This window comes from Thioclava sp. F1Mire-8 (assembly GCF_002213165.1).
Classification (GTDB): domain Bacteria; phylum Pseudomonadota; class Alphaproteobacteria; order Rhodobacterales; family Rhodobacteraceae; genus Thioclava; species Thioclava nitratireducens.
Genome location: NZ_NBNY01000001.1, coordinates 564964 through 679533, shown reverse-complemented (window position 1 = coordinate 679533; position 114570 = coordinate 564964). Strand labels below are relative to the sequence as shown.

Annotated in this window: 104 protein-coding genes, 1 tRNA gene and 1 other RNA gene (2 of these 106 cut by a window edge); 62 read left to right on the top strand and 44 right to left on the bottom strand. The window is 63.8% G+C overall.

Translation table 11 applies throughout. The features are described from left to right. Positions 1 to 6, top strand: partial view of a hypothetical protein gene (locus B6V75_RS03110; RefSeq protein ID WP_146735101.1) — the 3' portion only. 1410 nt of this gene lie to the left of the window's left edge; the window shows 6 of its 1416 coding nt (coding positions 1411–1416); the start codon falls outside the window, past its left edge; it ends in the stop codon at positions 4 to 6. Positions 7 to 876: 870 nt separating this feature from the next. Here B6V75_RS03110 and B6V75_RS03105 read toward each other — a convergent pair. The 8 genes from B6V75_RS03105 to B6V75_RS03070 form a co-directional block, all read right to left on the bottom strand. Next, the gene (locus B6V75_RS03105) at positions 877 to 1770 is read right to left on the bottom strand and encodes a 2-oxo acid dehydrogenase subunit E2 (protein WP_240496894.1); all 894 of its coding nucleotides are present in this window, start codon (positions 1768 to 1770) and stop codon (positions 877 to 879) included. Between the two features lie 10 nt (positions 1771 to 1780). Further along, the gene (locus tag B6V75_RS03100; protein ID WP_088718688.1) at positions 1781 to 3211 is read right to left on the bottom strand and encodes an NAD-dependent succinate-semialdehyde dehydrogenase; all 1431 of its coding nucleotides are present in this window, start codon (positions 3209 to 3211) and stop codon (positions 1781 to 1783) included. Positions 3212 to 3230: 19 nt separating this feature from the next. Continuing rightward, positions 3231 to 4589, bottom strand: coding sequence for a biotin/lipoyl-containing protein (locus B6V75_RS03095; RefSeq protein WP_088718687.1), 1359 nt, complete (start codon positions 4587 to 4589; stop codon positions 3231 to 3233). After that, on the bottom strand, positions 4579 to 5574 hold the full coding sequence (locus B6V75_RS03090; protein ID WP_075776530.1) for an alpha-ketoacid dehydrogenase subunit beta: 996 nt from the start codon (positions 5572 to 5574) through the stop codon (positions 4579 to 4581). Before B6V75_RS03090 ends, B6V75_RS03095 begins: the two co-directional genes overlap by 11 nt. 10 nt (positions 5575 to 5584) lie before the next feature. Further along, positions 5585 to 6583 (bottom strand): thiamine pyrophosphate-dependent dehydrogenase E1 component subunit alpha, encoded by a 999-nt coding sequence (locus B6V75_RS03085; RefSeq protein ID WP_088718686.1) that lies wholly within the window; start codon positions 6581 to 6583, stop codon positions 5585 to 5587. A gap of 77 nt (positions 6584 to 6660) precedes the next feature. Beyond that, complete coding sequence (locus tag B6V75_RS03080) at positions 6661 to 7962, bottom strand: Xaa-Pro peptidase family protein (protein ID WP_075776528.1); 1302 nt, start codon at positions 7960 to 7962, stop codon at positions 6661 to 6663. Between the two features lie 89 nt (positions 7963 to 8051). Further along, positions 8052 to 8855: an SDR family oxidoreductase gene (locus tag B6V75_RS03075; protein WP_075776527.1), complete on the bottom strand. Its 804-nt coding sequence runs from the start codon at positions 8853 to 8855 to the stop codon at positions 8052 to 8054. Between the two features lie 11 nt (positions 8856 to 8866). Beyond that, positions 8867 to 10672, bottom strand: a complete 1806-nt coding sequence (locus B6V75_RS03070; protein WP_088718685.1) for an extracellular solute-binding protein — start codon at positions 10670 to 10672, stop codon at positions 8867 to 8869. 228 nt (positions 10673 to 10900) lie between these two features. Between B6V75_RS03070 and B6V75_RS03065 the strand changes: the two genes are divergently transcribed. The 12 genes from B6V75_RS03065 (at position 10901) to B6V75_RS03010 (ending at position 24184) form a co-directional block, all read left to right on the top strand. Continuing rightward, positions 10901 to 11851 (top strand): sugar ABC transporter substrate-binding protein, encoded by a 951-nt coding sequence (locus tag B6V75_RS03065; RefSeq protein ID WP_075776621.1) that lies wholly within the window; start codon positions 10901 to 10903, stop codon positions 11849 to 11851. Between the two features lie 77 nt (positions 11852 to 11928). Beyond that, positions 11929 to 12726 carry an SDR family oxidoreductase gene (locus B6V75_RS03060; protein WP_075776525.1) on the top strand — a complete coding sequence of 266 codons (798 nt, stop codon included), beginning with the start codon at positions 11929 to 11931 and terminating at the stop codon, positions 12724 to 12726. A 129-nt stretch (positions 12727 to 12855) separates the two neighbouring features. Beyond that, positions 12856 to 13830, top strand: coding sequence for an ABC transporter permease (locus B6V75_RS03055; protein ID WP_075776524.1), 975 nt, complete (start codon positions 12856 to 12858; stop codon positions 13828 to 13830). A gap of 10 nt (positions 13831 to 13840) precedes the next feature. Next, complete coding sequence (locus B6V75_RS03050) at positions 13841 to 14830, top strand: ABC transporter permease (protein ID WP_088718684.1); 990 nt, start codon at positions 13841 to 13843, stop codon at positions 14828 to 14830. Further along, positions 14827 to 16353 (top strand): sugar ABC transporter ATP-binding protein, encoded by a 1527-nt coding sequence (locus B6V75_RS03045; protein ID WP_088718683.1) that lies wholly within the window; start codon positions 14827 to 14829, stop codon positions 16351 to 16353. Before B6V75_RS03050 ends, B6V75_RS03045 begins: the two co-directional genes overlap by 4 nt. Continuing rightward, the gene (locus tag B6V75_RS03040; RefSeq protein ID WP_088718682.1) at positions 16353 to 17219 is read left to right on the top strand and encodes an NAD(P)-dependent oxidoreductase; all 867 of its coding nucleotides are present in this window, start codon (positions 16353 to 16355) and stop codon (positions 17217 to 17219) included. The genes B6V75_RS03045 and B6V75_RS03040 overlap by 1 nt, the downstream gene beginning before the upstream one ends. Beyond that, the gene (locus B6V75_RS03035; RefSeq protein ID WP_088718681.1) at positions 17219 to 17929 is read left to right on the top strand and encodes a ThuA domain-containing protein; all 711 of its coding nucleotides are present in this window, start codon (positions 17219 to 17221) and stop codon (positions 17927 to 17929) included. Before B6V75_RS03040 ends, B6V75_RS03035 begins: the two co-directional genes overlap by 1 nt. 154 nt (positions 17930 to 18083) lie before the next feature. Next, positions 18084 to 18569 (top strand): TrgA family protein, encoded by a 486-nt coding sequence (locus B6V75_RS03030; protein WP_088718680.1) that lies wholly within the window; start codon positions 18084 to 18086, stop codon positions 18567 to 18569. 87 nt (positions 18570 to 18656) lie between these two features. Further along, a complete protein-coding gene (locus tag B6V75_RS03025; protein WP_168174428.1) occupies positions 18657 to 19790 on the top strand; it encodes an NUDIX domain-containing protein in 1134 nt (377 codons plus the stop codon). An 86-nt stretch (positions 19791 to 19876) separates the two neighbouring features. Further along, positions 19877 to 20908, top strand: coding sequence for a cysteine synthase A (locus B6V75_RS03020; RefSeq protein WP_088718678.1), 1032 nt, complete (start codon positions 19877 to 19879; stop codon positions 20906 to 20908). After that, positions 20905 to 23454, top strand: a complete 2550-nt coding sequence (locus B6V75_RS03015; protein ID WP_088718677.1) for a DUF3772 domain-containing protein — start codon at positions 20905 to 20907, stop codon at positions 23452 to 23454. Before B6V75_RS03020 ends, B6V75_RS03015 begins: the two co-directional genes overlap by 4 nt. Continuing rightward, on the top strand, positions 23438 to 24184 hold the full coding sequence (locus tag B6V75_RS03010) for an alanyl-tRNA editing protein (protein ID WP_088718676.1): 747 nt from the start codon (positions 23438 to 23440) through the stop codon (positions 24182 to 24184). Before B6V75_RS03015 ends, B6V75_RS03010 begins: the two co-directional genes overlap by 17 nt. 197 nt (positions 24185 to 24381) lie before the next feature. On the opposite strand, the gene fumC is transcribed toward B6V75_RS03010, so the two are convergent. The 5 genes from fumC to ssrA form a co-directional block, all read right to left on the bottom strand. Continuing rightward, positions 24382 to 25776, bottom strand: coding sequence for a class II fumarate hydratase (gene fumC / locus B6V75_RS03005; RefSeq protein WP_075776620.1), 1395 nt, complete (start codon positions 25774 to 25776; stop codon positions 24382 to 24384). Positions 25777 to 25872: 96 nt separating this feature from the next. Beyond that, a complete protein-coding gene (locus tag B6V75_RS03000) occupies positions 25873 to 26274 on the bottom strand; it encodes an ester cyclase (protein ID WP_088718675.1) in 402 nt (133 codons plus the stop codon). A gap of 4 nt (positions 26275 to 26278) precedes the next feature. Next, on the bottom strand, positions 26279 to 26743 hold the full coding sequence (locus tag B6V75_RS02995; RefSeq protein ID WP_075776513.1) for a ClpXP protease specificity-enhancing factor SspB: 465 nt from the start codon (positions 26741 to 26743) through the stop codon (positions 26279 to 26281). 354 nt (positions 26744 to 27097) lie between these two features. Next, positions 27098 to 27298: a hypothetical protein gene (locus tag B6V75_RS02990; RefSeq protein WP_146735100.1), complete on the bottom strand. Its 201-nt coding sequence runs from the start codon at positions 27296 to 27298 to the stop codon at positions 27098 to 27100. 47 nt (positions 27299 to 27345) lie between these two features. Further along, positions 27346 to 27701: a transfer-messenger RNA gene (ssrA, locus tag B6V75_RS02985) on the bottom strand. An 89-nt stretch (positions 27702 to 27790) separates the two neighbouring features. Here ssrA and B6V75_RS02980 point away from each other — a divergent pair. Genes B6V75_RS02980 through B6V75_RS02970 form a run of 3 tightly spaced genes read left to right on the top strand, consistent with a single transcriptional unit; the run spans position 27791 to position 31523 of the window. Further along, positions 27791 to 29374, top strand: a complete 1584-nt coding sequence (locus tag B6V75_RS02980) for a glycosyltransferase (protein WP_088718673.1) — start codon at positions 27791 to 27793, stop codon at positions 29372 to 29374. Next, positions 29371 to 30516: a glycosyltransferase gene (locus B6V75_RS02975; protein WP_168174427.1), complete on the top strand. Its 1146-nt coding sequence runs from the start codon at positions 29371 to 29373 to the stop codon at positions 30514 to 30516. Before B6V75_RS02980 ends, B6V75_RS02975 begins: the two co-directional genes overlap by 4 nt. Further along, positions 30513 to 31523 (top strand): sulfotransferase family 2 domain-containing protein, encoded by a 1011-nt coding sequence (locus tag B6V75_RS02970; RefSeq protein ID WP_088718671.1) that lies wholly within the window; start codon positions 30513 to 30515, stop codon positions 31521 to 31523. Before B6V75_RS02975 ends, B6V75_RS02970 begins: the two co-directional genes overlap by 4 nt. 18 nt (positions 31524 to 31541) lie before the next feature. Here B6V75_RS02970 and B6V75_RS02965 read toward each other — a convergent pair whose 3' ends face one another. Both B6V75_RS02965 and B6V75_RS02960 read right to left on the bottom strand, forming a co-directional pair. Next, positions 31542 to 32723 (bottom strand): hypothetical protein, encoded by a 1182-nt coding sequence (locus B6V75_RS02965; RefSeq protein WP_240496893.1) that lies wholly within the window; start codon positions 32721 to 32723, stop codon positions 31542 to 31544. A gap of 104 nt (positions 32724 to 32827) precedes the next feature. Beyond that, positions 32828 to 33880 carry an ABC transporter substrate-binding protein gene (locus tag B6V75_RS02960; RefSeq protein ID WP_088718670.1) on the bottom strand — a complete coding sequence of 351 codons (1053 nt, stop codon included), beginning with the start codon at positions 33878 to 33880 and terminating at the stop codon, positions 32828 to 32830. Positions 33881 to 34086: 206 nt separating this feature from the next. On the opposite strand from B6V75_RS02960, the gene B6V75_RS02955 reads away from it, so the two are divergent. Next, positions 34087 to 35499, top strand: a complete 1413-nt coding sequence (locus B6V75_RS02955; protein ID WP_088718669.1) for a deoxyribodipyrimidine photo-lyase — start codon at positions 34087 to 34089, stop codon at positions 35497 to 35499. Between the two features lie 22 nt (positions 35500 to 35521). Here B6V75_RS02955 and B6V75_RS02950 read toward each other — a convergent pair whose 3' ends face one another. Further along, entirely contained in the window at positions 35522 to 36028 is a 507-nt protein-coding gene (locus B6V75_RS02950) for a transcription termination/antitermination NusG family protein (protein ID WP_088718668.1), read from the bottom strand. 195 nt (positions 36029 to 36223) lie between these two features. Between B6V75_RS02950 and B6V75_RS02945 the strand changes: the two genes are divergently transcribed. The 4 genes from B6V75_RS02945 (at position 36224) to B6V75_RS02930 (ending at position 40976) form a co-directional block, all read left to right on the top strand. Beyond that, positions 36224 to 37654: a mannose-1-phosphate guanylyltransferase/mannose-6-phosphate isomerase gene (locus B6V75_RS02945; RefSeq protein WP_088718667.1), complete on the top strand. Its 1431-nt coding sequence runs from the start codon at positions 36224 to 36226 to the stop codon at positions 37652 to 37654. A gap of 180 nt (positions 37655 to 37834) precedes the next feature. After that, entirely contained in the window at positions 37835 to 39907 is a 2073-nt protein-coding gene (locus B6V75_RS02940; RefSeq protein WP_168174426.1) for a YjbH domain-containing protein, read from the top strand. After that, entirely contained in the window at positions 39904 to 40548 is a 645-nt protein-coding gene (locus tag B6V75_RS02935; protein ID WP_088718665.1) for a YjbF family lipoprotein, read from the top strand. Before B6V75_RS02940 ends, B6V75_RS02935 begins: the two co-directional genes overlap by 4 nt. Before the next feature lie 98 nt (positions 40549 to 40646). Continuing rightward, positions 40647 to 40976, top strand: a complete 330-nt coding sequence (locus tag B6V75_RS02930; RefSeq protein ID WP_075776504.1) for a hypothetical protein — start codon at positions 40647 to 40649, stop codon at positions 40974 to 40976. Positions 40977 to 41438: 462 nt separating this feature from the next. Here the strand turns inward: B6V75_RS02930 and B6V75_RS02925 are convergent, their stop codons facing one another. Beyond that, positions 41439 to 42542 (bottom strand): glycosyltransferase, encoded by a 1104-nt coding sequence (locus B6V75_RS02925; RefSeq protein WP_088718664.1) that lies wholly within the window; start codon positions 42540 to 42542, stop codon positions 41439 to 41441. A 450-nt stretch (positions 42543 to 42992) separates the two neighbouring features. On the opposite strand from B6V75_RS02925, the gene B6V75_RS02920 reads away from it, so the two are divergent. From B6V75_RS02920 to B6V75_RS02910, 3 genes are read left to right on the top strand one after another with little or no spacing between them, the layout of a single operon-like run. Continuing rightward, entirely contained in the window at positions 42993 to 44078 is a 1086-nt protein-coding gene (locus B6V75_RS02920) for a polysaccharide biosynthesis/export family protein (protein ID WP_088718663.1), read from the top strand. 3 nt (positions 44079 to 44081) lie between these two features. Further along, positions 44082 to 44528, top strand: coding sequence for a low molecular weight protein-tyrosine-phosphatase (locus B6V75_RS02915; RefSeq protein WP_075776501.1), 447 nt, complete (start codon positions 44082 to 44084; stop codon positions 44526 to 44528). A 60-nt stretch (positions 44529 to 44588) separates the two neighbouring features. Next, positions 44589 to 46805 (top strand): polysaccharide biosynthesis tyrosine autokinase, encoded by a 2217-nt coding sequence (locus tag B6V75_RS02910; protein WP_088718662.1) that lies wholly within the window; start codon positions 44589 to 44591, stop codon positions 46803 to 46805. A gap of 307 nt (positions 46806 to 47112) precedes the next feature. Here B6V75_RS02910 and B6V75_RS02905 read toward each other — a convergent pair whose 3' ends face one another. Together B6V75_RS02905 and B6V75_RS02900 are read right to left on the bottom strand one after the other, a co-directional pair. After that, positions 47113 to 48459: a pilus assembly protein TadG-related protein gene (locus B6V75_RS02905; RefSeq protein ID WP_088718661.1), complete on the bottom strand. Its 1347-nt coding sequence runs from the start codon at positions 48457 to 48459 to the stop codon at positions 47113 to 47115. Position 48460: 1 nt separating this feature from the next. Next, on the bottom strand, positions 48461 to 48838 hold the full coding sequence (locus tag B6V75_RS02900) for a TadE family protein (protein ID WP_075776499.1): 378 nt from the start codon (positions 48836 to 48838) through the stop codon (positions 48461 to 48463). A 241-nt stretch (positions 48839 to 49079) separates the two neighbouring features. On the opposite strand from B6V75_RS02900, the gene B6V75_RS02895 reads away from it, so the two are divergent. Further along, a complete protein-coding gene (locus tag B6V75_RS02895; protein WP_088718660.1) occupies positions 49080 to 50240 on the top strand; it encodes an RsmB/NOP family class I SAM-dependent RNA methyltransferase in 1161 nt (386 codons plus the stop codon). Between the two features lie 152 nt (positions 50241 to 50392). Continuing rightward, entirely contained in the window at positions 50393 to 52774 is a 2382-nt protein-coding gene (locus B6V75_RS02890; protein WP_088718659.1) for an ATP-binding protein, read from the top strand. On the opposite strand, the gene B6V75_RS02885 is transcribed toward B6V75_RS02890, so the two are convergent. Continuing rightward, positions 52766 to 53368, bottom strand: coding sequence for a hypothetical protein (locus B6V75_RS02885; protein ID WP_088718658.1), 603 nt, complete (start codon positions 53366 to 53368; stop codon positions 52766 to 52768). The two genes, B6V75_RS02890 and B6V75_RS02885, sit on opposite strands and share 9 nt — an antisense overlap. Before the next feature lie 216 nt (positions 53369 to 53584). Here B6V75_RS02885 and recA point away from each other — a divergent pair, with 216 nt between their 5' ends. The 9 genes from recA (at position 53585) to B6V75_RS02840 (ending at position 66817) form a co-directional block, all read left to right on the top strand. Beyond that, complete coding sequence (gene recA / locus B6V75_RS02880) at positions 53585 to 54652, top strand: recombinase RecA (protein ID WP_075776496.1); 1068 nt, start codon at positions 53585 to 53587, stop codon at positions 54650 to 54652. A gap of 124 nt (positions 54653 to 54776) precedes the next feature. Next, positions 54777 to 57431, top strand: a complete 2655-nt coding sequence (gene alaS / locus B6V75_RS02875) for an alanine--tRNA ligase (protein WP_088718657.1) — start codon at positions 54777 to 54779, stop codon at positions 57429 to 57431. Next, positions 57431 to 57736 (top strand): DUF1330 domain-containing protein, encoded by a 306-nt coding sequence (locus B6V75_RS02870; RefSeq protein WP_075776494.1) that lies wholly within the window; start codon positions 57431 to 57433, stop codon positions 57734 to 57736. The genes alaS and B6V75_RS02870 overlap by 1 nt, the downstream gene beginning before the upstream one ends. Before the next feature lie 255 nt (positions 57737 to 57991). Next, positions 57992 to 59482, top strand: coding sequence for a cysteine--tRNA ligase (gene cysS, locus B6V75_RS02865; protein ID WP_088718656.1), 1491 nt, complete (start codon positions 57992 to 57994; stop codon positions 59480 to 59482). Positions 59483 to 59654: 172 nt separating this feature from the next. Then, on the top strand, positions 59655 to 61277 hold the full coding sequence (gene cimA / locus B6V75_RS02860) for a citramalate synthase (RefSeq protein WP_088718655.1): 1623 nt from the start codon (positions 59655 to 59657) through the stop codon (positions 61275 to 61277). Continuing rightward, on the top strand, positions 61274 to 62038 hold the full coding sequence (locus B6V75_RS02855) for a squalene/phytoene synthase family protein (RefSeq protein ID WP_088718654.1): 765 nt from the start codon (positions 61274 to 61276) through the stop codon (positions 62036 to 62038). Before cimA ends, B6V75_RS02855 begins: the two co-directional genes overlap by 4 nt. 125 nt (positions 62039 to 62163) lie before the next feature. Beyond that, positions 62164 to 65214 carry a methyl-accepting chemotaxis protein gene (locus tag B6V75_RS02850; RefSeq protein ID WP_168174425.1) on the top strand — a complete coding sequence of 1017 codons (3051 nt, stop codon included), beginning with the start codon at positions 62164 to 62166 and terminating at the stop codon, positions 65212 to 65214. 20 nt (positions 65215 to 65234) lie between these two features. Then, positions 65235 to 66299 carry a chemotaxis response regulator protein-glutamate methylesterase gene (locus tag B6V75_RS02845; protein WP_088718652.1) on the top strand — a complete coding sequence of 355 codons (1065 nt, stop codon included), beginning with the start codon at positions 65235 to 65237 and terminating at the stop codon, positions 66297 to 66299. Next, the gene (locus tag B6V75_RS02840) at positions 66296 to 66817 is read left to right on the top strand and encodes a chemotaxis protein CheD (protein ID WP_075776489.1); all 522 of its coding nucleotides are present in this window, start codon (positions 66296 to 66298) and stop codon (positions 66815 to 66817) included. The genes B6V75_RS02845 and B6V75_RS02840 overlap by 4 nt, the downstream gene beginning before the upstream one ends. Positions 66818 to 66904: 87 nt before the next feature. On the opposite strand, the gene B6V75_RS02835 is transcribed toward B6V75_RS02840, so the two are convergent. The 10 genes from B6V75_RS02835 to B6V75_RS02790 all read right to left on the bottom strand — a co-directional run bounded on the left by B6V75_RS02835 (position 66905) and on the right by B6V75_RS02790 (position 75354). Beyond that, complete coding sequence (locus B6V75_RS02835; protein WP_088718651.1) at positions 66905 to 67267, bottom strand: hypothetical protein; 363 nt, start codon at positions 67265 to 67267, stop codon at positions 66905 to 66907. Then, the gene (locus B6V75_RS02830; protein ID WP_075776487.1) at positions 67267 to 67653 is read right to left on the bottom strand and encodes a response regulator; all 387 of its coding nucleotides are present in this window, start codon (positions 67651 to 67653) and stop codon (positions 67267 to 67269) included. Before B6V75_RS02830 ends, B6V75_RS02835 begins: the two co-directional genes overlap by 1 nt. 4 nt (positions 67654 to 67657) lie before the next feature. Continuing rightward, positions 67658 to 68290 (bottom strand): protein-glutamate O-methyltransferase CheR, encoded by a 633-nt coding sequence (locus B6V75_RS02825; RefSeq protein ID WP_206198464.1) that lies wholly within the window; start codon positions 68288 to 68290, stop codon positions 67658 to 67660. Between the two features lie 222 nt (positions 68291 to 68512). Continuing rightward, complete coding sequence (locus B6V75_RS02820) at positions 68513 to 68983, bottom strand: chemotaxis protein CheW (protein ID WP_088718650.1); 471 nt, start codon at positions 68981 to 68983, stop codon at positions 68513 to 68515. A gap of 3 nt (positions 68984 to 68986) precedes the next feature. Continuing rightward, complete coding sequence (locus B6V75_RS02815; RefSeq protein WP_088718649.1) at positions 68987 to 71224, bottom strand: chemotaxis protein CheA; 2238 nt, start codon at positions 71222 to 71224, stop codon at positions 68987 to 68989. A gap of 10 nt (positions 71225 to 71234) precedes the next feature. Continuing rightward, positions 71235 to 71600 carry a response regulator gene (locus B6V75_RS02810; RefSeq protein WP_075776484.1) on the bottom strand — a complete coding sequence of 122 codons (366 nt, stop codon included), beginning with the start codon at positions 71598 to 71600 and terminating at the stop codon, positions 71235 to 71237. Beyond that, positions 71597 to 71881 (bottom strand): STAS domain-containing protein, encoded by a 285-nt coding sequence (locus B6V75_RS02805; RefSeq protein WP_075776483.1) that lies wholly within the window; start codon positions 71879 to 71881, stop codon positions 71597 to 71599. Before B6V75_RS02805 ends, B6V75_RS02810 begins: the two co-directional genes overlap by 4 nt. A 113-nt stretch (positions 71882 to 71994) precedes the next feature. Next, a complete protein-coding gene (locus tag B6V75_RS02800) occupies positions 71995 to 72951 on the bottom strand; it encodes an ROK family protein (RefSeq protein WP_088718648.1) in 957 nt (318 codons plus the stop codon). Continuing rightward, positions 72948 to 74276: a GH1 family beta-glucosidase gene (locus B6V75_RS02795; protein ID WP_088719376.1), complete on the bottom strand. Its 1329-nt coding sequence runs from the start codon at positions 74274 to 74276 to the stop codon at positions 72948 to 72950. Before B6V75_RS02795 ends, B6V75_RS02800 begins: the two co-directional genes overlap by 4 nt. A 46-nt stretch (positions 74277 to 74322) precedes the next feature. Next, positions 74323 to 75354 carry a substrate-binding domain-containing protein gene (locus tag B6V75_RS02790; protein WP_088718647.1) on the bottom strand — a complete coding sequence of 344 codons (1032 nt, stop codon included), beginning with the start codon at positions 75352 to 75354 and terminating at the stop codon, positions 74323 to 74325. A 268-nt stretch (positions 75355 to 75622) separates the two neighbouring features. Between B6V75_RS02790 and B6V75_RS02785 the strand changes: the two genes are divergently transcribed. From B6V75_RS02785 to B6V75_RS02760, 6 genes are all read left to right on the top strand, one after another. Beyond that, positions 75623 to 76987: an ABC transporter substrate-binding protein gene (locus tag B6V75_RS02785; protein WP_088718646.1), complete on the top strand. Its 1365-nt coding sequence runs from the start codon at positions 75623 to 75625 to the stop codon at positions 76985 to 76987. Positions 76988 to 77060: 73 nt separating this feature from the next. Continuing rightward, a complete protein-coding gene (locus B6V75_RS02780) occupies positions 77061 to 78038 on the top strand; it encodes a sugar ABC transporter permease (protein ID WP_075776478.1) in 978 nt (325 codons plus the stop codon). Beyond that, positions 78038 to 79195 carry a carbohydrate ABC transporter permease gene (locus B6V75_RS02775; protein WP_075776477.1) on the top strand — a complete coding sequence of 386 codons (1158 nt, stop codon included), beginning with the start codon at positions 78038 to 78040 and terminating at the stop codon, positions 79193 to 79195. The genes B6V75_RS02780 and B6V75_RS02775 overlap by 1 nt, the downstream gene beginning before the upstream one ends. Further along, entirely contained in the window at positions 79195 to 80835 is a 1641-nt protein-coding gene (locus B6V75_RS02770) for an alpha-glucosidase (protein ID WP_075776476.1), read from the top strand. Before B6V75_RS02775 ends, B6V75_RS02770 begins: the two co-directional genes overlap by 1 nt. Positions 80836 to 80845: 10 nt before the next feature. Next, positions 80846 to 81931: an ABC transporter ATP-binding protein gene (locus B6V75_RS02765; protein WP_088718645.1), complete on the top strand. Its 1086-nt coding sequence runs from the start codon at positions 80846 to 80848 to the stop codon at positions 81929 to 81931. A gap of 71 nt (positions 81932 to 82002) precedes the next feature. Beyond that, complete coding sequence (locus tag B6V75_RS02760) at positions 82003 to 83559, top strand: trimethylamine methyltransferase family protein (protein ID WP_075776474.1); 1557 nt, start codon at positions 82003 to 82005, stop codon at positions 83557 to 83559. A 4-nt stretch (positions 83560 to 83563) separates the two neighbouring features. Here B6V75_RS02760 and B6V75_RS02755 read toward each other — a convergent pair whose 3' ends face one another. From B6V75_RS02755 to B6V75_RS18410, 6 genes are all read right to left on the bottom strand, one after another. Next, positions 83564 to 83839, bottom strand: a complete 276-nt coding sequence (locus B6V75_RS02755; RefSeq protein ID WP_088718644.1) for an antibiotic biosynthesis monooxygenase — start codon at positions 83837 to 83839, stop codon at positions 83564 to 83566. A gap of 133 nt (positions 83840 to 83972) precedes the next feature. Further along, positions 83973 to 85535, bottom strand: a complete 1563-nt coding sequence (gene guaA / locus B6V75_RS02750; protein WP_075776472.1) for a glutamine-hydrolyzing GMP synthase — start codon at positions 85533 to 85535, stop codon at positions 83973 to 83975. Between the two features lie 93 nt (positions 85536 to 85628). Then, positions 85629 to 86951, bottom strand: coding sequence for an HlyC/CorC family transporter (locus tag B6V75_RS02745; RefSeq protein ID WP_088718643.1), 1323 nt, complete (start codon positions 86949 to 86951; stop codon positions 85629 to 85631). 33 nt (positions 86952 to 86984) lie between these two features. Beyond that, on the bottom strand, positions 86985 to 87962 hold the full coding sequence (locus B6V75_RS02740) for a site-specific tyrosine recombinase XerD (RefSeq protein WP_088718642.1): 978 nt from the start codon (positions 87960 to 87962) through the stop codon (positions 86985 to 86987). Continuing rightward, positions 87959 to 89563: a hypothetical protein gene (locus B6V75_RS02735; protein ID WP_088718641.1), complete on the bottom strand. Its 1605-nt coding sequence runs from the start codon at positions 89561 to 89563 to the stop codon at positions 87959 to 87961. Before B6V75_RS02735 ends, B6V75_RS02740 begins: the two co-directional genes overlap by 4 nt. Then, on the bottom strand, positions 89553 to 89777 hold the full coding sequence (locus B6V75_RS18410) for a hypothetical protein (protein WP_075776469.1): 225 nt from the start codon (positions 89775 to 89777) through the stop codon (positions 89553 to 89555). Before B6V75_RS18410 ends, B6V75_RS02735 begins: the two co-directional genes overlap by 11 nt. 232 nt (positions 89778 to 90009) lie before the next feature. On the opposite strand from B6V75_RS18410, the gene B6V75_RS18820 reads away from it, so the two are divergent. The 5 genes from B6V75_RS18820 (at position 90010) to B6V75_RS02705 (ending at position 93735) form a co-directional block, all read left to right on the top strand. After that, a complete protein-coding gene (locus B6V75_RS18820) occupies positions 90010 to 90582 on the top strand; it encodes a shikimate kinase (protein ID WP_276206153.1) in 573 nt (190 codons plus the stop codon). Next, a complete protein-coding gene (gene aroB / locus B6V75_RS02720) occupies positions 90575 to 91681 on the top strand; it encodes a 3-dehydroquinate synthase (protein WP_088718640.1) in 1107 nt (368 codons plus the stop codon). Before B6V75_RS18820 ends, aroB begins: the two co-directional genes overlap by 8 nt. A 51-nt stretch (positions 91682 to 91732) precedes the next feature. Further along, positions 91733 to 91809 (top strand) — tRNA-Arg (locus tag B6V75_RS02715). Positions 91810 to 91896: 87 nt separating this feature from the next. Beyond that, entirely contained in the window at positions 91897 to 92895 is a 999-nt protein-coding gene (gene dusA, locus B6V75_RS02710; protein WP_088718639.1) for a tRNA dihydrouridine(20/20a) synthase DusA, read from the top strand. 24 nt (positions 92896 to 92919) lie between these two features. Further along, positions 92920 to 93735 carry a sulfite exporter TauE/SafE family protein gene (locus B6V75_RS02705; RefSeq protein ID WP_088718638.1) on the top strand — a complete coding sequence of 272 codons (816 nt, stop codon included), beginning with the start codon at positions 92920 to 92922 and terminating at the stop codon, positions 93733 to 93735. Between the two features lie 65 nt (positions 93736 to 93800). On the opposite strand, the gene mazG is transcribed toward B6V75_RS02705, so the two are convergent. After that, positions 93801 to 94643, bottom strand: coding sequence for a nucleoside triphosphate pyrophosphohydrolase (gene mazG / locus B6V75_RS02700; protein ID WP_088718637.1), 843 nt, complete (start codon positions 94641 to 94643; stop codon positions 93801 to 93803). A 63-nt stretch (positions 94644 to 94706) separates the two neighbouring features. Between mazG and B6V75_RS02695 the strand changes: the two genes are divergently transcribed. The 10 genes from B6V75_RS02695 (at position 94707) to B6V75_RS02650 (ending at position 102568) form a co-directional block, all read left to right on the top strand. Beyond that, entirely contained in the window at positions 94707 to 95870 is a 1164-nt protein-coding gene (locus B6V75_RS02695; RefSeq protein ID WP_088718636.1) for a M20 aminoacylase family protein, read from the top strand. A gap of 307 nt (positions 95871 to 96177) precedes the next feature. Continuing rightward, on the top strand, positions 96178 to 96516 hold the full coding sequence (yajC, locus tag B6V75_RS02690) for a preprotein translocase subunit YajC (protein ID WP_088718635.1): 339 nt from the start codon (positions 96178 to 96180) through the stop codon (positions 96514 to 96516). Positions 96517 to 96537: 21 nt separating this feature from the next. After that, entirely contained in the window at positions 96538 to 98208 is a 1671-nt protein-coding gene (gene secD / locus B6V75_RS02685) for a protein translocase subunit SecD (RefSeq protein ID WP_075774768.1), read from the top strand. 13 nt (positions 98209 to 98221) lie between these two features. Next, positions 98222 to 99208: a protein translocase subunit SecF gene (gene secF / locus B6V75_RS02680; RefSeq protein ID WP_075774769.1), complete on the top strand. Its 987-nt coding sequence runs from the start codon at positions 98222 to 98224 to the stop codon at positions 99206 to 99208. Continuing rightward, on the top strand, positions 99192 to 99581 hold the full coding sequence (locus B6V75_RS02675; protein ID WP_088718634.1) for an Mth938-like domain-containing protein: 390 nt from the start codon (positions 99192 to 99194) through the stop codon (positions 99579 to 99581). Before secF ends, B6V75_RS02675 begins: the two co-directional genes overlap by 17 nt. After that, complete coding sequence (gene ccmA / locus B6V75_RS02670; protein WP_088718633.1) at positions 99578 to 100210, top strand: heme ABC exporter ATP-binding protein CcmA; 633 nt, start codon at positions 99578 to 99580, stop codon at positions 100208 to 100210. Before B6V75_RS02675 ends, ccmA begins: the two co-directional genes overlap by 4 nt. Before the next feature lie 163 nt (positions 100211 to 100373). Continuing rightward, complete coding sequence (ccmB, locus tag B6V75_RS02665) at positions 100374 to 101030, top strand: heme exporter protein CcmB (protein ID WP_088718632.1); 657 nt, start codon at positions 100374 to 100376, stop codon at positions 101028 to 101030. 65 nt (positions 101031 to 101095) lie between these two features. Continuing rightward, positions 101096 to 101824 (top strand): heme ABC transporter permease, encoded by a 729-nt coding sequence (locus B6V75_RS02660; RefSeq protein ID WP_075774772.1) that lies wholly within the window; start codon positions 101096 to 101098, stop codon positions 101822 to 101824. Beyond that, positions 101821 to 102039, top strand: coding sequence for a heme exporter protein CcmD (gene ccmD, locus B6V75_RS02655; RefSeq protein ID WP_088718631.1), 219 nt, complete (start codon positions 101821 to 101823; stop codon positions 102037 to 102039). Before B6V75_RS02660 ends, ccmD begins: the two co-directional genes overlap by 4 nt. Next, a complete protein-coding gene (locus B6V75_RS02650) occupies positions 102032 to 102568 on the top strand; it encodes a DsbE family thiol:disulfide interchange protein (RefSeq protein ID WP_088718630.1) in 537 nt (178 codons plus the stop codon). The genes ccmD and B6V75_RS02650 overlap by 8 nt, the downstream gene beginning before the upstream one ends. Before the next feature lie 85 nt (positions 102569 to 102653). Here the strand turns inward: B6V75_RS02650 and ssb are convergent, their stop codons facing one another. Next, a complete protein-coding gene (gene ssb / locus B6V75_RS02645; RefSeq protein WP_075774774.1) occupies positions 102654 to 103163 on the bottom strand; it encodes a single-stranded DNA-binding protein in 510 nt (169 codons plus the stop codon). A 273-nt stretch (positions 103164 to 103436) separates the two neighbouring features. Here ssb and B6V75_RS02640 point away from each other — a divergent pair, with 273 nt between their 5' ends. From B6V75_RS02640 to B6V75_RS02625, 4 genes are all read left to right on the top strand, one after another. Further along, positions 103437 to 103700, top strand: a complete 264-nt coding sequence (locus B6V75_RS02640; protein ID WP_166504522.1) for a PepSY domain-containing protein — start codon at positions 103437 to 103439, stop codon at positions 103698 to 103700. An 82-nt stretch (positions 103701 to 103782) separates the two neighbouring features. Beyond that, a complete protein-coding gene (locus B6V75_RS02635; protein ID WP_077701218.1) occupies positions 103783 to 104382 on the top strand; it encodes a cytochrome b/b6 domain-containing protein in 600 nt (199 codons plus the stop codon). Between the two features lie 6 nt (positions 104383 to 104388). Continuing rightward, positions 104389 to 104928: a helix-turn-helix transcriptional regulator gene (locus B6V75_RS02630; protein WP_075774776.1), complete on the top strand. Its 540-nt coding sequence runs from the start codon at positions 104389 to 104391 to the stop codon at positions 104926 to 104928. A 117-nt stretch (positions 104929 to 105045) separates the two neighbouring features. Next, complete coding sequence (locus B6V75_RS02625) at positions 105046 to 105669, top strand: lytic transglycosylase domain-containing protein (RefSeq protein WP_075774777.1); 624 nt, start codon at positions 105046 to 105048, stop codon at positions 105667 to 105669. 99 nt (positions 105670 to 105768) lie between these two features. Here the strand turns inward: B6V75_RS02625 and B6V75_RS02620 are convergent, their stop codons facing one another. Both B6V75_RS02620 and hemB read right to left on the bottom strand, forming a co-directional pair. After that, positions 105769 to 106326, bottom strand: coding sequence for a YSC84-related protein (locus B6V75_RS02620; RefSeq protein ID WP_075774778.1), 558 nt, complete (start codon positions 106324 to 106326; stop codon positions 105769 to 105771). Positions 106327 to 106467: 141 nt separating this feature from the next. Next, complete coding sequence (gene hemB, locus B6V75_RS02615; protein ID WP_075774779.1) at positions 106468 to 107469, bottom strand: porphobilinogen synthase; 1002 nt, start codon at positions 107467 to 107469, stop codon at positions 106468 to 106470. Between the two features lie 157 nt (positions 107470 to 107626). Between hemB and B6V75_RS02610 the strand changes: the two genes are divergently transcribed. Continuing rightward, the gene (locus tag B6V75_RS02610; RefSeq protein ID WP_075774780.1) at positions 107627 to 108160 is read left to right on the top strand and encodes a hypothetical protein; all 534 of its coding nucleotides are present in this window, start codon (positions 107627 to 107629) and stop codon (positions 108158 to 108160) included. A gap of 49 nt (positions 108161 to 108209) precedes the next feature. Continuing rightward, positions 108210 to 111653 carry a transcription-repair coupling factor gene (gene mfd / locus B6V75_RS02605; RefSeq protein ID WP_088718628.1) on the top strand — a complete coding sequence of 1148 codons (3444 nt, stop codon included), beginning with the start codon at positions 108210 to 108212 and terminating at the stop codon, positions 111651 to 111653. Here mfd and B6V75_RS02600 read toward each other — a convergent pair. From B6V75_RS02600 to B6V75_RS02585, 4 genes are all read right to left on the bottom strand, one after another. Beyond that, positions 111625 to 112299 carry a class I SAM-dependent methyltransferase gene (locus B6V75_RS02600; protein WP_088718627.1) on the bottom strand — a complete coding sequence of 225 codons (675 nt, stop codon included), beginning with the start codon at positions 112297 to 112299 and terminating at the stop codon, positions 111625 to 111627. The two genes, mfd and B6V75_RS02600, sit on opposite strands and share 29 nt — an antisense overlap. A gap of 66 nt (positions 112300 to 112365) precedes the next feature. After that, positions 112366 to 113586 carry a multidrug effflux MFS transporter gene (locus B6V75_RS02595; protein ID WP_240496892.1) on the bottom strand — a complete coding sequence of 407 codons (1221 nt, stop codon included), beginning with the start codon at positions 113584 to 113586 and terminating at the stop codon, positions 112366 to 112368. A 138-nt stretch (positions 113587 to 113724) separates the two neighbouring features. Continuing rightward, positions 113725 to 114372 (bottom strand): DsbA family oxidoreductase, encoded by a 648-nt coding sequence (locus tag B6V75_RS02590; RefSeq protein WP_075774783.1) that lies wholly within the window; start codon positions 114370 to 114372, stop codon positions 113725 to 113727. Continuing rightward, on the bottom strand, positions 114369 to 114570 hold the end of the coding sequence (locus tag B6V75_RS02585; protein WP_088718626.1) for a class I adenylate-forming enzyme family protein. 1319 nt of this gene lie beyond the right edge of the window; only the last 202 of its 1521 coding nucleotides appear in the window; its start codon lies off the right edge, out of view — the gene reads right to left on this strand; its stop codon occupies positions 114369 to 114371. Before B6V75_RS02585 ends, B6V75_RS02590 begins: the two co-directional genes overlap by 4 nt.

Here is a 114570-nt window from a genome sequence, read left to right as displayed (position 1 = left end):
GAATAGCTTCGTTACTCAAATACCCGATGACGCATGCATTGAATGCCATCTGACCATGAAGTCCAATTTTTTTGGCCGATATAGTGAAAGTCCAGTGCCTGCCCGTTGGGGCCGTTCGTGGATATCGCAAGGAAATTCCGTTTCCCGCCCGGCATCCCCCGAGCCCGCCGCAACGCGCTCTAACCAGACATTTGAACCAAACGCAGCGAACTTCTGGAAGCCGTCCTTCTGGCAGTATGTCGGAAGCTAATCATCTCCATTCCGGTTTCCACAAATGCCGGAGACAACAAATGGAAAATCGTCACTCGAAACATGCCTCGACGGCTCAGTGCAGGGGATTGCTCGCCGTAACCCCCCAGAACCTGGGAGGCAGAACACATGGCGTGTGAAAAACATCAATCGATCGGTTCTGAGTCTCAGGAAGGCCCGCTGCCCCGCTACTGTGAGACCGACGAACTCGCAGTTTGGTTTCGCCGCCATACCCGCACGATCCGAGATCGGATTCAAAAGGGATGCCCGGTGAACGGACGTCGCTTGAAGCTACCAGCCACGCGTCTCGGGAAGAAATGGCGAGTCCGCGAAGATTGGCTTGTGCTCTTCGAACATGATGCCCGGCCGCCTATCGGGCGGCCGGGCCTTGATATCGAATAAGGGAGTCGTCTCTGCCGGAGCCAGGGGCATCGCATGAAGCAGGCCGGCCCTCTCGTGATGGCTCATACTTTTGACGCGCGGCCTTCCATAGGAACGGCCGCGCGTCTCTTTGCAGGCACCTGTGCTTTAACCCGGCAATCGTAATCGGCGGGCTGTCTCCGGCGGGGGCGGCAGATCGCCACGTCGACCACGGCGAGGCGCGATGCTTCGCGCCCCGTTCCGCCGTCAGATCAGCATCCGGCGCGGATCCGCCATCAGTGTTGCATAGCGCGACAGGAAGCGCGCGGCATCGGCGCCGTTGATGACCCGGTGATCGTAGCTCAGATCGAGCGGGCAAAGCGGCACCGGCACCCATTCGCCTTCCCAGACCGGTGTGATCTGGCTGCGGGTGATGCCGAGGATCGCGACTTCCGGAGGGTTCACGATCGGGGTGAAGGCGCTGCCGCCGATCCCGCCGAGATTGGAGATCGTCATCGAGGCGCCGCCCATTTCCTCGGGGCGCAGTTTCCGGCCCTGCGCCTTGCGCGACAGGTCGGTGATTTCCGCCGCGATTTCCCAAAGCCCCTTGCGGTCGGCGTCGCGGATCACCGGAACCATCAGGCCGTTCGGCGTGTCGACCGCGATGCCCACATGGACGTAATCCTTGAGCACCAGCGTCTCGCCGCTTGCGTCGAGGGAGGCGTTGAACCGGGGGAATTCGCGCAGACAGCGCGCCAGAACCCGCACATGGAAGGCGAGCGCCGTCAGGCGGGTGCCACGGTCCCGCGCCTCGTCGCGAAGGCCTTTTCGGAAGGCTTCGACCGCGCGCATGTCGGCGCTGTCGTGATGCGTGACCTGCGGGATCAGCGAATTCGCGGCCGAGAGGTTGTCGGCGGCGACCCGGGCGATCCGTGAGAGTGGGTCTTCGGTCACCGGCCCGAAGGCCGCATGATCGACATCCCAGTAGCGCGCGGCATCCGGGGCGGGGCCGGGTGCGACACCGGAGCCCGCCCCGTCGGCCTTGCGATCCACATCTTCGCGCGCGAGCGTCTCGCGCCCGGTCTCCTGCGCGAGGCGGTCGAGATCCACCCCGCGTTCGGCGGCGTAGCTGCGCACCGAAGGGCTTGCGACATAGCTCATGGCATCCTCCTCACCAGCTGGCCGAGATGTATTGCGTTTCCATGAATTCGAGCATCCCTTCATGCCCGCCTTCGCGGCCGAGACCCGATTGCTTGGAGCCGCCGAAGGGCGCTGCAGGATCGCTGACGAGGCCGCGATTGAGCCCGACCATCCCGTAATCGAGCCGTTCGCAGACCCGCATCCCGCGCGCCATGTCCTGCGTGAAGACATAGCCCACGAGCCCGTATTCGGTGTCGTTGGCGCGCGCGATCACGTCTTCTTCGTCGGTGAAGGTCTGGATCGCGGCGACCGGGCCGAAGATTTCGTCATGCACGCATGCGGCATCCTGCGGCACCTTCGTCAGAACGGTCGGCGGGTAGAAATAGCCCGGCCCGTTCGGGACCTTGCCGCCGAGTTTCAGTTCCGCGCCACGCTCCAGCGCGTCGGTCACGAAGCTCGCCACCTTGTCGCGGGTCTTGGCGTTGACCAGCGGGCCGACATCGACGTCCTTCTCGACGCCGTTGCCCACCTTCAGCGCGCCCATCGCCGCTGTCATCTTCGCGGTGAATTCCTCGGCCACCGCCTCGTGGACATAGAACCGGTTCGCTGCGGTGCAGGCTTCGCCGAGATTGCGCATCTTGGCCAACATCGCACCTTCGACAGCGACGTCGATATCGGCATCCTCGAAGACGATCAGCGGCGCGTTACCGCCCAGCTCCATCGCCGGTTTCAGCACCTGATCGGCGGCGGAGCGCAGAAGCTTGCGGCCGACCCCGGTCGAGCCGGTGAAGCTCACGACGCGCACCCGCGGATCGTGCAGCATGTGATCGACGATCTCCGCGGAATTCTCCGACGGCAGCACGTTCACGAGGCCCTTGGGCACGCCGGCCTCTTCCAGCAGCGGCATCAGCGCGAGCATCGTCAGCGGCGTCTCGGAGGCGGGCTTGATGATCACCGGGCAGCCTGCGGCCAGCGCGGGCGCGATCTTGCGGGTGCCCATCGCGGCGGGGTAGTTCCAGGGCGTCACCAGCACCGCGATGCCCGCCGGTTTGTGCTGCACCACGATCCGCGCGCCGGAGGCGGGGGCGCGGGTAATCATCCCGTCGGCGCGCACGGCTTCCTCGGCGAACCAGCGGAAGAACTCGGCGGCGTAGCGGGCTTCGCCCATCGCGTCAGCCCCGGCCTTGCCGTTCTCCAGCGTGATGAGATGCGCGAAGTGATCAAGCCGTTCGGTCATCAACTCGAACGCCTTGCGCAGGATTTCCGAGCGTTCGCGGGGCGAGCGCGCCGCCCAGTCCACGAAGGCCTTCTGCGCGGCGTCGAGCGCCGCATCCGCGTCTTCGATCTCGGCGGAGGCGACGGAGGCGAGCACTTCCTCGGTCGCGGGGTTGATGACATCGAAGCGGGCGCCTTTCGCGCCCTGGCGCCACGCGCCGTCGATATAGAGGTCGGTCTGGTCCATGTCGGTCCGGTTCCTTGTATCAGAGGAGATGGCGCAGCGGCTCGGCCAGCCGCGCGGCAAATCCGGTTATCAGGTCGAGCGCCGTCTCGGGCGCGAGCTGGCCGGGATCGGCCTCGAGCGTGAGGGTCAGCGGATCGGAGCCGGTGAGCGTCAGCACTGGCTGCGCCTCTGCGCCGAGCGAGATCCGCTGCAACGCGCTGCCGCGCAGATCGCGGATCAGGAGCGCGGGGGTGGCATCCTCTTCCGCCTCGGGGGCTTGGCCTAGCGGGTGACGGCCCGGATCGGCAAAGCAGCGGCTGCGCCCGTGACGCGAAACCGCGACCGGGCCCGCGAACGTCGCACCTGTCGCGAGACCGGCGAGCAGCGCGCCCGGATCGGGGGCCTGACCCGTCTCCGCTTCAATCCAGTCGCAGAACGCGGCGAAGCCTTTCGCCGACACCTCGGCGCTCAGATGCAGCGCTTGAGCGGTCGGAGCCGTCGCTGCCGCCGCTTGCGGTGCGGGCAGGGTGCGCAGCGTCTCGAGATCCGAGACATGGTAGGGCTGCGCGATGCCTGCCTCGGCCAGCCGCGCGAGGTCGAGCCCTTGTTCGCGGGCCAGCCGTTTCGCCTTCGGCGAGGCGAGGATGCGACCGCCGGGCGCGGGGGCTGCCGCGGGTTTCGCAGACGGCCTAGCCGCTGCGGGCTTCGGTGTGGTCTCTTTTTCCGGCGTGGCTTTGTTCGCCGGGGCTTCTGCCTTGGCAGGCTCGGGCGCGACCGGTTTTTGCGCGTGGCTGCGGCGGACCGGGTTCGCGGGCGCCTCCGCCGAAATGATCGCAATCGGCGCGCCGACCGGAACTTCCTCGCCGGGGTCCGCGAGGATCGCGGCAAGGTAGCCCGAGACACCGGCAGGTACTTCGACGGCGCTCTTGTCGGTCTCGACCTCGAAGAGAATGTCGTCGGCACCCACCGCGTCGCCCGGCTCCTTGAGCCAGGTCGTGATCTGACCGGTCTCCTGCGCCATGCCAAGCGCGGGCATGATGACCTCCGCACCCTCGGGGAGCGCGTCGTCGTTCGCGGTCTCGGTATCGGACCCGGAGGCTGGCTCGTCGGCAGGTGCGTCTTGGGCAACCTCTCCGCCAGCTTCGGCCTCCGCGGCTTCCTTCGTCTCGGCGATCACCGCGACCACGGAGCCCACGGGCACGTCATCGCCCGCCTTCGCGCGCAGCCCGCCGAGGTAGCCGTCGGCCTGCGCCTCGACCTCCATCGTGGCCTTGTCGGTTTCGACCTCCATCAGGGGTTCGCCCGCCTTCACGGCATCGCCCGGCGCTTTCAGCCAGGCGACCAGTTGGCCCGATTGCTGGGCCATGCCGAGCGCGGGCATGATGACCTCATGCGGCATCGCTCACCTCCTGCCGGACCAGCCGGCGGGCCGCTTGCGCCACGCCCTCTGCCGTCGGCACGGTCAGATCCTCGAGCGCGGGCGAGAACGGCACCGGCACGTCCATCGCGCCCATCCGCAGCACCGGCGCGTCGAGATGGTAGAAGGCCTTCTCCGAGATGCGCGCGGCGATCTCGCCGGTGATGCCGTAGCTCTGGTGGCCCTCGTCGATGACGATGGCGCGGCTGGTCTTGCGCACGCTGTCGAGGATTGTCTTCTCATCCAGCGGCACGATGGTGCGCGGGTCGATCACCTCGGCGGAGATGCCCTCCGCGGCCAGCGTCTCGGCGGCAGCCTGTGCCACCTGCACCATCGACGAGGTGGCGACCAGAGTGATGTCGCTGCCCTCGCGCAGCACGTTGGCCTCGCCGAAGGGAATGTAATACTCCTCCTCGGGCACCGGAGCCTTGTCGTTATACATCAGCTTGTCTTCGAAAATGACGACCGGGCTGTTGTCGCGGATCGCGGTCTTCATCAGCCCCTTGGCCTCGTAGGCCGAAGAGGGCAGGGCGACCTTCAGCCCCGGGATATGGGCCACGAGCGCATGGAGCGACTGGCTGTGCTGCGCCGCCGAGCGCCGGGTCGCGCCGAGATTGGTGCGCAGCACCAAGGGCACGCTCAGCTTGCCGCCCGACATGTAATGGGTCTTGGCCGCCTGGTTGCAGAGCTGATCCATCACCAGAAACAGGAAGTCGCCGAACATCAGATCGACGATGGGTCGCGATCCGGTCATCGCGGCGCCGACAGCGAGGCCCATGAAACCGGGCTCGGAGATGGGGGTGTCGATGATCCGCTCGGTGCCGAATTCCTCGACGAGCCCGGAGAGGACCTTGAAGGGGGTGCCGGCTTCGGCCACGTCCTCGCCGATCAGGAAGATCGTGGGATCGCGGCGCATTTCCTCGGCGATGGCCTCGTTGACGGCCTTGGACAGGGTGATCTCGCGCATGATTTCCTCCTCAGGCGGCGTCGTTGGGGGCGTAGACATGCATGTCGACCTCGCCCGGATCGGGGTAGGCGGCGGCCAGCGCATATTCGACGGCGTCGGCGGCGTCTTTCTTCACCGCTTCGCGGATCTCCTCGAGTTCCGCATCGCTCGCGACGCCCTCGCCGACGAGCCATTTGCCGAAATTGATGATCGGGTCGCGCTGCTCCTTCCAGATCGTCTCTTCGTCCTTGGAGCGGTAGTAGTCGCGGTTGATGTCGCCGACATGGTGACCGTGATAGCGGTAAGTCTTGAGTTCGATGAAGAACGGGCCTTCGCCCTTGCGGGCGCGGGCGACCAGTCGCTGCGCCAGATCGTTCACCGCCAGCACGTCCTGCCCGTCGACCTCGAAGCTCTCGATGCCGAAAGCCTCGGCGCGCGCGGTCAGCGAACCAGCGGCGATCTCGTCGGTCTTGGTGTATTCGGAATAGCCGTTATTCTCGCAGGCATAGATGACCGGTAGCTTCCAGAGCGCGGCCATGTTCATCACCTCGTACCAAAGGCCCTGCGCGGTCGCGCCGTCGCCGAAGAAGCAGACGGTCACGTCGTCGCGCCCGAGCCGCCGGGCCGAGAGCGCGGCCCCTGTGGCGATCCCCATCGAGCCGCCGACGATGGCGTTGGCGCCGAGGTTGCCGTGGCTCTGATCGGCGATATGCATCGAGCCACCCTTGCCGCGGCAATAGCCCTCGGCCTTGCCGAGAAGCTCGCAGAACATCTGCTTGAACTCGGCCCCCTTGGCGACGCAATGGCCGTGGCCCCGGTGCGTCGAGGTGATCTTGTCGTCGTCGGTCAGCGCCTCGCAGATGCCCACCGCGACGGCCTCCTCGCCGGAATACATGTGGGTCAGGCCCGGCATCTTGGCCGAGAGATACAGCTGGTTGGCGTTGTCCTCGAAGCTGCGGATGCGCACCATCTGGCGATACATGCGCAGGTAGTCTTCGGTATTCGTCTTGCGCTTGGTGGCTTTGGCCATGGCGCGCTCCCCCCTTTGGCGTAGGCGTTATGCGTAAGGTCCGGGCCCGCGCGGAATGGCGCGGGCCCGGGAGCCGGTCAGTAGCGGGCCGCGATCGGCAGCTCTTCGGCCGGGAAAAGGCTGATCACGGTGCAGCCCTTGTCGGTCACCACGACCTCCTCCTCGATCCGTGCCGCCGAATAGCCGTCAGAGGCCGGGCAATAGGTTTCGAGTGCGAAGACCATGCCGGTCTGGATCTCCATCGGATTGTCGAGCGACACCGCCCGGCTGATGATCGGCCGTTCGTGCAGCGCGAGACCCAGTCCGTGGCCGAATTGCAGACCGAAGGCCGACAGCTCGTCGGGGAAGCCGAATTCCTCGCATTTCGGGAAAGCCTTCGCGACGACATCGGTGGTGACGCCCGGCTTGATCAGGGCGATCGCGTTGTCGAGCCATTCGCGGCACCGGATGTAGGCATCGTTCTGCGAGGGCGTCGCGCGACCGATGTTGAAGGTCCGGTAATAGCAGGTGCGGTAACCCTGATAGCTTTGCAGGATGTCGAAGAAGGCCTGATCACCGGGCCGGAACAGGCGGTCGGTGAAGTTATGCGGGTGCGGGTTGCAGCGCTCGCCCGAGATCGCGTTGATCGCTTCCACGTCGTCCGAGCCCATCTCGTAGAGGAGCTTGTTCGACATCGCGACGATATCGTTCTCGCGCACGCCCGGTTTCAGCTCCTCGTGGATCATGTGATAGACGCCATCGACCATCGAAGCCGCCTGGTTGAGCAGCTGGATCTCATCGATATTCTTGATCTCGCGGGCCGAGAGCATGACCTGCTGGCCGTCCACGACGTTCAGCCCGGCTTCCTTCAGCGCGAAGAACATCGCCGTCTCGGCATAGTCCACGCCCACCGGCATGTCGGCCATGCCGGCCTTCTTGATCAGCGAGGCGATCTCCTCGGCATATTTCTTCATCAGTCCGAAGGAGGGCGGGATCGTTCCGCGCATGCCGACGACGCCCGCCAGCATCCGCTCGGGGTCGAGCCAGTCGCAATATTCGCGGTGGTGCACGGCGGCGGAGCCGAAGTCCCAGACATAGGGTTCTTCATCGCCTGCGAGCAGGCAGAACCGGCACATCTTGTCGCGTTCCCACTCGCCGATCTTGGTGCCGGAGATGTAGCGGATGTTGTTCACATCGAACAGCAGCAGCGAGCCGCAGCCCGATTTCTTCAGCGCATCCTTGGCGCGGCTGAGGCGGTAGCGGCGCAGACGGTCGTGATCGACGCGGCGCTCGAAATCCACCGAGGTGTGACCCCAGGCGGGGATATGCTTTTCCCAGCGCCAGTTCGGGTCGATGTCCCCGGGTTGCAGAATGCGCGGGTTGAGGGCGGTCGTGGTCATGATATGTCTCCCGGCGCGGCCGTTCCGGCGCGCCTGTTCGGTTGCGATTGTCTAAGAGTTCCGGGGTGTTGGCCCGGTTCAGGCGCGGATCACTGGATGACCCAGCCGCCGTCGATATGGATCATCTGGCCGGTCATGTAGTCGCTCTCCGGGCTGACGAGGAACGCCGCCGTTCCCTTCACGTCATCCGGGTAGGAGACCTTCTTGAGCGCGAGGATTTCGGCCAGATCGTCGAAGGCCTGACCTTCACGCTCCTTGAAGCCGATATCCACGAGATCCTTGTCGAGCTGCTCCCAGAGCGGCGTCTTCACCACGCCGGGCGCGTAGCCGTTCACGGTGATGCCATGCTCTGCCAGCGCGATCGCCCCGCAATGGGTCAGCGCGAGGCAGCCGTATTTCGAGGTGCAGTAGACCGTCACGTCGACCAGCGGCTTGCGCGAGGCGACGGAGCCCACGTTGATCAGCTTGTAGGGATAGTCCTGCTTGCCCTGCGCGATCATCTGCCGTGCGGTTTCCTGCATGCCGAGCCACATGCCCTTGGTGTTGACCGTCATGATGTGATCCCAGTTGTCTTCATCGATATCCATGAAGAACCGGGGCTTGTTCAGGCCCGCATTAAACAGGCCGACATTGATCATGCCGAAGGCGTCGACGGTGGCTGCGACCGCATCGGCATTGTCCTTGCGCTTGGTGACGTCCATGCGCACCGCGATCGCCTTGCCGTTGCCGCCCTTGTTGATACGGTCGGCGGTCTCCTGGGCTGCGTCGAGATCGATATCACCCAGGCAGACATTCGCGCCCTGCTGCGCGAAATACTCCGCGTTGCACGCACCCATGCCCTGGCCTGCGCCGGTGATCAGGATGTTCTTTCCCTTCAGTCGATCGGGGTCCATGTCTTTCCTCCCTAACTTGAACCTGTCCTCAGCACCCGGTCGGCCCGAATCTGGACCTTGCCGAGTGCCTCGCGCGGGGTGGTGACCCCGCGCAGCATGTCGTGAATTTCCTGCCCGCAGATCTCGATCAGCTCGCAGATGTTCGGCAGCGGCGGGCGCGGCCAGAATTGCAGCTCGTCGCGCCAGGACATCGCGTCCACCGCCTCGAAGATCGGCGAGAGATGCTGCACCTGCGGATCGGCGCCTACCGAGTAGCGCGGCACCGTGCGGCTGCCGTTGAGCACGTACAGTTTCTGCGCCGCAGGCGAGGTGAAGGCGATCAGCGCCTCTGCCGCGGCGGCGCGCCGCTCCTCGGGTAGATTGGCCGGGATCGCGAGCACGTATCCGCCCACAGGCGCCACCGGCTTCGCGCCAAGCCCTGTCGGATGCGGAAGATAGCCGGTCGTGTCATGCGCGGGCGAATTCGCGTCGAGTTCGAAATACGGCGCGAGCAGCGTATAGCCATAGGCCATCGCGACCTTGCCCGCCGCGTAGGGGCGCACGCGCTCGTACCAGGACATCGACAGGATGTCGGGCGGCGAGACGCTCATCAGTTGCAGCAGGTACTCTGCAGCCGCCTCGGTCGCGGGAGTGTCGAACTGCGCAACGAAATCGTCGCGATCGAGATGATCGGCGTCGAACCCGCCCGCGATCGGGTCGAGATTGACGACCGGCTGGCCGAAATCGGCCATCGCCATGATGAAGGTGTGCCCCAGCGCGGTGCCGCGCGCGGCGTTCCACGCGATGCCGTAGCGGCCATGCGTGGGGTCGTGGAAATGCCGCGCGGCCTTGAGCACGAGATCGGTCGTGGACGGTGGCTTCAGCCCGGCTTCGGCGAACAGATCCTTGCGGTAGAACAGCAGTTCCGGCGTGGTCTGGCTGGGCACGCCATAGGGGCGGCCCTCCCAATGCGCGCCACGCCAGCCCGCGGTATGGAAATCGCTCGGGTCGAGGCGCGAGATATCCATCACCTCGTCGAGCGGCATCAACAGCCCTTTCTTCGCGAATTCCCCGATCCACGGCAGGTCGACGGCGATGATGTCGTAATGGCTGGTCTTGCGGGTAGCATTGCGCAGCGTCTCTTCGTGCAGCCGGTCGATCGAGAAAGCCCGCTGCGAGATCGATGTACCCACGATATGTTCAAACTGGCGCTTGAGGTTCTCCATCACCATGAAGGTCGGATCGCCATGAACCAGAACGCGCAGGCCGCCCGGCACGGTGATCGGTTCGGGCAGCACCGAGGGCGGAGCAATCGAATGACCGGCGAGGTAGGTGCCGCCGAAGTAATAGTCGCGCTCGCCCCCATCGGAGTCGGCGAGGTGCTTGCGGGCCAGACGCGCGACGCGATCGGAAAGCTGTCCCCAGTTCGTCAGCAGCTGCGTGCTGGCATGAAGCGAAACGGTCTTGCCAGAGCGAGTGCGCGGGCGTTGCTCGATCATCCCGGCATCGATCATGTCCGAGAGTTTGCGCATCGCCGTCGCGTAGGGCACGCCCGAAGCCGCGACGAGCGAGGAGGGCGTGACGATCTTGCCCTCCAGATGGCAGCGCACCAGATGGGCGGCCATCGCGAGATACGGGTTTGGGGTGGAGAGCGCGAGCGTGGAATCGATCTCGTCGGCAAGAGACTCGAGCAGGTCGATCATCGACAGCGCGGTGTCCCGATCCTGAACGACGGACGCGGACGGCGCCGGGGCGCCGGAATGTCCATGTTGGATATTTTGCGGATCGAGTTTGGTCACGCGTCTGTGTCCGAGCTGTGGTTTTGGTTGCTTCGCCATGAAGTCCTCCGAAAGATGTCCAGATCGAGGATCGTTCACCTTAGCAAAAATATCCATTATGGATGTAACGATGTTCAAAATGGATAAGTTGGCGGGCGAAAGCCGGGGCCGCTGTCGGAATGATCAGGATGTGCCGCCGGAGGATTCGGGCTGCATGGCAGACACTCAGGAGGGGGTGGGTGCCACGGCTGACCAACGGCCGGACTGAAACATCATGGGAGGATAATGATGAAAAGATCGATGAAGGCGCTCGTCGCCGGAACCACCGCAGTCGCAACGCTCGCGCTTGCCGGCGGTGCATGGGCCGAACAGATGAAGATCGGCATTACGCAGAACAACGTCGGGGTGGACAGCTACCAGACCACCTATGAGAAGGCCTTCAAGGAGGCGGCGGCGGCCAATCCCGACGTCGATGCGGTCGTGCTCGATGCGGGCGGCGACGTGGCGCGCCAGATCGCGCAGATCCAGGATCTCGTGCAGCAGAAAGTGCAGGCGATCATCGTCTGGCCGACCAACGGCAAGGCCGTGGTCCCGGCGGTCAAGAAGGCGCATGACGCGGGCATCCCGGTCATCATCACCAACTCCAACATCGCCGAGCAGGGCATGCCCTTCATCGCCGCCTTCTCGGGCCCGAACAATATCGAGCAGGGCAAGGAAGCCGCGGACATGATGTGCACCGGGCTCAACGGCAAGGGTGACATCGTGCAGATCTCGGGCAAGCCCGGCTACACCACCGCGATCGAACGCCAGAAGGGCTTCGAGGACGAGCTGGCCAAAGCCTGCCCCGACGTGAAGATCATGGACACCCAGCCTGGCGACTGGAACCGCGAGAAGTCGCAGCGCGTCATGGAAGATTTCCTCGTGAAATATCCGAAGATCGACGGCGTCTATGCGGCCGATGACAACATGGGCGTCGGTGCGCTCAACGCCGCCAAGGCTGCGGGTCGTGCCAAGGACATCAAGTTCGTCGGCGCCACCAACTTCGCGGTCGGCTACGAGGCGATGAAGAAGGGCGAGTATTACGGCTCGGTCTACCAGTCGCCGATCGACGATGCGAAGAACGCGCTTCAGACCGCGATCGACGTGATCCAGGGCAAGGACGTTCCGAAGATGAACTACTTCAAGACGCCCCAGATCACCCAGGAGAATATGGACCAGTTCAAGAAGCCTGCCTTCTGATCTCTCCTCCCCAGGGCATGGGTCAAGCTCACGGGGCGACCCATGCCCACCTTATTGCAGGAAAAACGGAGAATTCGATGGGACGCGTAACTGGACGGGTCTGTCTCGTGACGGGTGCTGCGCGCGGTATTGGACGCGCGATTGCCGAGGCTTTGCTGGATGAGGGGGCGGATGTCTGTTTCGCCGATCTCAACGGTGAGCGGGTCGCCGAACTTGCGACGGAGAATGCGGCGCGCGCGGAAGCTGCGGGTGGCCGGGTGATGTCGGCGCAGGTGAACGTGACCAAGCGTGACGAAGTGCGCGCGATGATGCAGAAGGTCGCTGCGGAATTCGGCCGGGTCGACGTGGTGTTCAACAATGCGGGCGTCAATCGCCCGATGAACTTCCTCGACGTGACCGAAGATAATTGGCATTTCATCATGGATATCAATGGGCTCGGCACTCTGATCGGGATGCAGGAAGCGGCCCATCAGATGATCGCGCAGGGCGGTGGTGGCAAGATCATCAACACCGCTTCGATCGCGAGCCGTCAGGGCTTTGACAACGTGGCGCCCTATTGCGCCTCGAAATGGGCGGTGGTTTCGCTGACGCAATCAGGCGCGCGCGATCTTGCGAAGCACGATATCACCGTGACAGGTTTCGCGCCGGGCGTGGTGGCGACGGAGATGTGGGAAGAGGTCGATCGCGACCTGATGGAGATCGGCGCGGCGCAGGCGCCCGGGCAGGCGATGGAGGAGTTCGCCTCGGGCATCCTGCGCGGACGGGTCGCACGACCTGCCGATATCACGGGAACCACGACGTTCCTCGCCTCGCCCGACAGTGACTACATGACGGGACAGATCGTGATGATCGACGGCGGTATGACACTGGTCTGACCCGCCGTCAGCGGCAGCGAGGAGGCTGCCCGACGGGAGGAGAAAATGGCGAATTCGCATGTGGAGAAGCCGGCTGCCGCAAGCAGCCCGCACACGGCGCGCGTGGCGCGTGACAGCAGGGGGAGTGGAATGAACCGAGACAGGTGGAAAACGATCGCCGGCGTGCTGGCGCGGCAGGGCATCCTGGTGGCCTTCGCTCTGTTCCTGATCGGATTCTCGATCTTTTCGGATCGGTTCCTGTCGCCGGAGAACCTCTTCTCGGTGATACGCTCCTCGGCGATCATCGGGGTCATGGCGCTAGGCGTGACGGTGGTGGTGATCGGCGGCAATCTCGATCTGTCGGTGGGCTCGATGCTGTCCTTCTCGACCGTCCTGGTGGTCGATCTGCATGACAAGATCGGCCCGGCACCGGCGATTGGTGTGATGCTGGTCGCCACTCTGGCGCTCGGCGCGGTGAACGGTTTGCTCGTCGGCGTCGCGCGGCTGAATTCGCTGATCGTGACCCTCGGTATGCTTTCGGCGATACAGGGCCTCACGCTGATTTATTCGGGGGGCAAGAACGTCGATATCGTCAATCAGGATCAGACCTGGTTCAAGATTTTCGGGCGCGGCTCGATCTTCGATATCCCGACGCCCATCGTGATCTTCGGGATCTGCGCGATCGTGCTGCACCTGACGATGGCCTACACCCCCTTCGGACGGCGCATCTACGCCACCGGCGGCAACGCCACGGCGGCGGTGTTCTCGGGCGTGCGGCGCTCGCGCGTGGTGTTCCTGACCTACCTGATCTCGGCCACCGGCGTCGCCATCGCCGCGATCATCCTCGGCAGCCGGGTGATGGGCTCGCAGAACAACGTGGGCCAAGGCTACGAGCTGCAGGTGCTGGCGGGCGTGATCCTCGGCGGAACGTCGCTGCTGGGCGGCTCGGGCACGATCTGGAAGACGGTGATCGGCGTGCTGATCCTCGGCTTCATCCAGAACGGCCTGCTGCTGATGGGCTTCGAATATTACGTGCAGTGGCTTGTGACGTGGGTGGTGATCATCCTCGCGGTCTGGCTCGACATCGCGGCCAAGCGTGGCCGGCTGCTTTCCCCGATCGCCTGAGGAGGAGACAATGGCGGATACCGTTATCAAATCGCCCGTGCGTTGGCTCGCAGCCAACCCGATATGGGGCTTCATCGTTCTGATATTCGTGTTCTTCAGCTTCGCGAACCCGTATTTCTTCGCGGTGCAGAACTTCCAGAACATCCTCGTGCAGACCTCGACCATCGGCCTGATCGCGCTCGGCATGACGCTGGTGATGATCAACGGCAATATCGACCTGAGCGTCGGTGCGGTCGTCGCCCTCGCGGCGAGCCTCTGCGTCGACATTCAGGGCTGGGATATGTTCTCGGCCTGGGGCAACTGGGCGCTCCTGCCCGCCGTGATCGCGGCGCTGGTAGCGGGCACCGCCCTCGGCGCGCTCAACGGGTTCATCGTCTGGAAAACTGGGGTCGATGCCTTCATCGTGACGCTGGGCGCGATGCTTGGCGTGCGCGGGCTCGTCTTCGTCTACACCAAGGAACAGTCCTTCTTCGCGATGAACTTCTCCTTCTCGGATTTCGGGTCGAGCAATCTCGGACCGTTGCCGACGCTGGCGGTGCTGTTCCTCGTCTGCACGGTAGTGGTGCATCTGCTGCTTGCGCGCACCGTGCATGGCCGTAACACCTACGCGGTGGGGGGCAACCGGGCAGCAGCGGTGAATGCGGGGATCCGCGTGGGGCCGCACATGCTGATCAACTTCATGATCGTCGGCTTCTTCGCGGCGCTTGCAGGGGTCACGCTGTCCTCGCAGATGGGCGCGGCGACGCCGAACCTCGGCACGAATTACGAACTGTGGGTCATCACCTCGGTCGTGCTTGGCGGCACCAAGCTGAACGGCGGTGCGGGCAATATCATCGGCACGCTGGGCGGCGTGCTCGCCATCGGCATCCTGCGCAACGGGATGAACCTGATGCAGGTGCCCGCTTTCTACGTGCTGGTGATCCTCGGGACGATCCTGATCGCCGTGCTGCTGCTCGACAAGCAGCTCAACCGCAAGGGCAAAGAGGAGCTTCGGGTATGAGCGACGCTGCTGAAACCAAGACCCCCGCGCTGCAACTCAAGGGGATCGTCAAGACCTTTCCCGGTGTGCGCGCACTGGACGACGTGACATTCGACGTCCGCGCAGGCGAGGTCCACGCGCTGCTGGGCGAAAACGGTGCGGGCAAATCCACCCTGATGAAGGTGCTCGCCGGGATGTATCAACCCGACGAGGGCACGATCGAGATCGAGGGCAAACCGGTCACGATGCGTACGCCCCTCGAGGCAAAACGGCGCGGCGTGGTGCTGATCCACCAGGAGCTGTCGCTGGCCGAGGAGATGACTGTCGCCGAGAACATCTATCTAGGTGAACTCCCGCGCCGGAGCCTTGGCCGGGTCGACTGGAAGACGCTCTTCGCCAAGTCGGAGGAAATCCTCAAACGCCTCAATTGCGGCTTCGGCCCGAAGGACCGGGTGGGCGCACTCTCCATCGCCAACCAGCAGATGGTGGAGATCGCCCGCGCGCTGACGGTAGATGCGAAGGTCGTGATCTTCGACGAGCCGACCGCCTCGCTGACCGATGCCGAAAAGGTGGTGCTGTTCGAGATCATCAACGACCTGAAGGCGCGCGGCGTCGGCATCGTCTACATTTCGCACCGAATGGACGAGATATTCACGCTGGCCGACCGGATCTCGGTGCTGCGCGATGGCGGCTATCGCGGGACGCTGGTCGCCGGCGACACCACCGAGGACGAGGTGATCCAGCTGATGATCGGGCGCTCGCTCGACCTGTCGCGCCGCCAGCATGCCGAGGTGAAGACCGGTGACGTCGCCCTGAAGGTGGAGGGGCTGAGCTGCGGCAAGCTGTTCCAGGATGTCAGCTTCGAGCTGCGCGAGGGCGAGGTGCTGGGCTTCTACGGTCTTGTGGGCGCGGGGCGCACCGAGATCGCCGAGACGCTGTTCGGCCTGCGCCGTCCCACCGCCGGCACGATCGAGATCGACGGCAAGGAAACCGCGATCCACTCGCCCGCCGATGCGATCGCGAAGGGTATCTCGCTGGTGCCCGAAAGCCGCAAGGAACAAGGGCTGGTGCTTGGCATGAACTGCCGCGACAACATCACCCTGCCGCAGGTGGGCGATCTGACCTCGGGGCCGTTCGTGTCGGACGGGGCCGAGATCGCGATCTTCGACCAGTATCGCGATACGCTGAAGATCAAGACTCCCAGCTGGCGGCAGGCGGTCGGCAATCTCTCGGGCGGCAACCAGCAGAAGATCGTGATCGGCAAATGGCTCGCGATGCATCCGCGCATCCTGATCGTGGACGAGCCAACGCGCGGCATCGACGTGGGCTCGAAATCCGAGATCCACGACCTGATCCGCGAGCTTGCCCGCTCGGGCTACGCGGTGATCGTGATTTCTTCGGAGATGCCCGAAGTGCTTCATGTCTCGGACCGCATCCTCGCGATGTATCATGGCCGCGTGATGCGCCGCTTCACCGCCGAGGAAGTGACCGAGGACAGTCTCGTCGCCGCGATTTCCGGGATCGAGCAAGAACAGGTCGCGTGATGCGGATCGGGTTTGCGGGACTCGGGCGGATGGGTGCGCCGATGGCGCGCAACCTGATCGCGGCCGGGCACGAGGTGACGGTCTGGAACCGCTCTCCGGACCGCGCCGAGACCTTCGCCGCCGAGACCGGAGCAGGGGTGGCCGCCACCCCGCGCGCCCTGGCCGAGGGGGCGGAACTGGTGGTGACGATGCTCTCCGACGACGCGGCGTCCTCCGCCGTGCATCTGGGAGAGGACGGTCTCTTCGCCGCGTCCGGTCCGCTGACGGTGCTTGAGATGGGCACGATGAGCCCCGAACATATCGCTGATCTCGCGGGCGAGGCCCCCGCAGGCTGGCAGGTGATCGACGCGCCGGTCTCGGGTTCCACAGCCGCGGCCGAGGCGGCGAGCCTGATGATCATGGTGGGCTGCACCGAGGATCAGGCGGCGCCGCTGCGCCCCGCGCTCGACGCGATGGGCAAGACGGTGATCTGTCTGGGCAATGTGGGCGACGGCGCGGTGATGAAGCTCGCCGTGAACATGCTGATCCACAGCCTCAACCAGACCCTCGCCGAGGCGCTGAGCCTCACCGACGCGGCAGGCATCGACACAAGCACGGCCTTTGCCGCGATCGAGGCTTCGGCCGCCGCCGCGCCGATGCTGAGCTACCGCAAGCCGCTTTATCTGGACGAGGCGGCCCACCCGGTCAGTTTCACAGTGGCGCTGGCGCGCAAGGATATGGAGGTCACGCAGGCACTGGCCGCGCAGCTTGGCGTCGCGCTGCCGCAGGGCGAGGTGGTGCTGGAGCGGCTGCGCGCCGCCGAAGCTGCGGGCCGAGGGGCGCGCGACATGGCTTCGATGGTCGATTTCACGCGAAAGGATAAATAATGAAAGCCGTTCTCTTCGTCGGAGGCTGGGAAGGCCACGCGCCGACCGAATTCGCAGACTGGTGCCGCGACCTGCTGGAGGGCGAGGGCTTCGAGGTGGTGGTGCATGACACGCTCGCGCCCCTTGCCGAGCCCGAGAAGATGGCTGATTGCGACCTGATCGTGCCGATCTGGTCGTCCGCCCGCTCCGCGCACCAGCCGGAATTCGGCAACATGACCAAGGCGGAGGAGGACGGGCTTCTCAAGCTGGTTGCAGGCGGCTGTGGGCTCGCGGGCTGGCACGGCCATATGGGCGATGCCTTCCGCGACCGCCCGACCTACCACTTCCTGATCGGCGGGCAGTTCGTCGCCCATCCACCGGGCTGGCCGGACAACCTTGTGCCGACCGACGATTACGTCGATTACGACGTCACGATCTGCCGCCCCGCAGATCCGATCGTGAAGGGCATCCGCAGCTTCCGGCTGAAATCCGAGCAGTATTATATGCTTACCGATCCGAGCAACGAGGTACTCGCGACGACGACCTTCTCGGGCGATCACCTGTGGTGGATCGAGGGCACGGTGATTCCGGTCGTGTGGAAGCGGCGCTGGGACAAGGGGCGGATCTTCTATTGCTCGATCGGGCACACGCTCGACGATCTGAAGGTCGAGCAGGTGACCGAGATCATCCGGCGCGGGATGCATTGGGCGGCGCGGGGGCCTGACGTGTGAAAGCGAGCGACGCGACCGGACAAGTGCGCCCTTCGCGGAGGCCTTCTTGATGCCGAATTACCTTACGTCAGTCTTTCATAGTTTCGCCGTAATCGCGCGTTAACCAGTAGGGATCACCCTCAGACCGGATCGGTTTCGAGATGGAGGCCCGGCAATGATGCAACGTATCGCAGTGCGCAAGTCGAAGGCGCAAATCCCGACCCTCGCGAAACTTTTCGCGGCGCTCGCGCTCGGGGCGACGGGGTTCTTCGCCGCCCAACAGATCATGCCTGCGATTCCGGCTGGGGTCGATGGCGCGAAAGAGCTGGGCCTGATCATGGGCTCCTTCGGGCTTCTGGTTGGTTGGCGCGTGGTGGGCGTGTCGGAGGGACGGCGTTGGGTCGATGCAATCAATGACGGGCTGCGCGGCGGGATCTATGTCCTGATGTGGACCTTCTTCTTCCTCGGCACAATCCAGATGCTGAAGCTGGCACTGCGGATGCGCTATGACGACGTGCTCTCCGCCGTGACCGATGTCATCGGGCAGGGTGTCGCGATCGGGGTGGCCTCGCTGGGGGTGGCGCCGGTCATCACGCTCGGTCTGGGCGCGATGGGCGCGGGCCTGCTTTCGGAGTTCGCCTATCGCCGCTACGGGCGCTGAACACCGCGCGGGCCGCACCCTTGGCTTGACATCGCGCGCTTGCCTTGCAGGTTGAAGCGCATGATGCGCCAAGCTGCGGGGATGCTCATGCAACCACATTTCTTTTACGGAACGCTTTGTCATCCGCCACTGCTGGAGGCGGTGATCGGACGTGTGCCGCAGCTCGTTCCGGCACGGCTGGAAGGTTTCGCGCCGCACGAGGCCTGCCGCGAGGGGCAGGGTCTGGGCTTTCCGATCCTGATCGAAACGCCGGGGGCGGTGACGCGCGGGGTCGTGGCCGATCTGACCGAGGCCGAGGCGGAGCGCATCGCGTGGTACGAGGATGGTTACGACGCCGAAATTCGTGAGCTGGAAACCGGGGCGGGGTCTCGCGACGCGAAGCTCTGGCTGCCGCAGGCCGATCGCTGGGAGGTGGGCGCGGAGTGGACGCTCGGCGACTGGGCGCCGAAATGGGCAGCGCTGAAGACCGAAGCCGCGCGCCTGTTCATCGCCGAAGCGCAGGCCGTCGGGCCCGACGCCGCCAATGCGCGCTATCATGCGATCCTCGTGCGCGCGGCCTCCATCCTGCGGGCGCGCGCTGCCCCGATGGCGCAGGACCTGCGCCGCGACCTGCAGGATGGCGACATCAAGATCGACGCGCAACAGACTGCATACGCTAAGTTTTTCGCCGTCGAAGATTACAAGCTGGAACACCGGCTCTTTGCCGGAGGCATGAGCGCGAAGCTCGACCGGGCGGCCTTCGTTTCGGGCGATGCGAGCGTCGTTCTGCCTTATGATCCGGTGCGCGACCGGGTGATGCTGATCGAACAGATCCGCACCGGGCCGCTGGCCCGCGGTGAGCCGAACCCGTGGATGATCGAGGCGATCGCGGGCCGGGTCGATCCCGGCGAGACCCCCGAGGAAGCGGCGCTGCGCGAGGCGGGGGAAGAGGCGGGCATCACGATTGCGCGCCTCATCGAGGCCCCGCGCTACTATCCGTCGCCGGGAGCCAAGAGCGAATTCGTCTATTCCTATATCGGGATCGCCGATCTTCCCGACGAGGCTGCGCAGCTTGGCGGCAAGGCCGATGAGCATGAAGATATCCGCGCTCATCTGGTGCCGTTCGAGCGTCTGATGACGCTGGTGGCGACCGGCGAGGCGGGCAATGCGCCGCTTGTCGTGCTCGCACTCTGGCTCGCCGGGCAGCGCGCCGCACTGCAGCGGATGGCGGGCGTCGCGTAATCGCGGGGTTGAGGTGGCGCGCGCCGCGTCCTAAGTCTGGCTTCAACGGCCCCGTGGCGGGCAACTCGATACGGGAGGAAAGCGCGATGCGTATCTGCAGCGATCTGGCGTCGGCGGTGGGAAATACCCCGCTCATCAAGCTCAGGAAGGCATCGGAAGAGACCGGCTGCACGATCCTCGGCAAGGCGGAATTCCTCAATCCCGGCCAATCGGTGAAAGACCGCGCGGCGCTCTACATCATCCGCGACGCGATCCAGCGCGGCGAGCTCGCACCCGGTGGCACGATCGTCGAAGGCACGGCGGGCAACACCGGCATCGGCCTCGCGCTCGTGGGCGCGTCGATGGGCTTCCGCTCGGTGATCGTGATCCCCGAGACGCAGAGCCAGGAAAAGAAGGACATGCTGCGGCTGGCCGGCGCCGAGCTGGTGCAGGTTCCGGCCGCGCCCTATCGCAACCCCAATAACTACGTGCGCTATTCCGAGCGGCTGGCGAAGGAACTGGCCAAGACCGATCCGCATGGCGCGATCTGGGCGAACCAGTTCGACAATACCGCGAACCGGCAGGCCCATATCGAAACGACCGGCCCCGAAATCTGGGATCAGACCGGCGGCAAGGTCGACGGCTTCATCTGCGCGGTGGGCTCGGGCGGCACGCTCGCGGGCACCGGCATGGCGCTGCAGCCCAAGGGCGTGAAGATCGGCCTCGCCGATCCCGATGGCGCGGCGCTGCACAGCTATTACACGACCGGCGAGTTCAAATCCGAGGGCTCGTCGATCACCGAAGGCATCGGGCAGGGGCGGATCACCGCCAATCTCGAGGGCTTCACCCCGGATATGAGCTTCAACATCCCCGATAGCGAGGCGTTGCCGGTGGTGTTCGACCTGCTGCAGGAAGAAGGCCTCTGCTTGGGCGGCTCCTCGGGCATCAATATCGCGGGCGCGATGCATATGGCGCGCGAGCTTGGCCCCGGCCACACGATCGTGACGGTGCTGTGCGACTACGGCAACCGATATCAGTCGAAGCTCTTCAACCCCGACTTCCTCAAGGGCAAGGGTCTGCCTGTGCCGGAATGGCTCGACCGGGCCCCGCGTGAGATGCCGGAGGTGTTCGAGGGATGATCCTGCGTCTGGCGCGTCTGCTATTGCTGGCCGTCGCGCTGGCGCTTCCGGGGATCGTCTTTGCACAAAGCCCCGAGCCGCCGGATTACAAGGCGTGGGAAAAAACCGCGACCGAAGCCGAGCAGATGGTGCAGGCCGACAAGGCACAGCGCCAAGAATTCGACCAGATCCGGCAGGAGGTCGTCAACTGGCGCGAGAAATTCAAGGCGGCCGAGGATATCAACGCCAGCCAGATCTCGACCGTCAAGGCGCAGATCGAAGCGCTCGGACCTCCGCCGAAGGAGGGCCAGAGCGAGGACAAGGCGATCGCCGACCGGCGCAAGAAGCTCAACGACGAGTTGGCGCAGCTTCAATCGCCGGGGTTGCGCGCGACCGAGGCCGCGAGCCGCGCGGATTCCATCGTTGCCAATATCGACCAGCTTCTGCGCGCGCGGCAGACTGACAAGCTGTTGCGGCTCACACCCTCGCCGCTGAACCCGATAAACTGGCCCGAGGGGCTGAAAGTGCTGTCGGAACTGACCTCCGAGCTAGCCTCGGAGATGGGCCAGCAGCTCAATGACACCGATCCCTATGCCAGTGCGCGCAACAACGCGCCCGCGATCGTGGGCTTGCTGTTGGTGGCGCTGCTTCTGGTGGCGCGCGGCCGGACATGGATCGACAAGCTGGCCGATGTGCTCGAGGCGCGGCTGGCGCGCAATGCGCAGAGGGTGATCGATTTCATCGTCTCGCTGGGGCAGCTCCTGCTGCCGATCGCGGGGATCGTGCTGCTCGAAGCTGCGCTGGTTCAGACCGAACTCTTCGGCTCGCGATGGATGGAGCTGCTCATAGCGATCGGCGTGGTGCTGAGCGCGGCCTTCGTCGCCTTCTGGCTCTCGGGCCGCATTTTCCCGCGCAACGACCGGCAAGTCGCGCCCTTCACCCTGCAAAGCGAGCGTCGCCGCGAAGGCCGGTTGCTGACGATCTCGCTGGCGGTTTTCGCGGCGATCCAGGGCCCGTTCGGCGATTGGCTCGTCGCGCGCGGGCAGGATGTGATCGAGGGAAGCGCGAAAACGGCCGAAGAGATCGATGCGGCGGGGCATACGCTCGATGCCGGTTTCGGCGTCTTGGTCTTCCCGCTGCAGGTTCTCGCCGCGATCGCGCTATTCCGCTTCGGGCAACTGCTGCGGCGCCACCTGCGCAACGAGACCTCCGGCTCCGAGGAGGGCGCGTTCCGCGACCGGCTCGTGGGGGCGCTCGGCAATGCGCTGATCGCGGTCGCGGTGGTCGCGCCGGTTCTTGGCGGTATCGGCTATATCAACGCCGCCAACGCGTTGATCTTCCCGACCATCCTGACGCTGGGGCTGATCGCGCTGCTCCTGGTGCTCAATCAGTTCTTTACCGATGTCTATGTGCTGGTCGCCCGGCGCGAGGACGACGGGCGCGACTCTCTCATCCCGGCGCTGATCGGCTTCCTGCTTGGCCTGCTCGCGATGCCGCCCGCAGCTCTGATCTGGGGCGCGCGCCCGGCCGATCTGGCCGAGATGTGGACGCGTTTCCAGAACGGTGTCTCGGTCAGCGGCGTCACGATCTCGCCTGGCATTTTCCTGACCTTCGCGATCGTCTTCGTGATCGGCCTGATGGTTACCCGGCTCCTGCAAGGGGCGCTGAAAACCTCGCTTCTGCCGAAGACCAAGATCGACAAGGGCGGGCAGAACGCCATCGTCTCGGGCCTTGGCTATTTCGGCATCTTCCTCGCCGCGGTGATCGCGATTTCCTCGGCCGGGATCGACCTCAGCTCGCTCGCCATCGTCGCCGGTGCGCTCTCTGTCGGTGTCGGTTTCGGTCTGCAGACCATCGTGCAGAACTTCGTCTCGGGCATCATCCTGCTGATCGAGCGCCCGATCTCCGAAGGCGACTGGATCGAGGTCAACGGCCAGATGGGGATCGTGAAGGCGATCTCCGTGCGCTCCACCCGGATCGAGACCTTCGATCGCACCGAAGTCATCGTGCCCAATGCGGACCTGATCTCGGGGCAGGTGACGAACTGGACGCGCGGCAATGTCACGGGGCGCCTGATCGTGCCGGTCGGCGTGGCCTATGGTACCGACACCCGCAAGGTCGAGACCATTTTGCACGAGGTGGCCGCGAACCAGTCGCTGGTGATGATGAACCCCGAGCCTGTCGTGATCTTCAAGGGCTTCGGCGCGGACAGCCTCGATTTCGAGGTGCGCGTGATCCTCTCGGACGTGAACTTCATCCTCCGCGTCCAGAGCGAGATGAACCACGAGATCAATCAACGCTTCGCCGAGGCCGGGATCGAGATTCCCTTCGCACAGCGCGACGTCTGGTTGCGCAACCCCGAGGTGCTGCGGCCCAATAAGGACGACGCCGAGGCGCAATCCGACGAGGCCGAGGACAAGGGGTCGGAGGACAGTGACGACACCGCCTCCAAGCGCCCCGTCAGCCGCGCCGAGTATGGCAAGCCCCAACCCGGAGAAGGTCCGGAAGGGTTAGAACAACAGCGCCACGACAGTTCCGATGGAGAGGCCGATGCAGGAGACCGTTAAACAATCGCAGCAGCAAAGCTACCGTATCCACCCCTATGCCCGCGATCTAGAAGTTCCGGTGACCGGACTGACCGACGAAGGCGGCATCTATTGCGCGGATTCGATCTTCTACCCGACCGGCGGCGGCCAACCGGGGGATAGCGGCAAGCTGGTCTGGGACGGCGGCGAGATCGAGATCGCGACCACCGTGAAGGCCGAACCCGGCGCGCCCGGCGCGGTGATCCTCGTGCCCGCCGAGCCGCAACCCCTGCCGCCTGTCGGTGCTCAGGTGCAGCAGCATCTCGACTGGGAACGCCGCCACCGCCACATGCGCGTCCATACCGCGCTGCACCTGCTGTCGGTCGCGATCCCGCTGCCGGTGACGGGCGGACAGATCGGGTCCGACAAGGGGCGGCTCGATTTCGATATGCCGGAGAGGCCTGAAGATCTGGAAGCGATCGAACGGCAGCTGAACGATTGGGTCGCGCAAGACCTGAAAGTGGTCGAGCATTGGATCACCGATGCCGAACTCGAGGCGCAGCCAGAGCTGGTCAAGACGCTCTCGGTCGCGCCGCCCAAGGGGCAGGGCTGGGTGCGGCTGGTCGCGATCGGCGAAGCTGCCGACCGCATCGACCTGCAGCCCTGCGGCGGCACCCATGTCGCCTCGACCGGCGAGATCGGTGGCCTCCGGCTCGGCAAGATCGAGAAGAAGGGCAAGATGAACCGCCGCGTACATCTTCATCTTGCCTGAGAACTGCGGGCCGGGCAGGGGCGCTGCCCCTCTGCCTTCGACATTCACCCCGGGATATTTAGACAAGCCCGAACGGACATGGCTGCATCGGGCTTGCCGAAATATCCCGGGGGAGCGCTGAAAGCGCGGGGGCAGAGCCCCCCCCAATGAAAAAGGGCGGCCCCAGTGGCCGCCCTTCGTCATTCATGGAAGCTGGATCAGGCTTTCGGGCCGATCATCTGCTCGGGGCGGACGACCTTGTCGAAAGTTTCCTCGTCGACGAAGCCAAGCTTGATCGCCTCCTCCTTCAACGTGGTGCCGTTCTTATGCGCGGTCTTCGCGACCTTGGTCGCGTTGTCGTAGCCGATCGTCGGCGCGAGCGCGGTGACCAGCATCAGCGACTCGTGCAGCAGCTTCTCGATGCGCGGCTCGTTGGCCTCGATGCCGGCAACCATGTTGTCGGTGAAGGCCGAGGCGCTGTCGCCCAGAAGCTGCATGGATTGCAGCACGTTATAGCTCATCATCGGGTTGTAGACGTTGAGCTCGAAATGGCCTTGCGAGCCGGCGAAACCGATGGCCGCGTCATTGCCCATGACATGGGCGCAGACCATGGTCAGCGCTTCGGCCTGCGTCGGGTTCACCTTGCCCGGCATGATCGAGGAGCCCGGCTCGTTTTCCGGCAGGATCAGCTCGCCCAGGCCGCAGCGCGGGCCAGAGCCCAGCAGGCGGATGTCGTTGGCGATCTTGAAGAGCGAGGCGGCCACGGTTTTCAGCGCGCCCGAGAACATGACCATCGCGTCATGCGCGGCGAGCGCTTCGAACTTGTTCGGCGCGGTGACGAAAGGCAGGTCGGTAATCTCGGCCATATTCGCCGCCACGGTCTCGGCCCAACCGACTTGGGTGTTCAGACCGGTACCGACGGCGGTGCCGCCTTGGGCCAGTTCGTAGATGTCGCCGAGTGAGGCTTCGACGCGCTCGATTCCCTTCTTCACCTGATGGGCGTAGCCGGAGAATTCCTGGCCGAGGGTCAGCGGCGTCGCGTCCTGCGTGTGGGTGCGACCGATCTTGATGATGTCCTTGAAGTCCTCGGACTTGGCTTCCAGCGCCGCGTGCAGTTTGCGCAGACCGGGCAGCAGCACGTCGCGCGCCTGCATCGCGATCCCGACATGCATCGCGGTCGGGAAAGTGTCGTTCGAGGACTGCCCCATGTTGCAGTGATCGTTCGGGTGGACCGGGTCTTTCGAGCCCATCTCGCCGCCCAGAATTTCGATCGCGCGGTTCGAGATCACCTCGTTGGCGTTCATGTTCGACTGCGTACCCGATCCGGTCTGCCAGACCACGAGGGGGAAGTTGTCGTCGAACTTGCCTTCGATCACTTCGCCGGCCGCCTCGATGATCGCATCGGCGATCTTCGCGTCCAGCTTGCCCTGCGCCTTGTTGGCCATGGCGCAGGCTTTCTTGATCACGCCGAGCGCGCGGATGATCGGGACCGGCTGGCGCTCCCATCCGATCGGGAAGTTCATGATCGAGCGCTGCGTCTGCGCGCCCCAATATTTGTCTGCAGGAACTTCAAGCGGGCCGAAGCTGTCGGTTTCGGTGCGGGTCGCGGTCATCTGGGCCTCCATGATTGCGCGCAATCTTTCGCACGCACTGATAGGGCCCGCGAAGGAATTTTGCAACGGTATACGGAGGTATACTTGGGGCGGCTCTCAGATCTGTGCGGCGATCGCATCCCGGTCGATCAGCGAATGCACCTGGCGGATGCGGCCATCTGCAACGCGATAGAAGACATGCTCGTCGAACCTCACGCGGCGGCCGTTCACCGGCAGATCGAAGAGCATTCCCACGGGCGTGCAGTCGAAGCGCAGCCGTGCTGCGATCACTGGCGGATCGGCCGCAAGTGTGTCCGCATCGAAATGAAGGTCGGGGATCGCGCGATGGTCACCCTCGAGCATCTCCCGGTAGCCCGCGAGGCCAAGCGGGCGCGCATTATGAGTGACCTCGGGATGCACGAAATCACCGAGACGCGCCCAGTCCTGTTCGTTCAGGCAAGTCAGATAGCCGCGATAAAGCGACAGAAGCGCTTCGCGGTCCGGAGGCTCCGACGCCACCGGGTTACTTGCGGAATTGATCGAGGCTCACGACCTCGGCCTCGCCACGCGCGGCGGGGGCCGCCTCTTCTTCCTCGGCCACCTCTTCCTCTTCGAACTCGTCTTCGTCGTCATATTCCTGCGTCTCGAAACGCAGGCCGAACTCTACCGAGGGATCGACGAAGGTGGTGATCGCGTCGAGCGGCACATAGAGAGGCTCGGGCGAATTGCCGAAGTTCAGCGTGATCGAGAAACCGTCCTCGCCCACTTCGAAATTGTCATACCAATTCTGGATGACGATCGTCATTTCCTCAGGGTACCGTTCGCGCAGCCAATCGGCGAGTTCGGCGTCGGGATGACGGGTATCGAAGGTGATGAAAAAGTGGTGTTCACCGGGCAGGCCATTCGCCGCGATGTCGCTCAGCACTGTCTGGATCAGCCCGCGCATCGCGTGATGCATCAGGTTTCCGTAATCAATGGATTGCGTCATGGCCAAGTCCCTTTCTTCTCGGCCTCAAGCATAGGGGATTCTTGGCGGGCCGCAAGGCGGGCGAGGGAGCGCGAAGCGCGACTTTGCGGGGACGCGCCAGCCTCGCCGCGATCGATGCCTTTGCATCCTAGAGGCGAGACGGGGCAGCGTTTCTGCTTACTCCAGCATCTCCCCGGATAGGCAGAGCGCGACCGTGTCGGCGGGCATCAGTTCCAAGCCCTCGAACAGCGCGATCACGTCGTAAGTGTTGTAAGCTTCCACGATTTTTTCTCCGCGAAATCGCATGGCCAATTGTCCGGTAAACCCCACCGAACGCGCGGTCTGCGCGGATTTTCCCGCGACTTTCAGAAGCGTTCAGAGCCAGTCGCCGGATTCGACATGGCGCAGCACGGCTATCTGAATTCCGCGTAAATGCGCCCGCAACGCAGGCACCCGTTCGCCGAAAACCTCCGGTCGAATCTCGAGCCCAGAGATCGGTCCTTTGGGCAAGGCATCCGCGTCAAACAACCCGTCGATTTCGTCCAGCCGATCCTTTCGGGCCAGCATTGCAGTCACGAATTTCAAACCGGTTAACGGTGATCGAATGAACAAAGGGGGGAAGAAATGCAGGATTCTGTTGCAAGGCTCCTGCGGGCCCCGCCTTACGCGGCTAAGCGCAAGGAGTTAAGTTTCGGTTACCCGAGCTGCTTACGCAGCCAGAGCGACCGGAGCACGGTTGTCGTTGGCAACTGTACAATTTGCACCGATAACGGTGGTGGCTCACCGGGACAAAGCAAACATCTTTACACGTTCGTCGATCCTATTTCGGCCCCATTCTCCCCCAACGAGGGTTGATTGGTGGAGCCGCCGGGTACCGCCCCCGGGTCCGATCCGCTTATTACATGCGCGTTTATGCCCATAGTCCCCGTTGCCGGGAACGCTTTGGAATATAGGGGGAAGATTGGGGCGCTTCAAGGCGTCGGATGGGATGAATGCGCATTAACCGGACGTGAACTGGCAGCACGCTATAGCTCGAGTCGGGTCAAGAACTGGCCATGGAGGGGCGCGATGCGCGACAAGACGATCCTGATCGATCTCAGCACGAGCTATCAGTTCCGCCATTGGCGCCCGATGGGCATCCTTCGGGTGGAACATGAGGTCTGGCGGGCGTTTGCCGCGCGCTTCGGCGTGCGGACGGTGCCAGTGATCTATGACGAGGCGCGTGGCGGGTTCTATCGCATCCCTCAGGCGATCTTCGAAGAGGTCATCTTTCGCAACGGTTTTCAGCCGGAGGCGCCTGCGCGCGCCCTCACCGCGCCGCGCCGCTGGCGGTCATGGGCGCGGATCGGGCGGTTTGTCTGGCGGGTCTCGCGCAGAATGCGGGCGGTCGGACGCGACTCGGGGCAGGGCGCAAGACCAAGCGAAGCTGCACTTCGTGCGCGGCGTGAGAGCGCCGCGGCGGAGGAATTGCTGCGGCTGAGCGGTGACGAATATGCCCAGATGCGCCGCTGGCTCGTACGGCTCGAGCGGATCGCTCCGCCTATCGCGCCGCGCATCCGCGCGCTCGATGCGCTCAATCACCGGGCGCATTACGGGCTCATCGATACGGTCCATGACGAGATCTGCGCCGATCGAAACCGGATTTCGCCCGAGGAAGTGAGTGACTATGTCTCGGCCGGCGGATTCTGGGGCGACGCGCGTTACCGCGCGGCCTATGAGATGCGCCAGTCCCACGGCTGGCGGCTGAGCTACTACATCCATGACCTGATCCCGATCCTCTGGGGGCATGTCGCCGAACCCACTACGCGCAAGACTTTTCCGCCCGCGCTGCATTGGATGCTCTGGGGGGTGGATCGGATCTGGACGAATTCAGAGGTGACGCGGTGCGATCTGCTCGCCCACGCCGCCAGTTGCGGCTACCCCGAGTTGGACCCGACCCACGTGCGTGTCGTTGCCCTCGGTGCCGATGCGCTGCCGCGAACCACGCCCGCCGACGATCTCTCGGGAATCTTCGCGCACCGAAGCCTGGAGCCCGGGCGTTACGTCCTCATGGTCGGCACGCAAGAGCCGCGCAAGAACCACGCATTCGCCTATCGCCTCTGGCGGGAGCTGTGTGCGCGGCACGGCGGCGATGTCTTGCCCTTGGTCTGGGTGGGGCAGCCCGGCTGGTCGATCGACCCGCTGCTCGCGATGGTGCGGGCCGATCCCGGCCTGCCGCATGGCGCGATCCGCATCCTCGACGATGTGGACGATGCCGAGTTGCAGGTGCTCTACGGCAACTGTCGCTTCACCATCTACCCCTCCCATTACGAAGGGTGGGGCCTGCCTGTCGTGGAATCGCTGCTGCATGGCAAACCTTGTCTCACGTCGGATGCGCCGGCGCTGATCGAAGCCGGGGGCGGGGCCTCCGAGGCGATCGGTCTGTTCGAGGGCGAGCGCTGGCTTGCGCGCACCGAGGCGCTGATGGTGGACGAGGCGGCCTATCGCGCAGCCTGCGCGCATGTGGAGCGGTTCAAGCCGCATAGATGGGCAGATTTTCGAGTGGCGTTGACCGAAGGTTTCGACGTGGACTCGTCGGAGAAATCTTCACGTCCCGCCACATCCTACGCGCTTTCCGAAAACGCCACGACCTACCAGGAGGACGCCGCATGAAGATCGCCGCTTTCGGTCATTATCCGATCCACCGCCCGCTACATGGCGGTCAGCGCCGAGTCGCAGCGATCGCGCGTCAGGCGCGGGCGGCGGGGCATATCTTTCGCTATGTCCCGATCTATTCGACGCGCGGCTATCCCGACGGCTCCCCGGACGAGCAACGTACGGCGGTGCCGATGGCGCTGCTGCCGCGTCTCCACGATCCGAAGCGCCGAGAGGATCTGCATATATCGGACGCTCTCGCCGCTCATCCATTGATCCCCGGGCTGATCGGCGAGTTGCGCGACTTCGCGCCCGACGCGGTGCAGTTCGAGCATCCCTGGCTCTATCCGCTTTTCGCCGAAGCGCTGGAACGCGACCCCATCCTGCGCCGCGCCCGGCTCATCTATTCCGCCCATAATGTCGAGGCGGCGCTGATCGACCCGCATTGGCGCGCGCAGGCGGAAGCGCTCGAAGCGGCGCTCATCGCGGCAGCCGATCTGGTCATCGCGGTCTGCGAGGCCGATGCACGGCACTTCGCGTGCCAGCCGGGCGCGCGGGCAATCGTCGTGGCTCCGAACGGCTGCTGGGCGCCCGATCCCGAGGCGCGTCCTCCCGCACCGTTGGATGGGGCTTACGCACTCGTTGCGGGCTCGGCGCATCCGCCGAACGCCACGGGCTATTGGGCGTCTTTTGGCGAAATTCCGGGGTTCCTTCCGCCGCGTAGCCGCCTCGCCGTCGCGGGGGCGATGACCCACCTTATTACCACCGACCCCCGCTATGAACGTTACGCGCAGATGAACGCGGAATACGTCGCGCCCCTGGGCGTGGTGGCGGAAGAAACCTTGAGTGGTCTTCTGCATCACGCCCGCGCCATCTGCCTGCCGATCACCGAGGGAGGCGGCACCAATCTCAAGACCGCGGAGGCGCTTTTGTCCTGCAAGCCCGTCGTCGCGATGCGCCCGGCGATGCGCGGGTTCGAGGATGCGGAGGGGCTGAGCGGCGTTCATGTCGCTGACGATCCTGTGCAGTTTCGTCGCTTGTTGCGCGATGCCATGACGGGGGCGATCGGCTCGCAGCGCCGCCCCGAAGACGTAGCGCAATATGGCTGGCCCGCGCAGCTCGCGCCTCTGATGTCCCGCTATGAAAGTCTCGCCGCATGACGGATTTATCCCTGCAGCCCGTCGCCTTTGACGATCCGGAACTGGCCGCGCAGATGCGCGCCACGCCTGACGCGATCGACACGTTGTTTCAGGCCTATCTCGGGCGGCCTGCGAAAGCGCGGGCGCACGCCGCGTTGAAAGAGCGGCGCGCGAGCGTGGCCGATGTCGAGCGGGAGCTGCGCGGGTCGGAGGAATATCGACGCAAGGCCCGGCTTCTGCGCGATCAGGATCGTAGCCAGTACGATGGCGCGATGCTCTACATTGCGCCGGCGCGGGCGGTGTTCTGCCCGATCGCGAAGGTCGCCAATACCTCGGTCAAGGATTGGGCTCTGCGGTTGGTGGGCGATGGACGACCCGAGCCGGGCATGTCGCATTACTGGCTCGATTCCGGACAGAGCCGGATGCAGGCACGCCACTGGGCCTTCGCCGCACGCGCCCGCGTTGATCACGCGCCGGATTGGGTCTCGGTCGCGCTTCTGCGCGATCCCGTCGATCGGCTCGTCAGCTGCTATTGCGACAAGTTCGGGCGCAATCGTATGCAAGACTCGGTGCTCCATCATACCCGGTCGGTCTATGCGTTCTTCGCGGGGGGAGACGCGCCGGACCGGGAGATGGTCGAGCGCGGGCTGAGCTTTCGCCAATTCTGTTTCTACATCAACGCCACTGCGCGCGAGGTGCAGGACAGCCACTGGGCGGCACAGTGGAGCTACCTGCAAAATCGCCGCTGGGACAGGCTCTTCGCGCTGGAAAAGATCGAGAGTTTCGAGGCCTTCCTGCGTGAGCGCCTGCCGGAGGATCTGCGCGAGATCCGGCTCGGGCTGACCAATGCGGCGCAAAAGACACGCGGGACGCCGACGCGCGATCTCTCCGATGCGCTGCCGGGGGACTGGATGGCGGCGCACACCCCGCCTTACGAGGCGTTCCTGACGGACGATATTCGCGGCTTCATAGGGGATTACTATGCGCTCGATGCGCGGCTGCATGCGCAGGCGCTGGCCGAGAGCTAGCCTGGCCGGATAGGCGCCTCAGTCGCCTTCGGCCGGGATGCCCAGAAGCGTGATCGCGACCCCAAGCGCAGCAAGTGCCCAGAACGCGTGGCGCTTCGTCCCTTCGGTTTGCAGTGCGGCCAGCACTGCTTGCAGCGCGTAATAGCCCGCGAAGGCGCGCGAGGCGTAGGAGATGATCTGGAACAGGTCGGTCGTCCAGGTCAGCACGATGCCCGCGCCGATCAACACCGGGTAGGCCGCCTTTTGCGGGATCTTCCCACGCGAGAATTCCGCGATCAGACCGCCCGCGCCACCGGTATCGGCCACCGCAGCGGAGAACTGCGCGGCCAGCGCCGCGGCTACCAGCATGGCCGGCAGGATCGGGGCGACGACGCGCATCATGTCGATGATCGCGGTCTCGGTCAGGTTATGGGCGTTGGGCGTGAAGATGTAAGCCAGCAGCGCGATATAGACCATGTAGATCGCGGTCGCGAGCATCTGCGCCCATTTCATCGCAGCGACCCGGGTGTCGGCATCGTAGCTCTTGCCCAGATAGCGCGCGGTCTCGAACCCCTGCACGGTCACGATCAGGCCGAAGAGCAGCCGTAAAGAGTCCCACGGGCCCAGCGTCGGCGCATCGACCACAAGATCGCCCGCGACGGCGACCTTGCCGAAATAGACCGCAAGGCCGAGGATCAGTCCCGCGATGATCGCGAGCTTGAGTGCGACCGAGGCATATTCCATCTGCTCGAGCCGTTTGAACCCGCCCGAGAACCCGGCGATCGCGACGATGGCGAGCATCGTCGTCGTCACCGCGCGCGCCGCGAAAGCCGTGTTCCACGGCGTAAGCGAAACCGCGAAGGCCCCGAACAGGTTGAGGTAATAGGCGACCGAGATGACATAGGCGAAGGCGAGTGCGAGCTGTGCCACCTCTTCGATGCGCTTGACGGCGCGGGTGTCGGGCACGTCCTCGGCGCGGATGTTGGCGCGCACGGCCGCGCCGAACAGCCATCCCAAGCCACACAAGGCCGCCATCGCAAGCGGCGCGAAACTGCCGTAGCGCACCTCTAGGATCGGCCCCAGCACCAGGAAGCCCGAGCCGATGATCGAGGCCAGCGGCGTCACCATGGCGCGCCAGCGCGGCAGGTCGCGTAGCTGCGGCAGGAACATCGCGGCAAGGACGATCAGGGCGAGAATGAGAATGGCTGCGTCGAGGATCATGGTCGGTCTCAAATGGTCGGTTGCACGCAGCTAGCACGAGGGGGGCAATTAGAAAGGGCCGCGTCAGACGCGGCCCTCGGGTTGTGACGTATTCGGCGCAGTGATCAGAAGCCAGCCTTGATCTTCTCGAACTCGGCCAGTTGCTTTTCACGCAGCTCCGGCGAGTTCGGCGTCTGTGCGAGGATAGGCGCGTTGATCTCGGTCAGGCCTGCCGTTTCCAGCTGCTCCGGCGGGATCAGTTTCATCGCCTCGGTGTTCGTGTGACCATAGCCGATCTCGTCGACGAGAACCGGGCCCGCCTCCGGGCGCAGCCATGCGTTCATGAAATCGTAAAGCTTTTCTTCCGAGCCGGGACCGTCCTTGAGGTTCACGAAGCCGCAGAACCAGGTCGACGAGCCCTCTTTCGCCTCGCGCTGGAAGGCGACCGGATAATTGTCGTCCTGCAGATAGGCGACGCCGTCATTCCACGACCACGCGACCAGAACCTCGCCCGAGGCCATCAGCTGGGCCTGCTGCGAGGGGTCGGTCCAGTAAGATTGCACGTTCTTGTTGGCCTCGCGCAGCCAGTCGGCGGCGGCCTGGAACTGCTCGTCGGTGACATTGGTCCAGTCGGTCACACCGGTCGCCAGATAGGCCAGCGCCCAGACGTCGTCCGAGCTGTCGGGCAGCGAGGTGCGGCCCGCATATTTCGGGTTCACGAAGACATCGAGGCTGGCCACGTCTTCGGCCGGGACCTTGTCGGGATTGTAGGCGATCGCGGTCGCGCCCCAATCGGTCGGCAGATACCAGACGTTCTTGTCGTCATCGACGAAAATCTTCGAGTTCAGGTATTTGGGGTCGATATTCTTGAACTCCGGGATCTTGGAGACATCCCAGGGCTCGATCAGCCCGGCGTCCTTGTATTTCGAGATCATCTGCGAACAGGGATGGGCGGCATCTGCTTTGAAGCCGGAGGCGAGTTTCTGATAGGCTTCGTCGTCATCGCCGTAGAAGGCGTAAGTCGGGCTGTCGCCGTATTTGTCGATATAGGGCTGGAACAGGCCCGGAATTTCGAAACCGGCCCAATCGAAGATAGTCAGGTCCGGATCGGCGGCCCGCGCGGGTGCGCTCAGTGCGGCCACGGCGATCCCCGCCATAAGGAGAGCAGAAGTCTTCATTGTATCTTCCCTGTTTTGTGTTCGTTTTGTGAAAACGCTAGAGCGGCTTTTTCGCCCTCGCAAGAGGCATTTGCACGGCCGTTAGGCAGGAGTGCCGGGTTTGACGGTGCGGCGCGATGGTCAGCCGGTGCAGATGCGGAAAATTTGGGCGCGACTGAACCGGATCGGGCGCGGCGCGTAGGGAGAGGGAGGCAAAGGAGACGAGCATGAGTGACACCCCCGTCCTGTTATGGCTGCGGCGCGACTTCCGATTCCACGATAATGAGGCGATGGCGGCGGCCGCGACGACCGGTGCCCCGGTGATCCCGGTCTTCATCCATGACGACCAGGTCGAAGCCTTGGGGGCGGCGGCGAAATGGCGGCTCGGTCTTGCGGTGGAGGCATTTGCGGAAAGCCTTTCGGAGAAAGACTCGAAGCTGATCCTACGCAAGGGCGCGCCGCTTACGGTGCTTCGTGCGCTGATCGAGGAGACGGGGGCGGGCGCGGTCTATTGGTCGCGCCGCTACGACAAGCCGGGTCGCGACACCGATACGGAGGTGAAATCCGCGCTCTCCGACGACGGGATCGAGGCAAAAAGCTTCACCGGGCATCTGCTGTTCGAACCGTGGACGGTGGAGACCAAGACCGGCGGCCCCTATAAGGTTTACACTCCCTTTTGGAACGCGGTGAAGGGCACGGATGTCGCGCCGGAAGTTAAGACAGTGTCTGAACTTCGCCCGCCAAGTGATTGGCCAAGAAGCAAAAAGCTGGACGACTGGAAGATGGGAGCGGCGATGCGGCGCGGTGCGGCCATCGTTGCGAAACATGTCAATGTCGGCGAGCGCGCCGCGCAGTCGCGGCTGTCGAATTTCCTGCGCGATCGCCTCTCGGCCTACAAGACGCAGCGTGATGTGCCCGCTTCGGGCGGTACCTCGGGCCTGTCCGAAAACCTGACTTATGGTGAGATTTCCCCGCGTACGATCTGGCATGCCGGTTATCGCGAGATGGCCGAGGGCAACCCCGGTGCAGAGACCTTCCTGAAAGAGCTCGTCTGGCGCGAATTCGCCTGGCACCTGTTCTTTCACTGGCCCGACATGGCCGAGAGAAACTGGCGCGACGAGTGGAACGGCTTCGACTGGCGGCGCGACAATAACGACGCCGAGGCGTGGCGGCGCGGTATGACCGGAGAGCCTTTCGTCGATGCGGCGATGCGCGAGATGTATGTCACCGGCACGATGCATAATCGCGCCCGGATGATCGTAGCCTCTTATCTCAGCAAGCACCTGATGACCGATTGGCGGGTGGGCTTGCGCTGGTTCGAGGACTGCCTGATCGACTGGGATCCGGCAAGCAACGCGATGGGATGGCAATGGGTCGCAGGTCCGGGGCCGGACGCCACGCCCTATTTCCGCGTGTTCAATCCGGAAACGCAGCTGGATAAATTCGATAAGGACGGGCGCTACCGGAAGGATTTCATCGCCGAGGGGCAGGCCAATCCGCCCGAGACGGCGACGGATTATTTCGAAGCGATCCCAGAGAGTTGGGCGCTAACGCCGGATCAGGACTATCCCGAGCGACTGATTGGCCTGAAAGAGGGGCGAGAGCGCGCCCTGGCCGCGTATGAGCAGCACAAAGGCTAGGCTGTAGCGCTGGTTCACGGGCTTAGATCAAGGCGTCAGGCGTAGCCTTGATCCGGGTCTCGCGGCCCATGAAATCCAACAGCAGCCAGACCCGTTTCTCGGCATCGACCCTTTCGACCGTCGCCACAAAATCCGCGAACGGCCCGGTCGCCAGCGTGACCGCATCGCCGGGCGCGTAATCCGGCAGCGGCTGAACTTGATCTTGAGTATTGCAGCGCGCGCGCAGCGCCTTGATCATCGCGTCGGGCACCGGCGTCGGGCGACCTGCAAGCGCCACGAGCCGCGTTATCCCCTGCGTCCCGTTCACCGCGCCGAGATGCGCCGAGCCAGGTGTCTCGCGCAGGAAAAGATAGCCTGGAAAGAGCGGCGCGCTGCGGGTCACAAATTTGCCCGACTGGCGGCGCGTCGTCTCGATCATCGGCAGGAAAACCTCGAACTTCTGGCGCGCCAGATTGCGCCGGGCGATGGCGGCGCTGTTGGGCTTGAACTGCGCCACATGCCACGCGCGGGCCGGGCTCTGATCGGTCATGGCTTGGGCCTTTTGTCCAACCGGGGTGTGCTTTGCTGACTGATGGATAGGGCCTGACAAGTCAATCTGACAAGGCGAATTCGTGCGTAAAGATGCGCGCCAAAGTGGTTCCGAGCGTCGTTAACGTAACGTTAGGAATGACCGTGCAAAGCTCCGACATGGCAGGGGAAACCTGCCGAGATGGGGAGGATGCACATGATCACTCCGGTTCTTCTAGCGGGCGGGTCGGGAACGCGTCTGTGGCCGCTGTCCCGGCGCAGCTATCCGAAGCAATTCGCCGAACTGACAGGGCCGGTAACACTGTTTCAGGCGACGGCAGAACGGTTGTCGGGGGAGGGTTTCGCGCCGCCGCTGGTGCTCACACAATCCGACTTCCGCTTCATCGCGACCGAGCAGCTTGCCGCGGTCGGCATTGATCCCGGCGCGGTGATGCTGGAGCCCGAGGGGCGCAACACCGCCCCCGCCATTCTCGCCGCGGCGCTCTGGCTCCGACGCGAGGCAGGGGAGGAGGCGCTGATGCTGGTCGCGCCCTCGGATCATGTCATCGCCGATGCGCAGGCGTTTCAGGAGGCGATCGCAGGCGCAGAGCTTGCGGCGCGGAGAGGGCGGTTGGTGACCTTTGGCATTACCCCCGACCGGGCCGAGACGGGGTATGGATATCTCGAACCTTCTCAGGAGTCAGGCGTCGGCGGCCCCGTGCCCCTGGTCCGGTTCATCGAAAAGCCCGATCTCGTACGGGCGCGCGCCCTCTATGAAAGCGGCGATTACCTATGGAATTCCGGCCTCTTTCTGTTTTCCGCGGGCGCGATCCTCGAGGCCGCGCGAACCCACGCGCCGAGCCTCCTCGCGCGCGTCGAGGCGGCATTCGCTGCCGCGCGCGCCGATCTGGGGTTTCTGCGACTCGACCCGGATACCTGGGGGGGTGCGCCCGACATCTCGATCGATTACGCGATCATGGAACGCGCGGGCTGCGTCTCCGTGATGCCGGTGCAGGCGGGCTGGTCGGATCTGGGCGACTGGGAGGCGGTGCGCCGCGCGGCCCCGGCTGCGCGTTCCGACGGGGTCGCGCTGTCGGGCGCTGCCACCGCGATCGATTGCCGCGACAGCCTGCTGCGCTCGGAAGATCCGCGGCTACACATGGTCGGGATCGGGCTCGAGGACGTGATCGCGGTGGCGATGCCCGACGCGGTCCTCGTCGCGCATCGCTCGCGCGCGCAGGATGTGAAAGCGGCGGTTAACGCGCTCAAGGCCCGCGACGCTGCGCAGGCGACAGACTTCCCGCGCGATCACCGACCCTGGGGCGGGTTCGAGAGCCTCGTCACCGGCGATCGGTTCCAGGTGAAGCGGATCACGGTGAAGCCCGGCGCGGCGCTCAGTCTTCAAAGTCACCACCACCGGGCCGAGCATTGGATCGTCGTTCAGGGCACCGCCCTCGTGACGCTTGGCAAGGAAGCGCGCCTCGTTACGGAAAACGAATCCGTCTACATTCCGATCGGCGAGACGCACCGGCTCGAAAACCCCGGAATGATGCCGATGGTTCTGATCGAAGTGCAGACCGGGGCCTATCTCGGGGAAGATGACATCATCCGCTACGAAGATGTCTACATGCGCGCAGTGGGCGAATAGCACGTGCTCGGCGGCGGGTCGCCGCCCGGCAGTGCAAATCGGTGACAATTCCTTGGAAAAGCAGCAATTCGCGTTTCAGAGGAGTGCGACTCTCTGCTAGGTCTCCAATTGATTGTGACCGAGGCGGATTTTCCTGACATGTTGGCGCGCCCCTACCGCTCCCGATTTCTCTTCTTTGCTATGGCGAGCAGTGCGCTCGCGGGTCTCGGCTTCGGCCCCGCCTGCGCGCAATCGGCCGACAGGGCCTGGGGCTATAACAGCTATGGCATCCCGGGGCTGATCGACATGCCCGTTGCGGGCAGTCGTGAGGATGCGGAGCTTGGCTTCAATGTCTTCGCCTTCGCCGGACAGACGCGCGTCTCGGCCGCGTTCCAGATCACGCCGCGCCTGTCGGCTGGCTTCCGATATTCGACGATCAAGAACTACATGGGCGGCGGTACGCTCTACGATCGCAGCTTCTCGATCCAGTATCGGTTCCTCGACGAGGGGCGCTTCTGGCCTGCGATGGCGTTCGGCATCAACGACATGACCGGCACCGGGGTCTATTCCGGGGAATATGTCGTGGCGACCAAGTCGATCTCGCCGAAACTGCGCGCGACGGCGGGGATCGGTTGGGGGCGTCTTGGGTCGAATAACGGCTTCGACAATCCGCTGGGCGTGCTGAGCGATCACTTCAAGACGCGCGGAGATCGCACCGGGGCGCAGGGCGGGACGTTCCAGCCGCAGCAATGGTTTACCGGGGATGCGGCACTGTTTGCGGGTGTCGAATGGCAGGCGACGGACAGGCTGCGGCTGATGGCGGAATATTCCTCCGACGCCTATACGCGCGAGGACGGTCCGACCTTCGATCGCAAATCCCCGGTCAACATCGCCGCGCAATACAAGATCAACGATCAGGCCTCGATCACGGCGGGCTATCTCTACGGAACCGATTTCAGCGTGCAATTGAGCTACGCGCTGAACCCCAAGCACAACGCGCATCCGAGCGGGCTGAAAGATGCACCGCCGCCGGTCGTACCGCGCGCGGGCGTCGAGGCGGCGCAAAGCTGGACGAACGATCCGGCCTATCTGACGGCGAAGCTGCGCCCGGCCTTGGCGCAACAGGGACTGGTGCTGGAAGGTGCGAAGCTCAGCGGCTCCACCCTTGCGATCCAGATTCGCAACGACCGATACAACGCGCCGCCCGAAGCGCTCGGGCGCGCCGCGCGGGTGCTGAGCGCGCAGGCCCCTGCTATGGTCGATCGGTTCGCGATCACCCTGTCGGAAAATTCGCAGCCCGTCTCGACCACGACAATCCGTCGGGACGACCTCGAGGCCTATGAATTCCACCCCGTCGGCGGCGAACTGATGCGCGCCCATGCACAGATCGACGGCGCGCCCCCTCGGCTGCCGGTCGCGCCCGGCACCTACCCGCGCTTTTCCTGGGGTGTCGGCCCTTATTTGCTGCCGGGCCTGTTCGACCCGGACGATCCGTTGCGCGCCGATCTGGGTGTAAGAGTGCAGGCACAATACGAGATCGCGCCAGGCCTGTTGCTGTCGGGGCGCGTGAACCAGAAGGTGATCGGCAATCTCGATCAGGCGAACCGGCCGTCGGATTCGGTGCTACCGCATGTGCGCTCGGATGCGTGGCTCTATTACAAGGGGTCGGGTCCGACGATTCCGGAACTGACGGGGGCCTATTTCTTCCGTCCGGGACGCAATCTCTTCGGGCGTGTGACCGCCGGCTATCTGGAGCCGATGTTCGCGGGTGTCTCGACCGAGCTTCTCTGGGCGCCGGAACACAGCCGCCTCGCCCTCGGGGCCGAGCTTAACCGGGTACGCCAGCGCGGCTACGACCAGCGCTTCGATCTGCGCGACTACGAGGTCACGACGGGCCATCTATCCGCTTATTATCAGTTCACCGATCAGTTCTATACGCAGCTCGATGTCGGCCGTTACCTCGCCGGCGACTGGGGCGCGACGCTGAGCTTCTCGCGCGTTTTCGACAATGGCTGGAAAGTCGGGGTCTATGCGACGAAGACCGATGTGTCCTCGGAAGATTTCGGCGAGGGCTCGTTCGACAAGGGTTTCATGATCACCATCCCGCTGCACTGGGCGACCGGGCAGCCGACGAAGCAGCGCTATTCGACGGTGATCCAGCCGATCGTGCGCGACGGCGGGGCGCGGTTGGGTGTGGCCAACAGGCTTTACGGGATGGTGCGCGAAGATCAGCCCGCCTCCTTCGACGGAAATTGGGAGCGGTTCTGGCGATGAGATCACTTGTTTTCGGCGCGGCGCTGCTGGCGGTCGCGGGCTGTGCGCAATTCGACAAACTGGGCAACACGATGACGCTTCCGGGCGGAGGGGCCGTGGGGCAGGGCGCGCCCGTGCGATCCGCAACGAATGGCGAAGGTGTGGGCGTGAAGGTGGTGACGCGAGCAGTTCCGAAGCGCGGGCTCGAAGTTGTCATTCCGTCGCGCGACGCGAATGCGACCCTGTCTCTGGCCGGGCGGAATGGCACCGTCGAGACCTGGCGGTCCGGAGACGATATCACTGTGTCGGTCGATCGGGGCGTGGTGGTCGCAACCCGCGGCTTGGGCGACGATCTGATGGCGGCGGATTCGGGGCCGACGCTCGCCGCCCTTCGCAGCGCCAAGATGGACGCCTATCGCCGGACCTACCGCTTCCTTACGGCAGACAATCATGCGGACTATGTGTTGCTCGGCTGCAAGATGACTGCGGCTGGAAACGAAACCCTCGCAGGGCTAAATTTGTTGCGCCACGAAGAACAATGTCGCAATCCGAAGATGGCAATAACCAATATTTACTGGACCGATGAAACGGGACGGATCCAGGCCGGGCGGCAATGGGTTTCCCCCACTGTGGGGCAGATCGCGATCGGCGTGCTCGACTAAACTGAATGGGCCTCGGGTATCAATTAACCCTATGGTTCACCAAAAGATTAATGTAAGATAATAATGTCTTACCTATCCCAACCTGATCGGAGGTTTCGATGACGAAGTTCTTTACGGGTGCCGTTGTAGTGGCAGCCACTCTTGCTGGTGCCCTTCCGGGTGCGGCCCAGAACCTGCAAGCGCCGGCCAATCTTAGCCACGACGCGCTCGTTGCCTGGGCAAAAGCGAATAATGTTTGCGACACGGCTGTGGTCGACGCTGTGTACAATAATAAAGGTGAGGCCGTGGTATCCTGCACGGCGGCGGCGAATAGCAACCTCGGCGGTGCGACCCCGGTCGTTGCGGTGATCGTTGGCGTCGGCCTCGCGGCAGCTGCTATGGGCAGCGGCGGCACTAACGGGACCAACGGAACCAACGGCACCAACTGATCCGCGCGATCCGCGATCTTTCGAAAGGCCTCGCTTGAAGCGGGGCCTTTTTGATTCCGCCTAACCACAGGGGAGCGCTGCAAAACTATCCAAATCGACAGTGCTCCACGCCTTACAAATGCGCACTGATTCGCTCGAGTTATGATATGACAATCATAAGACGGGTGTTTGAGTGTTGGGGTAGGAGCCGATGTTGACAGGACTCGCGATTTTTCCTCTCGCGGCCTTGGTGTGGATGATGCTCTGGGAGAGCATTGCGCCTGTGCAGGATGAAGCGCCGTATCGCGAGGTGGCCAATTAGGGAATCGCTTGGGCCGATCTGGGCCCGGGCAAGGTGGTGACGAGCGCCGATCCGCGCAGGATAGGTGAGACTCGACGCGCCGGTCGGCGCTCGGCTCCACCGCTTGGAATACGCCGGGCGAAGACACGCGGATTCCAAGGTGATGCGCGTGAGCTCTCGCGTTACATATCGATCCGTGCGCGGCGCGCGGTCGCCATTGCACGACGAAGCTTGCTGCCAAGCGCGACGCGACGATAGATCAGCATGTAGCAGACAAAAACCACGCCGACCCCCGCGCCGAGGGATGCGGGTGAAGTCGCGCTGATCACGGTGATGGAGCACGCGATCAGGCTCAGTGACCAGAGAACGACCGAGGTGATCGGATTGCGCATCTCCGGATGTCCGAGCGCTTCGGCAATTCGCTTCGCACGGCTGCGATAGACGAGGCTGTGCAGGTGCAGCCGATCCGCCGCGCCGGGATGGGTTCCGTCGCGCTTCAGCCTGCGGCGAATCGAGACGACCGTCTCGATCCACGGATAGGCGAGCGCGAGCACGGCGATCAGCGGTGAAATCTCGGGATTGCGGGCGGGCAAGACGATGCCGATCACGGCGAGTACGAACCCTGTCGCATAGGCACCGGCGTCACCGTAAAACAGCTTTCCGGCCGGAAAATTCACCACGAAGAATCCCGCGATCGAGCCGATCATCAGCAGGCAGATCGCCAAGATCGGCCCGTCATTGGTTTGCTCGGCGATAACCGCGAAAGCAGAAAAGACGATGATCGCGCTGCCGGAGGCGAGCCCGTTCACCCCGTCGATGATGTTGAGCGAATTGGCGATCCCGCCGATAGCGATGGCGCTGAGTGCGATCCCGAACGCCGGGTAGCGCAGCAGGTAATCGAGCCCGGGGATATCCGCGCGTTCAATGTGGTAGCCGGACACGAGGCAAAAAATCAGCCCCGCACATACGGTGGCGAGCAGGCGCCACTTGGCGGAGACTTTCTTGGTGATGTCCTCGATCGCCCCGGAGCCGAAAGCAGGGCTCGCGCAGAGGCAGATCGTCCACCACAGCGCCTGTGTCTGCGCATCCAGTGTCAGACCTGCAACCAACGCACCTGCCAGAAGGGCAAAGCCGCCGATCCGCGGGGTCGGGGCCGCGTGGATTTTCTGGATGCCGTGATCGCCGTCGAGAGTGAGCTTGCCATGAAAACTCTTTGTTGCAACGATGAGGGCCGCCATCAGGAACGATGCCAGGAAAGCCGTCACAACATATTCAAGGCCAATCATACACTGCCCTCTTGCATGAAAAAAATTATCGCGGCGGTAGATGTTAATATTCCGCTAACGCGTCATCGTAAAAAATATCGCTAATCGTACGGATACTCTTGCTCGACAGGGATACTTAACTTTTTTCCGGAGGGTCAACGGCTTTTGACTCGCGTTAGGCGAAAAATGTCAGAAAACTTCACTCACCTGCTCGCGACCAATGCGTTCGCGACCAATGAGTATGAGCTCCTGTCGCGCGTATGCTCACACGATCGGGGCGGAGTTCACGCGTTCCAGCGGGTGGGGGCTCGCCGTCAGGTTGAGTGATTTGAGACAGAATCGCGCCTCGACGCGATTGGACGGTTGAAAACGGCGACAGCTTGTCTATTCAGAGGCGCTAGACAAAACCCGGTCCCGACCGCATGGCCGGAACGGATCAGAAGCTTGGATTAAGAGGCTCAGGAGGGCACGATGGGGGCAGTGACGAGGATTTTTGTGGCGCTCTGCGCGTCGCTCTTTTTGGCCTCCTGCGACACGTCGACCACCAATTTCCCGGTAAATACCCGTAACGTCAGTTCCGTCGAGGATCCGGCAGCGGGCGATGTCGCGATTGTGCGGCTGAGCCTCGCCAACGTCTCCACATTCGGCGCGCCCTCCGATCTGAGCGGCGGGCGCACGACCCTGCCTTCGAATGGCTACTGGAACTATCGCATCGGGCCGGGCGATCTGCTCGATATCGTCGTCTACGAACATCCCGAACTGACCTCGCCCGCAGGCTCGACCCGGACGCCCGCCGAGGGCGGTCTTCGCGTCAATTCGGATGGAACTTTCTACTATCCCTACGTCGGCAACGTGCGCGCCGCGGGCCGGACGCCCGAACAGGTGCGTGCCGATCTCTCGCGTAAGCTGAAGGAGTTCATCCCCTCGCCGCAGGTTTCGGTGCGCGTGGTGGGCTACAACTCGCAGACCGTGTCGGTCACCGGCGAGGTCGGCAAGCCTGCGCGGATCCCGCTGACCTCCAAATCGCTCACGCTGCTCGATGCGATCAACGAGGCGGGTGGTCTGAACGATGCCGCCGATGCGCGTCGGGTTCTTGTGCGCCGCGGCGGGCGCAGCTACGCGGTGGACTTGCAGGCCTTCCTCAATCAGGGGATCGCCTCCAACAACCCGGTACTGCGCAATGGCGATGTCGTCTCGGTGCAGCGCGCGACGAAGCTGGAAGCCTATCTGCTGGGGCAGTTGGTGAAGCCCGGTCCGATCGACCTGACCAAGGACGACGTGAGCCTCACCGAAGCCGTCACCGCTGTCGGCGGATTGAACGCCAATCAGGCCGATGCGCGCGGCGTCTTCGTGTTCCGTGACACGCCGAGCGGCGTGGTGGTGTTCCAGCTTGATACGTCGAGCGCAGCGGCCTTTGTCGTAGGCACGAAATTCTTCCTGCACCCGCAGGACGTCGTCTATGTCACGACCGCGCCGGTCGCGAAATGGAACCGTGTGGTCTCCAACATCCTGCCGACGCTGAGCACCGCTCGCGCGGCCTCCGCACTGGCGAACTGAGCGATGGCGAAAGTCGGATCCATCCTCGTCGTCTGCGTCGGAAATATCTGTCGCTCGCCTGTGGGCGAACGGCTTCTCGCTGCGGCACTGCCTGAGTGCAAGGTCACCTCTGCCGGAATCGGCGCGGTGGTCGGCGCGGGCGCGGACGAGACCATGAGCGAGGTCGCCGCGGAAAACGGACTGAGCCTCGACGGCCATGTCGCGCGCCAGTTCACCGCCGAGATCGGGGCCGAGCACGAGCTGATCCTCGTGATGGAGGCTGGCCACAAGCGCGAGATAACGCGCCGCGCGCCGCAACTGGGCGGGCGGGTGATGCTGTTCGATCAATGGATGGGCAGCAAGGGGATCGCCGACCCGTACCGCGAGCCGATCGAGGCTCATCGCAAGGCATTTACCGAGATTTCCGCCGCGAGCGAGGCATGGGTCTCGCGCCTCGCGCCGAAACGGTGAGCGGCGTAACTGGCGGCGCGCGTGGGTTTGGATAAGCATTTGAGAAATTGAGCGGGACAGATGAAGCAAATTTCCGAGATAACCCAGAGACATGCTGCGCAGCCCGAGGTCGAGGATGACGAAATCGACCTGATGGCGCTTGCCGGCGCGCTTTTGGGGGGCTGGAAATGGATCGCGCTGGCCTTTGCCCTGGCTGTGATCCTCGGCGCTTTCGTCGCGCTGCGCAAACCGGTGGTCTACGAGGCGAACGGCCTGTTGCAGCTCGAGCAGTCGCAAAACGGTCTGTCGGCGCTTCCGGAGTCGATGCAGACGCTTCTCGGCAGCGATGTTGGCGGCAAATCGCAGGCCGAGACCCAGATCGCGATCATGTCGTCGCGGCTGGTGCTGGGCGATGCGGCGAACAAGCTCGACCTGCAGAACTTCGTCATTCCGCGCCGGCTGCCGCTTATCGGCATGCTTCCCGCGAACCTGCACTTGCCCGATCCGGGCCTGTTCACCCAATACCAGTGGAACGCAGAGACGGTTCAGATCGGTAAGCTGAAAGTGCCCGCTCAATGGCAGGGAGAGCCGATGACGCTGACCGTGACCGGCGCGGACAGCTATCGCGTCACGCTGCTCGACGGCACCGAAGTCAGCGGTACGGTCGGCCACGAAGTTACCGCGCGCGATGGCGATTTCGCGCTTGCGCTATCCGAGATGGATGCCCCGGTCGGCCGCGAGTTCTACATCGGGCGCCGCTCTCTCAACGCGACGATTCAGGCGATGCGCGAAAACTTTTCGGTCTCCGAAAGCCCGCGCGGTTCGAACATCCTGCATACCGCGTATCAGGACACCGACCGCCAGCGCGCGGAAAAGATCCTCAACGCGATCGCGGCGTCTTTCGTGGACCAGAATATCGAGCGCAATTCGGCCTCCGCCGAGAACAGCCTCGAATTCATCCAGAAGCAATTGCCCGAGGCGCGCAAGAACGTGTCCGAGGCGGAGCAGGCGCTCAATGCCTATCGCCAGAAGCAGAAATCGGTCGACGTGAAATACGAGACCCAGGCCCTGTTGGAGCGCGTCACGAAGATCGAGGGGGAACTGTCCGCGCTCGATCTGAAAGAGGCCGAGCTGAAGAACCAGTACACGGTCAACCACCCCGCCTATCAGGCGCTGCTGCAAAACCGCAAGGAACTGCAAGCGCAGCTGGAACAGGCGAAGAAGGCGACCCAAGGGCTGCCGGAGACGCAGAAGGACATCTTCAATCTGCAGCGTAACCTCGAAGTGGCGCAGCAGGTCTACACCCAGCTTCTCAACCGATCGCAGGAATTGCAGGTCGTGCGCGCCTCGACTGTCGGTTCGGTGCGCGTGATCGACAAAGCCTATGCGAGCATCATCCCGGTCGCGCCGCGCAAATCTCGGATCGTCGCGCTGGCGGGGATACTGGGTCTCATCATCGGCGCAGCCTACGTTCTGATCCGTCGCGCGCTGCGTCACGGAATCAAGGGCGCCGAAGAGATCGAAGCGCTCGGTCTGCCAGTCTTCGCAACCGTTCCCTTCGCCAAGGAGGCGTCCGATCTACGTCACCGCAAGGGCGACCTGCCGATCTTCGCGCTTGAACATTCAGACGCCGTGACGACCGAAGCGCTGCGATCCCTGCGCACTTCGCTGCATTTCGGGCTACTGGATGCGCAGACCAACTCGATCCAGGTCACCTCGGCCGCGCCGGGGGTGGGCAAGACCTTCCTTTCGATCAACCTCGCCGTAGTCGCGGCGCAAGCGGGGCAGCGAGTTTGTCTGATCGATGCAGATATGCGCAAAGGCTATCTCGCGCGGTTCCTGCATCTGCCGAAGACGGTGGAGGGCCTTTCGGATTATCTCGGCCACGAGAAGGCGCTGGAAGAGGTAATGCGCGACGGGCCGGTCGAGGGGCTGAAGGTGATCACCTCGGGCCGCTACCCTCCGAACCCGTCGGAACTGCTGATGCGGGCCGAGTTCGGGACCATGCTTCGCCAGCTCGACAGCGAGTTCGATCTCATCATCGTCGATGCGCCGCCCGCGCTTGCGGTCACCGATCCGGTGGTGATCGGGCGCTCCGTAGGCGCGAGCATCGTGATCGCGCGCCATCTTGAGACGATGCAGGGCGCGGTGCGTGCCGTGCAGGCGAGCTTCGAGGCGGCGGGCACGTCGATCACGGGCGCGGTCCTCAACGGCTTCAAGGCCGAGGCGGCCGAGCGTTATGGCGGTCATTACCAATATCACTATAACTACCGCTACAGCTACAAATCCGACGATTGAGCAGGGCCATCCCGGTCCGTGACCGGGGCGGGAGGCGCGACTGCTGCGAAAACTGCTGGGCCGGGCGAAAATCTCGAAGCTCGGGATCACCACGCCCGAACCGCGACCAGGCCGCCATGGCATCCCCGGGAGCGGGTGCCGCATTTGTTGAAACCGATCGCCACGCGCGGGAGGGAAGGCGGTTGCGCGGAAGCGGCGCGATCAGGCATGGCCACGTCGGGAGCAATGGAGCGGCCAAAACGTGGCCTCTCCTGTCCCATCTTGCGCGGATTGTTTCGATCGCGCTTTGCGCCCGCTGAGAGGCCCCTTACATCCGCAGGCGGAAGTAGCTCATCTCGATATTGCTCTCCATGCCGGTATCGCAATGACCGAAGCGCGAGTTGGAGGTGCCGTCGATCTTGCCGCCAGAGACGATCGCGACTCCTTCGATCCCGTCTGCCTGCGCCGAGAAGCTTACATCCTTCATCGCGAGGATCTGACCGCCGTAGAAGGAAATTTTTGCCGCCGAAGAGACACCGCCCATCGTGATCAGCTTCGCGCCGCCATCGGGTGCGCAATTGTCGTCGCGCCCGATCCTCAGCCCCTGCGGCGCCGAGAAGCTGCGATCATCGGTCGAGGTGTTTGCGAAGATCGCATTTTCCAGCGCGACGCCATTGCCGAATTTCACCGGGCAGTTCGCGATAACCGCGACCTCGGAGATCACGCTCGGGTCGGTCGTCACGGACCCGTCGACCTTGTTCGGGACCGAGATCGTCACGCTCGAATTGCAGTCGAGTATGTACAGATTGCCGGGCGCGAAATCGGTGGTGTCGAGCTTCGTCCCGTTGAGGAAGGTCGGCGTCCGGTTCGTGATATAGGAGGGCAAATAGCCAGTGCCGTCGCGCATGGATTCGATGATCTTCGGAATGCGGTCGAGCACGCGCAGCTTGTAGAAGGAGGTGCGCAGCGCCTCTTGCAAGCCGTCGTTCTGCTTGAAGCCGGATGCGGGGATGTCGAGCTTGCTGGTGTCGGGCATCGACACGATCGCGCCGCTCTCGAACATGTTGTTCTGGTTGAGCGACACGTATTGCGCCGCGTAGAGGCAGAAGCCCGACGCGAAGCTGTTGCCCGATTGCAGGTCGATGACACCTTTCGCGGCCAAGCCTTCGGTGAGGCAGGCGGGCTGGTATGCTTCGGCGACGGCGCCGGTATTGATCTGCCACCCGTCCTGACCGATCACCTTACCGAAGAAGGTGGGCGCTGCGTTCGCGCGGTCGGTGGTGCGATGCGCCATCACGCGCACCGCGGGGCTGAGATCGAGGTCGGGGGCGTAATCCGTAAGGAAGCGATTGTTGGTCGCGTCGTAATAGCCGAAGGTCACATCGTCTTTGGTGATGACCGAAGTCGCATCGTCGGAGCCGAGGTTGGAGTGGGCCAGCTCGGCCGCGCGGGTCCTCGCCTCGTCTTTGGTGATCAGGGGGTCGGAAGCAAGATACATCGCACCGAGCGCGGCAGCATCCGTCGCATCCTGCATCTGCACCCGCTCGCGATAGCCGTTGGAGACGTCGAGCGCGAGGCTGCCGACGGCGAGGAACAGGATCGTCCAGAACAGCGAGAGCTGAGTGATCATGCCATCTTCTTCAGCGGTGAAATCGGTAATCGTTACGCGGCTCATCTCAGGACTCCATGTAGCGGTAGTCGCGGACCGTGAGGTCCATGTTCAGAACTCTGGTGAAGAGGCCCGTCGCGACGAGTTCGGACATCGGGATTGTCACGCGGGTCTCGATGATCCCGTCGGTGACGCTCGTGTCGAGCGTGTAGGTGTTTTGGTCATAGGGAAGGAGCGCGCGCAGCCGCGCCATGGTGTCTTCGTCATTCTCGAACCGCCCGACCGAATAGGCGCGATCGACGTCTTGCACGATGCCGAGGATGCGGGACTGGGCGTTGAAAATGAGGGAAACGTCGACGGTTACCGCCAGCATTCCGACGAAAAGTGGCAACCAGAGCAGCGCCTCGATCGTCGTGGCGCCGTCTTCGGCCGACAGAAAACTCATTAATCGCTTCAAGGAGGGATACCCCGTGGCTGAAAACGTCCTTTTACATGTTCCTTAGGGAGAAAAAGGGAGTTGTCGCGGCGTAAATGTGGCGAAAAGTGGTTACGATCAATAAATTAAGGTTTAACAGCAAGATTCTACGAGCGTGTGGCCCGGGAGCGGTCTTTGTCGCGTGGCATTGCGCCGCCCAGCCGGCGCGCCTAGAACCGGGCCATATCACAGCCCGCCTCGGAGCCCACCCATGACGCCAGCCGCGCGCTATGCCGCCGCCATCGATATTCTCGACCGCATCCAGTCGGGCGAGGTGGCCGAGCGCGCGCTGACCAACTGGGCGCGCAGTCACCGTTTCGCGGGTTCAAAGGATCGCGCGGCGATCCGCGATCACGTCTTCGACGTGCTGCGCTGTAAGGCAAGCGCAGCGCTTGCCGGAGGCGGGGCCGGGGGACGCGCGCTCGTCGCCGGGTCGCTGCGCCTGCAAGGCGTCGATCCCGCGACGATCTTCACCGGGGAGGGCTTTGCGCCTGACCCCTTGTCCGAAGCCGAGCGCGCCGCGCTGCCCCATGCCTTGCCCGACGATATTGCCCAGCTGGACTGGCCCGATTGGCTGCGTGATCAGCTCGCTTCCGATCTTGGTGCGGATTTCGGCGCCATCTCCGAGGCGATGCGCGCCCGCGCACCGGTTTTCCTCCGCGTCAATCTTGCCAAGACGGACCGCGACCGTGCGATCGCGGCGCTCGCGAAGGACGGGATCGAAGCCACGCCGCACCCGCTGGCCGCGACCGCGCTGGAACTCGGCGCGGGGGCGCGGCGCATTCAGCAGGCCGCGGCTTACAAGGACGGTCTGGTGGAGTTGCAGGACGTGGCCTCGCAAGCGGCGATCGCGTCGGTGCCGCTCGGGCCCGGGGAGCGTGTGCTCGATTATTGCGCGGGCGGTGGCGGCAAGTCGCTGGCGCTGGCGGCAGCCTGTCCGGAGGCGCTGATCGCAGCGCATGACATCGATGCGGGCCGGATGCGCGATTTGCCCGCGCGCGCGAAACGGGCCGGGGCGAAGGTGTCCCTGCGCGCGCCGGGGGATCCGGGGACGGGCTACGATCTGGTTCTGGTCGACGCGCCATGCTCGGGCTCGGGAACGTGGCGACGCACGCCGGATGCGAAATGGCGTCTGAGCGCCGCGCGGCTGTCGGAACTCGTCGCCTTGCAGAGCGAAATCCTCGACGCCGCGCGCGACTTTGTCGCCCCCGGCGGCCGCCTCGTCTACATGACCTGCTCGCTGCTTACGGTCGAGAATGGCGCGCAAATCGCCAATTTCGCCATGCGCCACGGCTGCGAGGTGCTGTCGCAGCGCCAGATCACGCCGCTCTCGGGTGGCGACGGGTTTTTCGTGGCCCATCTCCAGCTTTGAGTTTCCCGAACTGGCGCTCGCCTTCTCACGGTCGCGTGATTGACTCGCGCGTTCGCTGAAAGTCTAGTCTCGTTAATTGGGTTTTAAGTTTTTTGCCGCGCTATGGGACGAAGACGTCAGGCAGGGAGGAGAGTGTGGGGCGGAACGAATTGATGCTGCAGCCACTCTCGAAGACGATGGCCGCGCTGGCGCCAGGTGCGGTTTATCTGCTGCTTGCTGCAGGGATCGCGGCTGCGGTTGCCTTCGTGATGCCCGACGAGGTTGTGACCTGGGCCATGTTTTCCGTCGCCGGCACGCTCGTGATCACGGCGGGCTGGTTGCGGCTCGCCTTGGCGCAGGAGCGAAGGCGACGGGCGCGGCAGCAGGAAACGATCGCGAATTTCGTCGCCCATGACGCCGCGCCCAGCTTCACCACGGACCCGGAGGGCGAGATCGGCTATCAAAACCGCGCCGCGCTGGACCGGTTCGGCTCTCGCGGCGGGCAGGGGCTGGCGCGAACCCTTGCGGAACTTTTCGCCGATCCGGGCGCGGTGCTGCGTCGATTGCAGAGCAAGGCGGAGGCGAAGGGGGCCGCGCGCGAGGATCTGGTGACCCGGCGCGGCCATCTGCGTCTCTCGGTGCACCGCATCGGCTCTGGCGATTTTCTGTGGCGCCTCGAAGACATGGCCGAGAGGGCGATTGGCGGGCGCGGTGCGGAAACGATCAGCCTGCCGATGCTCACCGTCTCCAAGGGCGGCACGATTCTGTTCATGAACGAAGCGCTGAGGCGGCTCGTCGGAGAGCGGGTGCGGTCTCTCGACCGCATCTTCACCGATCTTCCGCTGCGCTCGGGCGAGGAGCATGAGATCAAGGGGCAGGATGGCCCGGTCACGGCAGTCGTGGCGCAGCTTCAAGGCGCAGGAGGACGATCCGAGGTCTATCTGCTCCCGATCCCCGGACCGCGCTCGGCAGAGGAGGGCGCGAATTTCGAGGCGCTGCCCGTCGCGTTGCTGCGTCTTTCCGCGCATGGCCGGGTGCGCGCGGCCAATCGCGCGGCGCGCGGCCTGTTGGGCCGGATCGAGCCGCAGTCCCGTCTGTCGGACTTGCTCGAAGGGCTCGGCCGTCCGGTCTCGGATTGGGTGAACGATGCCCTCGCCGGTCGTGCCGATGGCCGCCCCGAAGTGCTGCGCGCCCGACGCGGCGACAAGGAGGTCTTCCTGCAGGTCACCCTGTCGCGGATCGTGGAAAACGGACGCGCGGGGCTGCTGGCGGTGCTGTCCGACGCGACGCAGCTCAAGACGCTCGAGGCGCAATTCGTGCAAAGCCAGAAGATGCAGGCGATCGGCCAGCTCGCGGGCGGGGTCGCGCATGATTTCAACAACTTGCTCACGGCGATCTCGGGGCATTGCGACTTGCTGATGCTGCGCCATGACAAGGGAGATGGCGATTACGCCGATCTTGACCAGATCAGTCAGAACGCCAATCGCGCCGCGGCGCTCGTCGGCCAGCTACTCGCCTTCTCCCGAAAGCAGACGCTGAAACCCGAAACCCTCGATCTGCGCGACACGCTGTCAGACCTGACCCATCTGCTCAACCGGTTGGTCGGCGAGAAGGTCGCGCTGAGCGTCAGGCACGAATGTGATGCCGGACGGGTGCGTGCGGATAAGCGGCAGCTCGAACAGGTCATCATGAATCTCGTGGTGAATGCGCGCGACGCGATGCCCGGCGGCGGCGAAATCCGGATCGAGACCGAAGCGTTCCATCTGGCCGAGAACCGCCCGCGCGACCGCGTCACGGTGCCCAAGGGCGATTATGTTGCGATCAAGGTCACCGATACCGGCTCCGGGATCCCCGCCGACAAGCTCGGCAAGATTTTCGAACCTTTCTTCACCACGAAACGCACGGGCGAGGGGACCGGGCTCGGCCTCTCCACCGCCTATGGCATCGTGAAGCAGACCGGGGGCTACATTTTCTGCGATTCCGTCATTGGCACGGGGACGAGCTTCACGATCCTGCTGCCCGCCTATGACTTGGCGGAGGAGGCCGAGGTGTCGCAATCGGCCGAACCCGCGCCCGAGCTCGAGCCTGCGACAAAGGCGCCGGTGCCGCCACGCGCCGCAGCATCGACCATCGCGCCCAAGGTGGAGATCGCACAAACCTCCGTCCCTGACAGCCACGTCATCGCCGGTGACGCGACCGTACTTCTCGTCGAGGATGAACCGCCGGTTCGCGCCTTCGCCTCGCGCGCGCTCCAGCTGCGCGGCTACACCGTGCTCGAGGCTGAGAGCGCCGAAGAGGCGTTGGAATTGCTGGAAGACTCGGAGCTGAAGGTGGATATCTTCGTCACCGATGTGATCATGCCCGGTCTCGACGGGCCAAGCTGGGTGAGGCAGGCGCTCGAGGCGCGGCCGGGCACGCGCACGGTCTTCATGTCGGGCTATGCCGAGGAGGTGTTCCAGAACGGCAGCTCGCCGGTGCCCGACTCGGTCTTCCTGCCGAAACCTTTCTCGCTTGGCGAATTGACCGCGACTGTGCAGGACCTCCTCTTACGCTAAGGCGCGGGTGACCCGATCGTAGAGCGCGAGATCTTCCTGCATCGCGGTTCGCAGCGCCTCCTCGGTCTCGGGGGCGAGCCCAGTCTCGACTGCAGGCGGCACGTTCACCCGCGGCAGAGTTATTGCGAAACCGAGCCGATCCTCGAGGAAATGCACGAAATCCTCGATCCGCTCATAGGGAAAAATCCGGTCGACCAGCGTGTTGCCATCGTCGTCGCACAGGAACGCCGACTGACTGGGCACGTCGCTGAACCCGGCGCGCGGATCGTCGATATAATCGCGCGCGAACTGGTCGAAGGAATAGCCGGCGGAGATGTCGCTCTCCTCGATCAAGTCGCGCAGCCGAAAGCGATAGAGCGAACGCAGCCAGTCGAGCGGCTCGCGCATCAGCGCGACCGTGGTAAAGCTCGCATCGGTTTTCGCGGCAAGAAGCGGCTCGAGATGGTCCCGGAAATTGCGGGCGGAGGCGTGTTTGAGAACCGCCGGACGAGTCAGCGCGACATCGGCGAGGGACTCCAGAGCGGTTTCGACCGCCGAGGAGCCCGCTTTCGGCGTGGCCAGAAAGACGAGTTTTTGTGTCCAGAAAATCAGCATCTTGGCGGGTCTAGCTCCTAACTCCGCCGGTGATAATCATTCGGTTCGCGTCGGTAAACCGTTTCTTAAGGGTAAATGCGGTTCAGTAGGGCTATCAGAATTTTATTGTAATGTTCATGTTTCGTGCGCATAGTGCGAGCAGAACATGAGGTGAACATCCGCGCGAGGGCGTCGCATTGCCGACCGGCCGTCGCTGTGAAATAAGGAAGCGGACAAATGGCAGTAGCGAAGCTTTTCGACATGGATAAATCTCCCAAGGCAGACAAGCAGAAGGCGCTCGACTCGGCGCTGGCGCAGATCGAGCGGCAGTTCGGCAAAGGCTCGATCATGAAGCTCGGCGGCGAGACGCCCGCTCGGGAAATCGAAGCGACGTCGACCGGCTCGCTCGGTCTGGATATCGCGCTCGGGATCGGCGGTCTTCCGAAAGGCCGGATCGTCGAAATCTACGGGCCTGAAAGCTCGGGCAAGACGACGCTGACGCTCCACGCGATCGCGGAAGAGCAGAAGAAGGGCGGCGTCTGCGCTTTCGTCGACGCCGAACACGCGCTCGACCCGCATTATGCACGCAAGCTCGGAGTCGATCTCGACGAGCTGCTGATCTCGCAGCCCGACACGGGCGAACAGGCGCTGGAAATCGTCGATACGCTGGTACGCTCCGGCGCGGTCAGCCTCGTGGTGGTCGACTCGGTCGCGGCGCTCACGCCGAAGGCCGAGATCGAAGGCGATATGGGCGACCACACCGTGGGCGCGCAGGCCCGCCTGATGAGCCAGGCGATGCGTAAGCTGACCGCGTCGATCGGGCGCTCGAATTGCATGGTGATCTTCATCAACCAGATCCGGATGAAGATCGGCGTGATGTTCGGCTCGCCGGAAACGACCTCGGGCGGCAACGCGCTGAAATTCTACGCCTCCGTGCGCCTCGACATCCGCCGCATCGGCTCGATCAAGGATCGCGACGAGGTGGTGGGCAACCAGACCCGCGTGAAAGTGGTCAAGAACAAGGTCGCCCCGCCGTTCAAGCAGGTCGAGTTCGACATCATGTATGGCGAGGGTATCTCGAAGATGGGCGAACTGGTCGATCTGGGCGTCAAGGCGGGGGTCGTCGACAAGGCCGGCGCCTGGTATTCCTACGGGGACGAGCGGATCGGACAGGGCCGTGAAAACGCGAAAACCTTCCTGCGCGAACATCCCGATGTCGCCTACGAGATCGAGGATAAAATCCGCGCCAGCCACGGGCTCGAATTCGACAATCTGTCCGAAGACGACGCGCTGACCGAAGACTGATCTTCACCGCGAATTCTTGCATAGGCCGGGAGCGCAAACTCCCGGCCTTTTGCGATTGCTGGACAGGGGGAAGGGCGGGCGTTAAACGGGAGCGAACAAGCCCGATCAGGCGAGACAGGACACTATGCCCAGCCTTAACGAAATCCGCTCCACTTTCCTCAATTACTTCGAGCGCAACGGCCACCGGGTCGTTGACAGCTCGCCCCTCGTTCCGCGAAACGACCCGACGCTGATGTTCACCAATTCCGGCATGGTGCAGTTCAAGAACTGCTTCACCGGGGTGGAGAAGCGTGACTACAACCGGGCGACGACCGCGCAGAAATGCGTGCGCGCCGGGGGCAAGCATAACGACCTCGACAATGTCGGCTACACTGCGCGCCACCATACCTTCTTCGAAATGCTGGGGAATTTTTCCTTCGGCGACTATTTCAAGGACGGCGCGATCCCCTTCGCCTGGGAGCTGCTGACCAAGGATTTCGATATTCCGAAAGAAAAGCTGCTGGTCACGGTTTACCATACCGATGACGAGGCGGCGGAGATGTGGAAGAAAGTCGCGGGTCTGCCGGACGAGCGGATCATCCGCATTCCGACCTCGGACAATTTCTGGCAGATGGGCCCGACCGGGCCGTGCGGTCCCTGCACCGAGATTTTCTTCGATCACGGCGATCACATCTGGGGCGGCCCGCCCGGCTCGCCCGAGGAAGATGGCGACCGCTTCATCGAGATCTGGAACCTCGTTTTCATGCAGAACGAGCAGTTCGAGGACGGCTCGATGCGCGCGCTCGACATGCAGTCGATCGACACCGGCATGGGGCTCGAGCGGATCGGCGCGCTGCTGCAGGGCAAACACGACAATTACGACACTGACTTGATGCGCCACCTGATCGAGGCCTCGGCCAACGCGACGGATGGCGCCCCGGACGGGCCGGGCAACGTGCATCACCGCGTGATCGCGGATCACCTGCGTTCGACCTCGTTCCTGATCGCGGATGGCGTGATGCCCTCGGCGGATGGACGTGGCTATGTTCTGCGCCGGATCATGCGCCGCGCGATGCGTCACGCGCACCTGCTGGGCGCGAAGGATCCGGTGATGCACCGTCTTGTCCCCTCGCTGATCCGGGAGATGGGCGCGGCTTACCCCGAGCTTGGCCGGGCGCAGGCACTGATCGAAGAGACCCTTCTGGGCGAGGAAACCCGCTTCAAGACCACGCTCGATCGCGGGCTCAAGCTGCTCGATGAGGCGCTTCTGGACCTCCCCGAGGGGCAGAAACTGCCGGGCGAGACCGCGTTCAAACTCTATGACACGTTTGGCTTCCCGCTCGATCTGACGCAGGACGCTCTGCGCGAGCGGGATCGCGAGGTCGACACCGAAGGGTTCGACTCCGCGATGGAAGAGCAGAAGGCGAAGGCGCGCGCCAGCTGGTCCGGCACGGGTGAAGCCACCAATGCCGCGATCTGGTTCGATCTGTCCGAGAAACTCGGCGCGACCGAATTCCTCGGCTATGACACCGAGACTGCCGAGGGGCAGATCACCGCGTTGGTAACCGACGGTGCCGAGATCGACACAGCGACCGGCGAGGTTCAGGTCGTGGTCAACCAGACCCCGTTCTACGCTGAAAGCGGCGGCCAGATCGGCGATCGTGGTTGGATCGTGACCGACACAGGTAAAGCCGAGGTTACCGACACCAAGAAAGTCGCAGGCGTGTTCATCCATTTCGCGCGTGTGACCGAAGGCGAGATCGCCAAGGGGCAGGGCGCGAAGCTGGAAGTCGACCACGCCCGCCGCAGCGCGATCCGGGCGAACCACTCGGCCACGCACCTGCTGCACGAGGCGCTGCGCCGCACGCTGGGCGATCACGTGGCCCAACGCGGCTCGCTCAATGCCGAGGATCGTCTGCGCTTCGACTTCTCGCACAACAAGGCGCTCAGCCCGGAGGAAATCGCGAAGATCGAGCGCGAAGTGAATGAATTCATTCGCCAAAATACGCCGGTCGACACGCGGATCATGACGCCGGATGATGCTCGCGACTTGGGCGCGCAGGCGCTGTTTGGCGAGAAATACGGCGACGAGGTGCGCGTCGTCTCGATGGGCGAACTGGCCAATTCCGGCAAAGGTACGACCGGCAATGTCTATTCGCTCGAGCTGTGCGGCGGCACCCATGTGAAGCGCACCGGGGATATCGGTACTTTCGTGCTGACGAGCGAAGGCGCGTCGTCGTCTGGCGTGCGCCGGATCGAGGCGCTGACCGGCGATATCGCGATGGCCGAACTGCGCCGCCGCGACAAGCTGCTCACCGAGATCGAAGGGCTGATCAAGACCTCCGAGCAGGATGTGCTCGGGCGTCTGCAGGCGATCCTCGACGAGCGCAAGGCGCAGGCCAACGAGATCGCGCAGCTGCGTCGCGAACTTGCGATGGGCGGTGGTTCTTCCGGCGGCCCGGACGTAAGTGAAATCAATGGCTTGAAGTTCGTGCCTCAAGTGGTGTCCGGCGTGACCGGCAAGGACCTTCCCGGCATCGTGGACGAGTTGAAGGACAAGGTCGGCTCCGGCGTGATCCTCGTCGTCGCGGATGCGGGCGGCAAGGCGGCCGTGGCGGCTGGCGTGACCAAGGACCTGACCGAGCGTGTGAGCGCGGTCGACCTGGTGAAGGCCGCCGCGCAGGCTCTTGGTGGGAAAGGCGGCGGTGGCCGTCCCGATATGGCGCAAGCCGGCGGGGCCGATCCATCGAAAGCCGAGGAGGCCGTTGCGGCCGTGAAAACTTTGTTGGAGGAACTTTGATGGCAGGCGCATTCTGGATCGCCCATGTAACCGTGAAAGACGCCGAGGCGTATGGCAAATATGCCGAAGGCGCGGGGCCCGCGATCGCGAAACATGGCGGGCGGTTCCTCGCCCGCGGCGCGCGCTACGTGCAGCTGGAAGGCAATGACCGCGCGCGCAACGTGGTTGCCTGGTTCCCCTCGCTGGAGGCGGCCGAAACCTGCTACCGCTCCGACGACTATCAGGCGGCGCTGGCCCATGCCGAAGGCGCGGCCGAGCGCGATCTGGTGATCGTCGAGGCGATGGACGACGTCGAGTTCAAGTGAAGATCGTCGCGTAAATCGCTGATCAGAGGTCCGAAAAGGGGTGGCTGCGGCTGCCCCTTTTCGTTTTCGGGCGCGCGCAATTTTGCTCTGGACCTTTGGGCGGGCGACGGCTTATCTTCTCGCCATGACCACGAAGACCATCATCATCTGCTGCATTATCCGCTGACATCGTCACGCGGGCCGGTCTTCTCTTTCCAAAAACGACATGACCTTGTAAGCCCGCCGGCAGGTGCCGCCGACCCTTTGCGAGGACTTATGACCCAGATCCGTTTGCGCAATTCCCTGACCCGGAAGGTCGAGGATTTCCATCCCATCGATGCGAAGATCGTGCGGATGTATCTCTGCGGGCCGACCGTTTACGACCGCGCCCATCTCGGCAATGCGCGGCCCGTGGTGGTGTTCGACGTGCTCTACCGGCTGCTGCGCCACGTTTACGGGCCGGAACACGTCACTTATGTGCGCAATTTCACGGATGTGGATGACAAGATCAACGCGACGGCGCTGGCGCGCAAGGAGGCCGGGGCCGACGGGTCGCTGGAAGAACTGATCCGCGCGCGGACCGAGGAGACCATCGGCTGGTATCATGCCGACATGGATGCGCTCGGCGCGTTGCGTCCGGATCGGGAGCCGCGCGCGACCGACTACATTGGCGCGATGATCGCGATGATCGAGACGCTGATCGAAGACGGTCACGCCTATGCCGCCGAGGGCCATGTGCTGTTCCGGGTGCGCAGCTACAAGGACTATGGCGCGCTGTCGGGTCGGACTGTCGATGACATGATGGCGGGCGCGCGGGTCGAGGTCGCGCCCTTCAAGGAAGACCCGATGGATTTCGTGCTCTGGAAACCCTCCGACGAGGGGCTGCCGGGCTGGGAGAGCCCGTGGGGCAGGGGCCGTCCGGGCTGGCATATCGAATGCTCGGCCATGTCTTACGAGCTGCTGGGTGCGTCTTTCGACATCCATGGCGGCGGCATCGACCTGCAATTCCCGCACCACGAGAACGAGATCGCGCAAAGCTGCTGCGCCCATCCCGAGGGCTCATTCGCGAACTACTGGCTGCATAACGAGATGCTACAGGTCGAGGGCAAGAAGATGTCCAAGAGCTTGGGCAATTTCTTCACCGTGCGCGATCTGCTCGACGGCCATGACGGCGAGAAGGGTATTCCGGGCGAGGTGATCCGGTTTGTGTTCCTGCAGACGCATTATACGAAGCCGATGGACTGGACGGCGGAGAAGGCGCGGGCGGCTTTCACCCAGGTCGATTTCTGGGCAAATGAAATTTCGCCGGCTCATTGGATCATCGAAGAGTTTCAGGCCGATCCAATCAGGTTCACAAAGGTTTATGCTCCCGAGGCGATCGTTGAAGCACTCGCCAATGATCTGAATACCTCGCTGGCGCTTACGGAATTGCAGTCAATTACAAAGAGTCTGCATGGAATGAAGCGTGCGGCACTGACGAATGATGAGCTTGATAGCATTCTGCGTCAGCTTCTCGCGGGGGGGTATCTTTTAGGAATTGATCTGATTGGGTTCGACTTGCGCCAAGCTCCCAAAGTCGATCTCTCGGGCCTTGCTGACAAGCTCGCGGCTCTGCGGACGAATGCCATGGAGACCAAGGACTTCGCGCCGGTCGATGCAATGAAACAGGCGCTCGTCGCGGCAGGTGTCGAGGTGCGCATGTCGAAGGCCGGGGTGGAATTGCTGCCCGGACCCGATTTCGACCCTGCCAAGCTGGAGGGCCTGTGATGGCTTACGCAACGCAGGTTTGCCCCCGGCCCGAGGGTGGGGGCATCTTCGCCCCCGCCCTGGGGGGCGGGTCGGGGGCGAACCGGATCGCAAGCGATCCGGTGGTTCTTGGACCCTTAGGGCGCGGCCCGACGTGCCGCTGGGCGGAACGTAACCTCGACGGAGGCAACCAATGACCAAACAACGCCTCTATCTCTACGACACGACGCTCCGCGATGGGCAGCAATCGGCGGGCGTCCAGTTCTCGGTGCCTGAGAAGATCGAGATCGCCAAGGCGCTCGACGCAATCGGCATCGACTATATCGAAGGCGGCTGGCCCGGGGCGAACCCGACCGACAGCGATTTCTTCGAAGCGCGGCCCGAGACGCGGGCAACCTTCACGGCTTTCGGGATGACCAAGCGGGCAGGGCGCTCGGCCGCGAATGACGACGTTCTCGCGGGCGTGATGAACGCGAATACGCCCGCCGTCTGCCTCGTCGGCAAGACCCATGACTACCACGTCACCACCGCGCTAGGGATCACGCTGGAGGAGAACCTAGAGAATATCCGCGCCTCGGTCGCGCATATGGTGGCGCAAGGTCGCGAGGCGCTGTTCGATGCGGAGCATTTCTTCGACGGCTACAAGGCGAACCCGGACTATGCGCTGGAGTGCTGCCGTGCGGCCTTTGAGGCGGGCGCGCGCTGGATCGTGCTTTGCGACACCAATGGCGGCACGCTGCCGGGCGAGATCGGCAAGATCGTCGAGGCGGTGATCGCGGCGGGCATTCCCGGCGACCGTCTCGGCATCCATTGCCATGACGATACCGGCAACGCCGTGGCGGGCAGCCTCGCCGCGGTCGAGGCCGGTGCGCGCCAGATCCAAGGCACGCTCAACGGTCTGGGCGAGCGCTGCGGCAACGCGAACCTGATCACGCTGATCCCGACGCTTCTGTTGAAAGAGCCTTACGCGTCGACGCTCGACACTGGCATCAGCCATGAGAGCCTGCGCGGGGTCACCAAGCTCTCGCGCAAGCTCGACGATATCCTGAACCGGGTGCCGCTGCGCTCGGCGCCCTATGTCGGCGCCTCGGCCTTTACTCACAAGGCTGGTCTGCACGCTTCGGCAATCCTCAAAAATCCAGACACTTACGAGCATATCGATCCGGCTGTGGTGGGGAATACACGGCTGATCCCGATGTCCAACCAGGCCGGCCAATCGAACCTGCGCGCGCGGCTCAAGGGGATGGGGATCGAGGTCGAAAAGGACGATCCGCGCCTCGCGCGTATCCTCGATCTGATCAAGGAACGTGAGGATCAGGGCTATGCCTATGACGGCGCGCAGGCGAGTTTCGAGCTGCTCGCGCGTGCCGAACTGGGGCAGCTGCCGAATTTCTTCGAAGTGAAGCGCTACAAGGTGACGGTGGAGCGTCGGAAGAACCGCTACGACAAGATGGTTTCGATTTCGGAAGCCGTCGTGGTGGTCAAGGTCGGCGGCAAGAAGATGCTCTCGGTCTCGGAAAGTATGGACGAGCAGGGCCATGACCGCGGCCCGGTGAACGCACTCTCGAAAGCTCTGTCGAAGGATCTGGGCCCCTATCAGAACCTCATCGACGACATGAAACTGGTCGATTTCCGGGTCCGTATCACCCAGGGCGGCACCGAGGCCGTGACCCGCGTCATCATCGACAGCGAAGACGGCGCAGGCCAGCGCTGGTCCACCGTGGGCGTGTCGCCGAACATAGTCGACGCGAGTTTCGAGGCGCTCCTCGACGCGATGATCTGGAAACTGCTGCGCGACGGGGCGCATCCGGCATGAGCGATCTGGCCGCCTCCCTGCAAGCGTCAGCCGAGGCCGTGCGCCAGGGCGATCCCGATCGCTTCGCCGCGACGATGGCCGCGCCCGCCCAACTGCGCGACCGCCTCTGGCCGCTCTACGCCGCCAATCTCGAGATCGCGCGCGCGCCCTGGGCTTCGTCAGAGCCGATGGTCGCCGAGATGCGACTGCAATGGTGGGTCGATGCCCTCGAGGCGCTGTCCGAAGAGCGGGAGCCCCCGCACGAGATCGGCCCCGCGCTGGTGTCGGTCGCAGCGCCCGCCCGCCATCTGATTGCTGCCGCCGAGGCTCGACGCGCCGACTGTTGGCCCGAACCTTTCGACGATATTTCAAGCCTTTGGGCCTATCTCGACCAGACCGCCGGAGCGCTGTACTGGGCCGCTGCCGAGGCGCTCGGCGCGCCGAATGAGGCCGAGATCGCGGTGCGCAGTTTCGGCGCGGGCGCCGGGTTGGCGGCGCTTCTGCAGGCATGGCCCGACCTGGCTGCGCGCGGTCGTCCGCCACTCGCTGCGCCCGACGCTGCGACCTTGCGCCAGCTCGCGGCCGAGGGGCAGGCGCACCTCGAGCCCGCGCGCAAGCTGCGGCTCGGCGCCGCCAAGGCCGCGCTTCTACCGGGATGGCAGGCGAGAGCCGTCCTCGCGCGCGCGCACGGCTCAGATGACCCGCTCGCGCCGGGCGCATTGGTGCTGTCGGAATTCCGGCGTCGCTCGGGCCTTCTGCGCGCCGCCTTGCTTGGTGTCTGAGCGCGTCTGCATCGTAGAGCGCAGGAAATTTTCCGAAGTTAGAGGAATCTTCAACTCTTCGCCGGATGGTGACCGCGATTGCCCCGATCTGTCGGGTCGCTGCCGCAGTTCGCCGGAGGACGTTGATGCGCTTTTTCGACAATCTCAAACTCGGATTGAAGTTACCGCTGATGCTGGTGGCGATCGCAATGGTCGCACTGACGATCATGGGAATTTCTGCCTATCGCACCGCGCACGGGTTGCTGGAAAGCGAGGGGAGGCAGCGTCTCGGGCGGACGCTCGAGGCGCGCGCGGCGCTGGTGGAAGACTGGGCGCAGCGGCTTGCTTCCAACACGCGCACGATCTCGGCCAATCCCGACACGGCCCGGGCGCTTTACGAGTTCACAAGAAGCGTTGACAACCTCGACTCCGCGGCGATCGATAGTTTGAGAAACGGGACGGCCGAGGCCGGCGCGTCCGCGGGCGAAGTGAGCGGCCCTCTGCGGGACTACCGCCTGCTGCAGGACCGCTATGGCCCTGTGATCGAACAGATTTTTGCTGAGCATGGATTGGACGATCTTTATCTGGTCGATCGCGACGGTCGCATCGTCTTCGCGGTTCGTGATCACGCCGCGATCGGCCACCCCCTCAGGGACGAGCCCGCCGGCCTGAAGGAGGCCGCGACAAAGGCTTTGGACTGGTTGAACGCGCCGCGGCGCATGGTGTCGGCAAGCACCGTCGCCGTGCCTCCGCCGCATTTCAACGCCGGCGAGGGGCGGTTTTTCGCAGCGCGCCCCGTGCGCAGCGGCACCGGCCTCAACCTCGGAGCGGTGGTCTTGCAAAAGCCCATGACACAGCTTGGGCAGATCATGGCCAACCCGCGCGGCATGGGCGAGACCGGGGAGGGGTTCCTGATCGATGCGGAAGGTCGGCTGATGAGCGACCTTCGCTTTCCTGACGCCGCACCGAAGCCGGGGGAGGCTTTGCCCGAGGGGACCCTGAATGCCGTGAAACAGGGGCAGGATGAAGTGACTTCGCTTTCGGGGCACCCGGCAATCGAACGAACATTGGCGCTCACCCTGTTCGATGAACCCTATTGGGCGGTCGTGGAACAGGACAGGGCAGAGCTTTTCGCGCCAGCTACGTCGCTCGCCCGCTCGATGCTTTTCAATGCGTCCTGGCTCATCCTTCTGCTTGCGGCGCTGTCGACCTGGATGGCGCGATCTGTCTCCAATCCCCTTAAAGGACTTGAGAAGTCCATCCGCAAGATTAGCGAAGGGGATTACACCGGTGAGATCGTGCAGACCCGTCGCGGCGACGAGGTCGGCGCGATCGCCTCGGCGCTGAGCAACCTGCGCGATGAGCTCGATCGTGCCGAAGCCATCCAGCGCGAGGCGACCCGACAAGGCGCAGCCTTTGCGAATGCCTCCGCCGCGCTGATGATCGTCGATCAGGATTTCCGCATCACGCATGTTAACCGTGCGCTGGTAGAACTGGTCGCATCCCGGATCAAGGAGTTTCGCGTCGTCAGTCCCGACCTTGATCCCGACGGTCTCGTCGGCCGGTCGATGGACGACTTCCATGCGGAGCGGCATCACGCGCGTGCGCTGCTCGATGATCCCGGCAAATTGCCGCTTCATGTCGATATCAAGGTCGGTGATGGCCGTTTCGGAGTCGACGTCACCAATTTTGTCGATGCCGACGGCAATCAGGCCGGTTTTGTCGTCGAATGGCAAGATGTCACCGAGCGTCGCATGAAGGATGCGCTCGTTTCAGCCATCGAGCGTGGCCAACTCGTTTGCGAAACGGATCCTGCGGGCTTGGTGACGCGAATGAACGCAAATATGCAGACGCTCCTTGGAGCGCAGGCGCAAAACCTGACAGGGCAGCCGCTGAAGGAATGGCTGAGCCCTATCGATGGCAGCGATCCTTGGCCCACGGTCGCCGCCGGGCAGTCCGTGATCGCCCGATTCACGATGCGCGCCCCGGAGGGAGATGCCTACCTGCTCGACGGCACGCTGAATGGGATCTCGGACAAAGCCGGTCGCTTGATGAAGATTTTTCTCATGGCGAATGACGTGACTGCGGCAGAGACCGCTCTCACCGCCGCGCAGAACCGCAACCTTGCAATGCTGGAGGCGCAGAAATCGGTGGTCGAGTCCTTGCAGGTCGGCCTTGCCGCCCTCTCGCGGGGCGACCTGAGCCTGACTCTCGACATGGAGTTCACCGAGGAATACGAGGCGCTGCGCAATGACTTCAATGATGCAGCGCGAAATCTCGCTGCAGCAATCGAAACCGTGATAGACAACGCGGCGGCTATCGATACCGAGGCCCGTGAGATCGCGTCGGCTTCTGACGATCTCAGTCGCAGAACCGAACAACAGGCCGCCACGCTCGAAGAAACGGCTGCCGCGCTCGATGAATTGTCATCGTCTGTCACAACCTCGGCGCAAGGGGTGGCCGAAACGGATCGCGTGGTCTCCGAGGCCCGTAATAGCGCCGAGACATCGGGCGAAGTGGTGAAACAGGCAATTCAAGCTATGGGCGAGATCGAAACCAGCTCGCTTCAGATTTCCAAAATCATCGGCGTGATCGACGAAATCGCGTTCCAGACCAACCTTCTCGCACTTAATGCCGGCGTCGAAGCTGCGCGCGCGGGTGAAGCGGGGCGCGGCTTCGCCGTCGTCGCCTCAGAGGTGCGTGCCCTCGCGCAGCGCTCTTCGGAGGCCGCTCGCGAGATCGATGCCCTGATCACCGCGTCGAGCGAACAGGTTACGCGCGGCGTCGGCCTCGTCCATGAAACCGGTCGCGCCCTCGAGGGTATTCTCGGCGCGGTGATGGACATTTCATCGCGCGTTTCAGAAATAGCGGGCGGCGCGCGTGAACAGGCGGAAGGACTCAAGGAGATCAATACCGCGGTCAATCAGCTCGACCAGGTGACCCAACAAAACGCTGCAATGTTCGAAGAAACCACAGCGGCGAGCCACGCCTTGACCACAAACGCGACTTCACTGCGCGACATCACAGCGCAATTTACAGTCAATACGCAGTCACTCTCGCCGCCTGCGCGCGAGCGCTCCGAGTTGTCGCAAGTAACATCGAACGAAAAAGACGGGAACGTCGAGCTTTCGCGCGCGGTCGGGGACACGACGCCGCGCGCCGCCAGCTTTACAGCCGAAGACTGGGAAGAATTTTGAGTTCGCGCGAGGGAAAACCAATGCCGGATGATTTTGCTTCCGCCAAACGGGTTCTCATCGTCGATGACTCCGCTACGATGCGTAAGCTCATTCGGGCGCGCCTCGCGACGGACCGGCGGCTTGTCGTGGTCGGCGAGGCGGCAGACGCGTTCGAGGCACGCGAAAAAATAAAAATGCTTTTGCCCGATGTGATCACGCTCGATGTCGAGATGCCGCGAATGAGCGGTCTCGTCTTCCTCGAACGCCTCATGCGTTTACGGCCGATCCCCGTGGTCATGGTGTCGACAGAAACACATAAAGGATCGCGTGCGGCAATCGAAGCGCTCGCCCTCGGCGCGATTGACTGCGTTGGAAAGCCTCGGTTCGGTAATCTCGAAAGAAGTTTCGAAGTGCTTCCGGAAATTCTTCTCGCAAGTGCGAACGCGCGACTACCTCAAAGAGCGCGTGATCGCGCCGCGATTACACCCGCGCGAAACTTTCGGTGGGACGGTCAAATCGTGCTTATCGGTTCCTCGACCGGTGGTGTCGACGCGCTTGAGACGATACTGAAAGGGTTTCCCGGGAATTGCCCTCCCACCCTCATCGCGCAACATATGCCGGAAAGCTTCCTAGCGAGCTTCGCCGAACGACTCGATCGCATGATAGCGCCAAACGTTCGCCTCGGCATGACGGGGACGTGTCTTGAGCAAGGTCATGTTTATCTCGCGCCTGGTGGCGCAACGCATCTCACGGTTCGAAACGCGAAAGCTCCTGAACTCGCATTGATCGAGAGCGAGAAGCGAAACGGGCATCGCCCGTCAGTGGATGTGCTATTCGAATCTGCGGTCGAGATAGCGGCGAAGGCGGTCGCTGTTTTGCTCACCGGTATGGGAAGGGACGGGGCGGAGGGAATGTTGCAACTTCGCAGAGCTGGAGCACATTGTTTCGCCCAAGATGAAGCGACATCGATCGTTTTTGGAATGCCGCGTGCTGCTCTTGAACTCGGAGCCGCGTCCTACTCGGTTCCGCTGCAAGAGATTTCGCAAGAAATTCTGACTAGATCTGCTCAGATTTCCGCGCCGGAAGGCAAGGTGGGTGGTACATGAGCGCCGTTGCTTCAGGTCGGCCAATCCACATTTCGCAAGGTGAGTTTCTTGTCGCAGGAGCGGGAGCGCAATCTATCACGACCATCCTTGGTTCCTGTGTGGCCTGCTGTCTTTACGATGGGAAAGCGCGTGTCGGCGGAATGAACCACTTTCTCTTGCCAGATACCACCGGCTCAACTTTTCAAGCGGCAAGCTTTGGTGTGAACGCAATGGAACTGCTGATAAATGAACTGATCAAGCAGGGTGCGCAACGTGGTGACCTTTGCGCGAAGCTCTTCGGTGGCGCGCGCATGGTCAATGGACTATCGGATATCGGATTGAAGAACAGCAAGTTTTCAATCGAGTTCCTCGCCAAGGAGGGTATCCCCTGTGTCAGCCAAAGCCTAGGGGGCTCGCAAGCGCGTCGGATAGTGTTTTGGCCTGACACAGGGCGAGCGCGCCAGAAGCTGCTCGGGGATGCAAAGGTTCTTGAACGCGAGATTGCACCAGCGCCGTCTCTCGACATCGAGTTGTTCTAGTACGTCAGATGAAAAACCCGTTGCCTTCCTTCGTAGTTCGGGCATGGCTTAATTGAGTCTCAAAATGTATTCGGAAGCTCAGCTACTTCAAAACCAACTGACGTCACCGTCAGTGGCGCGTTTTTGAAACTCGGCAAAATTCTCGGGATCGAGAGCTGCTGCAAGGTCTTGAAGCCGAAGTGAGGCAAAAACCGTGTCTGCGTCGCAGGCGAGGTCCGGCGATATCTGCTCAGAGAGCTTGTTGACGAACGCCCCGAGGTCTTCAAGAGATTGACTTATGAAATCAATGCTTTGAAGCTCACGAACGATATGCGGCGAGAGATCGCCATCAATCACGCTTGCTGAAAGCGTTTTCTGGAGTGAAACCGACAAGCGAGCGAGCGTTTCCAATTCTCGCCCGACGCGTGCGGTGATGTCTCTGACTGAGAGTTGGCGGGCGTATTGCCGCATTACAAACGTCCCACGACGGCTTCGATACACGCTTTCAGTTCGGGCGGGGTGAATGGTTTTTTGATGAAGTTGTTCATTCCAAGACGTCGGCCAGTCTCGATGATTTCGCGATCGGCTCGTCCGGTGATCAGGATAAATCCTAGCCCCTTCGTGCGTGCGTTCTTTCGCATTGCCTGAAGGAACTGCAAGCCGTCCATTCCGGGCATGTTGTAGTCAGAGATCACAAGATGAACGGGCTTGGCTTCGAGGCTCTGAAGTGCGCTTTGACCGTCGGTCGCGTATCCGACCTGTCGAATTCCCATCGCGTCGAGCGCTTGCATAATGAGACCTCGACTCGTCGACATGTCGTCGACCACGAGGATACGCAATTGGTCTCTCAATGCCATGAAGTCAGATCCTGCTGGTTCGATTAGTCAGTTGATAGGTCGTGACGCCTGCGGTTCGGAGATTCGAGTGTTTCCCGTCCGTTACCCGTTCAGAATGGCCAACAAAGAGGTATCCCCCTGGTGTCAGCTGTTCTTCGAACCGCTCCCAGAGCAGGGCCTGCGCTGCTGGCGCGAAGTAGATGACGACGTTGCGACAAAAAATCACGTCGAATTTTCCGCGCATTGGCCAGCGGTCGTGGAGATTGAGTTCACGGAACTGCACAAGACCGCGAAGGTTCGAGGCAACTTGATAATCTTCGCCTTCCTTTCGAAAATATTTTTTGCGCAGGTTCTCTGGCACCGCCTCAAGCGCAGCTGCGGGATAGCTCCCCTTCGCGCCCTGTTCGATCATGAGAGGATCGATGTCGGTTGCGAGAATACGCAGGTTCAGGGTCGCGAAATCGGGAGCGAGCTCGGCGATTGTCATGGCGATCGAGTAGGCTTCTTGACCGTTCGAGGATCCCGCTGACCACAGACGAACGCGGCCTCCGCGGCGGGCTTCTTCCAGGAGGGGGGGGAGCACTACTTGGCGCAGTGTCTCGAAGTGGTGGTTCTCGCGGAAGAAATGGGTGACATTCGTCGTGAGAGCCGAAACCATGCGACGGCATTCGTCGCGCCCCCCCCTCGGAGCTCACGAGCGCAATATAGTCCTTGTAGGTTGCGAGCCCCAAGGCCCTGAGCCGTTTAGCAAGACGGCTTTGGACCATCGAGGTTTTGCCGGGCGCGAGCACAATGCCCGTCGTGTCGGAAAGGAGCTGTGCGATCGCTCTAAACTCCGCCTCTGTCGGCGCGACTTGCCCCAATGTGGACTGCGGAGCGTTCATGCGGCCTCGATCGCCTCTTGCGGGAGTACGGACGTGAGGTCGAGGATCCGGATCATTCGGCCTTCGACGATCGTGAGCGCAGAAATGTAGCGTTGCGAGATGTCGGCGTTGAGATCGGGCGGAGGTTGCATCTCCGAACGGGGGAGGGCGAGGATGTCGGAGACCGCGTCGACAAGGAGTCCTGCAGTTTGCCCGCCGACCTGAACGACGATTATAACATTGCGAGCATCGCCTGCGACCGGTTCCATTCCCAGGCGAACGGAAAGATCTACAACGGGCAGAACCGTGCCACGCAAGTTGATCACGCCGCGTACGAAGGTGGGCGCGTGGGGCAGTGGGGTGGCGCGGGTCCAACCGCGGATCTCGCGAACCGACATGATGTCGACGCTGTATTCCTCTTCGCCCAGACGGAAGGAGAGGAGCTCGACTTCGGCGGCTTCAGATTTGGACGAATTGTCTTCGGTCATGGCTTATCCTGCGAGTGAGAGATCGATGGCGCGGGTGTTGCCCGAGGCGGTTTGCACGAGATCGGCAGGGTCGAGAATGAGCGCGATCTGACCATCGCCGAGGATTGTCGCCGCAGCGACGCCCGGAATGTGACCGTAGGACTGCTGTAGGCCTTTGATCACCACCTGCCGTTGCTCGAGTATTGAATCGACGACAAGTGCGGATCGGGCGCCGTCTTCCTGAGCTGTGAGCAGGACGACATCTCCGCTATAGGAGTTTTTCGGGTCTCGGTATCCGAGTTCCGCGCCGAGATCGAAAAGGGGCACGAAGGCACCGCGCAGGTGGATCACATTGGTCGATGGCCCGAGTGCGCGGATGTCTTCACTCGTTAGCGTGGCCGTTTCAAGGATCGACGAGAGAGGCACGACGAGGGTTTCTCCGGCGACGTTGACGACCATGCCGTCGAGCACGGCGAGTGTCAGCGGCAGGGAAATCGAAAAGCAGCTGCCTTTGCCGGGGGCGGAGGTGATCGAGATTCGACCGCCGAGGGATTGAATCGAGCTTTTGACGACGTCCATGCCGACGCCCCGACCTGAAAGCGCCGAAACCTGATCGGCGGTGGAGAAGCCGGGCAGGAAGAGCAGGTTGTCGATTTCGCTGTCCGAGAGTTGGGCATCGGCGGCGATCAGGCCTTTTTCGACGGCTTTGCCGAAGACTTTCTTGCGGTTGATGCCGCCGCCGTCATCGCTGACTTCTATGACGACCCGGCCGGAGCGATGGTGGGCCGAGAGGGTGACGATGCCTTCGCGTGGTTTGCCTGCGGCCACGCGCGTGTCCGGGGCTTCGAGACCATGATCGACGGCGTTGCGGATCATGTGGGTGAGTGGATCGGCGAGGCGTTCGATGACGGTCTTGTCGACCTCGGTGGTCTCCCCTTCGGTCTTGAGGCGGACATCCTTTCCGATTGCCGAGGAGGCCTCGCGAACGATCCTGGCCATTCGCTGGAACAGCGGTTTGACCGGCTGGGCGCGGATCATCATTACGCTGTCCTGGATGTCGCGAGTGAGCATCATGAAAGCTTCGAGCCCAGTATTTACGGCTGAATTGGGCGGAAGCCCGGCTTCGGCGACGGATTGGGCGAGCATCGCTTGGTTGATCACCAATTCGCCGACAAGGTTCACCAGACGATCGATACGCTCGATGTCGACGCGCACTGTGGCACCGTGTTCGGCGGCCGGCGCGGGGGTGGCGGCGGCTGCGGGCTGCGCAGCGGTTGGCTTCGCAGTCTCAGCTTGATGCCCGGTGGGGGACGGATCGGCCTTGCGCGAGGGGGGGGCGGGCTCGGCCTCGGCTCCCTCTTCCGCTCGGGGAGGGGCGGCGTTTTCCGAACTCTGCGCCTCCGTTTCAAGATCTTGGCCGTCGTCTTCCTCTTCGTGGGCGTATTCGCGCAGTTCGCTATCGATGTCGGGGAGCCCCGCGGGGGGCACTTCGGGTGTTTCTAGTGTCGGGGAGATATCGAGCTGACAGACATCTTCGACGAATTCGAAGACCTCGCGAATTTCGTCTTCTCCGATATCCCCGGTGATCTGTACCGACCAGCCGAGATGGTTCTCCTCGGCGTCGAGCGCGTCGAGCGACGGGACCGCAGTCGTGTCGGTCACGACGGAGATATCTGCAATATCGGAAAGGGCTCGCAGGAGTTGGAGCGGTTCGTTGCCAGAGGCGTAGAGAGCGGTATCCGGGCGGAACTCCAGGTTGAAGCCTGACGGAGGTGCTTCCACCGGCGCGAAATCGAAGTCGAGATCGAGCGCAAGACCCATAGGTTGGAAATCTGAAACCTCATCGTCTTCCGCTTCCGCCACGCGCTCTGCCCCGCTCTCGCCCAAAAGCGCTTCGAGAGACTGTAGACACGCCTCGGCGGTTGCGGGTTCAGGTGAGCCTTCGCGGGCGGCATGGATCTCGTCGGTGAGCAAATCGGCCGCCTGAAAGAATAGTTTCACCGCTTCGGGCGTGAGGGCGAGCCTGCCTGAGCGCAGTTCGTCCAGCACGGTTTCGAAGCGATGGGCGAAAGCGACCAGCGCATCGAGGCCGAAGGCGCCGGCGCCGCCCTTGATCGAATGGACCGCCCGAAAGACGACGTTGATCGTTTCGCCATCGTCGGCCCCTTCGTCGAGGTCGGAGAGCGCGTCTTGCAGGCTTTCGAGCAGCTCTTCGCATTCGATGAAGAAGGACGCTTTGATTTCTGCCATCGGGTCGGACATGTCGCGCTCCTTATCCGGCAACCATGTTGAGCGCCTTGACCAGCTTGGTCGGGTCGAAAGGCTTCACGATCCAGCCGGTCGCCCCGGCGGCGCGGGCGCGGGCTTTCAGCTCTGCCGCGGATTCGGTGGTGAGGACGAGGATCGGGGTGGCGCGGTGGCGTTCCTGGCCGCGCACAGCCTCGATGAAGCCGAACCCGTCGAGGCGCGGCATGTTGATGTCGGAGATGATCGCGTCAGGCTCCAGCCCGTCGAGAACCTCCAGCCCGTGCACGCCGTCTTCGGCGAGATAAAGCTCCATCCCGGCGTGTTCGAGGGTGAGTTTGAGCATGTCGCGAATGGTGCGGCTGTCGTCGACCGCGAGGACTTTCAGGGTCATACGGCCTCCGCATCCGGCTGATGTTGCAGATCGGCGCGCGAGAGGCCGAACCGGGCGAGCGCGCTGTCGAATGCCTCGGAACTGGACGTGATCTCGAGGCGATGGCCCGCGCCTCGTGCGGTTTTCGCCGCGGACACCAGCAGCTGTAGCCCAAGCGCCCCGAGATGGGTCACGTTGGAGGCATCTAGCGCGACGTCCTGCGTCGCCACGCATGTCAGCGACTCATGCAGCGAGCGCACGGTCGCAAGATCGATCCGGTCGGGCAGGGTAAGCGCAGTCATGGCGCCACCGGAAAGTCACGAAGGCAGGGCGTACGCATCGGCAACCTCTTTCAAACACATCCGTGCAAGAGGTCTAAGTCCAAGCCGTTAAAATAGGCTTGACGGAAACGCGCCTATCGCGACATCCGCGAAGAAAGATAGGAGGCGCAGCCCTGCAGCGCTGCGTAATCGTCTTCGATCACATAGACCGGGAAAGCGCGCAGGAACTCCGAGAAGCGGCCCTTGGCCTGCATCGCTTCGGCGAAGCCGAATTCCTCGAGCCACGGCACGACGCCGCGCGCCGCCCCACCGATCAGGTAGATGCCGCCGAAGGGCAGGTGGGTCAGCGCCAGATCACCCACGACACGGCCCAGCATCTGAACGAACAATTGCCCCGCCGCGACGGCTTTCTCCTCGCCACGGGTGATCGCTTCGAGGATCTTCTGCCCGGACGTGGTCGCGTCTTCCTCTCCCCGGAGATAGGCGTAGAGACGTTCCAGACCGCGGCCCGACACGACATGCTCGACACTGGCGAAATCATGTTTCGCATCGAGATAGGTCTTGAGCGCGAAATCGGCCTCGGTCTCGATCGGCAAGGTGGTGTGTCCGGCCTCGGAAGGGGGGACGACGCGGCCGCCGGGGCCCTCGTGCACGGGAGCCGCGTTGAAGCCGGTGCCTATGCCGACCACCAGCCGCGCGGAGCCTTCCTTCGCGGGCAACCCGGGCAGGATCGGACGCACGGCATCCTCGGCGAGACTTCCCAGCGCATGACCCTGCGCCTGCAGATCGTTGAGCACGAAGACCTGATCCGTCCCGGTCAGGCGCGCGATATTGTCGGCACGGATTATCCAGGCGAGATTGGTCATCTCGGCTACGTCGTCGCGCACCGGGCCGGCGGCGGCCACGCAGGCACCCGCAATGGGACCGCAATCCTCGTCGCGGATATATTCAGCGAGAATCTCCTCCAGCGCACCGCGGCCCAGATTGGGATAACGACGGATCGTTGAATGGATCAGCTTGCCGTCGCGGGCCATCGCGACCCGGGTATTGGTGCCGCCGATATCGGCCAGCAGGGTGATTTGATCGCTCATCCGCGGCTCCCCAATGCGTCTTTCCACGCCAGATAGGACGCTTTCGGGGTGCGCTGCAAGCTGTCGAAGTCCACGTGGACGAGCCCGAAGCGTTTCTCGTAGCCCAAGGCCCATTCGTAGTTGTCCATCAGTGACCAGCCGATATAGCCCTTCACGGGGGTGCCCTCGGCGATCGCGCGCTGCACGGCGGCGAGGTGCTCGCTGTAATAGGCGATGCGATGCGGGTCCTCGACCTTGCCATCCTCGACCACGTCGGGCGCGGCCATGCCGTTCTCGGTCACGTAGAGCGGCAGGTCACCGGTATATTCGCGCGAGAGACGGGTCAGGAACTGATAGAGCCCCTCGGGATAGATCTCCCAGCCCATCGCGGTTTTCGGCAGCGGGCCGTCGACCTCGTGATGCGCGGGCCACGGGCCCTCGGTGGGCGCGATGCGCTTGCAGGTGTAGTAATTGAGCCCCAGCCAGTCGAGCTTCTCGCCGATCAGAGCGAAATCGTCTTCCCAGTTATGCGGCATGTGCGGCGCGAAGGCTTCCATCACCTGCTCGGGGTAACGGCCCTTGAAGATGCCCTCAACGAAGAACCGGTTGTAATAGGCGTCATAGAGATCTGCAGCGGCGGCGGCCTCGGGGCTGTCATCGGCGGGGATCGGGTATTCCAGATTGCATACCGCGCCGAGGTTCTTCATCCCGTGCGCGCGCATCACACGCGTCGACTTGCCCTGGGCCAGCAGAACGTGATGCATCGCATGCGCCGTCGCGCGAATGTCGCGCAGGCCCGGCGCGTGATGGCCGAGGAAGTGGCTCAGCCAACTGACGCACCAAGGCTCGTTGATCGGGGCGGCGGACCAGATCCGGTCGCCCAGACGATCCGCGATGACCTGCGTGAAGTCGGCGAACCAGGAGGCGATATCGCGGTTGCGCCAACCACCCTTGTCGGCGAGCGGCGCGGGCAGCTCCCAGTGATAGAGCGTGAGCGCCGGTTTCAGCCCGCGCTCCAGCATCCCGTCGACCAGCCGGTCGTAGAAATCCAGACCCTCGCGATTCACCGGGCCGCGCCCTTCGGGCATCACGCGCGCCCAGGAGGTCGAGAAGCGGTAGATGTCGAATCCCGCATTGGCGATCAGGTCGAGGTCTTCTTCCCAGCGGTGGTAGTGATCGCAGGCCACGGCGCCATTCTCGGCGCGCACGACATTGCCCGGTGTGGCGGCGAATGTGTCCCAATGGGTCGGGCCTGCGCCACCGAAGGAATGGCCCTCGATCTGGTAGGAGGAGGTGGCAACGCCGAACTGGAAATCGGCAGGAAAATCAGAGCGTTTCGGGAGCATCTTCATCCTGTTTCTAAAATTGGTTTCAATTCGGGCGCGGCGCGCCTCATTGTGCGGGGACGGGTCCGGTGGACTGGCCGAGAACCAGAACCGCCTCCATCAGTTCGTGGCGCGGGCTGCGGTCGCCGCTCTCGATCTGCTCGATCAGCAGCGCCGCGCAGCGTCGTCCTGCCTCGCGCACCGACGAGCGCGTCGCGGTGAAGATCGGCTCTTCCGCCGTGCCGTTTCTCAGGTAGCCCAACTCGTCGTCATGGGTCACGATTGAGACATCGCGCCCCATCACCAGCCCGGCCTCTTCGATGCCGCGTCGCGCCCCCATCGCTGAGAGCAGCGAGGCGGTCAGGAAGGCGGTCGGCGGGTCGGGCCATTGCAACATCTCGCGCGCCGCATCATGGCCCTGTGCCTCGGTCATCTCGCCCTCGACGATCAGGTCGGGATCGACCGGAAGGCCGCGCGCCCGGAGCGCCGCCTCGTAGCCGCGTCGACGCCTGCACGCGAAATCCATCTCTTTGATGCCGTTGATCAGCGCGATCCGCCGATGACCCAGATCGAGCAGGAAATTCGTGGCCCGCTCGAAGGCACGTTTGTTGTTCACGTCGACCCAGCTGAAGGTGGAATCCGATCCGCTGACCCGCCCGTGCAGAACGTAAGGCAGTCCCAGCGCGTCGAGCATCTCGATCCGGTGATCCCCGACTTTCGGGGCGTGGATCAGCACGCCGTCGACATTGCCTTTCGAGCGCAGTTCGGCATAGGCGCGGGCCTCGGAATCGTCGGGCACGATCGTCATGACCATGTCGTAGCCCCGCTGCGCATAGACTTCACCCGCGCCAGCGATGAAATCGGCGAAGACCGGGTTCACGATCTCGTGCCGATCCGAGATCGGGATGATGTGACCGATCGCCATCGTCCGTCCCGTCGCAAGCCGTTTCGCCTGCGTATTGGGGTGGTAGTTCGCGGCCTCGGCAGCTTCGCGCACGCGGCGGCGCGTGGCTTCCGAAACTTCCGGATAGCCATTGAGCGCGCGGCTCACCGTGGTGGGGGATAGCCCCAGTTCCTGTGCCAAGGTCTTGAGATTCATATCGGGTTCTAAAAGCCAAACCGCTTTGGATTGGAGGCGAGACTAGGCTTAGCCTCGCACGCCGTCAATGCTGCGCGCGCGGCGTTCCTCCCGCTGCGCCGCGGCGTGCAGCTGCGCGCAACCAACGACGATATAGAGTATATTTGAACACGACGAGAGCGCGTTTTGTTGACATCGCTGCGAGGCTCTGAAACGGTCGCAGACGTCCAAAGCGCTTTGGGTCGGGCGAGTCGCCAAGCCGAAAAGCGCGACACACCGGGAGGATTTCATGACCAAACATCTGATGCTTGGGATCGCGGCGCTGGCGCTGTCGGCCGGGCTCGCTAACGCGCAGGATCTCAAATTCGCGCCGGGCAGCGACGGCGACAAGTTCGACTGGCAAAGCTATGACCAATTCAAGAGCGACACCGATCTGAGCGGCGAGACGCTGACGATCACTGGCCCGTGGACCGGCAATGACAAGGCGCTCTTCGAGAGCGTGCTGGCTTATTTCGAAGCCGCGACCGGGGCCAAGGTGAACTACTCGGGGTCGGAGAGCTTCGAGCAGGATATCGTGATCGCCGCCAAGGCCGGCACGCCCCCGAATATCGCGGTGTTCCCGCAGCCGGGCCTCGCATCGGACATGGCCCGCCAGGGATACCTGACGCCGATGCCCGACGGGACGGGCGACTGGATCAAGAACAACTACGCCGCCGGAAAATCCTGGGAGGATCTGTCCACCTACAAGAACAAGGATGGCGAGGCGCAGACCTTCACCTTCCCGTTCAAGGCGGACCTGAAATCGCTCGTCTGGTACGTGCCGGAAAACTTCAAGGAAGCGGGCTACAAGGTGCCTGAGACCATGGAGGATCTGAAGGCGCTGACCGAGCAGATCAAGGCCGATGGCGGCACGCCGTGGTGTATCGGTCTGGGTTCGGGGGCGGCGACCGGCTGGCCCGCGACCGACTGGGTCGAGGATATCATGCTGCGCACGCAGTCGCCCGAGACCTATGACGATTGGGTCACCAACAAGCTGAAGTTCAACGATCCCAAGGTCGTCGAGGCGATCAAGGATTACGGTTGGTTCGCCAAGACCCCCGGCTTCGCCGAAGGCGGCGAGCAGGCGGTGGCCACCACCGACTTCCGCGACAGCCCGAAGGGTCTCTTCGACTTCCCGCCGAAATGCTACATGCACAAGCAGGCGAGCTTCATCCCGACCTTCTTCCCCGAAGGGACCAAAGTCGGTCAGGACGTGAACTTCTTCTACTTCCCGGCCTATGCAGACAAGGATCTGGGTAAACCGGTTCTCGGCGCGGGCACGATGTTCGGCATCACCAAGGACTCCAAGGCTGCCGAGGCCTTCATCAAGTTCCTCGAGACGCCGATCGCCTCGGAAATCTGGATGGCACAATCGGGCTTCCTGACGCCGAACAAGAACGTCAATCCGGCGGCCTTCGCCAATGACGTGCAGCGTCACATGAACTCGATCCTGCTGGACGCCACGACCTTCCGCTTCGACGGGTCGGACCAGATGCCGGGCGAGATCGGTACCGATGCGTTCTGGAAGGCGATGGTCGCCTACACGACCGGTGACGAGACCGCGCAAGAGGCCGCCGACGCGGTCCAGAAGCGCTGGGACAGCATCCAGAAGTAACCAACGCCTGCGCCCCCGGAGCGTTTTTCCGGGGGCGTTTGCATCTTCACACGCCGGTTCGGGGAGGGACCTGATGTCACCGATCTTGCAGGGGCTGATAACGATCGCGCTCGGGGTGGGCGGTTGTGTGGCCTATTTCTACGCCGCCAACATCGTCCTCGACCGAGTCATCTTCCCGCCGAAAGGCGCCGATCCGGGGCGCAACATCAACCGCGCGAACATGGTCCGCCCCTGGCTGTTCCTGTTCCCGGCGATCTTCGCGCTCGGTCTGTATCTCGCCTATCCGGTGGTGGGCTCGTTCTGGCGCTCGCTGTTCAACCGCGATGGCGGGACCTTCATCGGCCTTGGCAATTACGAGCGGCTCGCGATGGATGCGAGCTTCCGTCAGGCCGTGTTCAACAACTTCCTCTGGGTGCTTGTCGTGCCTGCGCTCGCGACCTTCCTCGGTCTGCTGGCCGCGCAGCTCACCGACCGCATCAAGTGGGGTAACATCGCGAAATCGCTGATCTTCATGCCGATGGCGATCTCTTTCGTGGGTGCTTCGCTGATCTGGAAATTCGTCTATGCGGTGAACCCCGATATCGGGATGATCAACGCGATCCGCGTGGCCTTCCACATGCAGCCGCTCGACCCGTTGCAGGTGCCGTTCTGGAACAACTTCTTCCTGATGGTGATCCTGATCTGGATCCAGACCGGCTTCGCGATGGTGATCCTGTCGGCCGCGCTGCGCGGGATCCCCGAGGAGACGATCGAAGCCGCGGTGCTCGACGGGGCGAACCCGTTCCAGCTGTTCTTCAAGATCAAGGTGCCTCAGATCATGCCGACGATCGTCGTGGTCTGGACCACGATCACGATCCTCGTGCTGAAGGTCTTCGACATCGTCTACGCAACGACGGGCGGGAATTTCGGCACCCAGATCCTGCCCAGCTACATGATGCAATACATGTTCCGCGACGACGGGCGCGCGACGGCTGTGGCCTTCGTCATCATGATCATCGTGCTGCCGGTGATGATCTGGAACATCATTCAAGCCCGTAGGGAGACGCGCTGATGGCCGCTATCGCAGGACAGAAATCGCGCCTGACATGGGCGGTGCAACTCTCGGTCGTCTTCATGGTGGTGCTCTGGCTCGTGCCGACGGTGGGGCTCCTGGTCAGCTCCTTCCGCACGACGGACCAAATCAGTCAGTCGGGCTGGTGGGACGCGGCATTCTCGGTCGAGAAAGCCTTCCGCGACCGCATCCCGGCCGACGGTGAGAAACAGGTCGACGGGCTCTACGTACTCGAGGGCGATCTGCTCAATAACGGGCAGAACGCGAATGACCTGAAACCGGGCACGACGATCACCGCCTTCGGTACCTCGGGCATCAAGCCGGGCGCCTACAAGGCGGGGGAGACGGTCGATACCGGCGATGGCGGCACGCTGAGCGTCGCCAAGGACGGCACCTACAAGGCCACGTCGAAGACGAGCTTCGAGGGCTCGGGCCCGCGGGTCTATTTCGTGGCCGAGATGCCGCCCGCCTTCACGCTGGCCAATTATCGCAACGTGCTGTTCTCCGACGGCATGGGGCAGGCCTTCATGAACACGCTGACGGTGACGATCCCGGCGACGATCATCCCGATCCTCGTCGCGGCTTTCGCGGCCTATGCGCTGGCCTGGATGGAGTTCCCGGGCCGTGGTCTGTTGATCGCGGCCGTCGTGGGCCTTCTGGTCGTGCCACTGCAGCTCGCGTTGGTGCCGCTTCTGCGGCTCCATCAGGAGATCGGCATCGGGCAAAGCTTCCTCGGGATATGGCTGGCCCATACCGGCTTCGGCTTGCCGCTCGCGATCTACCTGCTCAGGAACTACATGGTGGGTCTGCCGCGTGACATCATCGAGAGCGCGAAGGTCGACGGGGCGACAGATTTCCAGATCTTCATGAAAATCGTGCTGCCTTTGTCATTCCCGGCGCTCGCTTCTTTTGCAATCTTCCAGTTCCTCTGGGTCTGGAACGACCTACTTGTCGCGAAAGTCTTCCTTCCGGCCAATGACGCGTCGAAGGTGATGACCGTGAAGATCGCCGACGACCTTCTGGGGTCGCGCGGCGGCGATTGGGGTATTCTGGCGTCCGCCGCCTTCATCTCGATCGCCGTGCCGCTCCTGGTGTTCTTCGCAATGCAGAAATATCTCGTCCGCGGTCTGCTGGCGGGTTCGGTTAAAGGTGGTTGATGAAAACCCTTACAAAGAAAGAAGACTGGTGGCGCGGAGCAGTGATCTACCAGATCTATCCGCGCAGCTTTCAAGACAGCAATGGCGACGGCATCGGCGATCTTCTCGGGATCGTCAGACGCCTGCCGCATGTCGCGAGCCTCGGGGCGGACGCGGTCTGGATTTCGCCTTTCTTCACCTCTCCGATGAAGGATTTCGGCTATGACGTCAGCGATTACACCGATGTCGATCCGATGTTCGGCAGCCTTGCCGATTTCGACCAGGTGATCGCGACGGCCCATGCGCTGGGTCTGAAGGTGATGATCGATCTGGTGCTGAGCCATACCTCCGATCAGCACCCGTGGTTTCAGGAAAGCCGGTCGAGCCGGGATAACCCCAAGGCCGACTGGTATGTCTGGGCCGATCCCAAGCCCGATGGCACGCCGCCCAATAACTGGCTGTCGATTTTCGGCGGGCCGGGCTGGCATTGGGACAGCCGGCGCGAGCAGTATTACATGCACAACTTCCTCGTGGAGCAGCCCGATCTGAACTTCCACAATCCGGAAGTGACGCAGGAATTGCTCAACGTGGCGCAGTTCTGGCTGGAGCGCGGCGTCGATGGCTTCCGCCTCGACACGATCAATTTCTACATGCATGACGACGAGCTGCGCGATAACCCGCCGCTGCCGCCGGAAGAGCGTAACGATCAGACCGCGCCCAAAGTGAACCCCTATAATCACCAGCGCCACATCTACGACAAGAACAACCCCGAGAACCTGCGCTTCCTGCGCAAGCTCCGGACGCTGATGAACAATTACAACGCTGCAGCCGTCGGCGAAGTGGGCGACAGCCAGCGCGGGCTGGAGATCCTTGGCGAATACACCTCCGGCGCGGACAAGATGCAGATGTCCTACGCGTTCGAGCTTCTGTCGGGGCACGAGCCGCTCAAGGCGGAGTTCATCAAATCCGTGTTCGACAAGGTCGATGCGGTCGCCAAGGACGGCTGGGTCTGCTGGGCCTACTCGAACCACGACGTGGAGCGCCATATCTCTCGCTGGAACCTGACGCCCGCCTCGGCACGGCTCTATACGACGCTGATGATGTGCCTGCGCGGATCGCTCTGTCTCTATCAGGGCGAGGAACTTGGGCTGCACGAAGCGGAACTGTCCTTCGAAGATCTGCAAGACCCCTACGGCAAGGAGTTCTGGCCCGAGTTCAAAGGCCGCGACGGCTGCCGGACCCCGATGGTCTGGGAGCGCGACGCCGCCTATGCGGGCTTCTCGCAGGCGCGCCCGTGGCTTCCGGTGCCGACCACGCACCAGAATATCGCGACCGATGTGGCCGAGCACGACCCGGCCTCGCTCCTGCACCATTACCGCCGCGCGATCGCGTTCCGTCGCAATCACGACGTGCTTCGGACCGGCGCGATGGAAGATATGTATTGCTCCGGCGACCTGCTGGTCTTCACGCGCAGGAACGAGGAGGAGACGATCCTGTGCTATTTCAACCTGTCCGATCATCCGGTGAACGCCACCGTTCCGCCGGGCAACTGGGTGACGGTCGGGGGCGAGCTGGGCTCGATCCGCCCGATGCCCGATCACACTTTGCATCTCGGCCCGTGGCAGCCGAGCATTCTGCGCCTCGACGAACACGGGGCTTGAGGGGGAGACAATGGCCGAACTCAAACTGGAAAACGTCGCGAAAAGCTATGGCGAGGTGTCGGTCCTCAAGGACATCAACCTCGACATCAAGGCCGGAGAGCTGATCGTCTTCGTGGGCCCCTCGGGCTGCGGGAAATCGACACTTCTGCGGATGATCGCGGGGCTGGAGAAGATCACGGGCGGGACGCTCGAGATCGACGGGGTACGGATGAACGACGTGCCGCCCTCGAGCCGCGGCATCGCGATGGTCTTCCAGTCCTACGCGCTCTATCCGCACATGACGGTGCGCGACAACATGGCCTTCGCCCTGAAGATCGCGAAACAGTCGAAGGAAGAGATCAACGCCGCCGTCGAAAAGGCCGCGAAGATGCTGCAACTGACCGATTATCTCGACCGTTTGCCGAAGGCGCTCTCGGGTGGTCAGCGGCAGCGCGTAGCCATCGGGCGCGCCATCGTGCGCGACCCGAAGGTGTATCTCTTCGACGAGCCGCTCTCGAACCTCGATGCGGCGCTGCGCGTTGCGACCCGGATCGAGATCGCCCAGCTGAAAGAGGCGATGCCCGATCGCACGATGATTTACGTCACCCACGATCAGGTCGAGGCGATGACGCTCGCGACGCGGATCGTGGTTCTGGCCAACAAGGGGATCGCGCAGGTCGGCACGCCGCTGGAGCTATACGAGAAGCCGCAAAACGAGTTCGTCGCACAATTCATCGGCTCGCCTGCGATGAACCTGCTGTCGGGCGAGATCACCGAGACGGGTGAGATGACCACGGTGAAACTCGATGGTGGCGGCATCGCGCGATCCACCATCGCGACCCGTCCGGAAGACCTGTCGCGCCGGGTCAATATCGGCGTGCGCCCCGAGGATTTCGAGCCCGTCGAGGGCGAGGGGATCTACACCGGAAAGGTCGATATCGTCGAAGCTCTGGGTGAGGTGACGCTGCTTTACTTCGAGGCGGAGGGCGGTCATGAGCCGATCATCGCGAAACTGCCCGGCATCCATCACGACCGTCGCCACAGCGAGATTAAGCTCGGCGCGGATCCGTCCAAGGTACACCTCTTCGCGGACGGTCAGTCGCTTCTCTACCGCTGACGGACGCAAACAGGCCATCGCGTATCCCTCTGCCCGTTAGTTTGAGGTGAGATAAACGGGCGGAGGCAATCATGGCCGATTCGGATTTGGGTGAACGTGTAGGGCGTCGCGCGCGCGGTGGTGGCGGGGCGGCCCGTCGGGCCGAGCGCACGGCCGTGAAGGTGGAGTTCTCGCGCTTCATCACGCGCAATATTCCCGACATGGAAATCCTGAACGAGGAAGCCCTCGAGATCATCGAGCATAATGCGGAAACCGTGCTCGAAGAGATCGGCGTTAACTTCGTCGAAAACCCCGAAGCCCTGGAGCGTTGGCGCGAAGCCGGCGCCTCGATCGAAGGCGAACGCGTGCGCATCCCGCGCGGTCTGGCCCGCAAGCTCTGCGCGACCGCGCCGTCGCAATTCACCCAGCACGCCCGCAACCCCGAGCGCAATGTCGAGATCGGCGGCCGCAACCTCGTGCTGGCCCCGGTCTATGGCCCTCCCTTCGTGCGCGACGCGCAAGGCGGTCGCCGCTACGCGACGATCGCGGATTTCCGGAACTTCGTGAAGCTCGGATACATGTCGAAATGGCTCCACCATTCCGGCGGCACCGTCTGTGAGCCGACCGATGTGGCGGTGAACAAACGTCACCTCGACATGCTCCACGCCCATATGACGCTGTCGGACAAGCCCTATATGGGCTCTGTTACCGAACCTTCGCGCGCCGAGGACAGCGTCGAGATGTCGAAGATCCTCTTCGGCGAGGAGTTCGTCGACAATAACCCGGTGATGACCTCGCTCATCAACATCAACTCGCCGTTGACCTTCGACAACACGATGATGGGCGCGCTGGAAATCTACGCCCGCAACAATCAGGCCTGCATCATCTCGCCCTTCATCGTGGGCGGCGCGATGGCGCCGGTCTCGGTCGCGGGCACGCTGACGCAGGTGCTGGCCGAGGTGCTGGCGGGCGTGGCCTATTCCCAGCTGATCCGTCCCGGCGCGCCGGTGATCTTCGGCGCGTTCGTGACCTCGATCGACATGAACTCGGGCGCACCCACGTTCGGCACGCCGGAAGCCTCGCTGATCACGCTTGGTGCGGGCCAACTCGCACGCCGTCTCAACCTTCCTTACCGTTCGGCTGGCGGCTTCACCGGCTCGAAACTGCCCGATGCGCAGGCCGCGTACGAGAGCGCCAACACGCTCAATAACGGCCTCTATGCGGGCGTGAACTTCATGCTCCATGCCTGCGGCTGGCTCGAAGGCGGGTTGGTGTCGTCCTATGAGAAATTCGTGATGGATGCCGATCAACTGGGCGTCCTCCATCGTCTGGCGCAGGGCGTCGACGCCTCGGAAAACGGGCAGGCGATGGACGCGATCCGCGAGGTTGGCCCGGGCGGTCACTATCTCGGCTGCGCCCATACGCAGGCCAATTTCAAGGACGCTTTCTGGCGCACGCAGCTGCTCGATTACCGTCCCTTCGAGACCTGGGAAGAGCAGGGCGCACCCGACACGATGGCGCTCGCGACGAAGCGGGTCGAGAAGATGCTCAGCGAGTATCAGCAGCCCGCCATGGATCCGAGCATCGCCGAGGCGTTGGCGGCTTATGTCGCACGAAAGAAGGCAGAAGTGCCCGACGCTTTCCTGTAACGGCTCAGTCTTCCTCAATCTGATAATCCCGCGCGATCCCCTGGGTCGCGCGGCCCCATTCCGAAGCCTGCACCCGCGCCTGATGCGCCTCGAACGCGTCCCGGTCGGTGAAGCGTTCCGAGACCGTGAAGACCAGCGGATCGGCTCCTTGCCTGACTTCGAACATCTCGCATCCCGGCTCGGCATGGGTAAGCGCGATGTGCTCGGGCAAATGGGCACGAACGATCCCGACCTCGGCAGCATCGGCGCAGATCAGGCGCCCGGTTAGTTTGACGACCATCTTTGTCTCCCCGAAAGAAAAGGCCCGCGCCTTTCGGACGCGGGCATCAGCCCTCGGACGGGGGCCTCGGGCGTTCGCAGCTTAATTCCTTCCACTGGAAGGAATTTGCGGCCCCAGAGGGGGCCGCCGCGGCTCACTCCCACTCGATCGTGCCGGGGGGCTTCGAGGTGATGTCGTAGGTCACCCGGTTGATGCCTTTCACCTCGTTGATGATCCGCGTCGCGGTCTCTCCGAGGAATTCGTGGCTGAACGGGTAGTAATCCGCGGTCATGCCATCAACGCTCGTCACCGCGCGTAGGGCGCAGGCGTAATCATAGGTCCGCCCGTCGCCCATCACGCCGACGGTGCGCACCGGCAGGATCGCGACGAAAGCCTGCCAGATCTCGTCATAAAGCCCGTGCTTGCGGATCTGGTCGATATAGACCGCGTCGGCCTTGCGCAGGATCTCCAGCTTGTCGCGGGTGATCTCGCCGGGGCAGCGGATCGCGAGGCCGGGGCCGGGGAAGGGGTGGCGACCGATGAACGACGCCGGCAGACCCAGCTCGTGACCGAGCGCGCGAACCTCGTCCTTGAACAGCTCGCGCAGCGGCTCGACCAGTTTCAGGCCCATCTTCTCGGGCAGGCCGCCGACGTTGTGGTGCGACTTGATCGTGACGGAAGGGCCGCCCGAGAAGCTCACCGATTCAATGACATCGGGATAGAGCGTGCCCTGCGCGAGGAATTCCGCGTTCTCGATCTCGCCCGCGTATTTCTGGAACACGTCGATGAAGAGGCGCCCGATCGTCTTGCGCTTCACTTCAGGGTCGGTGACGCCTTCCAACTCGCCGAGGAACAGCTCGCTCTCGTCGGCATGGATCAGCTTGATATTGTAATGGTCGCGGAACATCGTGACCACTTCTTCGGCCTCGTTATGCCGCAGCAGCCCGTGATCCACGAAGACGCAGGTCAGCTGATCGCCGATCGCCTCGTGGAGCAGGATCGCGGTGACCGAGCTGTCGACGCCGCCCGACAGGCCGCAGATCACATGGCTGTCGCCGACCTGCTCGCGGATTTGCTTGATCGCCTCGTCGCGATAGGCATCCATCGTCCAGTCGCCGGTGAAGCCCGCGTCGCGCACGAAGTTCTCATACAGCGTCTTGCCGTTCGGCGTGTGATGCACCTCCGGGTGGAACTGCACCGCATAGAACCTACGGCTCAGATCGGCGGTGATCGCGTAAGGTGCGCCCGGCGAGGTGCCATAGACCTCGAAGCCAGGCGCGATGCGGCTGACATGGTCGCCATGGCTCATCCAGACCTGCTCGCGGCCCGCGCCATCCATGAACCAGCCGGTGAGCAGATCGATCCGCGTCTCGGTCGGCGTCACATAGGCGCGCCCGAATTCGGCGGAGCCGTGCTTGGCCTCCACCAGGCCGCCCAGATCCTGCATCATCACCTGCTGGCCGTAGCAGATGCCGAGGATCGGCACCCCAAGCTCATAGGCCGATTTCGGCGGCCGCGGAGAGCCCTCTCGCGTGACCGAATCTGGCCCGCCCGAGAAGATGATCGCTTTCGGGGCGAACTCTTTCAGGAAGGCGTCGGTGACGTTCTGATAGGGATGGATTTCGCAATAAACATTCAGCTCGCGAAGCCGCCGCGCAATCAGCTGCGTGACTTGAGAACCGAAGTCGATGATGAGGAGGCGCTGATGGTCTGTCATGCCGATGGCATTAGGACGCGTTTTCGCGCTTGGCAAGAGGGCAGCTTGCGCAACGGTTGTTTATCGCGCGTGTTGCTTCTTCGACATCGCCGCTCAACTCTCCGGATAGCCTCCCGGGATCAGTGGCCGGATCTTCAGCCGGGTGATCCGGTTGTCCTTGCGGCCCGCGACCTCGAAGCGGAAGCCGTGGAAGGAGAAGACCTGACCCTCGGTCGGGATGGTCTGCGCCTCGTGGATCACCAGACCGGCGACGGTGTTCGCCTCGTCATCGGGCAGCGTCCAGTCGGTCTCGCGGTTCAGGTCGCGGATCGTCATCGCGCCGTCGACGATGTAATCGCCGTTCTCGGTGGGTTTCAGGCGTTTCTCGGACTTGGGATCGAACTCGTCGGTGATCTCGCCGACGATTTCCTCGAGGATGTCCTCCAGCGTCAGCAGACCGCGCAGATCGCCATATTCGTCCACCACCAGCGCGAAATGGGTGCGACGTTTCAGGAACTCCTGCATCTGTTCGTCGAGCGGCGTCGTCTCGGGGACGAAATAGGGCTTCATCATCACTTTGGAGATGTCGAGGTCCGCCACGCTCTCCAGCGTTCCGTCGCCCCCGCGCACGACTTTCTCGACCGCGCGCAGCAGGTCTTTCGAGTGGATCACGCCCACCACGTTCTCGCGCTCGCCGCGATAGAGCGGCAGCCGGGTATGAGGTGAGGACAGCACCGCCGTGAGGATCGCATCGGGGTCTTCCTCGATGTCGATCATCTCGATCTGGCTCCGGTGGAGCATGATCTCTTCGACCGTGCGATTGCCAAGGTCGAGCGCGCCCAGCAAGCGGTCGCGATCTTCCTTGTCCACCGTGCCCTCGGATTGCCCCAGCGCCAGCGCGCCCGCGATTTCCTCGTGGATCGAGAACATATGGGTGTTCTTGTCGGTCCGCATCCCGAAGGCATAGAGGATGCCGCGCACGATCATCCGCACGATGGCGACGATCGGGGCGAGGACGAGGGTCACGACGCGGATCGGGGCCGCGACTTTCGAGGCGACTTTCTCCGGCAGGGTGATTGCGTAGGTCTTGGGCAGGACTTCCGAGAAGACCAGCACCAGCACCGTCATCACCAGCGTCGCGAGCGCCACGCCCGATTGCCCGAAGACCCGCGTAAGCAGCGCGGTCGCCAGCGAGGCCGAGAGGATGTTGACCACGTTGTTGCCCAGCAGGATCGCGCCGATCAGCCGCTCGCTATCCTCGGTGACCTCCAGCGCGGTCTGCGCGCCACTTTCGCCCTTGTCGGCCTGCGCGCGCAGCTTCGCGCGGCTGGCCGCGGTCAGTGCGGTTTCCGAGCCCGAGAAGAAGGCCGAGAGCGCCAGCAGCAGAATGATCGAACCGGCGGTGAGCCAGAAGGCAAAATCGAGAGTGTTTTCCATGGTGTCAGGTTATGGGGCGCGGGCAGGACGCATTCAAGCGGTGCCGTCACTTTTGCCGCGCGGTTTCGCCAGCGGGTGATGGGTCAGCACCAGCTCCTTGAGCCGTTCGTCCAGCACATGGGTGTAGATCTCCGTGGTCGACAGGTCCGCGTGCCCCAGAAGCATCTGAATCGCCCGCAGATCGGCACCGCCTTGCAGAAGATGGGTGGCGAAGGCGTGGCGCAAGACGTGGGGCGTGACCTTGGCGGGGCTCACCCCGGCCTTGACCGCGATATCCTTCAAGAGCTTGTGAAAGCCCTGTCGCGTGAGGTGACCTTCCTTGCCGCCCGACGGGAAAAGGTAGCGCGAGGGCGGCGCGCGGTGTTCGATGCGCGCCTGTTCCTCGGCCTCGTCGCGTGCGCTAAGCCAGTCGGCAAGCGCCTCGCGAGCGGGGGGCGAGAGCGGCACCATCCTCTCCTTGTCGCCCTTGCCGCGCACGAGTAGCATCCGGGGGTCGCCGCGCGCGGAGGAAACGGGCAGGGAGACCAGCTCGGACACCCGCATCCCGGTCGCGTAGAGCAGTTCCATCAGGCAGCGATTGCGGATCTGGTCCTTTTGCGAGCGGCCCTGATCGCGGGCAGCCTCCAGCAGAGCCTCCACCTCCTCGAGGCTCAGCGTCTTGGGCAGGCGCTGCGCGCGCCCGGGGCCAGAGATGCGGATCGCCGGATTGTCCGCGCGCCAGCCTTCCTCATAGGCGAAGCGGTAAAGCTGCCGGATCGCGGAGAGTCTGCGCGCGCGGGTCGATTTCGCCAGACCCTCTGCCTCGCAGCGGATCAGGTAGGTCTCGATATCGGCGCGGGTGAGGCTGGCGTAGCTAAGCCCTTTTGCCTGAAGAAACCCCGCGAAGTCATTGAGATCACGCCCGTAACTCAGGATCGTGTTGCGTGCTGCGCCCGCTTCGGCGGCCTGAGCGTCGAGGAAGATCGGCAGCCATTGCGGATCGGGCGGCGCGTCTGAACCGGGGCCGGTCACGGGGTGTCTCCGAGTACGATCATCTCGATCGCGGCGCGCCGGGCGACGGTTTCCAGCCCGGCGAGCCGTAGTAGGCTCAGACCCTCCCGAAGCCGCGGGTAATCGCCTTTCGATCCCTCGCTTACATCGCCGATCGCTTCGATCAGGGCGAGGCCCAGCTGGTCGGGCAGCAAGCTCTCGTAGCGAGCAGGCGGCGCAGCGGGGGACGCATCGAAGACGGATTTCAGCACCTGATCGCGGGCCCCGGTCGCAGGCGCGGTTCCGGTATCGCCCGCGGCGAGCGCCTTGAGCAGCTTGGCCCGCGGTGACTGCGGCGCCGATTTCAGGGCGTTCTCTTCGTAATTCGGGGTGAGCAGGCTCAGCTCATAGGCGATGCGCCCGGCGCGGCCCGGCAGGTCCATGCCCGCGAGCCGGTCGCCGAACAGGGTGCCCAGCACCGGGACCAGGTCTTCCGGGGCCATCGCATCATAGGCGGCGGGCAGGGCGCTCGCGATCGCATCGGCTTTGCCGCTCTCCAACGCATCATCCAGCGCGCTCACCGCCGACACGCGATCCCAGAGCGCGCCCGACGCTGCTGCCTTGCGCTCGGTATAGAGCCCCAGCAACTGGTTCGGGTCGAGCACACCCGCGCGGGCCAGCCGCTCGGCGGCCTCCAATTGCGACTTCCAGCCGTTATTCTCGGTGAGATCCGCCTGTGCGAAGGCCAGCGGCAGCGTCGCAGTAGGCAGCGGCTGACCGATCGCCTCCATCATCTTGAAGGCCAAGGGCGTGACGTGATCGGGCGGCGGCGCATCGCCGGCCTCCTCGGCCAGCGCCGGATCGAGGAATTGCTCCAGCAGCGACTGGTCCTCTGCCGGGATCTGCCCCAGCGCACTGCCGGTGCCATAGGTCAGCTCGGCCGTGTCCCATTGCCCGTTGCGCGCCAGACAGAACACCCGCGCCGCGTAGGATGGTGCGATGCCGGGAGTGCGCTCGATGATCTTGCAGGCGCGGTTTTCCTGCCCGAGAAGCAGCGCCACGTCGAAGCTGCGGCGGAAAATCTCGGGGCTCGCCGTGCCTGCCTGTCCCAGAAGGGCATTCGCCTGTTCGAGCGCACCCATGTCCAATAGCCGGTCGATCCGGGCGAGGAAGAGCTGGTTGCGTTGCGCCGGCGTCTCGATCTGGGGCGGATTCAGTTCCGCCAGCAAAAGCGTCAGGCTCAAGCTCTGAAGCGCGGGCAGCTGATCGAGCGGCATTGCCCGCAGCGCCTGCGCCAGTTCCGGCTCGGGCGTCTTGCCCCAGAGATCGCGCGGCAATCCGGTGCGATCCGGGGTCAGAAGCCCTAGGCTGTCGGCGGAGGGCGCATCGAGCGAGAGCACCGCGATATCCTCGATCCCGCCCGCGCCGGTGACCGGAGCTTGCGAAGAGGTCGAGCCGCCGCGCGGCGTGGTCGCCAGCGAATGTGAAAGCCAGTCGATTGCGGACATCGGGCTGCCGGTCGTCGCGGAGGCATCCACCGGCGTAGTCGATTGCGCGGCGGCCGGATCCGCCACGAGACCGCCAAGCGCGAAACCGCTCAGCCAGATCAGGCCGAGGATCGCCGGACGGCGATCAGTTGCCACTCGCAGTATCTCCGTCGGTCCCGGCATCGGTACCCGTCTTGGTGCTCGCATCGGAACTACCCGCGCCCGCCGCGGCACCCGTGCCGTCGGGCAGGGTGACCTCGATACGCTGTTCCTGGCTGTCGGGGCTCATGTCGCCCAAGTAAGCAAAGCCGATCACGCCGATCGCGCCAAGCACCAGAAGGATGACGATAAGCTTGAAGATGCGCCCCATAATCTCTCTTTTCTGCCGTCTGTCGCGGCCCGTCCCAGATCGTGTCTCTCGGCGGGCGGGCCGTTCTTGGTTGCGGTTTCGCGTTGATCATATATGGCATTTCAGGGAAGTTCACGCCATTCAAGGGGTCCTGCGTCACGATTGTGCAAGGCTCCGCCGATGGCAAGCCTTGTCCGCCCCGCCGGGATTGACAGGGCAGGAATACCGCAGGCGACGCGAGGCAGGGGGCGCAGTGGAAGGCGAAACCGGGAAAGTGGGCCATCTGACGCGCTCCGTCGTGCTCGTGGGCATGATGGGGTCTGGAAAGACCGCCGTTGGTACCGCGCTGTCCAAGATGCTCGATTCGCCGTTTCTCGACAGCGACCACGAAATCGAACGCGCCGCCCAGATGACCGTGGCCGAAATTTTCGCCCGCGATGGCGAGCCGTTCTTCCGCGCCCGCGAATCGGAAGTGCTGGAGCGGCTGCTGATGGGGCCGCCCGGCGTCATCTCCACCGGAGGCGGGGCTTTCCTGTCGGAAAAGAACCGCGAGTTGATCAACCGGCTGGGCGTGTCGGTCTGGCTGAAGGCGGATCTGGAGATCCTGTGGAATCGCGTGCGCCACAAGAACACGCGGCCCCTGCTGCGCACAGCCGACCCGAAACGGACGCTGAGCGACCTGCTCACGGCGCGCCTTCCGCATTACGAGAAGGCCCAAATCGTGGTCGAGGCCGAACCGGGCCTCTCGGTGCTGGGGATGGCGCGCAAGGTGGTGAGCCATCTGCGCGAGGTGGATGGATTGATCGAAGAGGTGAAAGATGCGTGAGATCGTGCCGGTCGAGCTGGGCGAGCGTTCCTACGAGGTGCGCATCGGCACCGGGCTCTTGGAAAACGCAGGCACCGAGATCGCACCGTTGCTGCGCTGTCCGCGCGTGGCCGTCGTCGCCGATCAGACGGTGGCCGATCTGCATCTCGCAACCCTGCGCCGCGGCCTTGGCGATATCGAGATGGTCTCGCTGACTCTGCCGCCGGGTGAGGGCACGAAAAGCTGGCCGCAATTCACCCGCACCGTCGAATGGCTGCTGGAGCAGAAGGTCGAGCGCAAGGATATCGTCATCGCTTTGGGCGGCGGCGTGATCGGCGATCTGGTGGGGTTTGCGGCCGCCGTGCTGCGCCGGGGCGTGCGCTTCGTGCAGATCCCGACCTCGCTTCTCGCGCAGGTCGACAGCTCCGTGGGCGGCAAGACCGGGATCAACGCGCCGCAGGGCAAGAACCTGATCGGCGCCTTCCATCAGCCCTCGCTGGTGCTGGCCGATCTCGACGTGCTCGGCACGCTCGAGCCGCGTGATTTCCTCGCGGGCTATGGCGAGGTGGTGAAATACGGCCTTCTGGGCGATGCGGATTTCTTCGACTGGCTCGAGGCGAATGCGCCAGCGATGGCGGCGGGCGACATGGAAAAGCGGCTGCACGCTGTGAAACGCTCGGTCGAGATGAAGGCCGAGATCGTGGCGCGCGACGAGACGGAGGAGGGCGACCGCGCACTCCTCAACCTTGGCCACACGTTCTGCCACGCGCTGGAGGCCGCGACAGGCTATTCCGACCGCCTCCTGCATGGCGAGGGCGTGGCGATCGGCTGCGCGATGGCGTTCGAGCTCAGCCAGCGCCTCGGCCTGTGTTCGCAAGAGGCCCCGAGCCGCGTGCGTGCGCATCTGCGCGACATGGGGATGAAAACCGATCTGGCCGATATCGAAGGCGATTTGCCGGGGCGCGACGCGCTGATCGACCTGATGGCGCAGGACAAGAAAGTGCTCGATGGCAAGCTGCGCTTCATTCTCGCGCGCGGCATCGGGGAGGCTTTCGTGACGTCGGATGTGCCGCGCGACGTGCTGGCAGGCGTGCTCGACGACGCGCTCGCCGCGCGGTAAGCCGATTTCCCAGTTGCGAGCCGCGCGCTCCTTCTTTATACGCCGCTTCAGGCACCCATAGCTCAGCTGGATAGAGCGCTGCCCTCCGAAGGCAGAGGCCGAAGGTTCGAATCCTTCTGGGTGCGCCATTTCCCCCAGTTTCCGGAATTTCAGCGTCTTGGGGGCGGCACAGACGCTATCGAGACGGCCCCGAGACAGACCCGATGAGAGATGCGATGACGACAGATGACGCCCTGATCCGCGCAGCCCGCCTGTCCGTCGCGCCGATGATGGACTGGACCGACCGCCATTGCCGCTACTTCCACCGTCAGATCAGCCGCAATGCGCTGCTATACACCGAGATGGTGACCGCACCCGCGGTGATTCACGGCGACCGCGAGCGGCTGCTGGGGTTCGACGATGTCGAGCATCCGGTGGCGCTGCAGCTGGGTGGCTCGGATGCCACGGAACTGGCCGAGGCGGCGCAGGTCGGTGCGGATTTCGGATACGACGAGATCAACCTCAACTGCGGCTGCCCGTCGGATCGCGTGCAATCCGGGGCCTTCGGCGCCGTCTTGATGAAGACGCCCGATCTGGTGGCGGAGTGCTGCGCCGCGATGATCGCCGCGCAACCGGTTGAAGTCACGGTGAAATGCCGCATCGGGGTGGATGACCAAGACCCGCAGGAAGTACTGCCGGAATTCATCGAGAAAGTCGCCGCCGCAGGCGTGACCCGGATCACGATCCATGCGCGCAAAGCGTGGCTGCAAGGCCTTTCGCCCAAGGACAACCGTGAGATCCCGCCGCTCGATTACCCGCTCGTCCACGCGATGAAGGCGGCCTATCCGCAGCTTCACCTGTCGATCAATGGCGGTATCAAAGATCTCGCCGCGGCCGAGGCGGAACTCGCGCAAGGGCTCGACGGGGTGATGGTGGGCCGCGCGGCCTATCACCAGCCGATGGAGGTGCTCGGCGCCGCCGATCGGCGCATCTGGGGGCAGGGCGAGGCGCGCGATCCGTTCGATGTGGCGCAGGCGATGATCCCCTATATCGCACGCCATCTCGAACGCGGCGGCAGGCTGCACCAGATCACCCGCCACGTGCTGGGCCTGTTCCACGGCAAGCCCGGCGCGCGGCGCTTCCGGCAGATCCTGTCGGAAGGCGCGACCCGAGACGGCGCCGGGGTTGAACTTTTCGAGAGTGCGTTGTCAGCGGTACGTGAACGGGTTAACTGAGCGGAACCCAAGGAGATTTCCGACATGCCCGATTTCGCCACGCTCGCGCCGCTCGTCCTGATCCTGATGGCAGTGGGGGCGTTCGCAGGCGTTCTGGCGGGGCTTCTGGGCGTCGGCGGCGGGATCGTCCTCGTGCCCGCGTTCTTCTATCTTTTCAGCGGGTTGGGCTACGGGTCGAGCGATCTTATGCAAGTCTGCGTCGCAACCTCTCTGGCCACGATCATCGTGACCTCGATCCGCTCGGTCATGGCCCATAACCGCAAGGGCGCGGTCGACTGGGATATCCTCAAGCAATGGATCGCCCCCATCGCCATCGGCGCGATCATCGGGGTGCTGGTCGTCCATCAGCTGCGCTCTTCGACCATGCAGATCATCTTCGCGGTCATGGTGCTGCTGATCGCCTGCTACATGATGTTCGGGAAATCGAGCTGGCGGATTTCGGACGGGCTGCCGGGTGGCATCTTCCGCGCGTGGTTCGGCCCGCTGATGGGGTTCCTCTCGGTGCTTCTGGGCATCGGGGGCGGGTCGATCGGTACGCCGATGCAGACGCTGCATGGCATTCCGATCCACCGCGCGGTCGCAACTTCGGCAGGCTTCGGCGTGACCATCGCACTGCCCTCGGCGATCGGCTTCCTGCTGACCCCGGTCCCCGACGCGCCGCCTTACTCGATCGGCGCGGTCAACATCCCCGCCTTCCTGATCGTTATCGCGATGACCACGCTCACCGCCCCCCTGGGCGCAGCGCTGGCGCATAAGCTCGATCCCAGGAAGCTCAAGCGTGTCTTCGCGGGTTTTCTTATGCTCGTCGCGCTGAACATGCTGCGCAAAGCGTTCCTCTAAGTCTCTTCGGGCTTGCTGAAAATATCCCTGGGGGCGCGAATGCGCGGGGGCAGCGCCCCCCTCCGTCACTTGATCTTGCGCGCCTTAGCCTCGTTCCAGAGCGCATCCATCTCGGCCAGATCGCTGTCCTTGGGCGCTTTCCCGCGCGCTTCAAGTTCGCGCTCGATATGATTGAACCGATTGGTGAATTTCAGATTGGCCGCGCGCAGGGACGCCTCCGGGTCCAGCCCCAGATGCCGCCCCAGATTGACCATCACGAACAGCAGATCGCCATATTCCTCGGCCAGTTCCTCCGGCCCCAATTCGTCGCGCGCCTCTTCCAACTCGCGCGCCTCCTCGACGATCTTGTCCAGAACCTCGTCGGTCGAAGGCCAGTCGAACCCAACACGGGCCGCGCGGTTCTGCAGCTTGATCGCACGCGTCAGCGCGGGCAGACCCAAGGCGACCCCGTCCAGCACACCGACACGCTCGGATTTGCCTGCAGCCTTGCGCTCGGCCGCCTTGATCGCTTCCCAATCGGCGGTCTGTTGTTCGGCGGATTTCTCGCGGCTCTCCGACCCGAAGACATGCGGATGGCGTGCCACCATCTTGGCGTTGATCGCGCGCAGCACGTCGGAGATGTCGAAACGCCCGTCCTCGGACGCCATCTGCGCATGATAGACCACCTGCAGCGCGAGATCGCCCAGCTCTCCGGGCAATTCCGCCCAAGCCTTGCGCGCGATCGCATCGGCGACTTCATGGGCTTCCTCGATCGTGTAGGGCGCGATGGAGGCAAAATCCTGCTCCAGGTCCCACGGGCAGCCGGTCTCGGGATCGCGCAGGCATTCCATGATCGCGGTCAGCCGGGTGAACTGATGCGCGGCGTCTCCCGTATCGTCAAAGATCAGGGCATCGTCGGGTTTGGCCATTGCAGCTTGCCTCCTGCCATGCGAATGCCTCTGGCCTAACCAGCCCGCAAGGGGAAGTCCACTATGCCCGTTCTCAACCGTATCGCCGATCTCGGCCCGCAAATGACCGAATGGCGGCACTGGCTGCATCGCCATCCCGAGCTGCGCTTCGCGCTGCACGAAACCTCGGCCTATGTCGCGGCCCGGCTGCGTGAGATCGGGGTGGACGAGATTCATGAAGGCATCGCCGAGACCGGTATCGTGGCGCTGATAAAGGGGCAGGGCGCGGGCCCGACCGTGGGCCTGCGGGCCGACATGGACGCTCTGCCGATCACCGAGGAAACCCATGCGGACTATGCCTCGGAAACCCCAGGCAAGATGCATGCCTGCGGGCATGACGGGCATACGGCGATGCTTCTGGGCGCGGCAGCCTATCTCGCCGAGACCCGAAAATTCGCCGGGACCGTCGCGCTGATCTTCCAGCCCGCCGAGGAAGACGGCGGCGGCGCCGAGGTGATGGTCGAGGACGGCGTGATGGAGCGCTTCGACATCTCGCGCGTCTACGCGATCCACAATGCGCCGGGGCTGCCTTTCGGGCATTTCTACACCACGCCCGGTCCCTATCTTGCGTCGGTCGACGAGGTCCGCGTGACGGTGACGGGGCGCGGCGGCCATGCGGCGACACCGCAGGGTTGCATCGATCCGATCCCGGCGCTCTCGGCGATGGTCTCCTCGCTGCAGACGGTGGTCGCGCGCAACGTGGGCGCGGGAGATGCGCTCGTTATCTCGGTGACGCAGATCCACGCGGGCACCGCGCTCAACATCATCCCCGAAAGCGGCTTTCTCACTGCGACGATTCGCTGCTTCGAGCCGGAAATCCGCGATCTGGCCGAGAAACGGATCCACGAGATCTGCGAAGGTATCGCGACGGCGCACGGCGTCAGCGTCGAGATCGAATACGAACGTGGCTACCCGCCCACCGTTAACGACCCTGACGAGACCGGCTTCGCCGCGGAGGTCGCAAGTGAAATCGCGGGCCCCGAGCGCGTGGTCACCGATGCTCCGCGTGAAATGGGCGCCGAGGATTTCGCCTATATGCTGGCCGCGCGGCCCGGCGCCTATCTGTTCATGGGCACCGGCGAGGGGGCAGGGCTCCACCATCCGCGCTTCGATTTCAACGACGAGGCGGCGCCGGTGGGCGCATCGCTGCTCGCACGTCTGGCCGAGCGCGCCCTGCCGCTGGCCTGACGGCCACCGGGTGCCCTTTCCCCTAGGTGCAGGTATTCCGGGGACGCTCCGGAGGAACGGGGCAGAGCCCCTCTTTCCGCGGCGGGTGTCTCCCTTTCGCGACGCGGGCCGCACACCGTTTCCGTTGCTCTTTGTCGCGACCGGGCGACGACCCCGCGCTGCGCGCCTCCTTTCGCCCCGTCAACGCGACGTGAGGACGCGCGTGCCGGGGCCGCTTCGCCTTGCCAAGCCTCAGGGCCACGGATAGGGTGCGCGCCGACAACCGGGGCGTCATGCCCCCAAGGCCCATGACAAAGGACCATAGATCATGTTCGTGACCCCCGCTTTCGCGCAGGCCGCCGGTGGCGCCAGCAACCCCGCCGCCGCGTTCGGCCAGTTCCTTCCCCTGATCCTGATCTTCGTGATCATGTATTTCCTGCTGATCCGTCCGCAGCAGAAAAAAGCCAAGGAGCACAAGGCGATGCTCGAGGCGCTGCGCCGCGGTGATCAGGTCGTGACCCAGGGCGGTATCCTCGGCAAAGTCACCCATCTCAAAGAAGACGGCGAAGTCGAAGTCGAGATCGCGCAGGGCGTGAAGGTCCGCGTTGTGAAATCGACCATCGTGCAGGTTCTCTCGCGCACCGAACCCGCCAAGACCTCCGAATAAGCCATATAAGGCCCGTCCCCCATGTTGCATATTTCGCTGTGGAAGCGCGTGCTGATCCTGATCGTCGTTGTGATCGGGCTCGTCTTTGCCGCGCCGAACATCTTTTACAACCGGGTGGAGGGGCATAACGATGCCGTTGCCGCCGCTGCGAAGGGCCAGGCCCTGACGCCCGATCAGCAGGCCGCGCGCGCGGGCTGGCCCGACTGGCTGCCCTCCGACATCGTGAACCTCGGTCTCGATCTGCGCGGCGGCGCGCAGCTTCTGGCCGAGGTCAATGTCGACGAGGTCTACAAGGCCCGCGTCGATGCGCTCTGGCCCGAGTTCCGCAAGGCGCTCGCCGCCGAACGCGGGACGCTCGGCTCGATCCGTCGGCTCAACGCCGATCCCGGCGTTCTGCGCATCCAGATCGGCAATGCCGACCAGATCGCCGAAGCCCAGAAGATCGCCGAGACGCTGAACAACCCTGTCTCCTCGCTGACCGGCGTGGGCCAGAAGACGCTCGCGATCACCACCCAGGGCAACCAGCTGATCGTCCAGCTCTCGGATGCCGAGAAAGCTGCGACCGACGACCGCACGATGCAGCAATCGCTCGAGATCGTGCGCCGCCGGATCGATGCCGCGGGCACCCGTGAACCCACGATCGTGCGCGAAGGCTCCGACCGCATCCTGATCCAGGTGCCGGGCGCGAGCTCCGCGCAGGAGATCAAGCAGCTGATCGGCACCACGGCGAAACTGACCTTCAACTCGGTGATCGGCACCAGCTCGAACCCGAATGAAGCGGTGGGCTCGGATCAGGAAATCCTGCCCTCGGCCGACCAGAAGGGCCTCTATTACATCCTCGACAGTGTTCCGGTCGTGACCGGCGAGGACCTGACGGACGCGCGCCCCGATACCGATCAGAACGGCTATCCGGCGGTGGCCTTCCGCTTCAACGCGAGCGCGGCGCGCACCTTCGGCGATTACACGCAGAACAATATCGGCAAGCCCTTCGCCATCGTGCTCGACAAGAAGGTGATCTCGGCCCCGACGATCCAATCGCATATCGCGGGCGGCTCGGGCATCATCACCGGCCGCTTCACGGTGAAAGAGGCGACCGATCTCGCGCTGTTGCTGCGCGCCGGCGCGCTGCCTGCTTCGATGAATTTCCTCGAAGAGCGGACCATCGGCCCGGAACTCGGCGCGGATTCGATCGCCGCGGGCAAGATGGCGGCGGCCGTGGGCGCGGTGCTCGTGGTGGTCTTCATGATCGCCTCCTATGGCACGTTCGGCGTCTTCGCCTCGCTGGCGCTGGGGATCAACATCGCGCTGATCTTCGCGATCATGTCGGCAATCGGCGGCACGTTGACGCTGCCCGGTATCGCAGGGATCGTGCTGACAATGGGGACCGCGGTCGATGCCAACGTGCTCGTGTTCGAACGTATCCGCGAGGAGCTGCGCAATCAGCAAAAGGCGAAAGCCGCCAGAGCGATCGAACTGGGTTACGAGCGCGCGATGTCGGCGATCATCGACGCCAACGTGACCACCTTCCTCACCGCGGTGATCCTCTTCGTGCTGGGCGCGGGCCCGGTGCGGGGCTTCGCCGTCACCTTCCTGATCGGGATTATCACCTCGGTCTTCACCGCGATCTGGGTGACGCGGCTGTTCGTGAGCCTCTGGTTCGCGCGCCGTCGTCCCCGCGAACTGGTTCTTTAAGGGAGATCGAGACATGGCATTCCGTCTGAAACTGGTTCCCGAAAAGACCAACTTCGACTTCTTCAAGCATCAGGTCGCGACCTTCGGCTTCTCCGTCGTCATGGTGCTGGCCTCGATCGTGCTCGTGCTGACCATGGGTCTGAACCTCGGCATCGACTTCCGAGGTGGGACCACGATCCGTACCGAGGCCGACCAGACCGAACCGGTCGACATCGGCGCCTATCGCTCGGCCATCGCGCCGCTCGGTCTGGGCGACGTGCTGATCACGCAGGTCTATGACCCCAACTTCCGCGCCGATCAGAAGGTCGTCACGATCCGCATCCAGGCGCAGGACGGGCAGGAGGCGATTAGCCCCGAGACCCAGGCCAAGGTGCTGGACTCGCTGAAAACGGTGAACAAGGACATCAAGATCGTCGCGACCGAGTCGATCGGCCCGAAAGTCTCGGGCGAGCTGATCTGGACCGCGATCTGGTCGGTTCTGGCCGCGGTCGCCGCGATCCTCGTCTATATCTGGCTGCGGTTCGAGTGGCAGTTCTCGGTCGGCGCCGTCGCGGCGCTGATCCACGACGTGACCGTTACCGTGGGCATATTCGCGCTGTTCCAGATCAAGTTCGACCTGTCGATCATCGCGGCGCTGCTGACGATCCTCGGCTACTCGATCAACGATACCGTCGTCGTCTTCGACCGTCTTCGCGAGAACCTTGTGAAATACAAGAAGATGCCGCTGCGCGAGGTGATGAACCTCTCGGTCAACGAGACGCTGTCGCGCACCGTGATGACCTCGGGCACCACGCTGCTGGCGCTGATTTCGCTGCTCGTTCTGGGCGGCGACGTGATCCGCAACTTCGTCTTCGCGATGACATGGGGCGTGATCGTGGGTACCTATTCCTCGGTCTATGTCGCAAAGAACATCGTCCTGTTCATCGGGCTGGACCGCAACAAGGAGAAGAAGGACCCCTCGGAGAAGTTCTTCGACAAAACGGATGTCGCTACTGACTGAAGCCAATTTCGGGGCCTCGCTGCCGATCGACGGTTACGGGCCGGGATTTTTCCGCGTCGCCGGAGAGGTCACGCGAGGCTCGATCTGGGTCTCGGGAGAGGAGATGGGCAACTGGGGCGGTCTGGACGACCGCGCGCCGATGCTCGCGCTCGCAGGAAAGCTCGACGTGCTGTTCATCGGCACCGGCGAAGAGATCGCCCATCTGCCGAAGGACCTCGTGGCCGAACTGGAGGCCGAGGGACTGATGTGCGAGGGCATGGCCACGCCGTCGGCGGCGCGTACCTATAACGTGCTGTTGTCCGAAGGCCGCCGCGTCGGCTGCGCGCTGATCGCGATGCCGGAAAAACCCGACGCCTCCGAGACGCCTGAATGAGCATGCTGTCGGTCGACGGGCTCGCAGTGTCGCGCGGGGGGCTTCCGGTGCTGGAAGACCTGAGCTTCACGCTCGACGCCGGTCATGCGCTAGTGCTGCGCGGTCCCAACGGGGTCGGCAAGACGACGCTCCTGCGCACTTTGGCGGGGCTGCAACCGGCTCTGGCGGGGACAGTCTCGGTGCCGCCGGAAAGCATGGCTTATGCCGCCCATTCCGACGGGCTGAAATCGACGCTGACCGTGCGCGAGAACCTCGGCTTCTGGGCGTCGGTCTATGCGACCCGCGATATCGAACCTGCACTGGCGCGGATGAACCTCAAAAGCCTCGAGACACGGCCTGCGCATAGCTTGTCGGCGGGGCAGAAACGCCGCCTCGGGCTTGCGCGTCTTCTGGTGACCGGGCGCCCGATCTGGGTGCTGGACGAGCCGACCGTCTCGCTCGACACCGCCTCCGTCGCGCTGTTCGCCGAGGCCGTGCGCGGCCATCTCGCGGGCGGCGGAGCGGCGCTGATCGCGACCCATATCGATCTTGGGCTGGACGAGGCGAAGGTCCTCGACCTGACGCCCTTCAAGGCCAAGATGCCGGAAGAGGGCGGGATGCAGGGTGCCTTCGACGAGGCTTTCCTGTGACCTGCCGCGGCGCGGTCTGCGCGGTCGGGAGCCTCCGGCGGGGATATTTGGACCAAGGCGAAAGCAGCTGCGCGCTGTTTCGGATTGGCGGAAATATCCCGGGGGATGAGCCGCGCAGCCGCGAAGGGGGCAGCGCCCCCTTGGCTCGCGCAGGAGGCCGGACATGATCGCGCTTCTTATGCGAGACCTGCGCCTCGCGGTACGCGCAGGTGGCGGCTTCGGGCTCGGGCTCGCGTTTTTCCTGATCGTGGTGACGCTGGTGCCTTTCGGCGTCGGCCCCGAGGGGAAAGTCCTCGCGCGGATCGCGCCGGGGATCCTGTGGGTCGGAGCGCTTCTGGCTTGCCTGCTCTCGCTCGACCGGATCTTCGCGCTCGATTACGAGGATGGCTCGCTCGATCTGCTGGTCACCGCGCCTGTGCCGCTGGAAGGGGTGGTTTCTATCAAGGCGCTCGCGCATTGGATCACGACCGGGCTTCCGCTGGTCGTCGCGGCGCCGATCTTCGGGATCTTGCTGCATCTGCCGCAAGGGGCGCATGTCTGGATGGTGGTTTCGCTTCTTCTGGGCACGCCCGCGCTTTCGGTTCTGGGCACGTTCGGGGCCGCGCTGACCGTCGGGCTGAAGCGCGGAGGACTTTTGTTGTCGCTGCTGGTCTTGCCATTCTACGTGCCGACCCTCATCTTCGGGGCGGAGCTCGTGCGCCGTGGCGCCGAGGGGATGAACACCGAGACACCGCTTCTGATGCTCGCCGGGATCACGGCGGCGACGATCGCGCTCGTGCCCTTCGCCTCGGCCGCCGCGATCCGCGTCAATCTGCGCTAGGGCTTCCCGCGCGCATCCCATGATAGGAAGAGCCAACCTGGCCAGAAGGTGAGCAGAACAACAAGATGTCGATCTGGGAATACGCCAACCCCGTCAAATTCATGAAGACAACGGACAAGGTCCTGCCCTGGACGGTGGGAATTGCCGCGATCACGCTGATCGTCGGGCTGGTCTGGGGCTATTTCTTCGTCCCGGCCGCCGAGAATTTCGGCGGCTCGGTGAAGGTGATCTATGTCCATGTTCCCGCCGCGATGATGGCGATCAACATCTGGGTGATGATGGTCGTGACCTCGCTGATCTGGCTGATCCGGCGCCACCATGTCTCGGCGCTCGCCGCCAAGGCCGCGGCGCCCATCGGCGCGGTGATGACGCTGATTGCGCTGATCACCGGCGCGGTCTGGGGCCAGCCGATGTGGGGTACCTGGTGGGAATGGGATCCGCGCCTGACGTCGTTCCTGATCCTGTTCCTGTTCTACCTCGGCTATATCGCGCTCTGGGCCGCGGTCGAGAACCCCGATACGGCCGCCGATCTGACCGGCGTGCTCAGCCTGGTCGGCGGGGTCTTCGCGGTGCTCTCGCGCTATGCGGCGAATTTCTGGAACCAGGGGCTGCATCAGGGGGCGACGCTCTCGATGGATTCCGAGCAGCACATCGCCGATGTCTACTGGTTCCCTCTGCTTCTCTGCATGGCCGGGTTCATCTTCTTCTTCCTCGCGCTGGTGCTGATCCGCACCCGCACCGAGGTCCGCGCGCGCCGTCTGGGCGCCATCCAGCAACGTGAGCGCATGGCATGAGTGATACGACCGAACAAGGCGGCACCGTCACCGAGGGCGGCGTCGTCCTCGTGGACCCGTCCACCAAATCCTACACCTACACCGTCAATATCGCCTGGGCCTCGACGGTCGTGCTTCTGGTGCTGATCGTCGTCGTCTCGCTGATGCGGGGCGCGAAGGTGAAACGTCAACTGGCCGAGGCCGAGGCCCGCCGGAAAGGGGGCGCACATGGTTAAGCCGCTGATGCTATTGCCGCCGCTGATCTTCGCGGGGCTCGCGGGCGTGTTCATCTGGGGGATGACGCGCGAAGACCCGACGCAGCTTCCCACCGCCTTTGCGGGCAAACCGGCGCCGCCGGTGCAGCTGGAGCCTCTGGGTGATTTCAAACCCTTCACCGATGCCGATCTCAAGGACGGCAAGATCAAGCTGGTGAACTTCTGGGCCTCGTGGTGCGCGCCGTGCCGGGTCGAGCATCCCAATCTCGAGGCGCTCGCCGATGAGGGGATTCCGATCTACGGGGTCAACTACAAGGACAAGCCCGCCAAGGCGCAGGGTTTCCTCAGCGAGATGGGCAATCCCTTCGCTGAGCTCGGGGCCGATCCGAAAGGGAAGATGGCGCTGAATTGGGGCGTCTACGGCGTGCCCGAGACCTTCGTGATCGATGGCGCGGGCAAGGTGCTCTATCGCTTTGCCGGACCGCTGACAGAGCGCGTGATCGCCTCGGATCTGCGCCCGCTTCTGGATGGCGAAACCGCCGCGAAATAAAGGGCAGGGCGCAGGCGCGCTTCTCTGACATCGGACAGCTTCAAAAGCAAAGGCCCCCGAACCGGGGGCCTTTCTTGTTTCTGGCTTAGAACGGGATCTCGTCGTCGAAATCCGAGCGGCCACCGCCGCCGCCGCCGCCCGAGGACGGGCCGCCATAGCCGCCGCCGTCATCGTAGCCGCCGCCACCCGAGGACGGGCCGCCGTAGCCACCGCCACCGCCGCCCTGACCGCCGCCCGAGCCGCCAGGCCCGTCGAGCATGGTCAGTTCCGAGCGATAGGGGCGCAGCACGACCTCGGTCGAGTAGCGGTCCTGACCGTTCTGGTCCTGCCATTTGCGGGTCTCGAGCTGGCCTTCGATATAGACCTTCGAGCCTTTGCGCAGATATTGCTCGGCCACTTTCGCCAGCGGCTCCGAGAAGATCGCGACCGAATGCCATTCGGTGCGCTCCTTGCGCTCGCCGGTATTGCGGTCGCGCCACGTCTCGGAGGTGGCGATGCGCAGGTTGCACACCTTGCCGCCGTTCGAGAAGGTCCGCACCTCTGGGTCGCGCCCCAGATTGCCGATCAGAATGACCTTGTTGACGCTGCCTGCCATATTGCCTCCGCCTGCGATTCTAGAATTGGTCCCAAAGGGTATAGAGCAGAGCCCCGCTGGAGCCTAGGGGCGAAGCTTCGCTCAACCGTGACGGAAAGCGGCGAAATCCCGCGTGCATCTTTGGTTTGAGAGCGATTTCGGCACCGCATTTCCAACCTTGCGTCGATAGCTGGCGGTCCGGGTTTGCCCCAGGTCTGCACGAGCCGGACGGCACCCGGGGACGACCCCGCCCGATCCGGTCGAGCAAACCCATATCCCATGAGGAGATACCCCATGAAATACCTGATGCTGATCGCCGCGAGCGCTACGATTGCCGCTGCTTCCACTCTCCCCGCACTCGCCGAAAGTGGCGAAGGCGACGTGGCCCCGGCACAAGAGCAGAAGCTCGCAGCCGAGCTGAAAGATCAGGGATACCAGGTTCGCAGCATGGAAACGGATGGCGGCTATATCGAGGTTTACGCGATGAAGGACGGCAAGCGCGCCAAGCTCTTCTTCGACTCGAACCTCAAGCAGGTGAAGCGTTCGGACAGCAACTGATCCGATCCTCGGGGACGGGCCGGCACGATCGGCCCGTCCTCTTCACGCCAGTCTTTCCCGAAAGCAGCAGGAGGGCCCGATCATGGCCATCGAAGACGCGAGCTTTACCGATCTTCCGTCGCATGAAACGTCTCACGCAGAACCGCCGCCCGTTGGCGCGCATAGCGTTTGGGACCCGTTCGTCCGGGTGTTCCACTGGTCGATCGCGGGCCTCTTTACCGCCAACGCCTTCTTCACCTCGCCGAAGAACGATCTGCATCACTGGATCGGCTACACGGTCGCGGGGCTCGTGATCGCGCGCATCCTCTGGGGGGTGTTCGGGACGCGTCATGCGAAGTTCAAGGATTTCCCGCCATCGCCCACCGGCGCGCTGACGCAGCTGCGCGATATGGCGACGGGGCGGCGGCACGCGCATCTGGGCCATTCGCCACTCGGCGCGCTGATGATCTACAATCTTTTGATCACGCTTCTGGTCATCGCGGGCTCGGGCTACCTGATGACGACTGACGCCTATTGGGGCGTGAAATGGCCCAAGGAAGTGCATGAACTGGCCGTCAACTGGGCCGAGGTTTCGATCGCCGCCCATATCGCCGCCGTCGTCTTTGAGAGCCGTCGGTTGCGCGTGAACCTTGCGCGCGCGATGATCACCGGTAAGAAGGTGTTCCGCAGCAACAGAGGGTAAACGCCCATGGCGATATCGCGAGCGCGAGTCTCGGTCTGGACGAAAGAGGGCGCATTGGTCGCCCTCATCTTATTCCAGACGGCCTGTGCCGCTCTCTTCGTGGCAGACGTGTTCAACGACATCCGCGAAGCCGGACGGTTCACGGTGGATCTCAACATGGAGCTGTTCGCCAATCTCGGCCTGATCGCGGGGATCGTCGTCGAGGCGACGGTGCTCTGGGCGCTCCTGCGCCGTCAGGCGCGCGCGGATCGCACCATCGGGGCCGCACAGGGCGCGATGGCCGAGATGATGGGCGCGCAGTTTGACCAATGGGGGCTCACGCCCGCAGAGGCCGATGTGGCGGCCTTCACCATCAAAGGGTTCTCGGTCTCGGAGACCGCCTCCTTTCGCGGATCGAGCGAGGCGACGGTGAAATCCCACCTCAATTCAGTCTACCGCAAAGCAGGGGTCTCGGGCCGTTCCCAGCTTGTCTCGATCTTCGTGGAGGAGCTGTTTCACGGCCCCATCAAGGCTGATGCGAAAGCGCAACAGGCACGCGCAATCTGACGTTAGGGAAGCGAGTCGGCGGGAGATTGCCGAGGCATTCGGCGTTTTCCTTTAACTTTTTGCCGATTTCTTTATAGTTTGGCCCCGAAAATATGGACAGTGAATGGTAAGGGGCCGATGCGTAGGACGATCGGAATTCTCGGGCTTGCGGCGATTGCCGCGGCGACGGTGATGACGGGCCCGATGAGCGCCCAGGCAGAGGGGCTGAGGCTCCAGGGTAACTCTTCGAAATCGCGTGCGATGCTGTTCCGAAACCAGACCAACATCCTCGACACGCGCGCAGCCCAGCAATACGAACATTCCTCGCGGCTGCGACCCGGCGGCAAGCTGACCCAGACCGCCAGTGCCGAGAGCGTTCCACGCTACAACGGCAAGTATCGCGGCCAGTATATCAACACCGCGAAATCGGTGGCCTCGCGCCACGGCATCCCGACCGACCTGTTTCTGCGGCTCGTACAGCAGGAGAGCGGCTGGAACCCGCAGGCGCGCTCGCACAAGGGGGCGATGGGGCTGGCACAGCTGATGCCCGCGACCGCCGCGAAACTGGGCGTGAACCCGCGCGATCCGGCGCAGAACCTCGAGGGCGGCGCGCGCTACCTCAAGATGATGTATGATCGCTTCGGAAGCTGGCGGCTGGCGCTCGCGGCCTATAACGCTGGGCCGGAGGCGGTCGCGAAACATAACGGCATTCCGCCGTATCGCGAGACTCGCAACTATGTGCGGGTGATCCTCGGCGGTTGATCCGTTATGCGCCCGCAATCATGAAAAGCCCCGCAAGATCATCAATCTGCGGGGCTTTCTTTATGTTTGGCTTTAAGGAAGCAGTCTAAGCGGCAGATTTTACGGAATGATCCGGGTATACTTGGTGCCCGCGAGCGTCGCGCCCGCCATCAGACCGGCCTGGCCGAAGACCAACGCGATGATCGGCGCGGTCGAGGTCAGCGTGGAGGCCGAAATCGCGCCGCCCTGATCCGGCACCGCGTAGCGCGCATCCGCGCCCAGTTGCCAGCCATCGCCGCGGCGGAAGCTGGACAGCGCCTCGGGCGTCATGAAGAACAGGGCATGGGCATATTGCTGCGCGCCGATCTGCAGACCGAAACTCGCCGCTGCCGCCGCGTAGTAATCGACCGTCACGTTGTTGATCCGCAGTGCGCCGCGCCCGAAAGCCCCACCTACGCCGAAGCCCGCCTCGGTCATCAGCGGCATCCAGAGCACGCCCACCGATTTGTTCTCGAGGTCGCGCGTGCCGGGATATTTCGTCAGAAGGTAGTTCCGGGTGGCATCGACCCGCGCGTCCAGCTTGGCACTGCCTGCGCTGCCCACGCCGTTGCCGCAGGCCGCAAGGCCGAGCCCCGCACCGCCCATCGCCAGAAGGGTCCGTCTGGAAAGTTTCGTCATGTCTGTCGCTCCGCTCGATATGCCCGATCTCGCGCCGGGCTGAATGGTCTTATTACGACCGCTTGGCACAATTAATAGACGAGGGAACCCGCTTTGTCACTTCTTCTTGAGCCAATTCACGCCGAAGTGGCAAGACCCTGCTCAGCCGTTACCGAGCAGTTTCGCGGCCTCCGGCGCGAAGTAGGTGAGCACGCCATCGCAGCCCGCGCGGCGGAAGCTCATCAGGCTTTCGAGCATGACCTTCTCGTGGTCGAGCCAGCCGTTCTTAACCGCCGCCATGATCATCGCGTATTCGCCCGAGACCTGATAGGCATAGGTCGGTACGCCGAACTGCTCTTTCACGCGGTGGCAGATGTCGAGATAGGGCATCCCCGGCTTCACCATGACCATGTCTGCGCCCTCCGACAGATCGCGCGCGACCAGCCGGATCGCCTCGTCGGAATTACCGGGGTTCATCTGATAGGTTTTCTTGTCGCCCTTGAGCGCACCGGTGGCGCCGACCGCGTCGCGGAATGGTCCATAGAAGCCGGAGGCATATTTCGCGGCATAGCTGAGGATCGTCACGTCCGAATGACCCGCGCCTTCGAGCGCCGAGCGCAGCGCCGTGATCCGCCCGTCCATCATGTCCGAAGGCCCGAGGATATCGGCCCCGGCTTCGGCCTGCGCGATCCCCATTTTCACAAGACATTCAACGGTTTCATCGTTGAGGATAACCCCGTCGCGCACCAGCCCGTCATGGCCGTTCGCATTGTAGGGGTCGAGGGCGATATCGGTCATGATCGCGATCTCGGGCACCTCGGCCTTGATCGCGCGGATTACCCGGTTGGTGATGTTCTCGGGGTTCCAGGCCTCTTCGCAGGTCTCGGTCTTCACTGCCGGATCGGTATAGGGAAAGAGGCAGATCGCCGGGATGCCAAGCTTTGCGGCCTCTTCGGCGGCGCGCACCGCGCCTTCCAGCGTGCGGCGCACGACGCCCGGCATCGAGGGCACTTCGACATCCGCGCCCGGCACGTCGGTGATGAAGATCGGCCAGATCATGTCCTTCACGCTCAACCGGTGTTCCTGTGCCAGATCGCGAAGCGCTGCAGTGCGGCGCATCCGGCGCAAACGGGTGTGGGGGAAGGGCGGAAGGATCGGGTTCATCGGCTGGCTCCTCTGGCTCGGGCAAAATGGGTGCCACGGATCGATGTAACAGGCAAGCGCGGCAGATCCGCGCGGGCTTCCGCTCGGGGCTGGGCTGGTCTATGCATCGTCAGGAGGGGGCGCGACACGACGACCCGGAAGAACGAGGGCGAGGGGCTTGGAAGTTTTCGACACGATCGCGCGGCTGATCGACCTGCGCAGCTTTTCCAACCTGTGGTATTGGATCGCCTTGGCCGCAGTCTGGTCTTCGGCCTCGCATTGGGTGTTGGGCGTGCCGTGGGACATGGTGATCCGCGCGCGCCGCAAGGGGGGCGACGCGGGTCAGGATCTGGCCGCGATGACGGCGCTGAGCGCACGGCGGCTGAACCGCATCCGGCGCGATGCCGGGTTCTCGATGTCGATCACCATCCCCTTCATGTTGAGCTTTCTCATCATCACCGGGTTCATCTACGGCTCGGAGACGGCGCAGGCTTTCGCTCTGCTGCTGGTGCCGATGATGGCCGTGTTTGGCTTGAGCCTGCGACTGGCGCATAAGCTCGATGCAGAGCCCACGCTTGCGCATGACCCGGCGATTGCGATCAAGGCACTCTCGCGCCACCGGGTGAACGTGCAGGCGATCGGCGTGGTCGCGATCATCGTGAGCGCGCTCTGGGGAATGTATCAGAACCTTCTCGCCTCGATGCTGGTTTGACGCGCGAAGCAACTTGACACCGGAGACAGGCCGGATACCTCGCTTGGCTATGGAGCATTTTCTTCTCTCGGGCGCCCCGGAAGGGTTCGACGCCGCCTTGCTGGCCAAGGAACTTGCCAAGGGCAAGTCGGTCATCCATGTCGCGCGCGACGATCGCCGTCTGGCGGCCATGCGCGGGGCACTTGCGTTCTTTGCGCCCGAGGCGACGGTGCTGGACTTCCCGGCGTGGGATTGTCTGCCCTATGACCGGGTCTCGCCCAATGCCGATATCTCCGCCACGCGCATGGCGACGCTGGCTGCGCTCGCCTCGGGGATGCCCGGGCCGTTCGTTCTGCTGACGACGCTTTCGGCTGCCATGCAGCGCGTGCCCGCGCGCGAGGTTCTGGCGGGCGCGAGCTTCACCGCGCAGGTCGGCAAGCGGATCGACGAGCAGGCGTTGCGCGAATTCCTCGTCCGGATGGGCTTCTCGCAGGCCTCGACCGTGTCCGAGCCCGGCGATTACGCGATCCGCGGCGGCATCATCGACATCTTCCCGCCCGGCGAGGGCGGTCCGGTGCGGCTCGATCTGTTCGGCGATGTGCTGGACGATGCGCGCGGATTCGATCCGGTGACCCAGCGTACGACCGAGAAGCTGAAAGGCGTGGAGCTGGCGCCGGTCTCCGAGGTCATCCTCGACGAGGCAGCGATCACCCGCTTCCGGCAGAATTACCGGATCGAATTCGGCTCGGGTGGTGCGGAAGACCCGCTTTACGAGGCGGTATCGGCAGGGCGCAAACAGGCGGGGATGGAGCATTGGCTGGGCTTCTTCCATGAAAAGCTCGAGACCATTTTCGACTATCTCCCCGATGCGTCGGTGATGCTCGACGACCAGATCGCGGCGCAGCAGGAAAGCCGTTGGGACGGCATCGCGGATCAGTATGACACGCGGCGCGAAGCGATGACCCGGCGCGACCGGCTGGACTCCGTCTACAAACCCGCGCCGCCGCAGCTTTTGTATTTGAACCCAGAGAGTTGGGAAGCGGTGTTGAAACCGCTTCGCGTGCTGCGCCTGCAGGTGATCCCGGCACCGCCCGGTCCCGGGATCCTGAATGCGGGCGGGCGCGTCGGGCGCAATTTCGCGCCCGAGCGCAAGGTGGAAAACGTCAGCCTGTTCAGCGCGTTGAAAGACCATGTTCAGGCGCGTCTGGCCGATGGTCCCGTGGTGATCGCCTCGTGGTCCGAGGGGGCACGTGAGCGCCTGAAAGGCCTGATGGAAGACGAGGGCGTGATCGGCGCGAAGCTGATCGGATCGGCGCGCGAGATCGGGCCGGGGGTGAACCTCACGGTCTGGCCGCTCGACGAAGGGTTCGAAGCCCCGCGCGATGGCAGCGAGATGACCGTGATCTCGGAGCAGGACGTGCTGGGCGAACGGCTCGTCTCGAAGCCGCGGCGCAAGCGCAAGGCCGAGAATTTCCTGACCGAACACACGACGCTGTCGCCCGGCGATTTGGTCGTGCATGTCGATCACGGGGTGGGGCGCTACAAGGGGTTGGAGACGGTCACGGCCCTTGGCGCGCCGCATGAATGCGTGCTCTTGGAATATGCAGGCGGGGATCGCCTTTATCTGCCAGTCGAGAATATTGAACTGCTCAGTCGTTACGGCCATGAGGAGGGCTTGCTCGACAAGCTTGGCGGGGGCGCATGGCAGGCCAAGAAGGCCAAGCTGAAGGAACGCATCCGCCAGATCGCCGACAAGCTGATGCGGATCGCGGCAGAGCGTCACCTGCGTCACGCACCCATTCTGGAAGCGCCGCATCACGAGTGGGAAAGCTTCGCCGCGCGCTTCCCCTATACCGAGACCGACGACCAGATGAGCGCGATCGAGGATGTGGTGGACGATCTGAAATCGGGCACGCCGATGGATCGTCTCGTCGTGGGCGATGTGGGCTTCGGCAAGACCGAGGTCGCGATGCGCGCGGCCTTCGTCGCCGCGCAATCGGGCATGCAGGTCGCGGTGATCGCGCCGACGACGCTGCTTGCGCGCCAGCATTACAAGACCTTCGCCGAACGCTTCCGGGGCACCGCGCTGAATGTGAAACCGCTCAGCCGCTTCGTCTCCGCCAAGGAGGCTACGAAGACCCGCGAGGGGCTGCGCGACGGCACGGTCGATATCGTGATCGGCACCCATGCGGTTCTGGCGAAATCGGTGAAATTCGCGAATCTCGGCCTGCTGGTCATCGACGAGGAGCAGCATTTCGGCGTGCAGCACAAAGAGCGCCTGAAAGAGATGCGCTCGGAGATTCACGTGCTGACGCTGACCGCGACGCCGATCCCGCGCACGCTGCAACTCTCATTGACCGGGGTGCGCGATCTCTCGATCATCGGCACACCGCCCGTCGACCGCCTTGCGATCCGCACCTATGTCTCCGAGTTCGACACTGTCACCGTACGCGAGGCGCTTCTGCGCGAGCATTACCGGGGCGGGCAGAGCTTCTATGTCGTGCCACGAATTTCCGATCTTCCCGAAATCGAGGAATTTCTGCAAACCCACGTGCCGGAGGTGAAATATCTCGTGGCGCATGGGCAGATGGCCGCGGGCGAGTTGGACGACCGGATGAACGCCTTCTACGACGGCAAATACGACGTTCTGCTGGCGACGACGATCGTGGAAAGTGGCCTCGACATCCCGACCGCGAACACGATGGTAATTCATCGCGCCGACATGTTCGGCCTCAGCCAGCTTTACCAGATACGGGGCCGGGTAGGCCGCGCGAAGACACGGGCCTATTGTTACCTGACGACGAAGCCGCGCATGCCGCTGACGCCACAAGCGCAGAAACGGCTGCGTCTGCTAGGCTCGCTCGACAGCCTCGGGGCGGGGTTCAACCTTGCGAGCCAGGACTTGGACCTGCGCGGCGCAGGCAACCTGCTGGGCGAGGAACAGTCGGGACACATCCGCGAGGTGGGTTACGAGCTCTATCAGTCGATGCTGGAAGAGACGATCTCGAAGCTGAAATCGGGCGAATTGACCGAGACGGCGGATGGCGATTGGTCGCCGCAGATCAATCTCGGCGTGCCGGTGATGATCCCCGACAGCTACATCCCCGATCTCGACGTGCGCCTCGGCCTCTATCGTCGCCTGTCGAGCCTTACCACCAAGGTCGAGCTGGAAGGGTTCGCCGCCGAGCTGATCGACCGCTTTGGCGAACTGCCGAAAGAGGTCAACACGCTGCTGCTGGTCGTCCGGATCAAGGCGATGTGCAAACGCGCGATGATCGCCAAGCTCGATGCCGGGCCGAAGGGCGCGACCGTCCAGTTCCACAACGACAAGTTCCCCAACCCGCAGGGGCTCGTGGAATTCCTGACCGCGCAGCGCGATCTTGCCAAGGTGAAGGACAACAAGCTGGTCATTCGCCGCGACTGGAAGAACGACAAGGACAAGATCAAGGGCGCCTTCGCGATCGCCCGCGACCTGGCCGAGAAGGTTATCGAGGCGAAGAAGACGAAGGCCTGAGCGGCTCCGCGCGGAACATCACCTGTCCGCGCGGCAGCATCCGGTCGTCGCGGATAAGGCGCCAGCCAGCCGCATCCGCCATCGTGTAGAGCTCGGCTTCCGAAAGGTGATAGGGCGCGCGGTTCGCGTGGGTGACGACGCCGTCGTTTTGTCGGTGGATTGTGGCGCCTTCGGGGGCTAGGAATACCGTAAGCAGCAGGCACTCCAGTTGAGCAAAGCGCCGCAAGCCGTTGAAGCAATGTGCAATCGCGTCGCTTTCCAGATGCGGAAAGACACCGAAAGCGATGGCATGGGTGATCGTGTCCGTCACGCCATCAAAACCGAAATCCGCGTCTTCGACCAGCTGCATAGGATCGAGCCGGTCGCGCGCCTCCAACTCCGCCGCATAGCCCGCAAGCATCAGTGCGCGCGAGGCATCCGTGGCCCAGTAATGGCCGGGCTCCAGATAGGGCACCGCCTTGCAGCCCAGCCGCAACGCCCCCGCACCGATATCGAGAAGGACATGATCGGGCCGCAGCCCGTGATCCAGAAGCGCGGCCATCTGCGCGCGGCCCGTCTCGTCCCAGCGGCCGCCCACGATGTCGCGGTGGCGTCCCTTGGCGAGCGCCTCATCATAGAACCCGGGGCGGGCATAGGGCGACGACATCGGTGAGGCTCCGTGACAAGGGCGATGCGCGCATATGTAGCTTTTGCACCTGCGCGTAAAGCCCCGTCAGCCGGTTTCCTGCGTCTTGCGGATCAGCCACCAGGCGAGGCTCGAGCAGGTCAGCGTCGCGATCACCATCGGCAGCGCAGTGCCGTTGAAGGACAGGCCCACCGGGGCTGCGATGATCACCGCGCCGACGGTCGAAATCGCCGACACGATGGACGCCGCCATGCCCGCGATATGGCCCATATGTTCCAGCGCCAGCGCGTTGAGATTGCCGAAGGTCAGGCCCGCCATCGCGAAGACCGAGACCGAGTAGATGAAGATGAACGGGAAGCCCGCCGCGCCGTCAGTGAACCCGAGCAGCACCAGCACCAGCATTACCGCCGAGATCGCCACCTGGGAGATATAGGTCCCCTTGACGATCTTGCGCATCCCCAGCCGCATCACGTAGCGCGCGTTGAAGATCGTGGCCGAGCCCGCGAGCAGCGCGCCGATCGCGAACCACATCGGGAAGGTGTCGGTGACGCCATGCGCGGCGTAAAGCTGCTGCGCGGTGGACAGCAGGCCGAACATCTGCCCGAAGCCCAGCGTCATCGTCACGATATAGAGACGCACATCCGAATGGGTGATCACCTCCAGCGCCGCGGCGCGCAGCTTGGATACGCTCAGCGGTCGGCGATCCTCGGGGGCGAGCGTTTCGGGTTGGCGGATCATCAGCCAGCTCACGCCGACGCAGCCGAAGACCATGAAGGCCCAGAATACGCCGCGCCAGCCCGCGAGAGCGATCACCAGTTGGCCGACCGAGGGGGCGACGGCCGGCACGAGGATGAAGATCATCATGATGAATGAGGTGATCTTCGCCATCTCGCGCCCGGCGAAGAGGTCGCGCACCAGCGCCATCACCGTGATCCGCGGACCCGATGCGCCGATCCCTTGCAGCACCCGCGCCGCCAGAAGCGCTTCGAGGCTTTGCGCATGGGCGGCGACGAAGGCACCGACCATGTAGATCGCAATCCCCCCCGCGATGGTCTTGCGCCGCCCCAGCGCATCCGAGATCGGCCCGGCGAACAGCGTGCCCACGCCCATGCCCAGCACGAAGGCGGTCAGCACCAGCTGCGCACGGTTGACCGCGTCGGGGCTCAACTCTGCCGCGATCTGCGGCAGTGCCGGCAGCATCGCGTCGATCGAGAAGGCGACCGTCGCGATCAAGGAGGCGAGCATGACCGTCAGTTCGGGCAGCGAAAGGGGCGTGCGCGCCCGGGGCGCGTCAGAGATGTGGGACATTCTGGGGGACTTTCCGAGAGTCGGATCTATTCGAAACGCGAGCATAGGGAGCTGCGCCGATTTGGCCAGAGGGCCGGGCGCGCAGCCCCCTGTGCGCTCACGCGATAGTGACGGCGGCTGCGACGCCGGACAACTCGGTCAGTGCTGGGTCGCGTCGGACGGTGTGCCGGACAGCTCGTCGATGACCTGCAGCCACAGCTCGGTCGGTTGCGCGCCGCTCACCAGATGAGCATTTGCGACAACGACCGAGGGCACCGCGTTGATCCCACGCTCGCGCGCATGTTGTTCCTTGGCGACGATCGTGTCGATATCGGCATCCGAAGCCAGAAGCCGCTCCACCAGTCGCGGGTCCATCCGCGCCGCCTCGGCCACTTCACACAGCACGGTCGAGTCGCCGATATTGCGCCCGTCGCTCCAATGTGCGGCCAGCAGCCCCTCCATCGCCTCTTCCTGCCGCTCTTCCAGCCCCGCCCAATAGAGCAGGCGATGCGCGTTGCGGGTGTTCGGCTGATGGGTGACGCGCTCGGGGTGGAAATCGTAGCCCTCGGCCTCCGCGATCTCGAGCAGCTGCACATGCATCTTCGCCGCCCCGTCCTGACCGAACTTCGCCTGCAGGTAATCGGCGCGCGCCATCCCCTCGGGCGGCATCGTCGGGTTCAGCTCGAAGGGCTGCCACGCACGCTGGAACGGGTGGTCGGGGCGTTGGGCGAGCGCCCGGTCGAGCCGCGCCTTGCCGATGAAGCACCACGGGCAAACGGGATCGGCGAAAATATCGAGCGTGATCATGAGGTGACCTCCTGTTGCAGCATGGTGCGGATTTCCGAGCGCAGCACCTTGCCGTTGCGGTTGCGGGGCAGGGCGGCGATATGGGCGTAAAGGCGCGGCTGCTTGTAGCGTGCAAGCCGCGCCTCGGCATGGGCGCGCAGCGTCTCTTCCCCGGCGTCGCCGGTATAGGCCAGTGCGATGACGCTTGCATCGACTTTC

Coding starts and splice junctions, on each gene's coding strand:
- B6V75_RS03105 (WP_240496894.1), bottom strand. CDS start 1,770: ATGAGCTATGTCGCAAGCCCTTCGGTGCGCAGCTACGCCGCCGAACGC.
- B6V75_RS03100 (WP_088718688.1), bottom strand. CDS start 3,211: ATGGACCAGACCGACCTCTATATCGACGGCGCGTGGCGCCAGGGCGCG.
- B6V75_RS03095 (WP_088718687.1), bottom strand. CDS start 4,589: ATGCCGCATGAGGTCATCATGCCCGCGCTCGGCATGGCCCAGCAATCG.
- B6V75_RS03090 (WP_075776530.1), bottom strand. CDS start 5,574: ATGCGCGAGATCACCCTGTCCAAGGCCGTCAACGAGGCCATCGCCGAG.
- B6V75_RS03085 (WP_088718686.1), bottom strand. CDS start 6,583: ATGGCCAAAGCCACCAAGCGCAAGACGAATACCGAAGACTACCTGCGC.
- B6V75_RS03080 (WP_075776528.1), bottom strand. CDS start 7,962: ATGACCACGACCGCCCTCAACCCGCGCATTCTGCAACCCGGGGACATC.
- B6V75_RS03075 (WP_075776527.1), bottom strand. CDS start 8,855: ATGGACCCCGATCGACTGAAGGGAAAGAACATCCTGATCACCGGCGCA.
- B6V75_RS03070 (WP_088718685.1), bottom strand. CDS start 10,672: ATGGCGAAGCAACCAAAACCACAGCTCGGACACAGACGCGTGACCAAA.
- B6V75_RS03065 (WP_075776621.1), top strand. CDS start 10,901: ATGAAAAGATCGATGAAGGCGCTCGTCGCCGGAACCACCGCAGTCGCA.
- B6V75_RS03060 (WP_075776525.1), top strand. CDS start 11,929: ATGGGACGCGTAACTGGACGGGTCTGTCTCGTGACGGGTGCTGCGCGC.
- B6V75_RS03055 (WP_075776524.1), top strand. CDS start 12,856: ATGAACCGAGACAGGTGGAAAACGATCGCCGGCGTGCTGGCGCGGCAG.
- B6V75_RS03050 (WP_088718684.1), top strand. CDS start 13,841: ATGGCGGATACCGTTATCAAATCGCCCGTGCGTTGGCTCGCAGCCAAC.
- B6V75_RS03045 (WP_088718683.1), top strand. CDS start 14,827: ATGAGCGACGCTGCTGAAACCAAGACCCCCGCGCTGCAACTCAAGGGG.
- B6V75_RS03040 (WP_088718682.1), top strand. CDS start 16,353: ATGCGGATCGGGTTTGCGGGACTCGGGCGGATGGGTGCGCCGATGGCG.
- B6V75_RS03035 (WP_088718681.1), top strand. CDS start 17,219: ATGAAAGCCGTTCTCTTCGTCGGAGGCTGGGAAGGCCACGCGCCGACC.
- B6V75_RS03030 (WP_088718680.1), top strand. CDS start 18,084: ATGATGCAACGTATCGCAGTGCGCAAGTCGAAGGCGCAAATCCCGACC.
- B6V75_RS03025 (WP_168174428.1), top strand. CDS start 18,657: ATGCAACCACATTTCTTTTACGGAACGCTTTGTCATCCGCCACTGCTG.
- B6V75_RS03020 (WP_088718678.1), top strand. CDS start 19,877: ATGCGTATCTGCAGCGATCTGGCGTCGGCGGTGGGAAATACCCCGCTC.
- B6V75_RS03015 (WP_088718677.1), top strand. CDS start 20,905: ATGATCCTGCGTCTGGCGCGTCTGCTATTGCTGGCCGTCGCGCTGGCG.
- B6V75_RS03010 (WP_088718676.1), top strand. CDS start 23,438: ATGCAGGAGACCGTTAAACAATCGCAGCAGCAAAGCTACCGTATCCAC.
- fumC (WP_075776620.1), bottom strand. CDS start 25,776: ATGACCGCGACCCGCACCGAAACCGACAGCTTCGGCCCGCTTGAAGTT.
- B6V75_RS02995 (WP_075776513.1), bottom strand. CDS start 26,743: ATGACGCAATCCATTGATTACGGAAACCTGATGCATCACGCGATGCGC.
- B6V75_RS02980 (WP_088718673.1), top strand. CDS start 27,791: ATGCGCGACAAGACGATCCTGATCGATCTCAGCACGAGCTATCAGTTC.
- B6V75_RS02975 (WP_168174427.1), top strand. CDS start 29,371: ATGAAGATCGCCGCTTTCGGTCATTATCCGATCCACCGCCCGCTACAT.
- B6V75_RS02970 (WP_088718671.1), top strand. CDS start 30,513: ATGACGGATTTATCCCTGCAGCCCGTCGCCTTTGACGATCCGGAACTG.
- B6V75_RS02965 (WP_240496893.1), bottom strand. CDS start 32,723: ATGATCCTCGACGCAGCCATTCTCATTCTCGCCCTGATCGTCCTTGCC.
- B6V75_RS02960 (WP_088718670.1), bottom strand. CDS start 33,880: ATGAAGACTTCTGCTCTCCTTATGGCGGGGATCGCCGTGGCCGCACTG.
- B6V75_RS02955 (WP_088718669.1), top strand. CDS start 34,087: ATGAGTGACACCCCCGTCCTGTTATGGCTGCGGCGCGACTTCCGATTC.
- B6V75_RS02950 (WP_088718668.1), bottom strand. CDS start 36,028: ATGACCGATCAGAGCCCGGCCCGCGCGTGGCATGTGGCGCAGTTCAAG.
- B6V75_RS02945 (WP_088718667.1), top strand. CDS start 36,224: ATGATCACTCCGGTTCTTCTAGCGGGCGGGTCGGGAACGCGTCTGTGG.
- B6V75_RS02940 (WP_168174426.1), top strand. CDS start 37,835: ATGGCGAGCAGTGCGCTCGCGGGTCTCGGCTTCGGCCCCGCCTGCGCG.
- B6V75_RS02935 (WP_088718665.1), top strand. CDS start 39,904: ATGAGATCACTTGTTTTCGGCGCGGCGCTGCTGGCGGTCGCGGGCTGT.
- B6V75_RS02930 (WP_075776504.1), top strand. CDS start 40,647: ATGACGAAGTTCTTTACGGGTGCCGTTGTAGTGGCAGCCACTCTTGCT.
- B6V75_RS02925 (WP_088718664.1), bottom strand. CDS start 42,542: ATGATTGGCCTTGAATATGTTGTGACGGCTTTCCTGGCATCGTTCCTG.
- B6V75_RS02920 (WP_088718663.1), top strand. CDS start 42,993: ATGGGGGCAGTGACGAGGATTTTTGTGGCGCTCTGCGCGTCGCTCTTT.
- B6V75_RS02915 (WP_075776501.1), top strand. CDS start 44,082: ATGGCGAAAGTCGGATCCATCCTCGTCGTCTGCGTCGGAAATATCTGT.
- B6V75_RS02910 (WP_088718662.1), top strand. CDS start 44,589: ATGAAGCAAATTTCCGAGATAACCCAGAGACATGCTGCGCAGCCCGAG.
- B6V75_RS02905 (WP_088718661.1), bottom strand. CDS start 48,459: ATGAGCCGCGTAACGATTACCGATTTCACCGCTGAAGAAGATGGCATG.
- B6V75_RS02900 (WP_075776499.1), bottom strand. CDS start 48,838: ATGAGTTTTCTGTCGGCCGAAGACGGCGCCACGACGATCGAGGCGCTG.
- B6V75_RS02895 (WP_088718660.1), top strand. CDS start 49,080: ATGACGCCAGCCGCGCGCTATGCCGCCGCCATCGATATTCTCGACCGC.
- B6V75_RS02890 (WP_088718659.1), top strand. CDS start 50,393: ATGCTGCAGCCACTCTCGAAGACGATGGCCGCGCTGGCGCCAGGTGCG.
- B6V75_RS02885 (WP_088718658.1), bottom strand. CDS start 53,368: ATGCTGATTTTCTGGACACAAAAACTCGTCTTTCTGGCCACGCCGAAA.
- recA (WP_075776496.1), top strand. CDS start 53,585: ATGGCAGTAGCGAAGCTTTTCGACATGGATAAATCTCCCAAGGCAGAC.
- alaS (WP_088718657.1), top strand. CDS start 54,777: ATGCCCAGCCTTAACGAAATCCGCTCCACTTTCCTCAATTACTTCGAG.
- B6V75_RS02870 (WP_075776494.1), top strand. CDS start 57,431: ATGGCAGGCGCATTCTGGATCGCCCATGTAACCGTGAAAGACGCCGAG.
- cysS (WP_088718656.1), top strand. CDS start 57,992: ATGACCCAGATCCGTTTGCGCAATTCCCTGACCCGGAAGGTCGAGGAT.
- cimA (WP_088718655.1), top strand. CDS start 59,655: ATGACCAAACAACGCCTCTATCTCTACGACACGACGCTCCGCGATGGG.
- B6V75_RS02855 (WP_088718654.1), top strand. CDS start 61,274: ATGAGCGATCTGGCCGCCTCCCTGCAAGCGTCAGCCGAGGCCGTGCGC.
- B6V75_RS02850 (WP_168174425.1), top strand. CDS start 62,164: ATGCGCTTTTTCGACAATCTCAAACTCGGATTGAAGTTACCGCTGATG.
- B6V75_RS02845 (WP_088718652.1), top strand. CDS start 65,235: ATGCCGGATGATTTTGCTTCCGCCAAACGGGTTCTCATCGTCGATGAC.
- B6V75_RS02840 (WP_075776489.1), top strand. CDS start 66,296: ATGAGCGCCGTTGCTTCAGGTCGGCCAATCCACATTTCGCAAGGTGAG.
- B6V75_RS02835 (WP_088718651.1), bottom strand. CDS start 67,267: ATGCGGCAATACGCCCGCCAACTCTCAGTCAGAGACATCACCGCACGC.
- B6V75_RS02830 (WP_075776487.1), bottom strand. CDS start 67,653: ATGGCATTGAGAGACCAATTGCGTATCCTCGTGGTCGACGACATGTCG.
- B6V75_RS02825 (WP_206198464.1), bottom strand. CDS start 68,290: ATGGTTTCGGCTCTCACGACGAATGTCACCCATTTCTTCCGCGAGAAC.
- B6V75_RS02820 (WP_088718650.1), bottom strand. CDS start 68,983: ATGACCGAAGACAATTCGTCCAAATCTGAAGCCGCCGAAGTCGAGCTC.
- B6V75_RS02815 (WP_088718649.1), bottom strand. CDS start 71,224: ATGTCCGACCCGATGGCAGAAATCAAAGCGTCCTTCTTCATCGAATGC.
- B6V75_RS02810 (WP_075776484.1), bottom strand. CDS start 71,600: ATGACCCTGAAAGTCCTCGCGGTCGACGACAGCCGCACCATTCGCGAC.
- B6V75_RS02805 (WP_075776483.1), bottom strand. CDS start 71,881: ATGACTGCGCTTACCCTGCCCGACCGGATCGATCTTGCGACCGTGCGC.
- B6V75_RS02800 (WP_088718648.1), bottom strand. CDS start 72,951: ATGAGCGATCAAATCACCCTGCTGGCCGATATCGGCGGCACCAATACC.
- B6V75_RS02795 (WP_088719376.1), bottom strand. CDS start 74,276: ATGCTCCCGAAACGCTCTGATTTTCCTGCCGATTTCCAGTTCGGCGTT.
- B6V75_RS02790 (WP_088718647.1), bottom strand. CDS start 75,354: ATGAATCTCAAGACCTTGGCACAGGAACTGGGGCTATCCCCCACCACG.
- B6V75_RS02785 (WP_088718646.1), top strand. CDS start 75,623: ATGACCAAACATCTGATGCTTGGGATCGCGGCGCTGGCGCTGTCGGCC.
- B6V75_RS02780 (WP_075776478.1), top strand. CDS start 77,061: ATGTCACCGATCTTGCAGGGGCTGATAACGATCGCGCTCGGGGTGGGC.
- B6V75_RS02775 (WP_075776477.1), top strand. CDS start 78,038: ATGGCCGCTATCGCAGGACAGAAATCGCGCCTGACATGGGCGGTGCAA.
- B6V75_RS02770 (WP_075776476.1), top strand. CDS start 79,195: ATGAAAACCCTTACAAAGAAAGAAGACTGGTGGCGCGGAGCAGTGATC.
- B6V75_RS02765 (WP_088718645.1), top strand. CDS start 80,846: ATGGCCGAACTCAAACTGGAAAACGTCGCGAAAAGCTATGGCGAGGTG.
- B6V75_RS02760 (WP_075776474.1), top strand. CDS start 82,003: ATGGCCGATTCGGATTTGGGTGAACGTGTAGGGCGTCGCGCGCGCGGT.
- B6V75_RS02755 (WP_088718644.1), bottom strand. CDS start 83,839: ATGGTCGTCAAACTAACCGGGCGCCTGATCTGCGCCGATGCTGCCGAG.
- guaA (WP_075776472.1), bottom strand. CDS start 85,535: ATGACAGACCATCAGCGCCTCCTCATCATCGACTTCGGTTCTCAAGTC.
- B6V75_RS02745 (WP_088718643.1), bottom strand. CDS start 86,951: ATGGAAAACACTCTCGATTTTGCCTTCTGGCTCACCGCCGGTTCGATC.
- B6V75_RS18410 (WP_075776469.1), bottom strand. CDS start 89,777: ATGGGGCGCATCTTCAAGCTTATCGTCATCCTTCTGGTGCTTGGCGCG.
- aroB (WP_088718640.1), top strand. CDS start 90,575: ATGCGTGAGATCGTGCCGGTCGAGCTGGGCGAGCGTTCCTACGAGGTG.
- dusA (WP_088718639.1), top strand. CDS start 91,897: ATGACGACAGATGACGCCCTGATCCGCGCAGCCCGCCTGTCCGTCGCG.
- B6V75_RS02705 (WP_088718638.1), top strand. CDS start 92,920: ATGCCCGATTTCGCCACGCTCGCGCCGCTCGTCCTGATCCTGATGGCA.
- mazG (WP_088718637.1), bottom strand. CDS start 94,643: ATGGCCAAACCCGACGATGCCCTGATCTTTGACGATACGGGAGACGCC.
- B6V75_RS02695 (WP_088718636.1), top strand. CDS start 94,707: ATGCCCGTTCTCAACCGTATCGCCGATCTCGGCCCGCAAATGACCGAA.
- yajC (WP_088718635.1), top strand. CDS start 96,178: ATGTTCGTGACCCCCGCTTTCGCGCAGGCCGCCGGTGGCGCCAGCAAC.
- secD (WP_075774768.1), top strand. CDS start 96,538: ATGTTGCATATTTCGCTGTGGAAGCGCGTGCTGATCCTGATCGTCGTT.
- secF (WP_075774769.1), top strand. CDS start 98,222: ATGGCATTCCGTCTGAAACTGGTTCCCGAAAAGACCAACTTCGACTTC.
- B6V75_RS02675 (WP_088718634.1), top strand. CDS start 99,192: ATGTCGCTACTGACTGAAGCCAATTTCGGGGCCTCGCTGCCGATCGAC.
- ccmA (WP_088718633.1), top strand. CDS start 99,578: ATGAGCATGCTGTCGGTCGACGGGCTCGCAGTGTCGCGCGGGGGGCTT.
- ccmB (WP_088718632.1), top strand. CDS start 100,374: ATGATCGCGCTTCTTATGCGAGACCTGCGCCTCGCGGTACGCGCAGGT.
- B6V75_RS02660 (WP_075774772.1), top strand. CDS start 101,096: ATGTCGATCTGGGAATACGCCAACCCCGTCAAATTCATGAAGACAACG.
- ccmD (WP_088718631.1), top strand. CDS start 101,821: ATGAGTGATACGACCGAACAAGGCGGCACCGTCACCGAGGGCGGCGTC.
- B6V75_RS02650 (WP_088718630.1), top strand. CDS start 102,032: ATGGTTAAGCCGCTGATGCTATTGCCGCCGCTGATCTTCGCGGGGCTC.
- ssb (WP_075774774.1), bottom strand. CDS start 103,163: ATGGCAGGCAGCGTCAACAAGGTCATTCTGATCGGCAATCTGGGGCGC.
- B6V75_RS02640 (WP_166504522.1), top strand. CDS start 103,437: ATGAAATACCTGATGCTGATCGCCGCGAGCGCTACGATTGCCGCTGCT.
- B6V75_RS02635 (WP_077701218.1), top strand. CDS start 103,783: ATGGCCATCGAAGACGCGAGCTTTACCGATCTTCCGTCGCATGAAACG.
- B6V75_RS02630 (WP_075774776.1), top strand. CDS start 104,389: ATGGCGATATCGCGAGCGCGAGTCTCGGTCTGGACGAAAGAGGGCGCA.
- B6V75_RS02625 (WP_075774777.1), top strand. CDS start 105,046: ATGCGTAGGACGATCGGAATTCTCGGGCTTGCGGCGATTGCCGCGGCG.
- B6V75_RS02620 (WP_075774778.1), bottom strand. CDS start 106,326: ATGACGAAACTTTCCAGACGGACCCTTCTGGCGATGGGCGGTGCGGGG.
- hemB (WP_075774779.1), bottom strand. CDS start 107,469: ATGAACCCGATCCTTCCGCCCTTCCCCCACACCCGTTTGCGCCGGATG.
- mfd (WP_088718628.1), top strand. CDS start 108,210: ATGGAGCATTTTCTTCTCTCGGGCGCCCCGGAAGGGTTCGACGCCGCC.
- B6V75_RS02600 (WP_088718627.1), bottom strand. CDS start 112,299: ATGTCGTCGCCCTATGCCCGCCCCGGGTTCTATGATGAGGCGCTCGCC.
- B6V75_RS02595 (WP_240496892.1), bottom strand. CDS start 113,586: ATGTCCCACATCTCTGACGCGCCCCGGGCGCGCACGCCCCTTTCGCTG.
- B6V75_RS02590 (WP_075774783.1), bottom strand. CDS start 114,372: ATGATCACGCTCGATATTTTCGCCGATCCCGTTTGCCCGTGGTGCTTC.